At 60.7% G+C, this 112408-nt stretch carries 115 protein-coding genes, 1 tRNA gene and 1 riboswitch; of the genes, 45 read left to right on the forward strand and 71 right to left on the reverse strand.

What is annotated here, in order from left to right; genetic code table 11:
• Positions 1–188: 188 nt before the first annotated feature.
• The 3 genes from AC2GXZ_RS23965 to AC2GXZ_RS23975 form a co-directional block, all read right to left on the reverse strand.
• Positions 189–572, reverse strand: a complete 384-nt coding sequence (locus AC2GXZ_RS23965; RefSeq protein ID WP_483761729.1) for an AGROH133_08824 family phage infection protein — start codon at positions 570–572, stop codon at positions 189–191.
• A gap of 118 nt (positions 573–690) precedes the next feature.
• On the reverse strand, positions 691–2928 hold the full coding sequence (locus AC2GXZ_RS23970; RefSeq protein ID WP_483761730.1) for a primosomal protein N': 2238 nt from the start codon (positions 2926–2928) through the stop codon (positions 691–693).
• A 54-nt stretch (positions 2929–2982) separates the two neighbouring features.
• Positions 2983–3912 carry a GNAT family N-acetyltransferase gene (locus AC2GXZ_RS23975; protein WP_483761731.1) on the reverse strand — a complete coding sequence of 310 codons (930 nt, stop codon included), beginning with the start codon at positions 3910–3912 and terminating at the stop codon, positions 2983–2985.
• Positions 3913–4050: 138 nt separating this feature from the next.
• Between AC2GXZ_RS23975 and AC2GXZ_RS23980 the strand changes: the two genes are divergently transcribed.
• Together AC2GXZ_RS23980 and AC2GXZ_RS23985 are read left to right on the forward strand one after the other, a co-directional pair.
• On the forward strand, positions 4051–4986 hold the full coding sequence (locus AC2GXZ_RS23980; RefSeq protein ID WP_483761732.1) for a tyrosine recombinase XerC: 936 nt from the start codon (positions 4051–4053) through the stop codon (positions 4984–4986).
• Positions 4987–5100: 114 nt separating this feature from the next.
• A complete protein-coding gene (locus AC2GXZ_RS23985) occupies positions 5101–6207 on the forward strand; it encodes a TraB/GumN family protein (protein ID WP_483761733.1) in 1107 nt (368 codons plus the stop codon).
• Positions 6208–6227: 20 nt separating this feature from the next.
• Here the strand turns inward: AC2GXZ_RS23985 and AC2GXZ_RS23990 are convergent, their stop codons facing one another.
• From AC2GXZ_RS23990 to sdhC, 16 genes are all read right to left on the reverse strand, one after another.
• Entirely contained in the window at positions 6228–6716 is a 489-nt protein-coding gene (locus AC2GXZ_RS23990; protein WP_483761734.1) for a cytochrome b, read from the reverse strand.
• A 152-nt stretch (positions 6717–6868) separates the two neighbouring features.
• Positions 6869–7477, reverse strand: a complete 609-nt coding sequence (locus AC2GXZ_RS23995) for an EF-hand domain-containing protein (protein ID WP_483761735.1) — start codon at positions 7475–7477, stop codon at positions 6869–6871.
• A 377-nt stretch (positions 7478–7854) separates the two neighbouring features.
• Entirely contained in the window at positions 7855–9261 is a 1407-nt protein-coding gene (lpdA, locus tag AC2GXZ_RS24000) for a dihydrolipoyl dehydrogenase (protein ID WP_483761736.1), read from the reverse strand.
• A 62-nt stretch (positions 9262–9323) separates the two neighbouring features.
• The gene (locus tag AC2GXZ_RS24005) at positions 9324–9965 is read right to left on the reverse strand and encodes a LysE family translocator (protein WP_483761737.1); all 642 of its coding nucleotides are present in this window, start codon (positions 9963–9965) and stop codon (positions 9324–9326) included.
• A gap of 12 nt (positions 9966–9977) precedes the next feature.
• Positions 9978–10391: an MAPEG family protein gene (locus tag AC2GXZ_RS24010; RefSeq protein ID WP_483761738.1), complete on the reverse strand. Its 414-nt coding sequence runs from the start codon at positions 10389–10391 to the stop codon at positions 9978–9980.
• Positions 10392–10420: 29 nt separating this feature from the next.
• Positions 10421–11653: a 2-oxoglutarate dehydrogenase complex dihydrolipoyllysine-residue succinyltransferase gene (gene odhB / locus AC2GXZ_RS24015; RefSeq protein WP_483761739.1), complete on the reverse strand. Its 1233-nt coding sequence runs from the start codon at positions 11651–11653 to the stop codon at positions 10421–10423.
• A 60-nt stretch (positions 11654–11713) separates the two neighbouring features.
• Positions 11714–14713, reverse strand: coding sequence for a 2-oxoglutarate dehydrogenase E1 component (locus AC2GXZ_RS24020; RefSeq protein ID WP_483761740.1), 3000 nt, complete (start codon positions 14711–14713; stop codon positions 11714–11716).
• Positions 14714–14987: 274 nt separating this feature from the next.
• Positions 14988–15890, reverse strand: a complete 903-nt coding sequence (gene sucD / locus AC2GXZ_RS24025; protein ID WP_483761741.1) for a succinate--CoA ligase subunit alpha — start codon at positions 15888–15890, stop codon at positions 14988–14990.
• Positions 15891–15905: 15 nt separating this feature from the next.
• A complete protein-coding gene (sucC, locus tag AC2GXZ_RS24030) occupies positions 15906–17099 on the reverse strand; it encodes an ADP-forming succinate--CoA ligase subunit beta (protein ID WP_483761742.1) in 1194 nt (397 codons plus the stop codon).
• A 72-nt stretch (positions 17100–17171) separates the two neighbouring features.
• The gene (gene mdh, locus AC2GXZ_RS24035) at positions 17172–18134 is read right to left on the reverse strand and encodes a malate dehydrogenase (protein ID WP_483761743.1); all 963 of its coding nucleotides are present in this window, start codon (positions 18132–18134) and stop codon (positions 17172–17174) included.
• Between the two features lie 190 nt (positions 18135–18324).
• Positions 18325–19488 carry a cell division protein ZapE gene (gene zapE, locus AC2GXZ_RS24040; protein ID WP_483761744.1) on the reverse strand — a complete coding sequence of 388 codons (1164 nt, stop codon included), beginning with the start codon at positions 19486–19488 and terminating at the stop codon, positions 18325–18327.
• Between the two features lie 28 nt (positions 19489–19516).
• On the reverse strand, positions 19517–20047 hold the full coding sequence (locus AC2GXZ_RS24045) for a protease inhibitor Inh/omp19 family protein (protein ID WP_483761745.1): 531 nt from the start codon (positions 20045–20047) through the stop codon (positions 19517–19519).
• A gap of 210 nt (positions 20048–20257) precedes the next feature.
• Positions 20258–21037 carry a succinate dehydrogenase iron-sulfur subunit gene (locus tag AC2GXZ_RS24050; protein WP_483761746.1) on the reverse strand — a complete coding sequence of 260 codons (780 nt, stop codon included), beginning with the start codon at positions 21035–21037 and terminating at the stop codon, positions 20258–20260.
• Between the two features lie 18 nt (positions 21038–21055).
• Complete coding sequence (gene sdhA, locus AC2GXZ_RS24055) at positions 21056–22912, reverse strand: succinate dehydrogenase flavoprotein subunit (protein ID WP_483761747.1); 1857 nt, start codon at positions 22910–22912, stop codon at positions 21056–21058.
• Positions 22913–22918: 6 nt separating this feature from the next.
• Positions 22919–23299, reverse strand: coding sequence for a succinate dehydrogenase, hydrophobic membrane anchor protein (gene sdhD, locus AC2GXZ_RS24060; protein WP_483761748.1), 381 nt, complete (start codon positions 23297–23299; stop codon positions 22919–22921).
• A gap of 12 nt (positions 23300–23311) precedes the next feature.
• Positions 23312–23701, reverse strand: a complete 390-nt coding sequence (sdhC, locus tag AC2GXZ_RS24065) for a succinate dehydrogenase, cytochrome b556 subunit (RefSeq protein WP_483761749.1) — start codon at positions 23699–23701, stop codon at positions 23312–23314.
• Positions 23702–23980: 279 nt separating this feature from the next.
• On the opposite strand from sdhC, the gene AC2GXZ_RS24070 reads away from it, so the two are divergent.
• Positions 23981–24502, forward strand: a complete 522-nt coding sequence (locus tag AC2GXZ_RS24070; protein ID WP_483761750.1) for a hypothetical protein — start codon at positions 23981–23983, stop codon at positions 24500–24502.
• Positions 24503–24513: 11 nt separating this feature from the next.
• On the opposite strand, the gene AC2GXZ_RS24075 is transcribed toward AC2GXZ_RS24070, so the two are convergent.
• The 6 genes from AC2GXZ_RS24075 to tsaD all read right to left on the reverse strand — a co-directional run bounded on the left by AC2GXZ_RS24075 (position 24514) and on the right by tsaD (position 29156).
• Entirely contained in the window at positions 24514–24897 is a 384-nt protein-coding gene (locus tag AC2GXZ_RS24075; protein WP_483761751.1) for an ester cyclase, read from the reverse strand.
• Between the two features lie 679 nt (positions 24898–25576).
• A complete protein-coding gene (locus tag AC2GXZ_RS24080) occupies positions 25577–26221 on the reverse strand; it encodes a class I SAM-dependent methyltransferase (RefSeq protein WP_483761752.1) in 645 nt (214 codons plus the stop codon).
• A gap of 11 nt (positions 26222–26232) precedes the next feature.
• Entirely contained in the window at positions 26233–26673 is a 441-nt protein-coding gene (locus AC2GXZ_RS24085; protein ID WP_483761753.1) for an EVE domain-containing protein, read from the reverse strand.
• A gap of 9 nt (positions 26674–26682) precedes the next feature.
• Entirely contained in the window at positions 26683–26985 is a 303-nt protein-coding gene (locus AC2GXZ_RS24090) for a YciI-like protein (protein WP_483761754.1), read from the reverse strand.
• A gap of 78 nt (positions 26986–27063) precedes the next feature.
• Entirely contained in the window at positions 27064–28062 is a 999-nt protein-coding gene (locus AC2GXZ_RS24095; protein ID WP_483761755.1) for an NAD(P)H-dependent glycerol-3-phosphate dehydrogenase, read from the reverse strand.
• Positions 28059–29156: a tRNA (adenosine(37)-N6)-threonylcarbamoyltransferase complex transferase subunit TsaD gene (tsaD, locus tag AC2GXZ_RS24100; protein WP_483761756.1), complete on the reverse strand. Its 1098-nt coding sequence runs from the start codon at positions 29154–29156 to the stop codon at positions 28059–28061. The genes AC2GXZ_RS24095 and tsaD overlap by 4 nt, the downstream gene beginning before the upstream one ends.
• 72 nt (positions 29157–29228) lie before the next feature.
• On the opposite strand from tsaD, the gene hemC reads away from it, so the two are divergent.
• From hemC to AC2GXZ_RS24130, 6 genes are all read left to right on the forward strand, one after another.
• The gene (gene hemC, locus AC2GXZ_RS24105) at positions 29229–30158 is read left to right on the forward strand and encodes a hydroxymethylbilane synthase (protein WP_483761757.1); all 930 of its coding nucleotides are present in this window, start codon (positions 29229–29231) and stop codon (positions 30156–30158) included.
• A gap of 3 nt (positions 30159–30161) precedes the next feature.
• A complete protein-coding gene (locus AC2GXZ_RS24110; RefSeq protein WP_483761758.1) occupies positions 30162–30884 on the forward strand; it encodes a uroporphyrinogen-III synthase in 723 nt (240 codons plus the stop codon).
• A 91-nt stretch (positions 30885–30975) separates the two neighbouring features.
• A complete protein-coding gene (locus AC2GXZ_RS24115; RefSeq protein ID WP_483761759.1) occupies positions 30976–32292 on the forward strand; it encodes a COG4223 family protein in 1317 nt (438 codons plus the stop codon).
• A 15-nt stretch (positions 32293–32307) separates the two neighbouring features.
• Positions 32308–33927 (forward strand): heme biosynthesis HemY N-terminal domain-containing protein, encoded by a 1620-nt coding sequence (locus tag AC2GXZ_RS24120; protein ID WP_483761760.1) that lies wholly within the window; start codon positions 32308–32310, stop codon positions 33925–33927.
• Positions 33928–33951: 24 nt separating this feature from the next.
• A complete protein-coding gene (locus tag AC2GXZ_RS24125; RefSeq protein WP_483761761.1) occupies positions 33952–34440 on the forward strand; it encodes a tellurite resistance TerB family protein in 489 nt (162 codons plus the stop codon).
• A 9-nt stretch (positions 34441–34449) separates the two neighbouring features.
• The gene (locus AC2GXZ_RS24130) at positions 34450–35226 is read left to right on the forward strand and encodes a glutamine amidotransferase (protein ID WP_483761762.1); all 777 of its coding nucleotides are present in this window, start codon (positions 34450–34452) and stop codon (positions 35224–35226) included.
• A 2-nt stretch (positions 35227–35228) separates the two neighbouring features.
• Here the strand turns inward: AC2GXZ_RS24130 and AC2GXZ_RS24135 are convergent, their stop codons facing one another.
• On the reverse strand, positions 35229–36476 hold the full coding sequence (locus AC2GXZ_RS24135; RefSeq protein WP_483761763.1) for an MFS transporter: 1248 nt from the start codon (positions 36474–36476) through the stop codon (positions 35229–35231).
• A gap of 187 nt (positions 36477–36663) precedes the next feature.
• On the opposite strand from AC2GXZ_RS24135, the gene AC2GXZ_RS24140 reads away from it, so the two are divergent.
• Together AC2GXZ_RS24140 and AC2GXZ_RS24145 are read left to right on the forward strand one after the other, a co-directional pair.
• Positions 36664–36954, forward strand: coding sequence for a YggT family protein (locus AC2GXZ_RS24140; protein WP_483761764.1), 291 nt, complete (start codon positions 36664–36666; stop codon positions 36952–36954).
• Positions 36951–37259, forward strand: a complete 309-nt coding sequence (locus tag AC2GXZ_RS24145) for a DUF167 domain-containing protein (protein ID WP_483761765.1) — start codon at positions 36951–36953, stop codon at positions 37257–37259. The genes AC2GXZ_RS24140 and AC2GXZ_RS24145 overlap by 4 nt, the downstream gene beginning before the upstream one ends.
• Positions 37260–37276: 17 nt before the next feature.
• Here the strand turns inward: AC2GXZ_RS24145 and ppa are convergent, their stop codons facing one another.
• The 7 genes from ppa to AC2GXZ_RS24180 form a co-directional block, all read right to left on the reverse strand.
• Positions 37277–37810 carry an inorganic diphosphatase gene (ppa, locus tag AC2GXZ_RS24150; RefSeq protein WP_483761766.1) on the reverse strand — a complete coding sequence of 178 codons (534 nt, stop codon included), beginning with the start codon at positions 37808–37810 and terminating at the stop codon, positions 37277–37279.
• A 135-nt stretch (positions 37811–37945) separates the two neighbouring features.
• On the reverse strand, positions 37946–38455 hold the full coding sequence (locus AC2GXZ_RS24155; RefSeq protein WP_483761767.1) for an N-acetyltransferase family protein: 510 nt from the start codon (positions 38453–38455) through the stop codon (positions 37946–37948).
• Positions 38456–38655: 200 nt separating this feature from the next.
• A complete protein-coding gene (gene typA / locus AC2GXZ_RS24160; protein WP_483761768.1) occupies positions 38656–40476 on the reverse strand; it encodes a translational GTPase TypA in 1821 nt (606 codons plus the stop codon).
• A 117-nt stretch (positions 40477–40593) separates the two neighbouring features.
• Positions 40594–42273, reverse strand: a complete 1680-nt coding sequence (locus tag AC2GXZ_RS24165) for an ABC transporter permease (protein ID WP_483761769.1) — start codon at positions 42271–42273, stop codon at positions 40594–40596.
• Positions 42274–42297: 24 nt separating this feature from the next.
• Positions 42298–43257: an ABC transporter substrate-binding protein gene (locus tag AC2GXZ_RS24170; RefSeq protein WP_483761770.1), complete on the reverse strand. Its 960-nt coding sequence runs from the start codon at positions 43255–43257 to the stop codon at positions 42298–42300.
• Between the two features lie 40 nt (positions 43258–43297).
• A complete protein-coding gene (locus AC2GXZ_RS24175) occupies positions 43298–44380 on the reverse strand; it encodes an ABC transporter ATP-binding protein (protein WP_483761771.1) in 1083 nt (360 codons plus the stop codon).
• A 115-nt stretch (positions 44381–44495) separates the two neighbouring features.
• Positions 44496–46583: a M3 family metallopeptidase gene (locus AC2GXZ_RS24180; RefSeq protein WP_483761772.1), complete on the reverse strand. Its 2088-nt coding sequence runs from the start codon at positions 46581–46583 to the stop codon at positions 44496–44498.
• Positions 46584–46793: 210 nt separating this feature from the next.
• On the opposite strand from AC2GXZ_RS24180, the gene AC2GXZ_RS24185 reads away from it, so the two are divergent.
• The gene (locus AC2GXZ_RS24185) at positions 46794–47318 is read left to right on the forward strand and encodes a MarR family winged helix-turn-helix transcriptional regulator (RefSeq protein WP_483761773.1); all 525 of its coding nucleotides are present in this window, start codon (positions 46794–46796) and stop codon (positions 47316–47318) included.
• Positions 47319–47340: 22 nt separating this feature from the next.
• Positions 47341–48516, forward strand: coding sequence for a multidrug effflux MFS transporter (locus AC2GXZ_RS24190; RefSeq protein WP_483761971.1), 1176 nt, complete (start codon positions 47341–47343; stop codon positions 48514–48516).
• Positions 48517–48570: 54 nt separating this feature from the next.
• Here the strand turns inward: AC2GXZ_RS24190 and AC2GXZ_RS24195 are convergent, their stop codons facing one another.
• From AC2GXZ_RS24195 to AC2GXZ_RS24205, 3 genes are all read right to left on the reverse strand, one after another.
• Positions 48571–49794, reverse strand: coding sequence for an argininosuccinate synthase (locus tag AC2GXZ_RS24195; RefSeq protein WP_483761774.1), 1224 nt, complete (start codon positions 49792–49794; stop codon positions 48571–48573).
• 111 nt (positions 49795–49905) lie between these two features.
• Positions 49906–50280: a type II toxin-antitoxin system RelE/ParE family toxin gene (locus AC2GXZ_RS24200; RefSeq protein ID WP_483761775.1), complete on the reverse strand. Its 375-nt coding sequence runs from the start codon at positions 50278–50280 to the stop codon at positions 49906–49908.
• On the reverse strand, positions 50198–50446 hold the full coding sequence (locus AC2GXZ_RS24205) for a type II toxin-antitoxin system ParD family antitoxin (RefSeq protein ID WP_483761776.1): 249 nt from the start codon (positions 50444–50446) through the stop codon (positions 50198–50200). Before AC2GXZ_RS24205 ends, AC2GXZ_RS24200 begins: the two co-directional genes overlap by 83 nt.
• 102 nt (positions 50447–50548) lie before the next feature.
• Between AC2GXZ_RS24205 and AC2GXZ_RS24210 the strand changes: the two genes are divergently transcribed.
• Both AC2GXZ_RS24210 and AC2GXZ_RS24215 read left to right on the forward strand, forming a co-directional pair.
• On the forward strand, positions 50549–51406 hold the full coding sequence (locus AC2GXZ_RS24210) for an SDR family NAD(P)-dependent oxidoreductase (RefSeq protein WP_483761777.1): 858 nt from the start codon (positions 50549–50551) through the stop codon (positions 51404–51406).
• 71 nt (positions 51407–51477) lie between these two features.
• Positions 51478–52119 carry a LysE family translocator gene (locus tag AC2GXZ_RS24215; RefSeq protein WP_483761778.1) on the forward strand — a complete coding sequence of 214 codons (642 nt, stop codon included), beginning with the start codon at positions 51478–51480 and terminating at the stop codon, positions 52117–52119.
• 121 nt (positions 52120–52240) lie between these two features.
• Here the strand turns inward: AC2GXZ_RS24215 and AC2GXZ_RS24220 are convergent, their stop codons facing one another.
• The 3 genes from AC2GXZ_RS24220 to AC2GXZ_RS24230 all read right to left on the reverse strand — a co-directional run bounded on the left by AC2GXZ_RS24220 (position 52241) and on the right by AC2GXZ_RS24230 (position 54437).
• On the reverse strand, positions 52241–52471 hold the full coding sequence (locus tag AC2GXZ_RS24220; RefSeq protein ID WP_483761779.1) for an amino acid transporter: 231 nt from the start codon (positions 52469–52471) through the stop codon (positions 52241–52243).
• Complete coding sequence (rlmN, locus tag AC2GXZ_RS24225; RefSeq protein WP_483761780.1) at positions 52471–53715, reverse strand: dual-specificity RNA methyltransferase RlmN; 1245 nt, start codon at positions 53713–53715, stop codon at positions 52471–52473. The genes AC2GXZ_RS24220 and rlmN overlap by 1 nt, the downstream gene beginning before the upstream one ends.
• A 218-nt stretch (positions 53716–53933) precedes the next feature.
• A complete protein-coding gene (locus AC2GXZ_RS24230) occupies positions 53934–54437 on the reverse strand; it encodes an invasion associated locus B family protein (RefSeq protein ID WP_483761781.1) in 504 nt (167 codons plus the stop codon).
• Between the two features lie 317 nt (positions 54438–54754).
• Here AC2GXZ_RS24230 and AC2GXZ_RS24235 point away from each other — a divergent pair, with 317 nt between their 5' ends.
• Positions 54755–55312, forward strand: coding sequence for a sigma-70 family RNA polymerase sigma factor (locus AC2GXZ_RS24235; RefSeq protein WP_483761782.1), 558 nt, complete (start codon positions 54755–54757; stop codon positions 55310–55312).
• A gap of 2 nt (positions 55313–55314) precedes the next feature.
• Here the strand turns inward: AC2GXZ_RS24235 and AC2GXZ_RS24240 are convergent, their stop codons facing one another.
• The 4 genes from AC2GXZ_RS24240 to AC2GXZ_RS24255 all read right to left on the reverse strand — a co-directional run bounded on the left by AC2GXZ_RS24240 (position 55315) and on the right by AC2GXZ_RS24255 (position 57417).
• Entirely contained in the window at positions 55315–55713 is a 399-nt protein-coding gene (locus tag AC2GXZ_RS24240; RefSeq protein ID WP_483761783.1) for a YkvA family protein, read from the reverse strand.
• Positions 55714–55779: 66 nt separating this feature from the next.
• Positions 55780–56082, reverse strand: coding sequence for a 4a-hydroxytetrahydrobiopterin dehydratase (locus tag AC2GXZ_RS24245; protein WP_483761784.1), 303 nt, complete (start codon positions 56080–56082; stop codon positions 55780–55782).
• 13 nt (positions 56083–56095) lie between these two features.
• The gene (gene thpR, locus AC2GXZ_RS24250) at positions 56096–56686 is read right to left on the reverse strand and encodes an RNA 2',3'-cyclic phosphodiesterase (protein WP_483761785.1); all 591 of its coding nucleotides are present in this window, start codon (positions 56684–56686) and stop codon (positions 56096–56098) included.
• 68 nt (positions 56687–56754) lie between these two features.
• Positions 56755–57417 (reverse strand): arylesterase, encoded by a 663-nt coding sequence (locus AC2GXZ_RS24255; protein WP_483761786.1) that lies wholly within the window; start codon positions 57415–57417, stop codon positions 56755–56757.
• Between the two features lie 77 nt (positions 57418–57494).
• On the opposite strand from AC2GXZ_RS24255, the gene AC2GXZ_RS24260 reads away from it, so the two are divergent.
• The 4 genes from AC2GXZ_RS24260 to AC2GXZ_RS24275 all read left to right on the forward strand — a co-directional run bounded on the left by AC2GXZ_RS24260 (position 57495) and on the right by AC2GXZ_RS24275 (position 62378).
• A complete protein-coding gene (locus tag AC2GXZ_RS24260; RefSeq protein WP_483761787.1) occupies positions 57495–58205 on the forward strand; it encodes an ABC transporter ATP-binding protein in 711 nt (236 codons plus the stop codon).
• Positions 58202–60745 (forward strand): ABC transporter permease, encoded by a 2544-nt coding sequence (locus AC2GXZ_RS24265; protein ID WP_483761788.1) that lies wholly within the window; start codon positions 58202–58204, stop codon positions 60743–60745. Before AC2GXZ_RS24260 ends, AC2GXZ_RS24265 begins: the two co-directional genes overlap by 4 nt.
• Before the next feature lie 229 nt (positions 60746–60974).
• On the forward strand, positions 60975–61712 hold the full coding sequence (locus AC2GXZ_RS24270; RefSeq protein WP_483761789.1) for a Bax inhibitor-1/YccA family protein: 738 nt from the start codon (positions 60975–60977) through the stop codon (positions 61710–61712).
• Between the two features lie 105 nt (positions 61713–61817).
• Positions 61818–62378, forward strand: coding sequence for an N-acetyltransferase family protein (locus tag AC2GXZ_RS24275; RefSeq protein WP_483761790.1), 561 nt, complete (start codon positions 61818–61820; stop codon positions 62376–62378).
• A gap of 130 nt (positions 62379–62508) precedes the next feature.
• On the opposite strand, the gene AC2GXZ_RS24280 is transcribed toward AC2GXZ_RS24275, so the two are convergent.
• The 4 genes from AC2GXZ_RS24280 to acnA form a co-directional block, all read right to left on the reverse strand.
• On the reverse strand, positions 62509–62898 hold the full coding sequence (locus tag AC2GXZ_RS24280) for a DUF2794 domain-containing protein (protein ID WP_483761791.1): 390 nt from the start codon (positions 62896–62898) through the stop codon (positions 62509–62511).
• A gap of 323 nt (positions 62899–63221) precedes the next feature.
• Positions 63222–63971 (reverse strand): DUF1223 domain-containing protein, encoded by a 750-nt coding sequence (locus AC2GXZ_RS24285; protein WP_483761792.1) that lies wholly within the window; start codon positions 63969–63971, stop codon positions 63222–63224.
• Positions 63972–64156: 185 nt separating this feature from the next.
• Positions 64157–64894 carry a TSUP family transporter gene (locus AC2GXZ_RS24290; protein ID WP_483761793.1) on the reverse strand — a complete coding sequence of 246 codons (738 nt, stop codon included), beginning with the start codon at positions 64892–64894 and terminating at the stop codon, positions 64157–64159.
• Between the two features lie 223 nt (positions 64895–65117).
• Positions 65118–67811, reverse strand: a complete 2694-nt coding sequence (gene acnA, locus AC2GXZ_RS24295; protein WP_483761794.1) for an aconitate hydratase AcnA — start codon at positions 67809–67811, stop codon at positions 65118–65120.
• A 274-nt stretch (positions 67812–68085) separates the two neighbouring features.
• Between acnA and ccmA the strand changes: the two genes are divergently transcribed.
• From ccmA to AC2GXZ_RS24320, 5 genes are read left to right on the forward strand one after another with little or no spacing between them, the layout of a single operon-like run.
• Positions 68086–68760 (forward strand): heme ABC exporter ATP-binding protein CcmA, encoded by a 675-nt coding sequence (gene ccmA, locus AC2GXZ_RS24300; RefSeq protein WP_483761972.1) that lies wholly within the window; start codon positions 68086–68088, stop codon positions 68758–68760.
• 52 nt (positions 68761–68812) lie between these two features.
• Positions 68813–69472, forward strand: a complete 660-nt coding sequence (ccmB, locus tag AC2GXZ_RS24305; RefSeq protein ID WP_483761795.1) for a heme exporter protein CcmB — start codon at positions 68813–68815, stop codon at positions 69470–69472.
• Between the two features lie 43 nt (positions 69473–69515).
• Positions 69516–70274, forward strand: a complete 759-nt coding sequence (locus tag AC2GXZ_RS24310; RefSeq protein WP_483761796.1) for a heme ABC transporter permease — start codon at positions 69516–69518, stop codon at positions 70272–70274.
• Position 70275: 1 nt separating this feature from the next.
• On the forward strand, positions 70276–70467 hold the full coding sequence (ccmD, locus tag AC2GXZ_RS24315; RefSeq protein ID WP_483761797.1) for a heme exporter protein CcmD: 192 nt from the start codon (positions 70276–70278) through the stop codon (positions 70465–70467).
• The gene (locus AC2GXZ_RS24320; protein WP_483761798.1) at positions 70464–71075 is read left to right on the forward strand and encodes a DsbE family thiol:disulfide interchange protein; all 612 of its coding nucleotides are present in this window, start codon (positions 70464–70466) and stop codon (positions 71073–71075) included. The genes ccmD and AC2GXZ_RS24320 overlap by 4 nt, the downstream gene beginning before the upstream one ends.
• Positions 71076–71117: 42 nt before the next feature.
• Here AC2GXZ_RS24320 and AC2GXZ_RS24325 read toward each other — a convergent pair whose 3' ends face one another.
• From AC2GXZ_RS24325 to dapF, 6 genes are all read right to left on the reverse strand, one after another.
• Positions 71118–72299 (reverse strand): GGDEF domain-containing protein, encoded by a 1182-nt coding sequence (locus tag AC2GXZ_RS24325; RefSeq protein ID WP_483761799.1) that lies wholly within the window; start codon positions 72297–72299, stop codon positions 71118–71120.
• Positions 72300–72411: 112 nt separating this feature from the next.
• A complete protein-coding gene (locus AC2GXZ_RS24330; protein WP_483761800.1) occupies positions 72412–72996 on the reverse strand; it encodes a DUF2585 domain-containing protein in 585 nt (194 codons plus the stop codon).
• Complete coding sequence (locus AC2GXZ_RS24335; protein ID WP_483761801.1) at positions 72996–73667, reverse strand: septation protein A; 672 nt, start codon at positions 73665–73667, stop codon at positions 72996–72998. Before AC2GXZ_RS24335 ends, AC2GXZ_RS24330 begins: the two co-directional genes overlap by 1 nt.
• A gap of 54 nt (positions 73668–73721) precedes the next feature.
• The gene (gene ftsY / locus AC2GXZ_RS24340) at positions 73722–75068 is read right to left on the reverse strand and encodes a signal recognition particle-docking protein FtsY (protein WP_483761802.1); all 1347 of its coding nucleotides are present in this window, start codon (positions 75066–75068) and stop codon (positions 73722–73724) included.
• Between the two features lie 19 nt (positions 75069–75087).
• The gene (gene mtaB / locus AC2GXZ_RS24345) at positions 75088–76374 is read right to left on the reverse strand and encodes a tRNA (N(6)-L-threonylcarbamoyladenosine(37)-C(2))-methylthiotransferase MtaB (protein WP_483761803.1); all 1287 of its coding nucleotides are present in this window, start codon (positions 76372–76374) and stop codon (positions 75088–75090) included.
• A complete protein-coding gene (dapF, locus tag AC2GXZ_RS24350) occupies positions 76371–77273 on the reverse strand; it encodes a diaminopimelate epimerase (protein ID WP_483761804.1) in 903 nt (300 codons plus the stop codon). Before dapF ends, mtaB begins: the two co-directional genes overlap by 4 nt.
• Before the next feature lie 168 nt (positions 77274–77441).
• On the opposite strand from dapF, the gene AC2GXZ_RS24355 reads away from it, so the two are divergent.
• Positions 77442–78113, forward strand: coding sequence for a spermidine synthase (locus AC2GXZ_RS24355; RefSeq protein WP_483761805.1), 672 nt, complete (start codon positions 77442–77444; stop codon positions 78111–78113).
• 19 nt (positions 78114–78132) lie between these two features.
• On the opposite strand, the gene AC2GXZ_RS24360 is transcribed toward AC2GXZ_RS24355, so the two are convergent.
• Together AC2GXZ_RS24360 and AC2GXZ_RS24365 are read right to left on the reverse strand one after the other, a co-directional pair.
• Positions 78133–78720, reverse strand: coding sequence for a biliverdin-producing heme oxygenase (locus AC2GXZ_RS24360; protein ID WP_483761806.1), 588 nt, complete (start codon positions 78718–78720; stop codon positions 78133–78135).
• A 54-nt stretch (positions 78721–78774) separates the two neighbouring features.
• Complete coding sequence (locus AC2GXZ_RS24365; protein WP_483761807.1) at positions 78775–79860, reverse strand: MBL fold metallo-hydrolase; 1086 nt, start codon at positions 79858–79860, stop codon at positions 78775–78777.
• A gap of 304 nt (positions 79861–80164) precedes the next feature.
• Here AC2GXZ_RS24365 and ffh point away from each other — a divergent pair, with 304 nt between their 5' ends.
• From ffh to rplS, 6 genes are all read left to right on the forward strand, one after another.
• Positions 80165–81745, forward strand: a complete 1581-nt coding sequence (ffh, locus tag AC2GXZ_RS24370; RefSeq protein ID WP_483761808.1) for a signal recognition particle protein — start codon at positions 80165–80167, stop codon at positions 81743–81745.
• An 11-nt stretch (positions 81746–81756) separates the two neighbouring features.
• Positions 81757–82065 carry a chorismate mutase gene (locus tag AC2GXZ_RS24375; protein WP_483761809.1) on the forward strand — a complete coding sequence of 103 codons (309 nt, stop codon included), beginning with the start codon at positions 81757–81759 and terminating at the stop codon, positions 82063–82065.
• Between the two features lie 117 nt (positions 82066–82182).
• Entirely contained in the window at positions 82183–82542 is a 360-nt protein-coding gene (rpsP, locus tag AC2GXZ_RS24380) for a 30S ribosomal protein S16 (RefSeq protein ID WP_483761810.1), read from the forward strand.
• Between the two features lie 125 nt (positions 82543–82667).
• Positions 82668–83261, forward strand: a complete 594-nt coding sequence (gene rimM, locus AC2GXZ_RS24385) for a ribosome maturation factor RimM (RefSeq protein WP_483761811.1) — start codon at positions 82668–82670, stop codon at positions 83259–83261.
• Positions 83261–83944: a tRNA (guanosine(37)-N1)-methyltransferase TrmD gene (trmD, locus tag AC2GXZ_RS24390; protein ID WP_483761812.1), complete on the forward strand. Its 684-nt coding sequence runs from the start codon at positions 83261–83263 to the stop codon at positions 83942–83944. Before rimM ends, trmD begins: the two co-directional genes overlap by 1 nt.
• A gap of 239 nt (positions 83945–84183) precedes the next feature.
• Positions 84184–84726: a 50S ribosomal protein L19 gene (gene rplS / locus AC2GXZ_RS24395; protein WP_483761813.1), complete on the forward strand. Its 543-nt coding sequence runs from the start codon at positions 84184–84186 to the stop codon at positions 84724–84726.
• 80 nt (positions 84727–84806) lie between these two features.
• On the opposite strand, the gene AC2GXZ_RS24400 is transcribed toward rplS, so the two are convergent.
• Positions 84807–86114 carry an MFS transporter gene (locus AC2GXZ_RS24400; protein ID WP_483761814.1) on the reverse strand — a complete coding sequence of 436 codons (1308 nt, stop codon included), beginning with the start codon at positions 86112–86114 and terminating at the stop codon, positions 84807–84809.
• A gap of 188 nt (positions 86115–86302) precedes the next feature.
• Between AC2GXZ_RS24400 and AC2GXZ_RS24405 the strand changes: the two genes are divergently transcribed.
• Genes AC2GXZ_RS24405 through AC2GXZ_RS24415 form a run of 3 tightly spaced genes read left to right on the forward strand, consistent with a single transcriptional unit; the run spans position 86303 to position 88606 of the window.
• Entirely contained in the window at positions 86303–87100 is a 798-nt protein-coding gene (locus AC2GXZ_RS24405) for a transporter substrate-binding domain-containing protein (protein WP_483761815.1), read from the forward strand.
• 40 nt (positions 87101–87140) lie between these two features.
• Positions 87141–87977, forward strand: coding sequence for an amino acid ABC transporter permease (locus AC2GXZ_RS24410; protein ID WP_483761816.1), 837 nt, complete (start codon positions 87141–87143; stop codon positions 87975–87977).
• Entirely contained in the window at positions 87974–88606 is a 633-nt protein-coding gene (locus tag AC2GXZ_RS24415) for a class I SAM-dependent DNA methyltransferase (RefSeq protein WP_483761817.1), read from the forward strand. Before AC2GXZ_RS24410 ends, AC2GXZ_RS24415 begins: the two co-directional genes overlap by 4 nt.
• Positions 88607–88727: 121 nt before the next feature.
• Here the strand turns inward: AC2GXZ_RS24415 and AC2GXZ_RS24420 are convergent, their stop codons facing one another.
• Positions 88728–89753: a GAF domain-containing protein gene (locus AC2GXZ_RS24420; RefSeq protein WP_483761818.1), complete on the reverse strand. Its 1026-nt coding sequence runs from the start codon at positions 89751–89753 to the stop codon at positions 88728–88730.
• 345 nt (positions 89754–90098) lie between these two features.
• Between AC2GXZ_RS24420 and leuC the strand changes: the two genes are divergently transcribed.
• Positions 90099–91508 (forward strand): 3-isopropylmalate dehydratase large subunit, encoded by a 1410-nt coding sequence (gene leuC / locus AC2GXZ_RS24425; RefSeq protein ID WP_483761819.1) that lies wholly within the window; start codon positions 90099–90101, stop codon positions 91506–91508.
• A gap of 237 nt (positions 91509–91745) precedes the next feature.
• On the opposite strand, the gene AC2GXZ_RS24430 is transcribed toward leuC, so the two are convergent.
• The gene (locus AC2GXZ_RS24430) at positions 91746–92309 is read right to left on the reverse strand and encodes a L,D-transpeptidase family protein (RefSeq protein WP_483761820.1); all 564 of its coding nucleotides are present in this window, start codon (positions 92307–92309) and stop codon (positions 91746–91748) included.
• A gap of 146 nt (positions 92310–92455) precedes the next feature.
• Between AC2GXZ_RS24430 and AC2GXZ_RS24435 the strand changes: the two genes are divergently transcribed.
• Both AC2GXZ_RS24435 and AC2GXZ_RS24440 read left to right on the forward strand, forming a co-directional pair.
• Positions 92456–93136, forward strand: a complete 681-nt coding sequence (locus AC2GXZ_RS24435; RefSeq protein WP_483761821.1) for a response regulator transcription factor — start codon at positions 92456–92458, stop codon at positions 93134–93136.
• Positions 93136–93591: a cyclic nucleotide-binding domain-containing protein gene (locus tag AC2GXZ_RS24440; protein WP_483761822.1), complete on the forward strand. Its 456-nt coding sequence runs from the start codon at positions 93136–93138 to the stop codon at positions 93589–93591. Before AC2GXZ_RS24435 ends, AC2GXZ_RS24440 begins: the two co-directional genes overlap by 1 nt.
• 196 nt (positions 93592–93787) lie before the next feature.
• On the opposite strand, the gene AC2GXZ_RS24445 is transcribed toward AC2GXZ_RS24440, so the two are convergent.
• The 6 genes from AC2GXZ_RS24445 to tesB all read right to left on the reverse strand — a co-directional run bounded on the left by AC2GXZ_RS24445 (position 93788) and on the right by tesB (position 101293).
• Positions 93788–94588, reverse strand: coding sequence for an exodeoxyribonuclease III (locus tag AC2GXZ_RS24445; RefSeq protein WP_483761823.1), 801 nt, complete (start codon positions 94586–94588; stop codon positions 93788–93790).
• A 128-nt stretch (positions 94589–94716) separates the two neighbouring features.
• On the reverse strand, positions 94717–95367 hold the full coding sequence (locus AC2GXZ_RS24450) for an outer membrane lipoprotein carrier protein LolA (RefSeq protein ID WP_483761824.1): 651 nt from the start codon (positions 95365–95367) through the stop codon (positions 94717–94719).
• Positions 95368–95468: 101 nt separating this feature from the next.
• Complete coding sequence (locus AC2GXZ_RS24455) at positions 95469–98156, reverse strand: FtsK/SpoIIIE family DNA translocase (protein WP_483761825.1); 2688 nt, start codon at positions 98154–98156, stop codon at positions 95469–95471.
• Between the two features lie 273 nt (positions 98157–98429).
• Positions 98430–99791 (reverse strand): ammonium transporter, encoded by a 1362-nt coding sequence (locus AC2GXZ_RS24460; protein WP_483761826.1) that lies wholly within the window; start codon positions 99789–99791, stop codon positions 98430–98432.
• A gap of 28 nt (positions 99792–99819) precedes the next feature.
• Positions 99820–100170, reverse strand: coding sequence for a P-II family nitrogen regulator (locus AC2GXZ_RS24465; RefSeq protein WP_183686359.1), 351 nt, complete (start codon positions 100168–100170; stop codon positions 99820–99822).
• Between the two features lie 208 nt (positions 100171–100378).
• The gene (gene tesB, locus AC2GXZ_RS24470; RefSeq protein WP_483761827.1) at positions 100379–101293 is read right to left on the reverse strand and encodes an acyl-CoA thioesterase II; all 915 of its coding nucleotides are present in this window, start codon (positions 101291–101293) and stop codon (positions 100379–100381) included.
• A gap of 42 nt (positions 101294–101335) precedes the next feature.
• Here tesB and AC2GXZ_RS24475 point away from each other — a divergent pair, with 42 nt between their 5' ends.
• Positions 101336–102595 carry a ubiquinone biosynthesis hydroxylase gene (locus AC2GXZ_RS24475; protein WP_483761973.1) on the forward strand — a complete coding sequence of 420 codons (1260 nt, stop codon included), beginning with the start codon at positions 101336–101338 and terminating at the stop codon, positions 102593–102595.
• Positions 102596–102616: 21 nt separating this feature from the next.
• Here the strand turns inward: AC2GXZ_RS24475 and AC2GXZ_RS24480 are convergent, their stop codons facing one another.
• The 4 genes from AC2GXZ_RS24480 to AC2GXZ_RS24495 all read right to left on the reverse strand — a co-directional run bounded on the left by AC2GXZ_RS24480 (position 102617) and on the right by AC2GXZ_RS24495 (position 105220).
• Positions 102617–102805 (reverse strand): Trm112 family protein, encoded by a 189-nt coding sequence (locus tag AC2GXZ_RS24480; RefSeq protein ID WP_483761828.1) that lies wholly within the window; start codon positions 102803–102805, stop codon positions 102617–102619.
• A gap of 8 nt (positions 102806–102813) precedes the next feature.
• On the reverse strand, positions 102814–103491 hold the full coding sequence (locus tag AC2GXZ_RS24485; protein ID WP_483761829.1) for an LON peptidase substrate-binding domain-containing protein: 678 nt from the start codon (positions 103489–103491) through the stop codon (positions 102814–102816).
• 164 nt (positions 103492–103655) lie between these two features.
• Complete coding sequence (gene trxA, locus AC2GXZ_RS24490; RefSeq protein WP_483761830.1) at positions 103656–104660, reverse strand: thioredoxin; 1005 nt, start codon at positions 104658–104660, stop codon at positions 103656–103658.
• Between the two features lie 62 nt (positions 104661–104722).
• The gene (locus AC2GXZ_RS24495; RefSeq protein WP_483761831.1) at positions 104723–105220 is read right to left on the reverse strand and encodes a prolyl-tRNA synthetase associated domain-containing protein; all 498 of its coding nucleotides are present in this window, start codon (positions 105218–105220) and stop codon (positions 104723–104725) included.
• A gap of 264 nt (positions 105221–105484) precedes the next feature.
• Here AC2GXZ_RS24495 and AC2GXZ_RS24500 point away from each other — a divergent pair.
• Positions 105485–105559 (forward strand) — tRNA-Gly (locus AC2GXZ_RS24500).
• 100 nt (positions 105560–105659) lie between these two features.
• Here the strand turns inward: AC2GXZ_RS24500 and AC2GXZ_RS24505 are convergent.
• Together AC2GXZ_RS24505 and metA are read right to left on the reverse strand one after the other, a co-directional pair.
• Positions 105660–106682 carry an aldose epimerase family protein gene (locus tag AC2GXZ_RS24505; protein ID WP_483761832.1) on the reverse strand — a complete coding sequence of 341 codons (1023 nt, stop codon included), beginning with the start codon at positions 106680–106682 and terminating at the stop codon, positions 105660–105662.
• A 112-nt stretch (positions 106683–106794) separates the two neighbouring features.
• Positions 106795–107715, reverse strand: coding sequence for a homoserine O-acetyltransferase MetA (metA, locus tag AC2GXZ_RS24510; RefSeq protein ID WP_483761833.1), 921 nt, complete (start codon positions 107713–107715; stop codon positions 106795–106797).
• Between the two features lie 54 nt (positions 107716–107769).
• Positions 107770–107847, reverse strand: a riboswitch (SAM riboswitch).
• Between the two features lie 176 nt (positions 107848–108023).
• Between metA and AC2GXZ_RS24515 the strand changes: the two genes are divergently transcribed.
• Positions 108024–108323: a DUF1330 domain-containing protein gene (locus AC2GXZ_RS24515; protein ID WP_483761834.1), complete on the forward strand. Its 300-nt coding sequence runs from the start codon at positions 108024–108026 to the stop codon at positions 108321–108323.
• Positions 108324–108400: 77 nt separating this feature from the next.
• Here the strand turns inward: AC2GXZ_RS24515 and AC2GXZ_RS24520 are convergent, their stop codons facing one another.
• The gene (locus tag AC2GXZ_RS24520) at positions 108401–108523 is read right to left on the reverse strand and encodes a hypothetical protein (protein ID WP_483761835.1); all 123 of its coding nucleotides are present in this window, start codon (positions 108521–108523) and stop codon (positions 108401–108403) included.
• A 199-nt stretch (positions 108524–108722) separates the two neighbouring features.
• Between AC2GXZ_RS24520 and AC2GXZ_RS24525 the strand changes: the two genes are divergently transcribed.
• The 4 genes from AC2GXZ_RS24525 to AC2GXZ_RS24540 all read left to right on the forward strand — a co-directional run bounded on the left by AC2GXZ_RS24525 (position 108723) and on the right by AC2GXZ_RS24540 (position 112329).
• A complete protein-coding gene (locus AC2GXZ_RS24525; protein WP_483761836.1) occupies positions 108723–109373 on the forward strand; it encodes a thiamine diphosphokinase in 651 nt (216 codons plus the stop codon).
• A gap of 9 nt (positions 109374–109382) precedes the next feature.
• Complete coding sequence (locus AC2GXZ_RS24530) at positions 109383–111200, forward strand: ABC-F family ATP-binding cassette domain-containing protein (RefSeq protein WP_483761837.1); 1818 nt, start codon at positions 109383–109385, stop codon at positions 111198–111200.
• 179 nt (positions 111201–111379) lie between these two features.
• Positions 111380–111832, forward strand: coding sequence for a response regulator (locus AC2GXZ_RS24535; protein WP_483761838.1), 453 nt, complete (start codon positions 111380–111382; stop codon positions 111830–111832).
• Positions 111833–111933: 101 nt separating this feature from the next.
• Positions 111934–112329: a VOC family protein gene (locus tag AC2GXZ_RS24540; protein WP_483761839.1), complete on the forward strand. Its 396-nt coding sequence runs from the start codon at positions 111934–111936 to the stop codon at positions 112327–112329.
• Positions 112330–112408: the final 79 nt, after the last annotated feature.

A 112408-nucleotide genomic window follows, 5' to 3' on the forward strand; every position in this document is an offset into this window, starting at 1 on the left:
ATTTCCCTCGGAACCTGCAGGACCTCCGCCCGACGTTTCCGACGTTTGGGTTCGTCTAGCATAGGATGTAGGGACTCGCAACACGCCTCGATGTCGAAAAAGCACACCCTTCAAGGCGATGCAGGTTTATTCTTCGATTTTCCCCGCATTTCCGGGCTATCGGCGTCCGACCGCGGCGTTATGCGCCATTAGATATAGCCAAACACATAAGCGAGCGGCGCCGCCGATAAAGCAACTTCAAGTAGAAAAAACGCTATATTCTGCGGCGTTACGCCGCGGTCGAGGATGAATGAAACCAGACGCCCGGCCGCACCCAGCGCCAGCACCACGCCGGTCGCCATATAGAACCAGTCCTGGGCGAGCAGGATCGGCAGTACGCCGAGGCCCATATAGCGCCCGCCGGCAGCCCGCACCGAACCGTATCCCGAGGGCCTCACCTCACCCACCTGGAAAGCAGAGAGCCTCAAGGCCGTACCAGGAAAGACAAGGATGAGCAGGCCGATGACGGCCGTTGCGGCGCAGCCGATAAAGGCTACCTGTTCGTTCATCTCAGTGGGGAAGTAAAATTCCATGCCGGCGCACCCTCTCGAATCGCCTTGATTCTAGCCAATAGGGTAAACAAGTCGCAAACATCGTCTTGCCGGCCTCTGTCTCTACCAAAAAGCCGGTGCCTGTCTTCGGTTCTATGCGCTAGAGAAAGCTCTGCGGATCGACATCGAGCTGCACCTGTACCGTGCCTCGCGCTTTCGGTCCGTTGCCGAGCATCGCCTTCAGAAAACCCTGCATGTCGGAATTGCGCCGCCCGTGAACCAGGAGGCGGAACCGATGGCGCCCGCGAACCAGCGCGATCGGCGCTTCGGCCGGCCCGAGAACCGATATGCCGGAGACATGCGGCGCCGCTGCACGAAGACCTCGTGCATGGTTTTCCGCATCCGCCCTTGTATCGGCCGATACGATCAGCGAGGCAAGCCGGCCGAATGGTGGCAAAAGCGCCTTTTCCCGCTCGGAAATCTCGCGATCGTAGAAGGCGGTGGAATCGCCCGATACGATCGCCTGCATGACCGGATGCATCGGCTGAAATGTCTGGATCAAGCCGTGGCTCTTCAGACCGGTTCGGCCCGCACGTCCCGTCACCTGGCTGAGCAGCTGGAATGTCCGCTCTGCCGCACGCGGATCGCCGTTCGACAGGCCCAGATCCGCATCGACGATGCCGACCAGCGTCATCAGCGGAAAGTTATGCCCCTTGGCGACGAGCTGCGTGCCGATGACGATATCGACATCACCCTTGGCGATCGCGTCCAGCTCCAGCCGCATCCGTTTGACGCCGCCCAGAATATCCGACGACATGACGATCGTGCGGGCATCGGGAAAATGTTTTTCGACCTCCTCGGCAATCCGCTCGACGCCCGGACCGCAGGCGACGAGATGATCGAGCGTTCCGCATTCCGGGCAGGCCTCCGGCGTTCGTTGCGAATAACCGCATTGATGGCACTGGATCTGGCTTCGGAACCGGTGCTCGACCAGCCAGCTCGAACATTGCGGGCATTGGAACCGGTGACCGCAGACCCGGCAGAGCGTCAGCGGTGCATAACCGCGGCGATTGAGGAAGAGCAGCGACTGCTGCTTTTTCTCGATCGTCCTTGCAATCGCCCTGACCAGCACCGGCGACAGGAAGCCGCCCCGCTCGGGTGGATGTCGCCGCATGTCGATGAGATGCAGATCGGGCAGCGCCGCGTCGCCGAACCGTGTCGGCAGCTGAACCAGATTGTAGCGGCCTGACAGTCCGTTGACCTGGCTTTCCACCGAGGGCGTTGCCGACACCAGTACGATCGGGAAATCACCGATCCGGGCCCGCACCACCGCCATGTCGCGGGCATTATAAAAGACCCGGTCTTCCTGCTTGTAGGCAGGATCATGTTCTTCGTCGACGATGACAAGCCCGAGCTCTTCGAACGGCAGGAACAGTGCCGAACGCGCGCCGGCAACCACCCGCACCTCGCCCGTCACCACTCCCCGCCAGACCTTTTCGCGCATGCGCGGCGAAAGATCCGAATGCCATTCGGCGGGTTTGGCGCCGAACCGTTGCTCGAAACGCTCCAGGAACGCCGGTGTCAGGGCGATTTCCGGCAACAGGATCATCACCTGTTTTCCGCGCCGCAGCGTTTCGGCGATCGCCTCGAAATAGACTTCCGTCTTGCCGGAACCGGTGACGCCATCAATCAGCGAGGCGGCAAACCCGCCGGCCCTGATCGAATTGACAATCTCCTGCGCGGCATCCTTTTGCGGTCCCTCGATGCGCGGCGCGATATAGTCGGGGTCCGGCTTGGCCACCACCGGCGGCGGAGGCAGGAACACGGTGTCGAACATGCCCTGCCTGATCAGCCCGTCGATGACGCTGAGCGATACCCCGGCAGCATGCGCTAGTCCGCTGCGTGTCCACGGCATTTCCTGCTCCCGCGCCATGTCAAGCACACGGGTCCTGGCCGGGGTCAGCCGGTCCGGCTCGCCACCGAGATAACGCAAGCCTTCGACCATCGGTTCGGGATCGAGCGCTGCCGGCGCACGAATGGCCATCCGCGCCACGAGACCGGGCGGCGACAGCGTATAGGCTGATACCCAGTCGACGAAATCGCGCATGTCCTTGGACAGCGGCGGACAATCGAAGGTAAGCGTGATCGGACGCACTTTCTTCGGGTCCAGCCGCTCGTCATTCTCGCCTTCCCACACGACACCGATCACCTGGCGCGGCCCGACCGGCACCTGCACGACCGAACCGGGTTCGACATGCATGCCCTCAGGCACCGCATAGCTATAGGCAACCGGCACCGGCAGCGGCACCAGGATCGGCACGACGCGCACGGGTGCGCGCGACGGCGCAAGCGCGTCACCGAATAGCGAACCCATCATGTTGGAAGAATCCTTGCCCATGCGCGGCGACCATGCCCCGAGACGGAACAAAAGTGAACAGTGAAGAATGGAAAATCAGGCCGTGGCCGCCAATGCCGGAACGCCATCGAACTGGAACAGGGCATCACCATCCGCCGCCAGATCGACAACGGTGTGATGTTCCAGCGCTTTCGTCACCTCTGCCGGATCGCCTTCCAGCTCGGTCGGCTGGATCATCCGGCCGACGGTGAAGTCGAAGCGATTGCCCTTCTTGTTCAGGAGTTCATAGAACACCGTCATGTCGCGCAATTCCGTCGACCATTTCGCCAGCCAGTAGAACAGGCCGGAATTGCGCGCCGTAATGTGGATCGGCAGGATCGGCAGATTGTATTTGCGCGCCAGACTGACGGCGGATGTCTTCCACGGCCGTTCATTCAGCTTGCCATCCGCCCAATAGGCGATGCGGCCGGAGGGGAAAAGCACCAGCACCTTCTCCTCATCGACCGCCTTGTTGGTGAGAACCAGCGTTTCGCGGGTCTTGAGCTTGCTCTTGTGCTCATCGCGCCATTCGACGGGGATGATCATCTCGGCAAACCGCGGATTGACGCGCACCGCATCACGATTGGCAAACACCATCAGGTCCGGCCGGGTGGCTTTCAGCAGATCGAACACCGCCACCCCATCGGCGATGCCGGTCGGGTGATTGCTGACCAGGATAAAGCCACCCTTTTCGGGAATGCGGTCGGTATTCTTCGCCTTGATCTGCAGCCTCAGCAGGTCGCTCATATATTCGAAACACTGGAAGCCGCTTTTCGGCGCCACGTCGTCGGCAAACTCGATCGCCTTGCCATATCTCAGGAGCGTATAGAGAAACGGCCGCATCACCGGCCAGAACGGGCTGCCGACAATCCGCTGGCCACGCTCTCCGATCAGCGTATCGACGATATGGCCTGGCCGGCCGCGTGAGTTGAGTGTGATGGTCTCCGCGAATTGACTGAAAGTCGTCGAATTGTCACGGCGGGCCATACAAACTCCTTGCGCGGGGAGCCTCTCCTGACATCCCCGTATGATAAAACTTTGGCAGATCGCCCGGATTTAAAAGTTCCGTAACGCTGCCGATAGCAATCTGGTGCGGCTTTCCACCAAAATCAACGGGCAAGGCCATTGAACGAGCTTCTGATCATCGCCGCCCCCGACCTTGCCGCCAGGCGCCACGAATGGCTGGAGAGCCTGAAGGACGAGCGCCGGCTGTCCGCGAACACGCTTGATGCCTATGAGCGCGACACCAGGCAATTTCTCACGTTCCTCACCGGCCATCTCGCCGGCCCGCCGAAAATTTCCGATATCCACACATTGCGCCCGGCGGATCTGCGCTCTTTCCTCGCCGCCCGTCGCCGCGACGGCGCGGGCTCGCGTTCGCTCGGCCGTCATCTTGCCGGACTGAGGTCCTTTCTGAGCTATATGGAGCGGCTGGGCCTTATCAATGCCGCCGCCGCCGGCGCCATTCGGGCACCGAAACAACCGAAATCCCTGCCCAAGCCACTGACCGACCGGCAGGCGACCAATCTCACGATCAGCGAGACACAGCTTCAGGACGAACCGTGGATCGCCGCCCGCGATGCAGCCGTCCTCGCCCTGCTTTACGGCTGCGGACTGCGCATTTCCGAGGCTCTTGGCCTTCTTCCGGACGAGATAGAACCGCAGACGACGACTTTGCGCATCAAGGGCAAGGGCGGCAAAACCCGCATCGTGCCACTCCTTCCGGTCGTCGCCACGGCCGTCACGCGTTATCGCGATATCTGCCCCTACCATCTGACAGCCGAAAAGCCGCTCTTTCGCGGCGCCCGTGGCGGCCCGCTTCAGCCTGCCATCATTCAGCGGCAGATGCAGAAGCTCAGAAGTGCCTTCGGACTGCCGGATACGGCAACGCCCCATGCGCTGCGCCATTCCTTCGCCACCCATCTTCTCGCCGGTGGTGGCGATCTGCGCACGATCCAGGAACTGCTTGGCCATGCCAGCCTTTCGACCACCCAGGTCTATACCGGGGTCGACACCTCGCGTCTGCTCGAAGTCTACGATCGCGCCCACCCCCGCGCCTGACCCACCTGCCCCCATGCCTGAACAATGCGGGCTGAACCAATCGTTAACCAGCCATGTTAAGCAGCCGTCGAGCCTGGATTGATATGCTTGGCTCGAAAAAATGCGGATAGCGACATGAACCATTCATTTCCATCGACCTCCGGCGCAAGGCTGTTGCAGGATATCGGCCTCTGGCTGCTGGCGGCCATCCATGTGGCGGCACTCGCTTCGCTGCTGCTCGTGCTCGGCATGCTGTCGAACGCGGACGCGCAGGAGACCGGCAACGAGGCAGGCCCGAAGGTCGCGCAGGAGGCAGCCTGCCACGGTGCCAATCTTCTCGACGAGATGAAGGCGGAAAAGCCGTCAGCCTATGAGCGGATCGTCGCCGATGGCGACAAGGTGCCAAACGGCAAGGGCATATTCTGGAAGATAGAAAAGCCGGGCCTTGCCCCCTCCTATCTTCTCGGCACCATGCATGTCACCGATCCGCGCGTTTTGAAAATGCCAGATGGCGCGGCCGCGGCTCTCGCTGCAGCCGATACGGTCGTGATCGAATCCGATGAAGTGCTGGACGACAAGAAGGCGATGGCCGGCATCCTCGCCCGCCCGGAACTGACCATGTTCACCGACGGTACATCGATAGAGAGCCTCCTCGGCAAGGACGATCTGGCCCTGCTCGAAGCCACATTGAAGAAGCGCGGCATCCCGCTTTCCGCCGTCTCGCGCATGAAGCCATGGATGCTGATGTCCTTCGTTTCGCTGCCCGCCTGCGAAATGGCCCGCAAGGGAGAGAACACCGCCTTCCTCGACAAGCGCATCGCTCTCGACGCCAAAGCCGAAGGCAAGACGGTGAAAGGGCTGGAAACCTTCGCCGAACAGCTATCCGCCATGGCATCGATCCCGACCGACATGCACATGAAGTCGCTGATCGAGACGATCAAGCTCGGTCCGAAGATGGACGACATTTTCGAGACCATGACCGAGCTCTATCTTTCCGGCGATATCGGCCTCACCGTTCCCTTCCTCAAGCAGGTCGCGCCCGACGAAGGGGACGATGCCGGTTATGCCGAATTCGAGGAACTGATCGTCACCAGGCGAAATCACACCATGGCCGAGCGCGCCGCACCGATCCTCGCTCTCGGCAACAGCTTCATCGCCGTCGGCGCGCTTCACCTGCCCGGCAACGAGGGTCTGGTGGAGTTGCTGCGCAGCCAGGGTTTTACCGTCACGCCTGCAAGATAAGAACGTCGGCAGCCGCCGGTCTACCCGGTCGTCATCCTGCGGATGATATTTGTCTTCCAGTAGAACTGATGCGCCAGCACGCCCAGCAGGTGCAGGGCGATCAGCACCCACATTGCTGTCTTCATCCAGCCGATATGGGCGAATGCCGCCATGCTGTTCTTGAAATAGAAGGCACCGATGCCGGCAATCGGCATGATGATGAACATCGCGTAGAACGCCCAGTGGCTGATCGTCGCCAGAACACGAAAGATCGCCGGTTCGCCCGTCGGCTCCGGCGGCACGCCCTGGCTGATGCGAAGACAGAGCCGGACAAGCGCAAGCACAAGGATGGCAATACCGACATAGGCATGAATATTCGCTGATGCCATCACCTCTGGCGGCACCGGCCTGTCACCGAAATAGAGTTCGCCGAAGGCGCCCATTGCGTCGGAAAACAACAGGTTGAACAGGATCAGCACGGCCATCAGCCAGTGCACCAACCGTTGCGGAATTGAGAATGCCGTCTTCATGCGCGCCACCTGCTTGAAAGAGGGAAACGAGATGGAGTCTAGCGCTCGGCGGCGTCTCAGCAAGCCTCCCGTGCGACGGTACAAGCCAACAAAGGAAAAGGCGGGATCTGCATCCCGCCTTGAAGCGCCGTCAAGACGCTGGATGGTGCGGCTCAGACCGTAGCGATCAGCGCGCTTGTATCGATGTCGCCGCCGGCCGAGGCGAGATATTGCTCGGTAAGTTCTTTCAATTGCGCCAGCAGGTCATCGACGGAGATATCGCCATCGCTGGCCGATGCTTCATCGCTGCTGGATGGCGGCGGTGGCGGCGAGCCGTTGCGCATCGCGGAGAGTTCGCTTTCATCGATGCTGCCATTGCCGTCGACATCCAGCGACGAGAACAGCTGAGCAGACATCTCGTCGGTCACGTCATCCGGCTTCGTGGCGGCGAACTCCGTGGCACTGACCACGCCGTCACCGTCTGTATCCAGATCGGAAACCGACATCTGCGCCGGCGCATCGCCACCGGATTGATCGCCCTGCGTGTCACTTTCGCCTGCCTGCAGGATCATCGCCATCATCATCGACGAGAGCTGTTCGGCGGCAGCATTGCCCGCGCCGGTGCTTTCATCGGATGTGCTCGACAATAACGATGTCGAGGTGGATGTCGTCGCATTGCCGGCCGCAAGCTCGGAAGCGGAAACGGTGCCGTCGCCATTCGTGTCGAGCCGCGACAGATAGGTGGTCGTCGTTGAACTGGAAATGGAGCTGATACTGGTCAAATTGGCCTCCTGGACCTCTTGCCACGTCGAAAGATGTGAACCGTTGGGCAGGACGTCATGGCCCGGACCGCCATGGGTGGCGGTATGCCTCATGCATGAAAACGGGGTGAGCTTTACGCATGTCCGTTGAGGCTGAGCCGCGGAGGCGCCCTTAAATACGCCGGGCGACGACGTGTTTGTTACAGGAATTCGCCATGCGCCGCAAAAGCGTCCAATCAGCCAAAAGAACTCGGGATTGACATCAATCGAATCAACGTTTTGTTAACTTTTACGCCACCCTGGCTTTAAGATCTTAAATTCACTCAATCAAACGACGAAAGCCGCGCTCTGTGCGAACGCGGCTTTCCATCGAACAGTTTAATTGAGTCGCTCGGCGATCACATATGGATCGGCTTGGCGAAGGTCGAAAGTGCTGCTTCCTTGACCGCTTCCGACATGGTCGGATGCGCATGGCAGGTGCGGCCGAGATCTTCCGACGAGCCGGAGAATTCCATCAGCACGGTGATCTCGTGGATCATCTCGCCAGCGCCGAAGCCGACGATATGGCCGCCGAGCACCCGGTCGGTCTCCTTGTCGGCGAGGATCTTGACGAAGCCGTCGGTCGCCAGCATCGCACGGGCACGGCCGTTGGCGGTGAACGGGAACTTGCCAACCTTGTAGGCGATGCCTGCAGCTTTCAGTTCCTCTTCCGTCTTGCCGACCGAAGCGACTTCCGGCTGGGTGTAGACGACGCCCGGGATGACATCGTAATTCACATGGCCGTGCTGGCCGGCGAGGATTTCGGCAAGTGCCACGCCCTCGTCTTCCGCCTTGTGCGCCAGCATCGGGCCCTTCACCACGTCGCCGATCGCATAGATGCCGGCAACATTGGTCTTGAAACCGCTATCGATTTCGACGCGGCCGCGGTTGTCGAGCACGACGCCTGCAGCTTCGAGGCCAAGACCTTCGGTGTAAGGCTTGCGGCCGGTGGAGATCAGCACGACGTCGGCTTCGACGGTGACGACATCACCGCCCTTGACCGGCTCATAGGTGACCTTGGCGCCGGTTGCCGTCTTTTCGACGGCGGTCACCTTGGCTTCGGTGCGGATGTCCATGCCCTGCTTGGCGATCATCCGCTGGAACTGCTTCGAGACGTCGCCATCCATGGCGCCGAGCAGCTTGTCGAGATATTCGATCACGGTGACCTTGGCGCCGAGACGCAGCCAGACCGAACCGAGTTCGAGACCGATCACACCGCCGCCGACCACGATCAGGCTCTGCGGCACCTTGTCGAGCGCGATCGCACCGGTGGACGACACGATCACCTTCTCGTCGATATCGACATTGACGCCCGGAATGCCGGCAACGTCAGAGCCGGTGGCGATGACGATGTTCTTCGTTTCCAGTTCCTGCACCGTGCCGTCTTCGGCCGTGACCGAAACCTTGCCGGCAGCAACGATCTTGCCGGTACCGATAAAGCCGTCGATCTTGTTCTTCTTGAACAGGAAGGCGACGCCATCGGTATTCGACTTCACCGTCGCATCCTTGTGGGCCATCATCTTGGTCAGGTTGAGCACCGGAGCGGCAACCTCGACGCCCAGCGTATCGACGCCATGGGCGACCTGGTGGAACATTTCCGACGCATGCAGCAGCGCCTTCGACGGAATGCAGCCGATATTCAGGCAGGTGCCGCCATAGGTGGCGCGCTTTTCGACAACCGCGACCTTCAGGCCCAGCTGGGCTGCCTTGATTGCGCAGACATAACCACCGGGACCGCTTCCGATGACGACGAGATCATATGCCATGTTCTAATTCCTGATTTCTGGGTGTGGCAGGCTCATTCCCGCCCATGTTTCGGAAATGGCCGTCAGGCCGCTTTTTCAGTTGCAAGTTTTATCCCGAGCGCGATGAACACCACGCCGCTGGTCCGGTCGATCCATTTGCTGGCCCGCGAGAATACCGCCCGCATGCGCGGCGTCGTCATGAACGTGCTGACGCCGACGAACCAGATGATCAGGCATGAGGCCATCACCAGTCCGTAGCCGAACTTGATCGTCATCGGCGTATGCGCACTGACGACGGTCGAAAAGATCGACAGGAAGAAAAACACCGGCTTCGGGTTGAGCGCATTGGCTGCAAAACCGAGCGTGAACGCCTTCAAGGCCGATTGCCCCTTGACACTTCCCTCAACAGACGCCGCCGGCACGCCGATCTCGGTCTTGCCCGCCTTCAGCGCCTTGATGCCGATATAGATGAGATAGGCGACGCCGAGCCATTTGACGATATTGAACAGATAGACCGACTGCGAGATGATCAGTCCGAGACCGAGAATGGTGTAGCTGACATGGAACATCAGCGCCGTGCCGATGCCGAAGCTGGTAATGATCGCCTGCCGCCGTCCATGCACCATGGCCTGCCGGATCACCATTGCCAGATCCGCCCCCGGCGAGACGATCGCGAAGGAGAAGATCGCCATCAGCGAGATCAGTTCGATGAGATAGGCATGCATCGACATAATTCCTTAAAACAGCAGGGCAGCCATCATGATCAGCAATCCGGCAAGGCTCAACATCCACACCAGCGAGCGGATATAGGGAATGCCGGCAAGATAAAGCGGAACATAGGCGATCCGCGCGATCAGCCATACCCAGGCACCACCGATGCCAAACCCGGTCGGATCACCCATGAAGGCGAGACCGAGAAGCAGGCCGATAAAGGCCGGATAGGTTTCCTGGTAGTTTTTGGACGCACGCGCCGCCCGCCCTGCCCGGGCACTTTTGGGCGCAAGCTCTGCGTCACGCGGTCCTGCATTCCAGGCGGAACCCAGTTCGCGCGTCGCCAGAAACCCCTGCAGCAGAATGTGAAAGAGCAGCAGGACAACGCTTAGACAAAGCACCACGACGAGATGGGTCGCATTGGCCGAAGCGGGTTCCATGCTGCTCTCCTAGTTTCAGGACGTATGGATCAGAGATCGAGAACCAGACGTTCCGGATCTTCCAGGCTTTCCTTGACGCGGACGAGGAAGGTGACCGCTTCCTTGCCGTCGACGATGCGGTGATCGTAGGACAGCGCCAGATACATCATCGGACGGATGACGATCTGACCGCCGACGACAACCGGACGCTCCTGGATCTTGTGCATGCCGAGAATACCCGACTGCGGAGCATTGAGGATCGGCGAGGACATCAGCGAGCCGTAGACGCCACCATTGGTGATGGTGAACGTACCGCCCTGCATGTCGGCCATCGAAAGCGAACCATCGCGGGCAGCTTTGGCAAGACGGCCGAGTTCCTTTTCCACGCCGGCGATCGAACGCTGGTCGGCATCACGGATGACGGGAACGACCAGGCCCTTGTCGGTGCCGACGGCCATGCCGACATGGCAATAGTTCTTGTAGATGATGTCGGTGCCGTCGATTTCGGCGTTGACGGCCGGCAGTTCCTTCAGCGCGTGGGTAACGGCCTTGGTGAAGAAGCCCATGAAGCCGAGCTTGACGCCATGCTTCTTCTCGAACACGTCCTTGTAGCGGTTGCGCAGGTCCATCACCGCCTTCATGTCCACCTCGTTATAGGTGGTCAGCATGGCGGCCGTGTTCTGCGCGTCCTTCAGGCGCTTGGCGATCGTCTGGCGCAGACGGGTCATCTTCACGCGCTCTTCGCGAGGCGCATCGTCGGCCGACGAAACCGGGCGCGGAGCGGCCGGAACGGCAGCCGGGGCCGGAGCAGAAGAACCCTTGGCGATGGCGGCGATCACATCGCCCTTCAGAACCTGGCCACGCTTGCCCGAACCGTCGATATCGGCGGTCAAGATATTGTTGTCGGCAGCGACCTTGGCGGCAGCCGGTGCAGCCGGCATCGAGGATGCGGCAGCCGGGGCAGCAGCAGCCGGTGCGGCGGCAGCGGGCGCCGGTGCAGCTTCGGCCGGCTTTGCAGCCGGTGCGGCGGTGGCGGCACCTGCGCCACCTTCGGCGATCTGGCCGAGCAGGGCGGCAAGACCGACGGTCTCGCCGTTCTGCGCAACGATCTCGGTCAGCACGCCCGATGCCGGGGACGGCACTTCGACGGTGACCTTGTCGGTTTCCAGTTCGACCAGCGGCTCATCGGCCTTGACCGTGTCGCCGACCTTCTTGAACCAGGTGCCGACGGTTGCCTCGCTGACGGATTCGCCGAGGGTTGGGACGCGGATTTCGGTGGCCATGACTTGTTTCCGTTTTTGTCAGATTTGGTTTCGACTGAATGGGGGGAGACGGCTGAAAAATCAGCCGCCCAGAGCGTCTTCGAGGAAGGCTTCGAGCTGCGCCAGATGTTTCGACATCAGGCCGGTTGCCGGCGAAGCGGCTGCCGGGCGGCCCGTATAACGGACGCGCTGATACTTCGCATCGATATGCGCCAGAACCCATTCGAGATACGGGTCGATGAACGACCAGCCACCCATGTTCTTGGGTTCTTCCTGGCACCAGACCATCTCGGCGTTCTTGAAGCGTGACAGCTCGTTGATCAGAGCCTTGGCCGGGAACGGATAGAGCTGTTCGATACGCAGCAGGTAGATGTCGTCGATGCCGCGCTTTTCGCGCTCTTCCAGAAGATCGTAATAGACCTTGCCGGAGCAGATCACGACGCGACGGATCTTCGCATCCTTCTGCAGCTTGATCGGACCGTCCTTGATCACTTCGGCATCGTCCCACAGCAGGCGGTGGAACGAGCTTTCACCCGCCAGTTCCGCCAGCGTCGAGGTTGCACGCTTGTGGCGCAGCAAAGACTTCGGCGTCATCAGGATCAGCGGCTTGCGGAAGTCGCGCTTCACCTGGCGGCGCAGGATGTGGAAGTAGTTGGCCGGCGTCGTGACGTTGGCAACCTGCATGTTGTCTTCGGCGCACATCTGCAGCCAGCGCTCAAGACGAGCCGACGAATGTTCCGGACCCTGACCTTCATAACCGTGCGGCAGAAGGCAGACGAGACCGGACATGCGCAGCCACTTGCGTTCGCCCGACGAGATGAACTGGTCGAACACGACCTGAGCACCGTTGGCGAAATCGCCGAACTGCGCTTCCCACAGCGTCAAAGCATTCGGGCGAGCCAGCGAATAACCGTATTCGAAACCGAGAACGGCTTCTTCCGACAGCATGGAGTTGATCACTTCATACTTGCCCTGGCCCGGCTGCAGGTTGGCAAGCGGAATGTAACGTTCTTCGGTATCCTGATCGTAGAGAACCGAATGGCGTTGGCTGAACGTGCCGCGTTCGCAATCCTGGCCCGACAGACGGATCTTCGTGCCTTCCACGCAGAGCGAACCGAAAGCAAACGCTTCCGCCATCGCCCAGTCGAGGCCTTCACCGGTCTCGACCATCTGCGCCCGGTTTTCCATGAAGCGCTTGATCGTGCGATGCGCGTTGAAACCGTCCGGGATGGTCGACAGCTTGCGGCCGATTTCCTTGAGGCTCTTCATCGGCATCGAGGTCTTGCCGCGACGCTGTTCGTCGGCATCGTCGGCCGAGCGCAGGCCCGACCACTGGCCGTCCAGCCAGTCCGCCTTGTTCGGCTTGTAGCTCTGTCCGGCTTCGAATTCGGCCTCCAGATGCGCACGCCAGTCGGCCTTCATCTTGTCGAATTCGGCTTCAGTGATGACGCCTTCACCGATCAGCCGCTCCGCATAGATCTCGGCCACGGCCTTGTGGGCACGGATGACCTTGTACATTTTCGGCTGCGTGAACGCCGGCTCATCGCCTTCGTTATGGCCGAAGCGGCGGTAGCAGAACATGTCGACCACGACCGGCTTATGGAACTTCATCCGGTATTCGGTGGCGATCTTGGCGGCATAGGTGACCGCTTCCGGATCGTCGCCGTTGACGTGGAAGATCGGCGCCTCGATCATCTTGGCAACGTCCGAAGGATAAGGCGACGAACGCGAGAAGCCGGGATTGGTGGTGAAGCCGATCTGGTTGTTGATGATCACATGCATCGTGCCGGCAACGCGGTGGCCGCGCAGACCCGACAGGCCGAGGATTTCGGCAACCACGCCCTGTCCGGCAAACGCCGCATCGCCGTGCAGCAGCAGCGGCAGTACCTTGGCGCGCTCGGAGAGCGGGATGATGTTGTCCTTTTCCCAGACCTTGGTCAGAAGGTCCTGCTTGGCGCGGGCCTTGCCCATCACCACCGGATTGACGATCTCGAGGTGAGATGGGTTTGCCGTCAGCGACAGGTGAACCTTGTTGCCGTCGAATTCGCGGTCGGAAGACGCACCGAGATGGTACTTCACGTCGCCCGAGCCCTCGACTTCGTCGGGCTTGTAGGAACCGCCCTTGAACTCGTGGAACACGGCGCGATGCGGCTTGCCCATCACGTTGGTCAGAACGTTCAGACGGCCACGATGGGCCATGCCGACGATGACTTCTTCAAGACCCAGCTGGCCGCCGCGCTTGATGATCTGTTCGAGCGCCGGGATCAGTGCTTCGCCGCCATCGAGGCCGAAACGCTTGGTCCCCTTGAAGCGGACGTCGAGAAACTGTTCGTAGCCTTCGCCTTCGATCAGCTTCGACAGGATCGCCTTCTTGCCTTCCGGCGTGAAATCAATGCCCTTGTCCGGACCTTCGATACGTTCCTGGATCCAGCCCTTTTCTTCCGGGCTGGACATGTGCATGAACTCGACGCCGATCGTCGAGCAATAGGTCCGCTCGAGGATCTCGATCATTTCGCGAACGGACGCGTATTCGAGGCCGAGCACGTTATCGATGAAGATCTTGCGGTCGTAGTCGCTTTCCTCGAAGCCATAGGACTTCGGCGACAGCTCGTTATAGTCCTCGACAGCGCTGGCAATGCCGAGCGGATCGAGCTTGGCATGAAGGTGGCCACGCATGCGGTAGGCGCGGATCATCATGATGGCGCGCACGCTGTCACGGGTCGCCTGATGCACGTCGGCGTCGCTGGCGGGTTTGCCGGCTGCGGCAGCCGTGGCTTCCGCCTTCGCCTTCACCTTGGTCTCGATCGCCTTTTCGACGATCGGCCAGTTGCCGTCGAGCGCATTGACGAGATCGCCGCCGGCCGCCAGCGGCCAGTTCGAACGCTTCCAGGAAGCGCCCTGCGCTGCCTTCTTCACGTCCTCGGGATTGTCGGCCAAAGCCTTGAAGAAGGCCTGCCATTCGTCGGAAACCGAATTCGGGTCTGCTTCATAGCGCCCGTAGAGTTGTTCGATATAAACGGCGTTGGCGCCGTCCAGGAACGAAGTGATGAGAAACTGCTCGTTGGCTTCTTGCCGTGACATGGCCTAATGCGGGCGCCGCGCCCGCCTCCTCGCGTGGTCGGAACCGATGACCTCCACGGTTCCGCATTCTCTTCAGTGTAGTGTCACGCCCTTGGTCGTTGCTTCGGCACCCCTTCCCGATTGCGGGGAAAGGAGGCGTATCGTGCCGTTCCATCACGCCGGGCCGCTGCCTTTGCAGCTCCTTCTCCCGGGGTGTCGGGAAAGGGTCGGATGATGAGCAAATTCGCTGTCAATCGCCGACGTTCTATCGCCGGCGATTGACAATTATGTGGCGTCAGCCCTTGAGGACTTCAACCAGCGTCGTGCCGAGGCGCGCCGGAGAAGGAGACACCTTGATGCCCGCGGCTTCCATGGCTGCGATCTTGGATTCCGCATCGCCCTTGCCGCCGGAAACGACAGCACCGGCATGGCCCATCGTGCGGCCCTTAGGCGCCGTACGACCGGCAATGAAGCCGGCCATCGGCTTCTTGCGGCCCTTCTTGGCTTCGTCGATCAGGAACTGGGCTGCATCTTCTTCAGCCGAGCCGCCGATTTCGCCGATCATGATGATCGACTTGGTGGCTTCGTCGGCGAGGAACATTTCCAGCATGTCGATGAACTCGGTACCCTTGACCGGGTCGCCGCCGATGCCGACAGCCGTCGTCTGGCCAAGGCCTTCGTTCGACGTCTGGAACACGGCTTCATAGGTCAGCGTGCCGGAGCGCGAGACGATACCGACCGAACCCTTGCGGAAGATCGAGCCCGGCATGATGCCGATCTTGCATTCTTCCGGCGTCAGCACGCCCGGGCAGTTGGGACCGAGCAGGCGCGACTTGGAGCGGTCGAGGCGAGCCTTGACGCGAACCATGTCCATGACCGGGATGCCTTCGGTGATGCAGGTGATGAGCGGGATCTCGGCATCGATCGCCTCGATGATCGCGTCGGCAGCGCCTGCCGGCGGAACGTAGATCACCGATGCGTCGGCGCCGGTGCGTTCCTTGGCTTCGGCAACGGTCGCAAAGATCGGCAGGCTTTCGCCCTTCGAGCCGGTCCAGGTTTCGCCACCCTTCTTCGGGTGGATACCGCCGACCATCTGCGTGCCGTAATAGGCAAGCGCCTGTTCGGTGTGGAACGTGCCGGTCTTGCCGGTCAGGCCCTGAACGAGGACCTTGGTATTCTTGTTGACGAGAATAGACATTATCAGGTCCTCAAATTAGGCGTTGATCGCCGCAACGATCTTCTTGGCGGCATCGTCGAGATCGTCAGCTGCCGTGATCGCGAGACCCGATTCGTTGAGGATCTTCTTGCCGAGATCGACATTCGTGCCTTCGAGGCGAACGACGAGCGGAACCTTGAGACCGACTTCCTTCACGGCAGCGATAACGCCTTCCGCGATGACGTCGCACTTCATGATGCCGCCGAAGATGTTGACGAGGATGCCCTCGACCTTCGGGTCAGCGGTGATGATCTTGAAGGCTGCAGCGACCTTCTCCTTGCCGGCGCCACCGCCGACGTCGCAGAAGTTAGCCGGCTCCTTGCCGTACAGCTTGATGATGTCCATCGTCGCCATGGCGAGACCGGCACCGTTGACCATGCAGCCGATATTGCCGTCGAGGGCAACATAGGCGAGGTCCCACTTGGAGGCTTCGATTTCCTTGGCGTCTTCTTCGGTCTCGTCGCGCAGCGCCTTGACATCGTCATGGCGGAACAGCGCATTGCCGTCGAACGACATCTTGGCGTCGAGAACGCGTAAGTGGCCGTCCTTCATGACGATCAGCGGGTTGACTTCGAGAAGCGCCATGTCCTTTTCGCCGAACGCCTTGTAGAGCGCCGGGAAGAGTGACTTGGCGTCTTCGGCAGCAGCACCCGACAGTTCGAGAGCCTTGGAGATCGCAGCCACGTCGGCAGCAGTCACGCCGGCTTCCGGGTTGATGGCGATCGTGTGGATCTTCTCGGGCGTGTCATGGGCAACGGCTTCGATGTCCATGCCGCCTTCGGTGGAAACCACGAAGGCAACCTGACCGACCGAACGGTCGACCAGGATCGAGCAATAGAGCTCGCGGTCGATATCGGCGCCGTCTTCGATATAGAGGCGGTTGACCTGCTTGCCGGCGTCGCCCGTCTGGGCGGTGACCAGCGTGTTGCCGAGCATGTCCTTGGCGTGCGCCACGACTTCCTCGATCGACTTCGCCAGACGAACGCCGCCCTTGGCATCCGGACCGAGTTCCTTGAACTTGCCCTTGCCGCGACCGCCGGCATGGATCTGGCTCTTGACCACGTAGAGCGGGCCCGGCAGCGACTTTGCAGCCGCTTCGGCTTCCTCGACCTTGAGGATGGCGACGCCTTCGGCCACCGGAGCGCCGTAGCCCTTCAGGAGAGCCTTGGCCTGGTATTCATGGATATTCATGGGGCTTGATCCCTATTTGAATGACGTGTGCGCTGAATTGCTTCAGCGCCGGAAATTACGCGAGTGCCAAGATCACTTCAGCGAAGGAGCGATCGCGACGCAGGCTTCGCAGAGGCCGGCAACTGCGCCGACGGACTTCTGGAAGGCGGCTTCTTCGTCCTTGGTGAATTCGACTTCGATGATCCGCTCGATACCGCCGGCACCGATGATCGTCGGCACGCCGACATACATGTCCTTCACGCCGTACTGGCCCGAAAGATAGGCGGCAGCCGGCAGAACACGCTTCTTGTCCTTGAGGAAGGATTCAGCCATTTCGATCGCCGAAGCGGCCGGGGCGTAATAGGCGGAACCGGTCTTCAGCAGGCCGACGATTTCGGCGCCGCCGTCACGGGTGCGCTGGATGATTTCTTCGAGACGTTCCTTGGTGACCCAACCCATCTTGACCAGATCGGTGAGCGGAATACCGCCAACGGTCGAGTAACGGGCGAGCGGCACCATCGTGTCGCCATGGCCGCCGAGAACGAATGCGGTGACGTCCTGAACGGAGACGTTGAACTCTTCGGAAAGGAACAGACGGAAACGCGACGAGTCGAGCACGCCGGCCATGCCGACGACCATGTTCTTCGGCAGGCCGGAGAACTTCTGCAGCGCCCAGACCATCGCGTCGAGCGGGTTGGTGATGCAGATGACGAAAGCGTTCGGGGCATATTTCTTGATGCCGGCGCCGACCTGTTCCATGACCTTCAGGTTGATGCCGAGCAGGTCGTCGCGGCTCATGCCCGGCTTGCGGGCGACACCGGCGGTGACGATGCAGACGTCCGCGCCTTCGATCGCAGCGTAATCACTTGCGCCCGTCAGCTTGGCATTGAAGCCCTCTACAGGACCGGACTGGGCGATATCGAGGCCCTTGCCCTGCGGAATGCCGTCGGCAATGTCGAAGAGGACGACGTCGCCCAGCTCCTTCAGGCTGGCGAGATGCGCCAGCGTGCCACCGATCATGCCAGAACCAATAAGTGCGATCTTTTTACGCGACATCGAAATGCTTCCTCTCAGGTCCGTACCTGCGACAAGTCATCGCAGGCTCTCCTTGCGGCAGCATCGATACCGTCATCCGCCAGCAATGGCAAATGATTATTTTGGTGTCATATATTTCAAACGGTTAGATAGATATTATCTTACGTAAAGGTAAGAAAAAGCGTCACAATTGTGTCAGATTGGCGATACGTCAGACTGGCTGTCGCTTCTCGTGATGCAACGCAAGGTATTCGGCGCTGCGCATCTCGAAGAGGCGTGAAACGGTGCGGTCAAATTCGAAACCTTCCGTCCCTCGCCTTTCGGCAAGAAGATCGTCGGGAGCAGCCGCCGCCGAAATGAACAGACGGACCGAATGGTCGTAAAGTGCATCGACCAGATTGATGAGCCGCTTCACCTCGTTACGCTTTTCGGGGCCAAGCTGCGGAATATGCTCGACAAAGAGCGTGTCGAAACGAGCCGCGATCGCCAGATAGTCGGAGGCCCCGAGCGGCTTTTCGCAGAGATCCTTGAACGAAAACCGCGCAACCCGGCCAGCCGCGTGCGGCACATGAATGCTGCGCCCCTTCATTGGCAGGTCAATCGGCCCGGCTTTCTCGCCTTCGGTCATCTGATGCCATGCGGCTTCGATCGCCGCATCGGCGCGACCATCGAGCGGTGTCAGATAGACCGGCAGATTGGCATTTTTCTGCATCCGGTAATCGGTCGGCGAATCGAGCGTGGCAACATCGACATGATTGTTGAGCAACCCGATGAACGGCACGAAAAGGCCGCGGTTAAGCCCGTCCTTGTAGAGATTGTCCGGCGCAACGTTGGACGTCGCGATCAATACGCAGCCGAGTTCGAACAACTCGGTGAACAGCCGCGCGAGAATCATCGCATCGGTGATATCGGTCACCGAAAACTCGTCGAAGCAGAGAAGTTCCGCTTCGGCAAACAGCGCCGCCGCGACCGGCGGCACCGGATCGGCCTGCTTGGTCTCACCGCGTTTCAGCTTCTGCCGCTGCTCGTGGATGCGACTATGGACATCCGCCATGAATTCGTGGAAATGCGCCCGGCGCTTTTTCGCGATCGGCGCTTTCTTGAAGAACATGTCCATCAGCATGGTCTTGCCACGACCGACACTGCCATAGACGTAAAGCCCGCGGATCTTGCGCGGCCTGCCCGATCCCTTGGCAAACAGCCAGCCGAGCGCACTGCTCTTCTTGGCCGGCTTTATCTCGCGCAGGCCTGTCAGCACATGATCGAGCTTGGCCGCGACCTGCATCTGCGCCTCGTCGGGCGTCAGAACGCCTGATGCGGCAAGGACTTTCAGCTCCTCGCCGACACTCGACGTATATTCTGGAATGGGTTCCACGAGGGACCCCTCTGTTGTCTAGGGAGGATTAACGGCTGAGGCTGACCGGCTGGCCGGAATTCATCGTGCCGTCGAAGCGGTTGTCGGCGCTCTTGTAGGCGCGGCCGATCACGTCACCGGCGCGGTTCTTGAACTGCACCATCTTGCCCGACACTTCCCAGGAGCCCATCGTCGTCAGCTCGCCGGAGCAACCACGGGTGCCGCCGCGCGAACCGCCGCCGAGATTGGTCAGCGTCAGGAACATGTCGCAGGATGCGCCGCCATTGGAGACGCGCCAGTTGCCGACCATCTGTTGCTTGGTGACATCAAGAGCATTTGCCGGAGCAGCCGCATTCGGATCGGCAGACGCCATGTTCTGCCCGCCCTGCTGCGGCGCGGTCGGATATTGCGACATGCCACCCGGCGGGGGCAGCTGGCCGCCCTGAACACTCGGCACCGGCTGGGCCTGAAGCGGAGCGGGCTGCGAAGGCAGATCGTTATACGGGCTGTAGGATGTGCGCTGGCAACCGGCCAGAGCCAAGGTCAGTACGAGACCTGTTGCCACATATTTGAACTGCATCGAAAACTCCTGTCCGGATCATGTCACATTGCACCCCACTGGGCACGACAGCTTGGCCGGGAATATCGTAAACGACCTTGGTTAATCAAGGGTAGCCAAGCAATCCGGCACAAACACGTCCATTGTTGCATTCAAAATGGCGTGCGTGAGGCGCAGTCATGCATAAGACAAGGCCGCGGCGAACCGGCGCGGCCTCGTTGTTTCATTGCGTCAGACGCGGCGTTCGACCATCATCTTCTTGATTTCGGCAATCGCCTTGGCCGGGTTCAACCCCTTCGGGCAGGCCTGGGCGCAGTTCATGATCGTGTGGCAGCGATAAAGCCGGAACGGATCCTCGAGATTGTCGAGGCGTTCGCCCTTGGCTTCGTCGCGGCTGTCGATCAGCCAGCGATAGGCCTGCAAGAGAACCGCAGGACCGAGATAACGGTCGCCGTTCCACCAATAGCTCGGACAGGAGGTCGAGCAGCAGGCGCACAGGATGCATTCGTAGAGACCGTCGAGCTTGAGGCGATCCTCATGGCTCTGCTTCCATTCCTTCGCCGGCGTCGGCGACACGGTCTTCAGCCACGGCTCGATCGAGCGATGCTGGGCATAGAAGTTGTTGAGGTCCGGCACCAGATCCTTGACCACCGGCATATGCGGCAGCGGATAGATCTTCACCGTGCCGTTCACTTCGTCCATGCCCTTGGTGCAGGCAAGCGTGTTCGTCCCGTCGATATTCATCGCACAGGAACCGCAAATGCCTTCACGACAGGAACGGCGCAAGGTCAGCGTCGGGTCGATCTTGTTCTTGATGTAGAGCAGACCATCGAGAACCATCGGGCCGCAATCGTCGATATCGATGTAATAGGTATCGATGCTCGGGTTCTTGCCGTCGTCAGGGTTCCAGCGATAGACGCGGTATTCGCGGACATTCTTGGCACCATCCGGCTTCGGCCAGACCTTGCCTTCGGTCATCTGCGAGTTCTTGGGGAGAGCGAGTTCAACCATGGTCCAGTTCCCTCGGGATCAATACACGCGCGCCTTGGGCTCGATCTTGTAAGGATCGATCCCTTCGGCAATCAGGTCCGTATGGACCGGACGATAGTCGAGCTTCACGTCGCCCGCTTCCGAGACCCAGGCAAGCGTGTGCTTGCGCCAGTTCACGTCGTCGCGGCCGGCAAACGGACCGTCCGTGAAATCTTCACGGGCGTGCGAACCGCGGCTTTCCTTGCGCGCTTCGGCGCCATAGACCGTGGTGATGGCATTCGCCATCAGGTTATGCAGTTCAAGCGTTTCGACCAGGTCGGAGTTCCAGATCATCGAATGGTCGGTGACCTTGACGTCCTTCATCTCTCCCCAGATCTGCGATATCCGCTTGCAGCCCGATTCGAGCGATTCCTGCGTACGGAACACCGCTGCATCATCCTGCATGGTGCGCTGCATCTTGTCGCGCAGCACCGCGGTCGGCGTTGAGCCCTTGGCGTAACGCAGGCCGTCGAACCGGTCCATGATCTTGTCGCAGGCAGCAGTGTTGAGCGCCGGGATCGGCCCTTCGCGGTCGATCACCTGGCCGGCGCGGATCGCGGCGGCACGGCCGAAGACCACCAGGTCGATCAGCGAGTTGGAGCCCAGACGATTGGCGCCGTGAACCGAGGCGCAACCGGCTTCGCCCACCGCCATCAGGCCGGGGAGAATGCGTTCGGGATTGTTGGCGTCGGCATTGAGCACTTCGCCCCAGTAATTGGTCGGAATGCCGCCCATATTGTAGTGAACGGTCGGCAGGACCGGGATCGGCTCGCGGGTCACATCGACGCCGGCAAAGATCTTTGCCGATTCCGAAATGCCCGGAAGACGTTCATGCAGCACGGCCGGATCGAGATGGTCGAGATGCAGGAAGATGTGATCCTTGTTTTTGCCGACACCGCGGCCTTCGCGGATTTCCATCGTCATGCAGCGCGAAACCACGTCGCGCGAGGCAAGATCCTTCGCCGAAGGGGCATAACGCTCCATAAAGCGTTCGCCCTCGGAATTGACCAGGTAACCGCCTTCGCCGCGCGCGCCTTCGGTGATCAGACAGCCCGAACCGTAAATGCCGGTCGGGTGGAACTGGACGAATTCCATGTCCTGCAGAGGCATTCCGGCGCGGGCCACCATGCCGCCACCGTCGCCGGTGCAGGTATGGGCAGAGGTTGCCGAGAAATAGGCGCGGCCGTAACCGCCGGTCGCCAGAACCACCATCTTGGCGGAGAAGCGATGGATCGTGCCGTCGTCGAGGTTCCAGGCAACCACGCCGGTGCAGCGGCCGTCATCCGACATTATCAGGTCGAGCGCGAAATACTCGATGAAGAATTCCGCATTGTTCTTCAGCGACTGGCCGTAGAGCGTGTGCAGGATGGCGTGGCCGGTACGGTCGGCAGCAGCGCAGGTGCGCTGTACCGGCGGGCCGGCGCCAAAATTCTGCATATGGCCGCCGAACGGGCGCTGGTAGATCTTGCCTTCTTCATTTCGGGAGAACGGCACGCCGTAGTGTTCAAGCTCGTAAACGGCTTTCGGCGCTTCCATGACCATATACTGCATGGCGTCGACATCGCCGAGCCAGTCGGAACCCTTGACCGTGTCATAGAGATGCCACTGCCAGCTGTCCGGCGTCATGTTCTGCAGCGAGGCGGCAATGCCGCCCTGCGCCGCAACCGTATGGCTGCGGGTCGGAAAGACCTTGGTGATACAGGCGGTCTTGAAACCCTGTTCGGCCATGCCGAGCGTGGCGCGGAGACCCGCACCACCGGCACCGACGACGATCACGTCATAGGAATGGTCGACATAGGTATATGCTTTGCCGTTCTGGGCGCCCCCGTTCGGGGAAATCGGTGTGACGGATGCCATGATGGATTATCCTACGAACGCAATCTTCAGAACGGCGAAAAGACAGAGCCCACCGATCAGCATTGCAAAAAATGTATTGAGCATCACCGCCAGGAACTTCAGCCCCTCGTGATGCACGTAGTCGACGATGATTTCCTGGATGCCGATGCGCATGTGAACGAGACCGGCGACCACCATCAGACCGAAAAGCACCGCGATGAGCGGGTTCGACAGAGCGCCGACAACATCCTCATAGGGAGCGCCGGCATAGCGGATCAGGAAGATGATGAAAAAGATCATCAGCGGCACCAGCGCGACGGCCGACATCCGCTGGACCCAGAAATGTTCGGTGCCGTCCTTTGCCGAGCCGAGACCGCGAACCTTGCCGAGGGGAGTACGCATATCCATGATGTTTCCTCCTCAGACGGCCAGGCCGATGATCCAGACCAGCACGGTCAGACAGATCGAGACGATCGGCATGATGCGGGCGACCTTGGTGGTGAGATGTTTGTCGAAGCCGTGGCCCATGTCCCACACGAAATGGCGAAGCCCGCCAAGCATGTGATGGATCAGCGCCCAGGTATAGCCGAACAGGACAAGAAGTCCGATCCAGGTACCGAACAGCCAGCTGACCCAGTCGAAATAGGGCTTGCCGGATGCGGCGGCGATCAGCCACCAGGCGAGAAGAATGGTGCCGGCCGCAAGCGCACCGCCGGTAATGCGGTGAACAATCGACATGACCATTGTGGGGATTGGCTTGTAGATTTGCAGATGCGGCGACAGGGGCCGGTTATTCGTTACATTCGCCATCATTACCTCGCGGCGTCGTCTAACGGGCGGGCGCCCGGCAATGCACCATGCCGAGAAAATGTGCATTGCATCATCGGCGTGGTTTAATCGCCGAATTCACCGACGACAAGAACAATTCCAAGCAAGCGCGAATTTAATCGATTGGGAATTGCAAGGGGGCAAGACCCGGACATATCGCCGCGCCCCATTAACCATCGATTCCAAAGATTTGGCCAGGGCTGCTGCTTTCCGGCGTCAATTGTGTTAACCTTTGATTAACCATGATCTCCGGAGTTCGCCATGATCGCGAATCACATGAAACCTGTCCTTTTCGCAGCCGCACTTGCCGCATCACTGACCTCTGGGGCCACCGCCCGCGATCAGGGGCCGCAAACGGGCGACTTCAACTCGAGCCGGGGCGGCTATCATAATCCCGGCCATGGTTATCATGGCCACCGCGGACAATTGAAGCTCTTCTCCGACCAGCGCTTGGGTGGCGCAAGCCGGGTGGTGACCGCATCACCAGGTGATTCCATCGATCGCGGCTCGGTTGTCACCCAGGGTTACTCAGGTGCAAACGATGCTGGCGGAAACTTTTACGGTGCCGTCAATTACGGTGGCAGCGTCTCCGGTTCCGCCTTCGTTTATATCGATGGCGGCAGGACCGTTTACGCTGCCTTCGCTGCGCCGCAACAAGCCGGCGCTTACATCGCCCCAAAGGCAAAGATCATCGACGTCACCGAGGCGTCAGCGCAGGACAGTTTCAAGCCGGTCGACGGCTGCTCCTACGAAATGGGCGTCTGCGTCATCCGCGGGCGATAGGGGCCAGCTGCCTATCGCAGCTGCGCCGCGACCTCAGCGGAATCGATCACCGACCAGACTTCGGCAATCCGCCCATTGGAAAACCGGTAGAAGACATTTTCTGAAAACTGCACCCGCCGGCCATTGACCGGCAGGCCGAACAGCTGGCCGACAGGCGTGCAGTCGAAGGCCAGCCGGCTGGCCACTTTCGGCGCGTCGACGATCAGAAAGTCGATCGTGAAGCAAAGATCCGGAATGGCGCGAAAATCGCCCTCCAGCATCTCGCGGTAGCCGGCAAGCCCGAACCTGTGCCCATTATGGATGGCGTCAGTGGCAACGAAATCGCCCAGCCTCTGCCAGTCCTGCCGGTTCAGGCAATCGATGTAACCGCGGTAAAGCTCGGCCAGATCCTGCATTCTCTGTATCCCTCGTTCATCGTCCCGGTGGCGGATGGTGATCCCGGTGCCTCTTTTCGGCAAAACGTCTCGATCAGCCCTGCTGTTCCGATCCGGCTCCCGCCCCCCCGACCCGCCATATCGGGGATGTTTCGGGCCCCGGCGTCAATCCGATCAACACCTTGCGAATGATTTCATCCCCGCCCTAAAAACCCGTGCCTACAATTGCCCCGTCTCCGTCGCCGGAGTGTTTCGCGAGACGGTCGCGGGCAGGCGGGGGCCGGCGCTTTCGTTCGAACCGTAACGTGCGGCAAAGGCGGAAGGGGTGACACTCACGGGGATGGGCAACCATTCCTGATCAAGCCTCCCCCTGGCAGCCATGCCGGGTTCGGTCGAGCCGTCCAAGTGTGGGAAACCACATGCAGCGAGGCGAGAGCATCATCCGTAGGGGCCGGAAGCCCCGAACAAACGCCGAAGGCCACGCATATGCGGAGCCGTATTATTTATTCCCTTGAGGTTCCGCATATGCGTGCGCTTCTCCGGAATGTTCTTTGAAAGCTTCGGCAGGGTTCTGCGCGGGGGCGGACTGGCATGAGTGAGAGAAGGCCCCCTCACTGGCAATTTCTAACACGTAGATAAAGCTAAAATGTTGATTTTGTTGGCGAAGGGGATCGCGACAAACGACACCTTTCCTCACAGCTCACCCGAACCGCCACACCGTCGTTTTCTTCACTTCGCTGTCCTCCAGCGCCCGCGTCACCGGCACTTCGTAAACGGAAAGCTTTTCCAGCCGCTCTGTCGGCAGATAACTGCGCCCCGGATCACCGACCAGAACCACCACACCCGCATCGGCAAGCGCCGTGAACCACGGCACGATCGCCGCAGCAAAATCCCGGTCATAGAACACGTCGCCTGCCAGCACGATATCCGCATCGACCATCCGGCCGATCTGGTTCTCGCCGGTAAAACCGATCCCGACACCATTTTCTGCCGCATTCAATGCCACGGCTGTTTCCGTCCACGGATCGATATCCGCCGCCACCACATGTGCTGCGCCGGCAAGCCTTGCGGCGATCGCCACAAGCCCGGAACCGCTGGCGAAATCCAGCACCCGTTTGCCGGTGACCGTTTCGGGATGGTCGAGGATATAGCGGGCAAGGCCTTGGCCCCCGGCCCAGGCAAAGGCCCAGAACGGCGGCGGCAGACCGATCGCCTCCAGATCCTCCTCCGTCTTCAGCCAGAGATCATGGGCTTCGGTAGCCAGATGAAGCACGACCTCCGGCACATGCGGCGGCCGCATGAGATCGGTATTCTCCAGAATGAAGGCCTTCGGATCGGTCTTCACCGCGAAAGCGCTCAGGCCGGCGATGTCGGTGGATGATCGAGCCCGCCGAGACGGCAGATCTCGAAATATTCATCCTCGGTCACCGGCTGCACCGAAAGCCGCATCGACGTCACCAGTGCCATCTTCTCGAACTTCGGATTGGCCTTGACGTCCTTCAGTGTGATCGGCTTCGGCATGTCGATGACCGCGCGAATATCGACGCAATCCCATTTCGGATCGCCCTTGGCTGAGGAATCCGGATGCGACAGCGCGCAGACCTCGACAATGCCGACGATCTCCAGCCCCTCGTTCGAGTGGTAGAAAAAGCCCTTGTCGCCGATCTTCATCGCCCGCATGTTGTTGCGCGCCAGATAGTTTCGCACACCGGTCCATTCCTCGCCGGCGGCACCCTTGGCCTTCTGCTGTTCCCAGGACCAGACATTCGGTTCGGATTTGTAAAGCCAATATGCCATCCGGCGATCTTACTCCGGCTTCTTGGAAGGATCGTTGAACACCCAGTTCCAGGCCTTGACCTCGACCTTTTCGAACAGGCCTGCGAGGTAATAGGGATCGGCTTCGGCAATCGTGCGGGCGCTCGCCATGTCGGCGGCTTCGACCACCACAAGGCTGCCATTCGGCTTGCCGTCATCATCAAGGAACGGACCGGCAAATTTAAGCACGCCGTCGGCATTCAGCTTGTTGAGATGCTCCAGATGCGTCGGGCGGGTATCCATGCGGACCTGCAGGTGTCCGGGTTTGTCGGTGCAAAGAAAGGCAAACAGCATCGGGTCTCTCCTCTTGAGGCAATTCCGGCAAATGCGTGACGCGGTTCCGCGTCCGGAATTGCGTGAAAATAGCTTTGTTTATTCGGCCTTGATCGGTCGGGTCATCAACTGTTCCATTGCCGTCATCACGTCGAGCCTGCCGTCGATGATCGCCGCCACGGCATCGGTGATCGGCAGGTCGACGGAAAACGTCCGCCCAAGCCGGGCCGCAACCGAAGCGGCAAACGCGCCTTCGACCAAGGGGCCACCGCCGGTCTGGGCCGCTTCGCCCCCGGCCTGTCCCATTTGACCGATCGAGATGCCGAAGCGCAGGTTGCGCGACTGATGGCTGGTGCCGGTCAACACGAGGTCGCCGAGGCCCGACAGGCCGCGAACCGTGTCCGCATTGCCACCCATCGCCTCGACCAGCCGCGACATCTCGGCCAAGCCCCGGGAAATCAGTGCCGCACGGGCGGATTCACCCAAACCCGCTCCTTCGACGATGCCGCAGGCGATCGCCAGTACGTTCTTCAGCGCACCACCGAGCTGCACACCAACCACGTCCGGCGATCCGTAGACACGAAAACTGCGGCCGGACAGCATATGCGCCAGCCGCTCGGCGAGCGCCACATCCTGCGCCCCGAGCGCCATCGCCGTCGGCAGGCCGCGAGCGATATCTGCGGCAAAGCCTGGGCCGGAAAGCACGGCAAGGCTGGTCCTTGGCAACTCCGCCGAAACCACATCGGTCAGCAGCCGCTCGGACCGGTCAAGCCCCTTGGCGCAGATGACGACGGCGGCATCCTTGGCAAGATAAGGGCCGTAATGACGCGCCGCATCGAGCTGCGCCCGCGACGGCATGACGAACAGCACCACATCGGCTTCGGCAACGGCGTCAGGCTCGGAGGAAAACTCCAGACGGTCCGGCAAGGGAACGCCCGGTAGCGCGGCATCATGCATGCGGTCGTCACGCAGGTCGTTCATCAGGTCCGGCCGACGCCCAACCAGCATGACCGGATGACGGCCTTCCAGCGCGAAAACCGTTGCGAGCGCAGTCCCGAATGCGCCCGCGCCGATCACGGCGATCCGCTCGTTGCTCATGCCTTGGCCCCTCTTTTGCCCGATCCCAGCAAAGTTTTTGCATCCTTGTCCAGCGGCCAGCGCGAACGCGGCGCGACATCCAGATCGTCGGCCGGAAATTCTTCCGCAAGTCGCTCGAGCCCCGCCCAGGCGATCATCGCGGCATTATCGGTGCAAAGCCGGATCGGTGGTGCGATGAAACGGAAACCGTGCTCGAGGCAAAGCGCCTGCAGCGTGCGGCGGATCTCCTGATTGGCAGCAACACCGCCGGCCACCACCAGCGCACGATCCGTTTCGATCCCCGAAAACTCTTCACGAAAACGGGCAAGCCCGCGGCCGATCCGGTCGCGCAGCGTCCTTGAAACCGCTTTCTGGAACGATGCGCAGATATCGGCGATATCCTGCTCGGTCAGCGGCGCGATTTCTGTCGCCGCCTGCCGAACGGCCGTTTTCAGACCGGAAAAGGAAAAATCGAGCCGTGCCTCGCCGACCAGCGGACGCGGCAGCGAGAAACGATCGGGATTGCCCGACTGAGCCGCCTTCTCGACCGCCGGGCCGCCCGGATAAGGCAGGCCGAGCAGCTTCGCCGTCTTGTCGAAGGCTTCGCCCAGCGCATCGTCGATCGTTGTGCCCCAGCGTTCGTATTCGCCGACGCCGCGGACAAGGATCAGCTGCGTATGGCCGCCGGAAACCAGCAGCATCAGATAGGGGAAGGACAGCCCATCGGTCATCCGCGCCGTCAGCGCGTGACCTTCGAGATGGTTGATCGCCATCAGCGGCTTGCCCGACACACGGGCCATCGCCTTGGCCGTCATCAGCCCGACCAGCAGGCCGCCGATCAGGCCGGGACCGGATGTTGCAGCAATGGCGTCGACATCGTCGAGCCGGACATTGGCGCGATGCAGCGCCTCCTCGATCAGTTCGTCCAGTGCTTCCACATGGGCACGCGCGGCGATCTCGGGCACGACGCCGCCATAGGCGCTGTGCTCGTCAAGCTGCGAAAGAACGACATCGGAGAGGATTTCGCTGCGTCCGTCCTCATGCCGCGCCACGACCGCGGCAGCGGTCTCGTCGCAGCTTGTCTCGATGCCGAGGATGCGGAGAAATGGCGCCATTGCCCTCTCAATTCGTTGCGATGCCGGATGATCCGGTTTACGAGAGCTTCCGGTAACAACGGAATGAAACGGATGCAAACAAAACCTTTCCGTATCGGCACCAGGGGTAGCCCGCTGGCGCTGGCACAGGCCGCGGAAACGCGGGCGCGACTGATGGCTGCGCATGGCTTGCCGGAAGAGATGTTCGAGATCGTCGTGCTGTCGACGACCGGCGACCGCGTGACGGATCGCGCACTGAGCGAAATCGGCGGTAAGGGCCTTTTCACCCAGGAGCTTGAGGAACAGCTGCAATCCGGCGAACTCGATATCGCCGTGCATTCGTCGAAGGACATGCCGACGAAACTTCCGGATGGGCTGCATATCGCCGCCTACCTGCCGCGCGAGGACTTTCGCGATGCCGTTATCGGCCGCAGCGCGCCAAGCCTTATGGCGCTTCCCGATGCCGCAGTTGTCGGCACCGCCTCGCTGCGCCGCCAGGCTCTCGTCCGCCGTCTTCGTCCAGATATTCAGGTGACAATCTTTCGCGGTTCGGTCGGCACGCGGCTGCGCAAGCTGGACGAGGGTCATGTCGATGCGACGCTGCTCGCCTATGCCGGCCTCAAGCGTCTTTCGATGGAACATGTCGTCACGGAACTTCTCGACCCGGCAGATTTTCCGCCAGCCCCGGCACAAGGCGCAATCTGCGTCGAAAGCCGCATCGGCGACCAGCGTATCGGCAACCTTCTCGCCCCGATCAATGACCATGCGACCTACGACGCCGTAAGCTGCGAGCGCGCCTTCCTGGCCGCACTTGACGGCTCCTGTCGGACGCCGATCGGCGGCTTTGCGATCTGCGACGGAGATGCCCTCAAATTCTCCGGCCTGATCCTGACGCCCGACGGTCGGCGTGAACACGCGATAGAACTGGACGGCAAGCGGACAGATGCCGAAGCGCTCGGCCTGCGGGCCGGCGAAGCCGTTCGCACCGCCGCCGGCGCCGGCTTCTTCGAGAGCTGGAGCTGAACCTTGCGGGTCATCGTCACCCGCCCTGAAATCTCGGCCGCCCGCACTGCCGGACGGCTGAAAGCCATGGGCCATGACCCGATCATCTTGCCGCTTGGCAAGCCGGTCCATCATCACCAGGCCGCGATCGAAGCCTTGGCGCAACCGCACTCGGCACTCGTGGTGACCAGCGCCGAAGCCCTGCGGGTACTCTCCGTTCCGGCGCTCCGCCCTTTGATCGATTTCGAAAAACCGCTCTTTGCCGTCGGCGAGGCGACCGCAGAAGCTGCAAGATCCTCAGGCTTTCTCGTGGTTCACGCAGGCTCCGGCGATGGCGCCGCACTGGCCGGGCTGATCGCTGCAAACTCTGGGAAACAGCACCTGCCTCTGGTTTATCTTGCCGGCCGCCCGCGTGCCGAAACGCTCGAAACCCGGCTCGCCGAACTTGGCATTCCATGCTGCGTCACCGAGATCTATGAGATGACGACGCTCGATTATACGGCCGAAGACCTTGCCACCCGCCTCGCCCGGTCGGACGCCACGCCGGGGGCCGAGGCCGTTCTTCTCTATTCGCGGGAAAGCACCCTCCGCTTTTTTGATCTCATCCCGACCGATCTGGTCGATCTTGCGAATATGCGCATCCTTTGCATCAGCGACCGTGCGGCTTCCGCCGTCCCCGCGGCATTTCGCCCACATCTCGAAATCGCCGAAAGCCCGGACGAGGACGCCCTCTTGGCGCTTCTTTAACCTCTTGCCGCTCCAAATTCCGGCGACGCCCCTTTCCTTAACCGGGGGCACCGACTAGGTTTTAGGGAACGCAGGCAGAAAAGAGGTCGAGATGGTATCCGAAAAACCACCGCGCCGGTCCAGGACGAACAAGGAGCCGGTCACGATCGACCTGACGGCGGAGGAAACCGCCGCCATCGCTGAACCGGTGCGCGCCAACGATAGCGACGAGACAATGCCCCCCGTCGAGACCGACGTGGCGGCCATCGAAGCAACAGAGGTGACGGATACCTCTTCGCCGGCAATATCGGGAACCGCAGCGGAACCTGAAACACAGAACCCGGCAGACCCCGAAGCCGGAAAGGCAGAGACGCCACGTTTCGACGACCCCGAACCTGAAATCAGATCCGGTCCCGACCTGTCCGCCGGCCCGGTGGATACAGCCAGGCCAGCCGATGAAGCCGAACTGGCCGCGCAGGATGAGGCGAAAAGTCCCCCGCCGCCACCTCACGAACGTCGCCCGGCACAACGCCCGGCCACCGCCACCTCGACGCTTGTCGCCGCCGGTATTTTCGGCGGTATCGTCGCCCTGCTTCTGGCAGGCAGCATGCAATATGCCGGCCTGCTGCCGGGGGCATCCCCCGCTCCGGCATCCAGCGGCACGAATGTAACAGCCGAAATCGCCTCCCTTCGCCAGCAGGTCGAGGCCTTGACCAAGCGCCCGGCAGAGCCTTCCGGCGACCTTGCAGGCCGGATTGCAACGCTCGAGGCAAGCACATCGTCCGCCGCGCCGGATGCAGCCCTTGCCCAGCGTCTCGCGGCGCTTGAGGGGGAACTCTCCGGCATCAAGTCCGCCACCGAAGCCAATGCCGGCCGGTTGCAGCAGGCCGAAGCCGAGATTGCCGACAAGGGACCGGAACAGATGGCCGCACGAGCGGTCGCGGCAGCGGCACTCAAGGGTGCGATTGATCGCGGCGGTTCCTTCGAAGCCGAATTGGAGACCTACAAGACGCTTGCAGCCGATGATCCCGCGATTGCACAGCTGCAGCCTCTGGCCACCAAGGGCGTACTCTCCCGCGTCGAGCTTCAGGCCCAGGCATCCGGCGTCGCCAACGACATGATTGCCGCCGTCACTCAACCCGATCCCAATATGGGCGTTGCGCAACGGCTCCTCTCCTCCGCCCTTTCGGTGGTGAAGGTCCGCAAGGTCGGCGATGTGACGGGCAACACGGCTGAGGACATTGTTGCAAGGTTCGAGGACCGGCTGCGGGCTGGCGACCTGTCCGGTGCCGCCCGCGAATGGGCAGCGCTTCCCGAACCGGCCAAGGCAGCGTCACAAACCTTCAAGCAGGAACTCGATGCCCGCATCGAGGTGGAAAATCTTGTCAGTGGCACGCTCACCCGCGCGATCACCGGCACTCAAGGCTGAGGACGAAGAAACGGAATGGTCAGACTTTTCATTTTCCTTCTCGTCATTCTCGGTCTCGGCTGGGGTTTTTCGTGGCTCGCCGACCGCCCCGGCCTGTTGTCGATCACCTGGCAGGATCATCTGATCGAAACGAGCCTGATGGTGGCGGCGACGGCGGTCGTGGCACTGATCGGCGTCGTTATGCTGCTTTGGTGGATCGTCGGCATCATCTGGACCTCGCCCTATTCGGTGCGCCGTTATTTCCGTGCCCGCAAGCGCGATCGCGGTTATCAGGCCCTGTCGACCGGCCTGATCGCCGCCGGCGCCGGCAATGCGCTTCTCGCCCGCAAGATGAGCATCAGGAGCCGCAGCCTGCTGCGTGCCGACCAGGAGCCGCTGATCCTGCTTCTCGATGCGCAGGCCGCCCTGATCGAGGGCAAATACGACGACGCGCGCGCCAAGTTCGAAAGCATGGCGAACGACCCGGAAACCCGCGAACTCGGCCTGCGCGGCCTCTACATGGAGGCTCGACGCCTGGGCGCCAACGAGGCCGCACGCCAATATGCCGAAAAGGCGGCCGAACACGCGCCCTACCTGCCCTGGGCATCCCAGGCGACGCTCGAATCCCAGAGCCGGTCCGGCCGTTGGGACGATGCGCTGGAAACGCTTGCCCAGCAGCGGGCCGCACAGATCGTCAGCCGGTCGGAAGCCGACCGATTGAAGGCCGTCATCCTCACCGCACGTGCCGGTGACCGGCTGGAAAGCGACCCGGCCGGTGCCCGCGAGGACGCAACCGACGCGCTGAAACTCGCCAAGGATCTGGTGCCGGCGGCCATTATCTCGGCCAAGGCCCTGCTGCGGCAGGAAAATACCCGCAAGGCCGCCTCGGTGCTGGAAGGTGTCTGGAAGCTTTCCCCGCATCCCGATATCGCCGCCACCTATGTTCGCGCTCGCAGCGGCGACAGCACGCTCGACCGTCTGAAACGCGCCGAAAAACTCGAAGCGCTGCGCCCGAACAATATCGAATCGCTGCTCGTCGTCGCACAGGCGGCACTTGGCGCACAGGACCTTTCCAAGGCCCGAGCCAGAGCGGAAGCGGCGGCCCGTATGGAAGCAAGCGAACGGGTCTATCTGCTGCTCGCCGATATAGAGGAAGCCGAAACCGGCGATCAGGGCCGTATCCGCTACTGGATGTCCCAGGCGCTGCGTGCGCCGCGCGATCCCGCCTGGGTCGCCGATGGCTTCGTATCTGAAAACTGGCTGCCGGTTTCGCCCGTCACCGGCAAGCTCGATGCCTTCGAATGGAAGCTTCCGTTCAGCCAGCTGGAAGGCCCGGTCGTCGAAGGCCGGCCGGCCGCCGATGAGACGATCGCCGCACTGCCGCCGGTCGCAAAGGAAAAGCCGGCGCCGGTGGAACCGACAAGACGAAGCGAGGCACCCGAGCCCAAAATCATCGAGCAGCCGCCCGAGGAAAAACCGGCAGCCGAGATCGCTGTTGCAGCAAAGACAACAGTGCCGGAGAAAACAGCGCCAAAACCTGACAAAACGCAGGAAAGCGGGGCGGAACCGGTTCCATTTTTCGGGCGTCCACCGGATGATCCGGGCGTGAAGGACCAGAACGCCGACCCGACCAAGACGAGGTTGCGGTTGTTCTAGAAAAATGGAGCAAGGCCTATATCGATGCTGGACCGAATTCAGGCCTTTCTTCACACGCTCTCATCGTCGAACCATGACGGGGAATTTGCCCCCGATGATCCACGGGTCGCATTCGTCGCGCTCTGTTTTCAGGTCATGGAGGCGGACGGCAATGTCTCCGACAAGGAGCAGCGCAAATTCCGCGAACTGGTGCGTGAACGCTACGACCTGAGCGAAGACCAGCTCAAAGCGCTGATCGAGGCCGGTCACGACGCCGGCAGCGAGGCGGTTGATTATTACCGCTTCACATCCGATCTAAGGAGGCATCTGGTCAACGAGGAAGACCGTGTCGAACTCCTCGGCATCCTCTGGGACATCGTTTATGCCGATGGCCAGAGAAGCGAGATAGAAGATCATGTGATTTGGAGGATCGCGGATCTTCTCGGTGTTTCGGCAAGAGATCGCGTACTGCAGCGCCAGGAGGCCGCCGCACGTCTTGCAGGAGGAGCAGGAGCACTTGGGAAGGAGAGTTAGGATCCGATAATGCTGATACTGCCCCGTAGCAAAACCGACTTGTCTCCCATCCTCGTCATCCTCCACCAGGAGCTTTCCTCCCCCGGCCGCGTCGGGCAGATGCTTCTCGACAAGGGATTTCCGCTCGATATACGCCGACCCGTACTCGGCGACGCTCTGCCGGAGAGCATGCCTGGCCATTCCGGCGCTGTCATCTTCGGCGGACCGATGAGCGCCAATGACCCCGACCCCTTTGTCAGCCGGGAAATCGACTGGATCGGTGTGCCGCTGAAGGAAAACAAGCCCTATCTCGGCATCTGCCTTGGTGCCCAGATGATGGTCCGCCATCTGGGTGGCAAGGTCGCCGCCGAAAAGGGCGAGATGACGGAAATCGGCTGGTATCCGTTACGCCCGACGCAACAGGGTCGCTTGCTGATGACCTGGCCGAAAATGGTCTATCATTTCCACCGCGAAGGTTTCGACCTTCCCCGCGATGTGCAGCTTCTGGCGCAAGGGGATGCCTATCCCAACCAGGCGATCCGTTATGGCGACAATGCCTGGGGCGTGCAGTTCCATGCCGAGCTGACCCGCGCCATGATGCACCGCTGGGTCGTGCATGGCGCCGAGCGCTTCACCATGCCCAACGCCCAGCAGGGCAGCGAACATCTCGAGGGCCGGATGATCTTCGACGCGCCGCTCAAGGCCTGGCTGTCGGATTTTCTCGATATCGTCTTTCTGCGTCAGCAGCAGGACGAAAATCCGGCTGGCGACATCAGGCAGCCGGCGCTGAAGCTGCAATCAGCGTAGAACTATCGCTGCGGCGCTTCCAGCGTATCGATCTGTCTCAGCTTGGAAAAGCCGAGCGCCCAGATGACGGTCACCGCCAGCGTCCCGACGCCGCCGATGACGACCGCGGGAACCGCGCCGATCACATGCGCCATCGTGCCCGCCCTAAACTCGCCGAGCTCGTTGGAAGCTCCGACAAACACCATGTTGACGGCGTTGACACGGCCGCGCACCTCGTCGGGTGTCCACAGCGCGATCAGTGTCTCGCGGACATAGACGGAGATCATGTCGGCCGCACCCATGATCATCAGCGCCACGATGGACAGCCACGGCGTCGACGACAGACCGAAGATCAGCGTACCGAGACCGAAGAAGCCGACGCCGACGAACATCGCAATCCCCGCATGATGGCGGATCGGATGAAAGGCGAGCCAGATCGCCACGAAGATCGCACCGATGCCCGGACCGGCGCGCAGCAATCCCAGCCCCCATGGTCCGAGTTCCAGCACATCGCGCGCAAAGATCGGCATCAGCGCCACGGCACCACCAAGCAGAACGGCAAACAGATCGAGAGAGATCGCCCCGAGCACAACCTTTTCGCTGAAGATGAAACGGAAGCCGGCGAGAATATGGGCGACGTCGACCTTGGACGACGCGCTGCGCTGCGCAGGCTTCGGGATCGAAAAAACCAGAACCGCAGAAATCGCCATCAGAACGAGAGCGACGCCATAGGCGGCCGTGGCACTCAACCCGTAAAGCAGACCGCCTGCCACCGGACCGAGGATCGACGCCGTCTGCCAGGAGGACGAATTCCACGCTATCGCATTGGCAAGATCCCGTTCCGGCACCAGATTGGGACCGAGCGACTGGACGGCCGGTCCCATGAAGGCGCGCTCGATGCCGAAGACGACAAGAATGGCAAACACGATCCAGACGGCAAAGCTTCCCGAAAGCGTCAGCGCAAGCAGGGCAGCCGCACAAGCGGAGCCCACTACAAGGCAGATCGCCACGATCATGCGGCGATTATAGCGGTCGGCAACCGTCCCGGTCACCAGAATGAGCAGCAGCGAGGGAAGGAACTGGAACAGCCCGATCAATCCGAGATAGAGCGGATTGCGTGTCTCGTCATACATCTGCCAGCCGACCGAAACGCTGATGATCTGGATCGCGAAGGCGGAGAAGAAGCGGGAGAAGAAGAAGCGGGTATAGGATGAGTGCCGGAAGGCTGCGAAACGATCGCCGGAGGCAGTACCAGAGGCGGGAATGGACATCGCGACAAACTTTCGGGCATACCGCCAGGGACAAAGGCATCCGGTCGCCGTTAAGCATGCCGGGTGCGCGGCACAGACGCTACTTGCCCGTTAGTTCCCCAATGTCTACATGTCTGTCAACAATCAATTGCATGCCGGATGCCCGCTATCGGCAAACAAAGACCCGGCAACGAAATTGGAGACGTGAATGCTCGCGCTGTTTCAGACCATTGATCTGGCCTTGAACCTCTATACCTGGGTGCTGATCGGCAGTGCCATCTTCTCCTGGCTCTACGCCTTCAACGTGATCAATTCGCGCAACCAGTTCGTTGATGCCATCGGCCGTTTCCTCTTCAATGTCACCGAACCGGTTCTGGCCCCCTTGCGGCGCGTCCTGCCCAATCTCGGTGGCATCGATATCTCGCCGATCATCGTGCTGCTGATCATCTTCTTCCTGCGCTCCTTCCTCTGGACGACGCTTTACCCGATGGTCGCGTGAGTGCCGTAAGCATTCATTCAGATCACGTCAGGCTGAGCATCAGGCTGACACCAAACGGCGGCCGGGACGCGTTCGACTGCGTCGAGACGGATGCCGAGGGCAATATTTTCCTCAAAACCCGTGTCGCAGCCGTTCCCGAAGACGGCAAGGCCAACCGGGCGCTGGTGGCGCTTCTCTCCAAGAAACTGCGCGTGCCGAAAGGCGCCGTCACCTTCATCACCGGCGAAACAGCACGTAAAAAAATCCTCCGGATCGATGGCGACCCGGAGGATTTGAAGGCGAAAATCGAAAGCCTGACGGCCTGATTATTGAGGGACCCCGATTACTTCTGGGCCTTGTAGCGCTCGATGGCCTCGACGATCAGCTTCTTGGCGACGTCGACATTCTGCCAGCCGCCGATCTTCACCCACTTGCCGGGTTCCAGATCCTTGTAATGCTCGAAGAAGTGCTCGATCTGCTTCAGCGTGATTTCCGGCAGATCGGTGTAATTCACGATCTTGTCGTAACGCTGGGTCAGCTTCGGAACCGGGACCGCGAGGATCTTTTCGTCCTTGCCGCCATCGTCTTCCATGATCATCACGCCGATCGGGCGCACGTTGATCACGCAGCCGGGAACCAGCGGACGGGTATTGCAGATCAACACGTCGCACGGGTCGCCATCTTCGGACAGCGTGTGCGGAATGAAGCCGTAGTTACCCGGATAGGTCATCGGCGTGTAGAGGAAGCGGTCGACGACCAGTGCGCCGGCTTCCTTGTCCATCTCGTACTTGATGGGCTGCCCGCCAACCGGAACTTCGACGATGACGTTGATGTCGTCAGGCGGATTTTTGCCGATGGAGATTGCATCGATACGCATTTTGATCCTCGATCACGTTCAATTCAGTCAAGCGTCGATAGCGAAAATTCCGCGCCAAGGCAATAAGCCATTGATATGGTGGAACCTGCATCCGCAGAACGCCGCGCTCCAGAAGATCGTGGCGGGAAAAACTGGCTAGCCCGGCCAGACGAAGCCGACTTTTCGCAGCTGCGTCCCTGCGAAGTCTTCCATGCCTTCGACAGCATCGACGCCGCCGTGCCGGCGAAAGAAGCGGTTCGCATGTTCGCTGTCTTCCAGGCACCAGACGACAAGCCCCCTGCAGCCGAGTGACTTGAGCAATTTGCGGCTTTCACCGAACAGCCGCCGTCCAAGGCCGATCCCCTGGAATTCAGGGCGGAGATAAATCTCGTAGATTTCGCCGTCATAGGGAAGGGAGCGCGCCCGGTTCAGGCCGATCGTCGCGTAACCGGCAATTTGCCCGGCGACATCGATCACCATCAGCGTTGCCGGGCCGTTGGTTGCCTTGCGCCACCATTTTTCGCCGCGCCGCTCCATCATCTGGATCAGCGGCTTGTGGGGAATGAGCCCCGCATAGGCCTGCGCCCAGCTCTCCCGGTGAACTTCCGAGATGGCTCTGGCATCTTGCGGATCAGCCCGCCGAACATCGATCGACAACGTCTTCATAACGCGACTTTAGGTCCTGCTGTGCGGGATCCGCCATCGGTCATTCATTAACCAGACGGATTGCCCACAGACTTCTTATGGGGACAATATCAGCCGAGTTAACGCTTTTTTAACTGCCGCCACAAGTCGTGAGATTTGCCGGGGCACAGAAAAAAGCCCGGCTTGCGGCCGGGCTTTTCAAGCGAATATTTATGGAGAGCTTAGAGCGCTGCCTTCGACTTGTCGAAGCGCTTGCGGTCGTTGGCGTCGAGGTAGATCTTGCGCAGGCGGATCGACTTCGGCGTCACTTCCATCAGTTCGTCGTCCTGGATCCAGGACAGCGCGCGGTCGAGCGTCATGCGGATCGGCGGGGTCAGGCGGACGGCTTCGTCCTTGCCGGCCGAACGGATGTTGGTCAGCTGCTTGCCTTTGAGAACGTTGACCTCGAGGTCGTTGTCTCGGCTGTGGATGCCGATGATCATGCCGGCATAAACCTTTTCACCCGGCTCGATGATCATCGGGCCGCGATCTTCCAGGTTGAACATCGCGTAGGCAACGGCTTCACCGGACTGGTTGGACAACAGAACGCCATTGGTACGTCCGCCGATTTCACCCTTGTAGGGCTGATAATCGTTGAACAGGCGGTTCATGATTGCCGTACCGCGCGTGTCGGTCAGCAGTTCCGACTGGTAGCCGATCAGGCCACGGGTCGGAGCCAGGAACTTCAGACGAACGCGGTTGCCGCCCGACGGACGAAGCTCGGTCATCTCGGCCTTGCGCTCGGACATCTTCTGCACGACGATACCGGAATGTTCTTCATCGACGTCGATGACGACTTCTTCGATCGGCTCCATCGTGGTGCCGTTTTCGTCCTTGTGCATGACGACGCGCGGACGCGAGACGGCAAGCTCGAAGCCTTCGCGGCGCATGGTCTCGATCAGAACGGCGAGCTGAAGTTCGCCGCGGCCCGAAACGTAGAACGAATCCTTGCCTTCGGCTTCTTCGATCTTGAGGGCAACGTTGCCTTCGGCTTCCTTGAACAGGCGATCGCGAATGACGCGGCTCGTCACCTTGTCGCCTTCGGTGCCGGCAAGCGGGCTGTCGTTGACGATGAAGGACATGGTGACGGTCGGCGGATCGATCGGCTGTGCGTGCATCGGTTCGGAGACGGACGGATCGCAGAACGTGTCGGCAACGGTGCCCTTGGAGAGACCGGCAATAGCGACGATGTCACCCGCATGGGCTTCTTCGATCGGCTGACGCTCGATGCCGCGGAACGCGAGGATTTTCGAAATACGGCCGGTTTCAACCGTCTTGCCGTCCTGGGACAGAACCTTGACGGCCTGGTTCGGCTTGATCGAGCCGGACGCGACGCGACCGGTGATGATGCGGCCGAGGAACGGGTTGGCTTCGAGAAGCGTGCCGATCATGCGGAACGGGCCTTCTTCGACCTTCGGTTCCGGAACGTGCTGCAAAACCAGGTCGAGCAACGGTGCCAGACCCTGATCCTTCGGGCCTTCCGGGTTGACGTTCATCCAGCCATCGCGGCCAGAACCGTAGAGGATCGGGAAGTCGAGCTGCTCGTCGGTAGCGTCGAGATTGGCGAACAGGTCGAAGACTTCGTTGATGACTTCCTCGTGGCGGCCGTCCGGACGGTCGATCTTGTTGATCGCGACGATCGGGCGAAGACCAACCTTCAGCGCCTTGCCGACGACGAACTTGGTCTGCGGCATCGGGCCTTCAGACGAGTCGACGAGAACGATCGCGCCGTCCACCATCGACAGGATACGCTCGACTTCGCCACCGAAGTCGGCGTGGCCGGGGGTGTCGACGATGTTGACGCGAACGCCCTTCCACTCAACCGAAGTTGCCTTGGCGAGAATGGTGATGCCACGTTCTTTTTCGAGGTCGTTGCTGTCCATCACGCGCTCTGCAACGCGCTGGTTCTCGCGGAACGAGCCGGACTGCTTCAGGAGCTCATCGACGAGTGTCGTTTTGCCGTGGTCGACGTGCGCGATAATCGCGATATTCCGCATAGCCATTTTAAATCTCGGAGTTTTGGGGCGCTGATCGATGGAACGCGCCTATTTCGTTGGCGGGCTCATAGCCTGTTTTTCGCGTTTGCGAAAGGGGGCGGGCGCAAGGTGAATTTGCAAGTGTCATTCTGCGACCAGTCCACTGCGTCTCAAAAGGGCAAGAAGCAGCAGCGGAAGTAGCGTCGTAATGAGGATGGCGATGAACGCCATGGCCATGCCGAGCCCGATCGAACCCTGTTCGAATTGCCGCCAGATGAAGGTGGCGATGGTCTGCATGCCGACCGGCGCGATGACCACGGAAGCAACGAGTTCACGCGAGGCGAGCGCAAAGACAAGCAGCATGGCAGACGCCAGGCTGGGGAAAACCAGAGGCAGAAGAATACGCCGGAAAGCCGTCACGCCGCTTGCGCCGAACACCCGTGCTGCTGCCTCCAGATTGTCGCCGATCTGCTGAAACGCCGCTGTTGCATAGCGCATCGGCTGCGGCAGCAGAATACAGCAATAGGCGAGCAGCAGGATGAAACCGGTATTATAGGGCGTCACCGGCAGCCACGGCATGTTCCAGGCGAGGATCAGCCCGACCGCCACGACGATGCCCGGCAATGCGTTCGGAATGATCGTCAGCGTGTCTATCGCCAGCCGGCCACGGATCTTCGTCTTCACCACGGTATAAGCGGCCGTTACGCCAATCAGACCGGTGATGACCGCCGTGCCGATGCCGAGCGAAAAACTGTTGGCAAGCGCTCCGAGCGCGCCGGAACTGTTCTGGAACACCGCCGAAAAATTATCGACGCTGAGATTATCGAGGGCCAGCCCCCCGGAGATCGTCCGGGAAAGCGCGGTCGCCAGGATCGCCAGAAGCGGCACGCCGGTCGCGAGAAAAGAGACAACCACGAAAGCCGACATTACCGGGAGCTTGAGCGCCCCGAGCGGCCGCTTGTCCTTCGCCTGAGGTTTGCCGTTGACCGTCTGATAGGATCGCCGCGACAGGATCCAGCGCTGGCCGAGAAACGTAATGAGGGAAAGCGCGACCAGCAGCAGCGACATGATCGAGGCGCCGGGAAGATCGATCGGCCAATCGGATATTCGCAGATCGATGCCGGTGACGAGAACCTTGAAACCGGCACGGCGGCCGAGTGCCGCCGGTGTGCCGTATTCCTCGATTGCGGCGGCAAAAACCAGCATCAGGCTCGCTGCAAGCCCGGGCGCCGAAAGTGGCAGCGTGATCCGCCAGAAGGCACGCGCAGGCGTCGCGCCGAACACCCGGCCGACATCGGCGTACCGCGCACCAACGGCCTCCACCGTCCGCGACACGGCGAAATAGACGACTGGAAACGTATTGAACGCCATGACCATGGTCATGCCGGCCAGCGAAAACAGGAAGGGTGAAAGATTGAACCCCACAAGCTGCTGCAGATACCCGCGCGGCTGCAGCGTCATGATCCATCCGAGCGTGGCGATATAGGGCGGGATCATGAAGGGGACGAGCAGCAGCACGTCGAACAGCGGCGCACATGGCACCCGGTAAAGTGCCCGGAACACCCCGAGCGGCACGGCGACCAGAGCCGAGACCAGCACCACGCAACCGCCGAGCAGGATCGTGTTACCGGCCATGCCGACCAGCGCGCTATCATTCAGCGTCGCGATGAAGGAGGAGAAAGGGCCCGCAAACGAGCCCTGTCCGAGATTGGGGAAAATACCCTGCAGGACGACGGCAAGAAAAGGAACGGCGACAACAAGAACAAGTCCCGCAATCGCCAGCCAGGCGGCCGGAGCCGGCCCACCCATAGCCTTGTCCCTCATCGTGCCGTCTCCCGTTCGAGGCGCTTACTTGCCACCAAAAATCTTGGTGATTTCGCCGAGCGTTTCCTTGCGCTTGCCGTAGACGGCAGCACTGTCGAACTTCAAAAGCTTCAGATCGCTGATCAGCGGACGATCGGCCGGGATGTCGGTACGGGCCGGCATCAGCATCTGGGCGGCGACCAGCTTCTGGCCTTCGTCCGAGAGCATGTAGTCGATGAACTTCTTCGCATCGTCCTGGTTTTTCGACCAGTTGAGGATCATCGCCGGGCGCGGAGCAATCACGGTGCCGGAAGCCGGGAAGATCACGTCGATGCTTTCGCCCTTCTTCTTGGCGGCGAGCGTGATGTAGTCGACGGCGCCGAATACGGCAGCCTTGGCACCCTGCAGAACCGGGTTCAGCGCTTCGGCATTGGCACCGGCAATGATCGCGCCATTGGCCTGCAGATCCTTGAACAGCTTGAACTCGTCCTGGCCGGCGAGAGCCGCGGTCAGTTCGAAGGACGAACCGGACTGTGCAGGATCCGGAATATTGACCATGTCCTTGTATTCAGCCTTGGTCAGGTCGGCCCATTCGGTCGGCTTCGGCGTACCGCTCTTGGTGTTCCAGGCAATCCCGAGGGCCGAAATGCCCTGTGCAACGGCATAGTCGGACTTGAGGAAATCCGGAACCTTGGCAGCGTTCGGGCTCGAATATTTGACCAGCCAGCCACGCTTTTCAAAATCGGTCGCGGTATCCCACGATGCCGAGATCAGCACGTCGACGACCGGGTTCGAGGCTTCAGCTTCGATACGGGCCATGACCTTGCCGGTCGTGGCCTGGAAGACGTTGACCTTGATGCCGGTCTGCTTGGTAAAGCCTTCCGACATCTTGTCGATCAGGCTCTGCGGGCCGGCGGTGTAAACGGTGACGTCGGCATGCGCGACGCCGGCCAGAAGCACTGCGGCAACGGCACCAAGTGTGATGCTCTTCAATGACTTGAACATGTCCAAAACTCCCTGTTGGGTGAATGCTTGAGTGAGGCGATTAACGTGTGTCCGCGAACCAGCGGATCTGGTTCGTATCGATGGCAAGCCCGACTTCGTCGCCGGACCTCAACTTGTTGCGGCTGAGAACCTGCAATTCGACGTGCCCGACGCCGGCAGGCGCGATCGTTGCCAGATGCCCGTCACCGCGAAACTGCGAACGCAGCACCGTGGCAGCCAGCCGGCCGGGCTCGATCTCGCCGGCAGTGACGGCCGAAACAGGGATCAGCACCCGCGCGGTCCCGGATGCATCGGCAGGTGCCGCGAACAGCGCCACATCGCTGCCCTTGAACAGCCAGGCGTCACCACGTCGTTCGAGATCGGCAATGCCACCGAGACGCAGGAAATCCGCGACTTCCGGCGTCGCCGGCCGGGCGATCAGCTCGTCGGGGCTGGCAAGCTGTTCGATCAGCCCGCCGCGCATGACGGCAACCTGGTCGGCAAGCGTCAGCGCCTCGCTGTGGTCGTGAGTGACATAGATGGCGGTAAGCCCGAGCGAAGAAATCAGCTCGGCGAGTTCGCCGACCATGTTTTCGCGCAATTCGCGGTCGAGATTGGAAAGCGGCTCATCGAACAGGATCAGCTGCGGTTCGGCAACGATGGCGCGGGCAATGGCCACACGCTGCTGCTGGCCGCCGGAAAGATCGCTCGGCCGGCGGCCGGCATAGGCGGCGAGCCCAACCTTCTCGAGCGCCTGCAAGGTGCGGCGCTCGCGTTCGGCGCGTCCGATGCCACGCATTTCCAGCGGAAACGAGACATTGCCGCCGACCGTCATATGCGGCCAGAGGGCGTAATCCTGAAATACCATGCCGAGATTACGCTTCTCCGGCGGCGCAAACGCGCCGGTCGCCGCATCCGCGACCATTTGGCCGGCAATCGAGACAGATCCCTTGCTTGGCGCCAGCAGCCCGGCAACGAGCCGCAGCAGCGTGGTCTTGCCGCAACCGGAAGGACCGAGAAGCGCAAGCGTCTGCCCCTTTACCAGCGCCACGTCGATGCCCTTGAGCACCGGCGTCGCGCCATAGTGCAATTCCAGTCCGGCCGTTGAGACGGCAGCGTCTTTTGCAAGGAAGGCAGTTTTCATGGGAACCGGCATCGGGAGAAGTGATGCCGGTTCCCATATTAAGGCTTCATGACAGCAGAGTTACGGTTTTGTGACAGTCAGGTGATAGTCCAGAGACTGCCGCCGATCCCGAGTCTCAGGCATCACCTCCGGCAAGCTCCACCACCATGGCCAGCCCCTTCTTCTTCAGCATCGCTTGTGGGTCAGGAAGCTTGCCGCGGAAGGCCGTGTAGGTGATCTCCGGATCGATCGCGCCGCCGACCGAATAGATATTGTTCTTCAGCTTGCGGGCCATGACCGGATCGAACGCATTGCCGACCTCCTCGAAGGCGGCAAACGCATCCGCATCCAGCACTTCCGACCACATGTAGGAGTAATAACCTGCCGCATAACCGTCGCCTGAAAACACGTGCTGGAAATGCGGCGTGGCATGGCGCATCACGATCGACGCCGGCATCTTCAATTCCGACAGGACCGCCGCCTGTACCGCTATCGGATCATCGACCGCGGCCCGCGTGTGGAACGCCATGTCAACCAGCGCCGACGAGGTGAACTCGACCGTGGCGAAACCGGCATTGAAGGTGCGCGCCGCCAGAACCTTGGCGAGCAGATCCTTCGGCATCGGCTTGCCGGTTTCGTAATGGACCGCATATTTTTCCAGGATTTCCGGCACGGTCAGCCAGTGTTCATACAGCTGCGACGGCAGTTCGACGAAATCGCGCGACACGCCAGTGCCGGAGACGGACGGATAGGTCACATCCGACAGCATGCCGTGCAACGCATGGCCGAATTCATGAAACAGCGTGCGCGCGTCATCAAGCGACAGCAGCGCCGGCTTGCCCTCCGCCGGCTTGGCGAAATTGCAGACATTGTAGATGATCGGCAATTCGCCCTGATGGCCGTTCTTCAGTGTCAGTTTGTGCTGCGACTGGAACGAACTCATCCACGCACCCGACCGCTTCGACGACCGGGCAAAATAGTCACCGAGGAAAACCGCCTTGAGCGCGCCGTCGCCGTCGCGCAGTTCGAATACCCGCACATCCGGGTGATAGGCGGCAATGCCCTTCACTTCGGTCAGCGTCACGCCGAACAGGCGATGTGCGACATCGAAGCAGGCCTCAATGATCTTTTCCAATTGGAGATAGGGCTTCAGCTCGGATTCGGAGAAGGAGAACATCCGCTCGCGCAGCCTCTCGGAATAATAACGCCAGTCCCATGGCATGACCGGATGGTTCTTGCCTTCCTCAGTCACGAGCTTGCCAAGGCTTGCCTCTTCTTCCAGCGCCTTCGACCGCGCCTTCTCCCAGACCTTGTGAAGAAGTTCATTCACTGTCTCGGCGGTTTTCGCCATCGTATTGTCGAGTTTCAGCGCCGCGAAATTTTCGTAGCCGAGCAGCTTGGCCTTTTCTGATCGAAGGGCCAGGGTCTCGCCGACGATCGCGATATTGTCGCGTGCGCCGCCATTGGCACCGCGGGCAATCCACGCATTGAACGCCTGCTCGCGCAGATCCCGCCTCGCGGAGAAGGTCAGGAACGGCTCGATGATCGAGCGCGACAGGGTGACCATATAGCCGCCCGCCTCACCACGATCCTTCGCCGCTGCCGCCATCGCATCGCGCAGGAAGGCCGGCAGGCCTTCGAGATCGGCCTCGTCAGAAAGCTTCAGCGACCAGTCCTTTTCGTCGCCCAGCACATTCTGGCCGAACTGCGCACCGAGGCCCGCAAGCTTTTCACCGATCGCCGACAGCCGGTCCTGCTCCGGATTTTCGAGCTTGGCGCCCGATTTGACAAAGCCCTTCCAGTGCCGCTCCAGCACTCGTTCCTGTTCGAGCGTCAGCCCGAGATCGGCCCGCCTGTCCCAGAGCGTATCGACACGGGCAAACAGCTTGGGATTGGTGCCGACCTTCGAATAATGCCGGGACATTTTCGGTGCCACCTCTCGTTCCAGTGCCTGGATCGTCTCGTTCGTATGGGCGCCGGCCTTGCCCCAGAAGAGTGCGGAAACGCGCGACAACTCGTCGCCGGCAATCTCCAGCGCCACGACCGTGTTGTCGAATGTCGGCGCCTCCGGATTGGCGGCAATGGCGTCTATCTCCGCCTCGTGGCTGGCAAGCGCCGCATCGAAGGCAACGGCAAAATCCTCGTCCCTGACAAGGTCGAACCGCGGCAGGCCTTGATGTCCGCTCCATTCCACGAGTGCACGATTGACGGGAGCCTGGGCCATCGGGGCAAATCCTTCTGCTATTCAAGACATTGTGTCTGCCTACAGATTAGGTTCTCGCAGGCGTGGATCAAGCCTGCGATTGCGCTTCTTCGACAACGGCGGCAATTGTCCATTGCAGCCGGTCCGGCATCACGCAGTCGTGGCGGCCGTCCATGAAGCTCCGGTTGCTTTTCCGTTTGCGCCGACGCGGAAAGATAGTAAGCCAGACTTATGAGCTTTCCCGCCAAGATTTCCAACGAAGCGACGCAGAGCGATCTCCTGGGATTGTTGATCGTCGACACCGCGCGCGTGCTGCGGACCACGTTCGAAAACCACATCAATGAGATGGGCCTCGGCCTGACGCCCGGCGAGGCCAGAGCGCTGATCAACATTGCCGATCACCAGGGAAGCCGGCAGCTGGACATTGCCTCGCGCATGGGCGTCGAACCGATGACGCTCTGTGCCTATCTCGACAAGCTGCAGGCGCTTGGCCTGATCGAGCGGCATAAATGCACCGCCGACCGGAGGGCAAAGCGGATCGCGCTCACGCCCGCATCCGACGACATTGTTCGCCGGCTGAGGGACGAACTCCATGCCATTCTGGAGGCCGCGACCTCGGGCATGAGCCCGGAGAGAAAACGAACGCTGGAAACATCGCTCGCAACGCTCAACAGAAACCTGCAGAAAGCCAGCCTTCCCGCGGCACCGTCCGTCGCCGCACCGAGTGCCCCGCCCAGTGCCAATGACCGCAGCTGACACCGCCGCCCGCCCGCCGATCATGACGGAAAGGCGCACGACGGCGATCGGTGGCCTGCTGACCGCTATCGGCCCTGTCTCGATGGCCGTCTATACGCCGGCCATGCCCGATCTGGTGCGCGCCTTCGGCACCACCGAATCCGCCATCAAGCTCAGCCTCACGCTGTATTTCGGTGGTTTCGCCCTTGCCCAGCTTCTCGCCGGCCCCGTCTCGGACGCATTTGGCCGTCGCGCCGCCTCGATCGGCTTTCTGACGATCTATCTCCTCGGCTCGCTCGTTGCGGCCATGGCAATCGACGTCAACTGGATCCTCGCCGGCCGCCTCATTCAGGGCATCGGCGCCTCGGTCGGCGTCACTGTCGCGCGCGCCGCGGTACGCGACCAGTTCACCGGCGCCCAGGCGTCGCGCATCATGAACATGATTGGCATAACCCTCGCCGTCGGACCGGCCCTTGGCCCGACGATCGGCGGGCTGGCGCTATCGGCCTTCGGCTGGCAATCAATCTTTCTCCTGATGGTCGGCTTCGGCGCCATCCTGCTTTTGAGCTGCATCGTTTTCCTGAAGGAAACGACCGTTCCTGACCGCTCGCGGCTGAAACCGGCGACGCTTGTTCGAACCTATCTGGCCCTGATCGCCGATCTGCGTTTCCTGCTGCCCTCGCTCATCCTCGGCGGCTCGGTCGGCGCGCTTTATGCGCAGGGCACGATGCTGCCTTTCGTCATGATTGATGTCGTCGGCCTCACCCCAACGCAATTCGGCATGGGCATGCTGGTGCAGACCGCCTCCTATCTCGCAGGCTCGATCACGTTGCGTTTCGTCTCCGCCCGCATTTCAGGCCCGCAGGCGGTTTCAATCGGGATATCGTTCTGCGGCATTGGCGGCACCCTGATGTTCCTGTCGGTCCACCTGATCGAGCCGGGTTTCGTCTCGATCATGGCCCCGGTCGGCATCTGCACCTTCGGCATCGCCTTCCTCACCCCGCATGTGGTGACCGCGGGTCTTGCCGCCTTTCCGAAAGTGGCGGGTTCTGCCTCCGCCCTGATGGGCTTCATCCAGATGGGCGGCGGTTTTGCCGGCGGCCTTCTGGCAGCCGCCTTCGCCAGTCCGCTCACCTCCTTCGGCACGATCATTCCGATTATGGAGTTGATCGCCGTGGCGAGCTACTTCGCCCATCGCATGGTCAGCCGGCGGCAATAAAAAGGCCCCGCTGAATGAACGGCGAGGCCTCGAAAAACGCGATGGAAAATCCGCTTATTTCGTCTGGTTGCGCTTGGCGAGCGTCCGCAGGCGCAGCGCGTTGAGCTTGATGAAACCGGCTGCATCCTTCTGGTCGTAAGCGCCCTGGTCGTCTTCGAAAGTGACGAGCTGGTCGGAATAAAGCGACTTCTCGCTTTCGCGGCCGATGACCATGACATTGCCCTTGTAGAGCTTCAGCGTCACTTCACCTTCGACATGTTCCTGGCTCTTGTCGATCAGCGCCTGCAGCATTTCGCGCTCCGGCGAGAACCAGAAGCCGTAATAGATCAGCTCGGCATATTTCGGCATCAGCTCATCCTTGAGGTGAGCCGCGCCACGATCGAGCGTGATCGATTCGATGGCGCGATGGGCCGCCAGCAGGATCGTGCCGCCGGGCGTCTCATAGATGCCGCGCGACTTCATGCCGACATAACGGTTCTCGACGAGGTCGAGACGGCCGATGCCGTTGTCGCGGCCATAATTGTTGAGCTGCGCCAACAGCGTTGCCGGCGACATGGCGACACCATTGATTGATACGGCATCACCCTTGTTGAAGCCGATCTTGATGGTTGTTGCCTTGTCGGGAGCGGCTTCCGGCGAGATCGTGCGCATATGCACGTATTCCGGCGCTTCGACGGCCGGATCCTCCAGCACCTTGCCCTCGGAAGACGAGTGCAGCAGGTTGGCGTCGACCGAGAACGGCGCTTCGCCCTTCTTGTCCTTGGCAACCGGGATCTGGTTCTGCTCGGCGAAGTTCAGAAGGTCGGTGCGGCTCTTGAAAGCCCAGTCGCGCCACGGCGCGATAACCTTGATATCCGGGTTCAGCGCATAGGCCGACAGTTCGAAACGAACCTGGTCATTACCCTTGCCGGTGGCGCCATGGGCAATCGCGTCGGCACCGGTCTTCTTGGCGATGTCGATCAGGTGTTTGGAGATCAGCGGGCGGGCGATCGACGTGCCGAGCAGGTAGACGCCTTCATAGACGGCATTGGCGCGGAACATCGGGAAAACGAAATCGCGAACGAACTCCTCGCGAACATCCTCGATATAGATTTCCTTGATGCCCAGCATCTCGGCCTTCTTGCGCGCCGGCTCGAGCTCCTCACCCTGGCCGAGATCGGCGGTGAAGGTGACGACTTCTGCATTAAGCTCGGTCTGCAGCCATTTCAGGATGATCGAGGTGTCGAGACCGCCGGAATAGGCGAGAACGACCTTCTTTACGTCTTTCGGGAGTGCCATGTCGAAAATGTCCGTCTGCGGGTGGGAGCGGAGCCTGGTCCGCCAAATTTGGATCGCCGAAGTTTTTAGCGAGTTTCTGAGGCCACGCAAGGAAAACCCGGAAAATGGGCATCAGAGATGACGCCGCACATTCATCCGTTGGTGGAGGATGCGAATGATGACGATCTGCCGTGCGGTTTGCCGATAGATGATTTTGTGAGAGCCTGATGTAAGGCTTAGATATCCCACCCGGATTTCGTCTATCGATTTGCCTCTCTTCGCACCATTCGCCAGCGCTTCCACCCCCGACACGAGATCGCGATAGTAACGGTCTGCCTGAGCGATCGACCAAGTCTCTTTGGTATAAAGCCAGATCTCGGCAAGATCCCTGCGCGCCCGCGGAGAAAACCTGTACCCGCCTGGATCAGCCGGCATGTTTGCGATGCAGTTCGGCAAGAAATGCATCGGAATCGAATGGCTGCGGCTCACCCGAAGCCTCGCCCTCATCAATCGCCGCGCGGATCGCCTCGATCGAATCCTCCTCGCTCTCCATCAAGAGTCGCAATGCCTCCTCGATCACATCGCTTTCAGAGGCATACCGCCCACCATCGACCTGCTTCTTGACGAAAGCGGTCAGCTCCTCATCCATGCTGATCGATATGATCTCGCCCATCGGTCTGGCTCCGTTTCACTACGCCGTCATGTTGACGCCGTAGCCAGAGATACCATATCCCCCAGCACCTTTGAACTGCAGCTCCCTGAAGGAGATCGATCCATGACCGTTACTCACCCCGTCCTCACAAAGGGCAATGTCGCGGTGGTCACCGGTGCCGCCTCCGGCATCGGCCTGGCTGCCGCGAAGGAATTCGCACGCCTCGGTATGTGCGTCGTGCTGGCGGATCTGGAAGGCGACCGGCTGGCCGAGGCCGCCCGCGAGGTCGCAAACCTTGCCGCAGACGGCGAACACGATGTTGCAGCAATCGGCACCGATGTGTCGAAACTTGAAGAGATCGAAGCCCTCGAACGCACCGTCATCCAGCGTTTCGGCCGTGTTCACTTGTTGATGAACAATGCCGGCATCCAGCCCGGCAGCAGCATATTCGGAGCACAGGCGAACTGGGAGAATGTGCTGTCCGTCAACCTGATGGGTGCGGTCAACGGCAGCCGCACCTTCGGGCCGGCGATGATCGCCCATGGCGAACCGTCGTTGATCATCAATACCGGTTCCAAGCAGGGCATCACCACTCCGCCGGGAGACCCGGCCTACAATGTCTCCAAGGCCGGCCTGAAGGCCTTCACCGAGGCGCTTCAGCATGAATTGCGCAATACCGACGGCTGCACCGTCACGGCGCATCTGTTGATCCCCGGCTTCGTCTTCACGCCGCTTGCAGCCAATGGCCGAACGGAAAAGCCGACGGGCGCATGGACCTCGGAGCAGACGGTCGAATTTATGCTGCAGAGCCTCGAGCGTGGCGATTTCTACATCCTCTGCCCGGACAACGACGTCGATCGGGCCACAGACGAACGCCGCATGGCCTGGGCGATCGGCGACGTTATCGACAACCGTCCGCCGCTGTCGCGCTGGCATCCGGATTATGCCGATGCATCAAGGGAATTTATCAATGGCCGTTGATTGATTGATTTGGCTTGAACTCGAAAGCCGGATAAACCGGAGCATCGATCATCCGGTTTTCGAGCGTGACCATGGAATTTCTGCCGAGCCCTGCCGCCCTTTTGGCCTTCACGGCCGCCGGCCTTCTTTTGTCGATCACGCCGGGGCCTGACATGACCCTGTCGATCAGCCGGGCTCTGGGACAAGGCCGCAAGCCGGCCCTTCTTGTGGTCCTCGGCACCAATCTCGGCATTGTCTGCCACACGCTGCTTGTCGCCTTCGGCATTTCGGCGCTGATCACCGCCTCGCCGACCGCCTTCTTCATCTTGAAGACCGGCGGGGCAGCCTACCTTCTCTGGCTCGCCATCCAGGCCATCCGCGTCGGCTCAAGCCTTTCGGTGGAACAGGTCGACCGACCTGAAAGCAGCGCGCTTGCCAATATCTCGGTGGGCTTCTGGGTCAACATCCTCAACCCCAAGGTCATCATCTTCTTCATGACCTTCCTGCCGCAATTCGTCTCGGCCAGCGACCCGCATGTCACCGGCAAGCTGATCTTCTTCGGCCTTTATTTCATCGTCATAGGCATGCCGATAAACCTGATCGTCGTGCTTGCCGCCGATCGCCTATCGAGCTGGCTACAGGCCAATCGGAAAATCCTGCGCGGCATCGACTACACGTTTGCCGGCGTCTTCTCGATCTTTGCGGCGAAAATTTTCTTCACCCAGGCACGATGATCAGTGGGAGGAGTGTTTCTTCGCTGGATCGCGACGATCATGACGGGTGATGTAAAGCATGAAACCGGCGATCACGAGCGCGCCGACTGGCATGATCATGAAACTTAGAAACTGTGCCCATTCATTCGTCATCTTTGAGGCCCTTTAGAATACGCCTTCCAACCAAATGTAATGCGCCAGAGATCAAAAGACAAATCACACTGATCGGCATGACAGTCGGCCACGTTCTGCCTGAAGAATTGGCTGCACCGATCAAGGGAGCAAAACCACCGACGGCAACAACAGCGATGGCGATACCGTTGATATAGGTAGCCGTCAGCTTGGTGCTCTCATTGCCGACCAGCTTGCTCATCAATCGTCGTCTTCGCCATGACCGGCGATCATCATCGCCTCGAAGGCAAGCCGTTCGGTCTTGCGCATGCGCTCGGATTCCGACTTCAGCTGGCCGCAGGCCGCGAGGATGTCACGCCCGCGCGGCGTGCGGATCGGTGAGGCATAACCGGCCTGATTGATGAAATCGGCAAATTTCTCGATCGTCGCCCAGTCCGAGCATTGGTAGTTCGTGCCCGGCCACGGGTTGAACGGAATGAGGTTGATCTTCGCCGGAACGCCTTTCAGGAGCTGCACCAGCGCCTTGGCATCCTCCAGGCTGTCATTGACGTCCTTCAGCATCACATATTCGAAGGTGATGCGGCGGGCATTCGACAGGCCGGGATAATTGCGGCAGGCCTCGATCAGGTCCTTCAGCGGATACTTCTTGTTGATCGGCACCAGCATGTCGCGCAGCTCGTCACGCACCGCGTGCAGCGAGATTGCCAGCATCACGCCGATCTCGTCGCCGGTCCGGTAGATTTCCGGCACCACGCCGGAAGTCGACAAGGTGACGCGGCGGCGCGACAGCGACAGGCCATCGCCGTCGGTTGCGATCAGAAGCGCCGTCTTGACGCTCTCGAAATTGTAGAGCGGCTCGCCCATGCCCATCATCACGATATTGGTAACCTTGCGATCGCCGGTCGGCACATAGGCGCCCGGCGGCGTGTCGGTTCCCGGAAAGTCGCCGAGACGATCGCGGGCAAGCAGAAGCTGCGCCAGAATTTCTTCCGCCGTCAGATTGCGCACCAGCATCTGCGTGCCGGTATGACAGAAGGAACAGGTCAGCGTGCAGCCGACCTGACTCGATATGCACAGCGTGCCGCGCCCTTCTTCCGGGATGTAGACGGTCTCGATCTCGACCGGACGGCCCGCGCCGCGCGGCGGAAAACGCAGCAGCCATTTGCGCGTACCGTCATTGGAGATCTGCTCTTCGACGATTTCCGGCCGAGCAATGGTGAAATGCGACTTCAGCATCTCGCGCATGTCTTTCGCGACATTCGTCATCTGGTCGAAGTCGGAGACGCCGCGGATATAGAGCCAGTGCCAAAGCTGGTTGACGCGCATGCGCAACTGCTTTTCCGGCACACCCTTCTCATGCAGGGCCTTGGCCATCTGCGGGCGCGTCAGGCCGATCAGCGACGGCTTGGCGGTGAAAAGGTCCGGATTGGCGACCAGCGGCTTCTTGGCGACGGCGCCGGCGGCAAATGCCTCTGTGACTGACATATTTTATCCCGTTCGAGCACATGCGCATCACCACCGCACAATCGGCGGAAGGGTTGGGGCATGTCTGTGCGTGAAACCTGTATCGGCCGCGGCGACAACTGGCCCGACCATGTTGGTCGCGGCCTTTATCATCAAAATAGGGCCGCGTCACCCTACTTCAACAAACGGGAAAGGCCGGTCCATCGACCGGCCTTCGTCATGATCGTCGGTGCGGAAGCTTATTTGCAGGTCTCGATCTGCTTCAGCGCCGCCGAGATGCCCTGAAGCGAATAGGCGTAATTGGTCTTGGTGCCGCGGCCCGACACGGCGCTGACGCTCATGTTATGACCGGTCTTCATCGCATTGACGAGTGCCGGCTCTTCGGCGGCATTTTCCACCCAGGCAGCCTTGTCCTTGGTGAACATGGTGAAATTCTTGCCGTCGATGGTGACCGTGACCTTCGAATTTGCCTGCAGCGGATAACCGACCATTGCCTGCGGTTCGTAGGAGATGTTCTGGCCCGGACGCTGCGACACGATGAAGAAGATGTCGCCGTGATCAACGGAGGCCGGTTCCTTGGTGGTCGGAACCGAAAGAACGTAGCAGACGGTGCTGGCGCCGGACTTGTAGGAATAGGCACCCCACGCCTTGAACTGCTGGATGCGGGTCGGCGTTTGAGCCGAGGCGATGCCTGCGCTTACGAAGGTAAGAGCCAGGGCGAGTGCGACTGTGCGTACGGACATGGTTTCCTGCCGGGTTTGTTATACGTGACGCTTCAACGGTGGAGGTGGCTGAAGCGGGCCATGGTCTGGTTCATTTTGACTTAATTCTGGTTACCAATCCGTCAACATCGCGTATCGCTTGCGCTCTGCTCGACCGGCGGTGCCGTGATCGAAATCTCCTGAAACCGCATCCGATATGGTACGGGCGACAACTCCGTTGGATGTGGTGCCAATGACACAAGGATTAGGGCAACAGTTTGTCCTCTTCCAAACTCCAGCAATGACATTAGTATGGCCACATAGATGCGAATCTAGGTTGGAAAATTTGCGTAGTTTGGATGCAGGTTGAGGACAGGGACTACTTTGCGCGCTTGACCACGGCTGTGGCCGAGCAGCGCGATCAGGCAGCCTTTGGCGTGCTCTTCGATCATTTTGCGCCACGACTGAAGTCCTGGCTGACCGGTCAGCGCATGCCTGTCGATGAAGCCGAGGAACTGGTTCAGGAAGTGATGACCGTTCTCTGGCACCGCGCTTCGCTTTACGATCCCAGCAAATCATCACTTTCCACCTGGCTGTTTCGCATCGCCAGAAACCGCCGCCTCGATGCCCAGCGCCGCGCAAGGGGCAAGGAAGCTTTCGGCGAACTGGAATGGATGGCGATGGAAATGCGCGCCGAATCGCTCGTCGAGGGTGAGGAACGTGATGCACGCGTCAGGCTGGCGCTGAGCCAGATACCCGGCGAGCAGATGGAGCTGGTAAAGGCCGCCTTTTTTCTCGGTCAGACCCATTCGGAAATAGCCGAGGCGACAGGTCTGCCGCTCGGCACCGTCAAGTCGCGGATAAGGCTTGCCTTCCAGCGCCTTCGCCGCAGCCTCGAAGACCACGCCTCGCTTTAGATTCAGGCCTGCTGCGGGGCCGCCTTCAGGTCGGGTTCTTCGGAAAGCGCCCGGTCGGCTGCATCATAATGACGGTCGGCGATATGGCCCTGGATCATCCGCAATGCCGCGGCAAGAACGGCCAAGTCGTCGGTAAACCCGACCATCACGAACATGTCGGGAATGAGATCGAAGGGCAGCACGAAATAGGCAAGCGCTGCGAGCAGAACGCCACGCACCCTGGTCGGCGTCTTGGGATCGACCGCGCAATAATAGGCAGCGATCAGGTCGCGGCTCATCGGCACATATTTGACGGCCTTCTTCAGCGTCGGCCAGAATTTCGCCTTCACCTGCTTTTCGCGGCGGGACTGGGTGTCGTCGTCACCGGGCAGCAGGATTTCACCGATCTTCACATCGTCCATTCGGCACTCCCCATTCGGGATCCCATCAAGGTCTTTGCGCCTATATGGATACGCAAAGCCGGCAATTCAAAGACGCCGCAGCCACGCTTCGTCCATCGCCGCGGCGAGCTTGAAGTCCCGGTCGGTCAGTTGTCGCCTTGTATGGGTCGTCAGCTTCACATCCACACGGGAATAGCTGTTGCTCCAGTCGGGATGGTGATCGAGCTTTTCGGCCGCCAGCGCACATTCCGTCATGAAGCCGAAAGCCTGGGCAAAGGAGCCGAACCGGAACGTCTTGCGAATGGCCTTGCCATCAGCTGTAAGCTCCCAGCCGTCCAGCCCGCCCAGCGCCCTGGCCACCATCTCGGCATCGAACAGCTCGTAGGACATTCGTATCGGCTCTTCAGACGTAATTTTTCGCCGTTTCCAGATCGCCGTAATCGTAGCCGGAACTCGCCTCGCGCAGCGAAAAGATCTCTTCCGTCAGATAAGGGCCGCCGCCGACGGATTCCTTTGACGACATCAGCACGAAACGCGACACGTTGAATGGGGCCGTGTGGAAATTTCCGCGCCCGGAAAGATAGTGGACCACTTCGTCGAGGCGGCAATTCTTGAGCCGCGCCAGTGTCACATGCGGCATGAACTTGCGTGGGTCTGGCGGCAGGCCGATCCGCTGCTGGCATATCCGCTCGATCTCGCCCTGTAGTGCAAGCAGTTCGGGCGATACCGACATCCCGGCCCAGACCGAATGCGGTTTCTTCGATCCGAACGACCCGATGCCTGTCAGTTTGGCCTGGAATTCCGGCCGGTCGATCCGGTCCAGCCGATCGACGATCTCGTCGGCGGTGCGGTTGTCCACGTCACCGATGAAGCGAAGAGTGATGTGGTAATTCTCGACATCGATCCAGCGCGCGCCAGGTATGCCTCCCCTCAGGAGCGACAGGGACATGGCAACATTGCGCGGGATTTCGAGGGCGGTGAAAAGTCTCGGCATACGCGAACCTCCTCGAATCTCTTGCAGATATTGACAGCGAATCATGCAATGCCGTTTCGCGCAAGTTGTTATTTTGCAGCGGAACGGATCTCCCCGAGAAATGCTTCAACCACCGGGAGGGAATGCTGCACCATCACGTCGACGCCTTTGGCGTTCGGATGCATGCCGTCTTCCAGTTGCAGCCCCTTTACCGTGACGACGCCATCCAGAAAAAACGGATAGAGCGGAACGCCATATTTTTCGGCAAGCTTGCTGTAGATCGGATTGAATTTATCCGCATAGTCGCCGCCCATATTGGGAGGCGCCAGAATTCCGGCGAGCAATACCGGAATACCGCGTTCCTTGAGGCGCGCCAGCATCGCATCGAGATTCTTCTCCGACTGTTCCGGAGCGATGCCGCGCAACGCGTCGTTGGCGCCGAGCTCGAGGATCACCCCATCGGTTCCGTCCGGCACCGACCAGTCGATCCGCGACAAGCCGCCCGACGTCGTATCGCCCGAGACACCTGCATTGGTGATCGTCACGTTCTGGCCCTTGGCCTTTAGCGCCGTCTCCAGCTGGGCCGTGTAGGATTCCGACGGCGCGAGCTGATATCCGGCCATCAGGCTGTCGCCGAAGCCCACCAGATTGACCGCTTTCTCCTGCGCAACCGCCTGCCCGGGACCGGCCGTGGCAGCGAAAACAAATCCCGCCATGACGATGAATTGAAGGAGGCTTGCTTTAAAATTCACCCTGCGTCTCCTAGATTTCCTGCTGATGACCGCGCTGCAGCATTGCCCGGCACACCAAGGATATAGGGTTATTCGCTTTGACTGAAACCGTTATCGAGCTCAAAAATGCCGACCTGACCCTCGGAAGCGCCGCCGCTTCCGTCCACGTGCTCAAGGGTATCGACCTTACCATAGACAAGGGCGAGGCGGTCGGCATTATCGGTCCGTCCGGCTCCGGCAAATCGACCCTGCTGATGGTTCTGGCCGGCCTCGAAAGGCTCGACAGCGGCGAGATCATCATCAATGGCGCACCGCTCCATACCTTTTCCGAGGATGTTCTGGCAGAATTTCGCGGCCGCAATATCGGCATCGTCTTTCAGTCTTTTCATCTGATCGCCAATATGACGGCACTCGAAAATGTCGCCGTCCCGCTTGAACTCGCCGGCGCAGCGGATGCCTTCGACATCGCGCGGCGCGAGTTGATCGCGGTCGGGCTCGGCGAACGCCTCAACCATTATCCGGGTCAGCTTTCCGGCGGCGAACAGCAGCGCGTGGCGATCGCCCGCGCGCTCGCCCCCTCTCCGGCCCTTCTCATCGCCGACGAGCCGACCGGCAATCTCGACACCGAAACCGGCCGCCAGATCGCCGATCTGCTTTTCGCCAAGCAGGCCGAACGCGGCATGACCCTGCTGCTCGTCACCCATGACAATGCGCTTGCCGCCCGCTGCTCGCGCCAGATTCGCGTCCGCTCCGGCGAAATCGTCGAGGACAGCGCCGCACGCACCGCCGGCCAGGCGGTGTCTGCATGAGCACTGCCACGACGCGCCTGTCGATCGCCTTCCGCCTCGCATTGCGCGAGATGAGAGGTGGCCTCGGCGGCTTCTATATCTTTCTCGCCTGTATCGCGCTTGGCACCGGCGCGATTGCAACCGTCAATTCGGTCGCGACAGCCATTACCGGCGCCATCGCCAACCAAGGCCAGTCACTGCTTGCCGGCGACATGCGTTTTGAACTCAACAACCGCGAAGCCAGCGACAGGGAACGCGCCTTCCTCGGCAGTCTGGGCGAGGTCAGCGTCTCGACCGGCCTGCGCTCGATGGCGAGAAAACCGGATGGCTCCGGCCAGGCACTGGTCGAGGTCAAGGGCGTAGACGACCTCTATCCGCTCTATGGAACGGTGGAAACGGCAGCCGGACAACCGCTGAGAAATCTCCTGGCGAAAGACGGTGATGCCTATGGAGCACTCGCGGCGCCCTTGCTTCTTGACCGGCTGGGCCTTTCGGTCGGTGATGAAATCCTTCTCGGCAATACCCGGCTCGTGCTGCGCGGCTCGGTGGTCAACGAACCCGATGCTCTTTCCGACGGTTTTGGCTTCGCGCCAAGGCTGATGATAAGCCGGGATGCGCTTGGGGCATCCGGCCTGATCACCATCGGCAGCCTCGTCGAACACGCATATAAGGTAAAGCTGGCAAACCCGGCATCGCGGGCATCGCTCGTCACCCTTGCCAACAAGGATTTCCCCGATGCCGGCTGGTCGATCCGCACCAGCGACCGGGCAGCCCCCTCGCTTGCTGAAAATGTCGAGCGTTTCTCCCAATTCCTCACGCTTGTCGGTCTTACCGCCCTGATCGTCGGCGGCGTCGGCATTGCCAATGCCGTGCGCGCCTTTCTCGACGCCAAGCGCTCGACCATCGCCACCTTCAAATGCCTCGGCGCACCCGCCTCGGTCGTCACCATGATTTACCTCATCCAGATCATGTTGCTTGCCGCGATCGGCATCCTGATCGGGCTGGTGATCGGCGCCGCCTCCCCTTTCATCGCCTTCCATTACCTGCAGGGCGTCCTGCCCGTGCCGGAGGGCGGTGCGCTCTATCCGTCGGCATTGGCGGTTGCTGCAGCCTTCGGCGTCATCGTCACCTTCGCCTTCGCCATCCTGCCGCTTGGCCATGCGCGCGAAGTGCCGGCCACGGCGCTTTTCCGCGAACAGGGTTTCGAGACGCGTCGCCTACCCTCCTGGCCCTATCTGCTGGCAGCTGGCGTGGCGCTTGCAGCTTTGGCGGCGCTTGCGATCTTCTGGGCAGAGGACCGTTTCGTCGCCTCCGTTTTCCTCGCTGCAGTGGCCGGTGCATTTGTCCTTCTGCGCCTCGTTGCGGCCGGCATCGCGGCACTCGCCCGCAGGAGCCCGCGGGTCAATTCGCCGGCTCTGAGATTGGCGATCGGCAACATCCATCGGCCCGGCGCCCTCACCCCCTCCGTCGTCCTGTCGCTCGGCCTTGGCCTTGCGCTGCTTGTCACGCTGGCGCTGATCGACGGCAATCTGCGCAACCAGCTGACCGGACGGATCACCGAACAGGCACCCAACTTCTTTTTCGTCGATATCCAGGGGTCCGAGCGGCAGGGCTTCGTCGACCTGTTGAAGAAGCAGATGCCCGAAGCCACGGTGACCGAGGTACCGATGCTGCGTGGCCGCATCACCGCCTTCAACGGCCACGACGTCAGCCAGATGACCGTGCCGCAGGCGGGTCGCTGGGTGCTGAGAGGCGACCGCGGCATCACCTACGAGGACAAGCTGCCGAAGAATTCCACGCTGACCGAAGGAGACTGGTGGCCTGCCGATTATTCCGGTGAACCGCTGGTGTCCTTCTCCGCCAAGGAGGCAGCAGAGCTCAGCCTGAAACTCGGCGATACCGTGACGGTCAACGTGCTTGGCCGCAACATCACCGCCAAGATCGCCAATTTCCGCAATGTCGAATGGGAAACCCTGTCGATCAATTTCGTCATGGTCTTTTCTCCCAACACGTTCCGCGGCGCCCCGCATGCCTGGCTGGCGACCCTTACCGACCCGTCAGCGACCGCCACCCAGGAAGCGAACATCCTCAAGACGGTGACCGATGCCTATCCGACCATCACCAGCGTGCGGGTAAAGGACGCGATCGATCTCGTCGACCAGCTGCTCGGCCAGTTGGCAACCGCCATCCGCGCCGCTGCAGCCGTGGCGCTGGTGGCCTCCGTTCTGGTGCTTGCCGGCGCTCTGGCCGCCGGAAATCGTGCCAGAACCCACGATGCGGTGGTTCTAAAGACACTTGGAGGCACCCGCAGCATGCTGATGCGGGCCTTTGGTTACGAATACCTGATCCTCGGCGCCGCAACCGCTGTCTTTGCCCTTCTCGCGGGCGGAATTTCGGCCTGGTTCGTAGTTGCCCGCATCATGCGGATGCCCTCGACATTTCTTCCGGATGTGGCAGTGATTACCCTGGTTCTGTCGCTTGTCCTGACTGTCGGCATCGGCCTTCTGGGCACCTGGCGGATACTCGGACAAAAGGCGGCACCGGTGTTGCGGGAACTTTGATAATCTTAAGGTTGTAAATTAAGCAGATCGGCGATCAATTTCGCGTCAGAATGTCCCATAGGTTGCCGAACCGCGCCTGTTGCTGCTGTTTTCCAGGAGCTTACCCCTTGTATGTAAAGCGATCTCGCATCATATTCTCCGGTAGGCTTGCTGAAGCTCCGCAGCGGCGCCTGGGTCAGAAATTGGGGGCCCGACACCGTGAGTAATTCCGGAGCTTAAAGAGGAAACAATGGCTGACTTTAACAACTACCAGAACCGAACGGCGCAAGCGCGCGCCCAATCCGGTGCGATGATCGATGAAGGCCTCCGCGCCTACATGCTGAAGGTTTACAACCTGATGGCTCTCGGTCTGGCGATCACCGGTCTGGCAGCTTACGGCACCTATGCTTTCGCGGTCTCCAACCCGGCCGTTGCACAGGCGCTTTACGGCGGTCCGCTCAAGTGGGTGATCATGCTGGCCCCGGTGGCCCTGGTCTTCTTCATGAGCTTCCGCATCAACTCGATGAGCGTATCTGCCGCGCAGACCACCTTCTGGATCTATGCCGCGCTGATGGGCCTTTCGCTGTCGTCGATCTTCCTGGTCTTCACCGGCCAGAGCATCGTTCAGACGTTCTTCGTTACCGCCGCTTCGTTCGGCGCGCTGTCGCTTTACGGCTACACGACGAAGAAGAGCCTGTCCGGCCTCGGTTCGTTCCTGATCATGGGTCTGTTCGGCCTGATCATCGCGATGATCGTCAACATCTTCCTGCAGTCTTCGGCTCTCGGCTTCGCCATCTCCGCGATCGGCGTGCTGATCTTCGCAGGCCTCACCGCCTACGATACCCAGAAGATCAAGGAAATGTACTGGGAAGGCAACGACGCCACCGCGACCGGCCGCATGGCCATCATGGGCGCGCTGACGCTTTACCTCGACTTCATCAACCTCTTCACCTTCCTGCTGCAGTTCATGGGCAACCGCAACAACTAAGCGGAAGCGTGATCGTTACGAAGAAGGCGGCTCTCGGGCCGCCTTTTTTATTGCCCGCAGCAACCCTCTAGCATAGCCTCGCGGCATAATTTCCGGGTTTGCATGATGACGACATTTTCGATCCGCGATGCCACGCTGGCAGACCTTCCGGCGATCACCGAAATCTACCGCGACAGCGTGCTGAACGGTACCGCAAGTTACGAGATTGCCCCACCCGATCTGGCGGAAATGACCAGCCGCCAGTCCGGCATCACCGAAAAGGGTTACCCTTATATCGCGGCGGAAGCTGAAGATGGCACCCTGCTCGGTTACGCCTATGCATCGGCCTTCCGCACCCGCCCGGCCTATCGCTGGCTGGTCGAGGATTCGATCTACCTTGCGCCGGCTGCCCGCGGCAAAGGCGTCGGCAAGTCCCTTCTGAGAGAGCTGCTTACCCGCTGTGAAGCGCTTGGCTTCCGCCAGATGGTGGCGGTCATAGGCGGCGCCAGCCCAGCCTCGGTCGCCGTCCACAAGAGCCTCGGCTTCGAGGTGACCGGCACGCTCAAAGGCACGGGTTTCAAGCATGGCAAATGGCTGGATACCGTTTTGATGCAGATTACCCTGGGCGACGGCAAGGAAACCGAGCCGGATATGTCCGCTTATCCCGGAACGCTGTTTGTCGGGTGACGGGGGCTTATAAGCCTCCTTGTGCCGAGCAGATGCGCAGCGTTTTCCCGTTCGAAACTGCGCCAATAGGGGAAATGGAGAAAATTTGGCGATATGAAGAAAAGTCGAATTGCTCTTGAGCACCCGCCCGTCAGTCGATCAGCTTCAACGCCTTGTCGAACACTTTCAGAACCTGTTGCAACTCATGTCCGCGCTTGAGGATTGTCCCATTGGTGTTGATCACCGAATAGGCACCCTGCTTGGCAGCAAGTTTGGGGTTTTTCTCGATGCGGAAAAGCGGCATTTCACCGGATCGCTTGAAGATGGAGAATACCGCACGATCCTTGAGGTGATCGATCGCATAATCCTTCCACTCTCCCTCGCCCACCATGCGGCCGTAGATCCAGAGGATCGCGTCGAGTTCCCTGCGGTGAAAGGTCACCGGTATCGTATCGCGGCTTTGGCGGTATTCGCTGAGACTGACGACGACGGCGGCATCCTGCGGCCTGGTGCCTGCCGGCAAATCGGGCTGATCAGCCATCAAAGCTCCAATCGTTACATGTCTTTGGCATGACAGTTTGCCCCAGCCGCGTAAAAAAGCAAGTCCGCCCACCCGCATCCCTCAACCGGTCCATGGCGGCACGGCACGTCGCGAGGGATTTTTTCATCTGCCCAAATTCGGACAAAACAGCGCCTAAATCAGCATCCATTGTGATGATGTTGGTTGGCGCGTTTAGCGCCATTGGCCCGGTCAGGCGCATTGACCCTTACCCCCAGCCCCCCAATGTTTCGGGCCGGGCCATCTGCCAACACTTCCCCAAAATCGAGAATTTGCAAGACTGATGCCGGCAGCCTGTGCGCCGGTCAGTTCTTCTTGCGTCCCGCCATCAGCACGGTGGCACCAATTATGGCAGCGGGCTCGCCGCCGGGGCCGGACGATTGCAGAAGGATCGCACAGCCGTCCTTCTTGGTCTTGCCGAGCGCCTTTCCGGGCAGCGTCAGCGTCATCTTCTTGCCGCTCCACATGCCGACCGACTGCACGTCGTAGACGGCATGCCAATATTCCATGTTCTTGCCGCTGTTTTCGCCCTTGGTCACGTCGACGTCCTGGTGTTTGGTGAAATACGCGACCACGACATCGGCCTGTCCCTGGCCCTCGCCGATATTGATATCGATCTCGTCGCCGCGCATCGTCGCCGTCACCGGCACGGTCAGGCCCTGGCCGGCGTTCTGAAGGCCGTCCACCTTGCCATTTATCACCGCAAGATCCGTACCTTTGACATGTTCGCGGCCATTGATGATCGCCTGTGGCGTGTAGACACCGGTTCGTCCCATCGTCTTGGCGTAACCATATTGCCGCTCGGTATTTTCCTTGGAGCTCAGGGTGTCGGTCCAGCCGAGATAGTTCCAATAGTCCACATGATAGGACAAAACCACCAGATCGCCCTGGGCGACGAGTTCTCCCAGAGCGTTGTCGGCGGGTGGACAGGAAGCACAGCCCTGCGCTGTGAACAGCTCAACCACACCCTTGGGCGCCCGCAGCTCTTCTGCCACTGCGACACTGCCATAAAGCAGACCCGCAAGGAGGATCACGGCGCGAAAGCGGAAGAGCATGGAGGCGAACCTTTTTGTCAGGGCAATCGTGATCAACGATCACTGTCGGGCAATCAAGAGCGGATGCATGGGCTGGCGGAAAGTAACCATCCACAAATTCAAGAGAAAGTCACGATGGGGTGAGAATATCAAATGTGATCTACGGTCGCATTTCCACGCAACCGCAACGATCCACACATCACCGGTCAGATCAGCGTCAGGATACCTTGAACCAGATAGACGGCACCGACGCCGGTGACGACCCAGCGGGTCCAGGCGCGGAAATTCGCATCCGTCATCTTCTGCAGGATGCCGTTCCCGGCAAGTGCTCCGAGAATGGCGATCGGGGCTGCAACCAGCACCGCGAGCATGTCCACCGTCGGCAGTTTCGTCGCTGCATCCCAGTAGAAGGCGATCTTGGCGAGATGCGACAACGTCTGGATCGATGCCTTGGTGGCGATCACCTTGCGGCGGTCCATCTGTGTCCGGATGAAGAAGATGTCGATCGTCGGACCGGCGACGCCGACGCTGATGTTGAGAAAACCGGACAGAAGTCCGGCGATCAGCGCATGCGAGGGACGCGAAGCGTCAAGCTGCAGCCGCTTGAACGGCAGCCAGACGAGGATCGGCATCACTCCGATGCCGATCAGCACGACGACAAGGCTCGGCGTATAGTCGATGGCAAAAAGAACTGCCGCGGACACGGCAACGCCGATGCACAGGACACCGAGGATCTTCCAGTCGATATAGGCACGCGAAAACCACGCACGCGAACCATTGGAGACCATCTGGATGACGCCCTGGATCGCGATCGCGGTACCGACTGGATAGAGAAACAGCAGGATCCAGAGAAGGATCAGACCGCCCGCCATGCCGAAAATGCCGGACAGCAGGGATGTGAGAAAAACGGCGACGGCCATTCCGATAAAGATGATGAGGGACAAGGAGAGAAGACCTTAAGGCATCGAGTAAGCGAAGATACCCACCAACCTCATTCCTGTGTCGGTCACAGGAATCCAGTCACTCGATGTTCATCGGGTCGAAGAACGTCCTGGCGCGAAGACCAGGTCTGGCTGGATCCCCGTGACAGGCACAGGAAAGAGGGAAAACGAAGTACCCTCGAAATGAAACCACCCGCCGGCTGGACTGGCGGGTGGCAGAATATTGTCAGGCGGCCAGATCGCGAAGAACGGTCTGCAGAATGCCGCCATTGTTCATGTAGATGACCTCGTCGAGCGTATCGATGCGGCAAAGGATATTGATTTCCTTCACCGTGCCGTCGCCATAGGTAATCTTGGCGGTCTTCCACTCACGCGGTTTGATGTCGCCTTCGAGACCGTCAATCTCGACGATTTCATCGCCCTTGAGGTCAAGCGAAGCCCAGGTCGTGCCCTCTTCGAAGACGAACGGGACAACGCCCATACCGACCAGATTGGAGCGATGGATACGCTCGAAGGACTGGGCGATCACGGCCTTGACGCCAAGCAGGTTGGTGCCTTTCGCGGCCCAGTCGCGTGACGAACCATTGCCGTATTCGACACCGGCGAAGATCACCAGCGGCGTGCCTTCTTCCTTGTACTGCATCGCCGCGTCGTAGATCGACATCTCTTCCTTCGACGGATAGTGGATGGTGTAGCCACCTTCCTTGCCGTTCGGGCCGAGCATGTGATTGCGGATGCGGATGTTGGCGAAAGTGCCGCGCATCATCACTTCGTGATTGCCGCGACGTGTGCCGTACTGGTTGAAGTCGGCAACGGCGACGCCGTTCTCCGTCAGATAGGCACCGGCAGGCGATGCAGCCTTGATCGAACCGGCCGGGGAAATATGGTCGGTGGTGATCTTGTCGCCGAAGAGACCGAGAACGCGGGCGCCCTTGATGTTTTTCAGGCCGGAGCCGGTTTTGCCCATGCCGACGAAGTAGGGCGGGTTCTGCACATAGGTCGACTTGTCGTCCCATGCATAGGTATCGCCATCCGGGATCTGCACCGCCTGCCAGTTTTCATCGCCCTTGAACACGTCCGCATATTTGCTCTCGAACAGTTCGCGGGTGACATATTTCTGGATGAATTCCTGCACTTCGGCAGAGGTCGGCCAGACGTCCTTGAGGAAGACCGGGTTGCCGTCTCGATCGAGGCCGAGCGGCTCCGTTGTCAGGTCCTTCTGCACCGTGCCGGCCAGCGCATAAGCGACGACCAGCGGCGGCGACGCCAGATAGTTGGCCTGGACGTCCGGCGAGATACGGCCTTCGAAGTTACGATTGCCCGACAGCACGCCCGAAACGATCAGGCCCTTGTCGTTGATCGTCTTCGAGATCGGCGCCGGTAGCGGGCCGGAATTGCCGATGCAGGTGGTGCAGCCGAAACCGACAAGGTTGAAGCCGAGCGCATCGAGCGAGACCTGCAGGCCGGATTTGGCGAGATATTCGCCGACGACCTGGGACCCCGGTGCAAGTGAGGTTTTCACCCAAGGCGCCGTCTTCAGCCCCTTGGCAACAGCATTGCGGGCGAGAAGGCCGGCAGCGATCAGCACGCTCGGGTTGGACGTATTGGTGCAGGACGTGATCGCGGCAATCGCCACGTCGCCATGGCCGAGGTCGAAATCCGTGCCTTCGACGGCATAGCGATTTTCGAGCTGGCCCGGCTTCTTGTATTCGGTGTCCATCGAACCGGCGAAACCTGTAGCGATGTTTTCGAGCGGGATACGGCCTTCCGGACGCTTCGGACCCGCCATCGATGGCACGACGTCACCCAGATTGAGTTCCAGCGTATCGGTGAAGACGAGATCGGCACCGTCATTGTCGCGCCACATGCCCTGCACCTTCGAATAGGCTTCGACGAGCGCGATGCGCTCCTTGGTGCGGCCGGACATGTTGAGATAGTTGACGGTTTCGCTGTCGACCGGGAAGAAACCGCAGGTCGCGCCGTATTCCGGACCCATATTGCCGATCGTCGCACGGTCGGCCACCGGCATGTTGTCCATGCCCGGGCCGAAAAATTCGACGAATTTCGAAACGACACCCTTCTTGCGCAGCATCTGCACGACGGTGAGCACCAGGTCCGTCGCGGTGACGCCTTCCTTCAGCTTGCCGGTCAGCTTGAAGCCGATGACCTCGGGCAGAAGCATCGAGACCGGCTGGCCGAGCATCGAGGCTTCCGCTTCGATACCGCCCACACCCCAGCCGAGAACGCCGAGACCATTGATCATCGTCGTGTGGCTATCGGTACCGACGCAGGTATCCGGATAGGCGGTGGTTTCGCCATCCTCTTCGTTGGTCCACACCGTCTGGCCGAGATATTCGAAATTCACCTGGTGGCAGATGCCGGTGCCGGGCGGCACCACGCGAAAATTCTTGAACGCCTGTTGGCCCCATTTGAGGAAGCGGTAACGCTCGCCGTTGCGCTGGTATTCCAGCTCGACATTGCGGGCAAAGGCGGTCGGTGTGCCGAATTCGTCGACGATCACCGAGTGGTCGATGACGAGGTCGACGGGGACGAGCGGGTTGATCTTCTGCGCATCGCCGCCGAGCGACTTGATGCCGTCGCGCATGGCGGCGAGATCGACCACTGCCGGAACGCCGGTGAAGTCCTGCATCAGGACGCGGGCCGGGCGATAGGCGATTTCGGCCTCGGCCTTGCCCTTGTTGTTCAGCCATTCGGCGACCGAAAGGATCTGCTCTTTCGTAACGGACTGGCCGTCTTCGAAGCGCAGCAGGTTTTCGAGCAGCACCTTCATCGAGAAGGGCAGTTTCGAAACGCCCGGCAGACCGTTCGCTTCGGCCTTGGGCAGGCTGTAATAGACATAGTCCTTACCGCCGACGGTAAGGACGGAGCGACATTGAAAGCTATCGATAGATTTGGTCACGGAAAATAACCCCGCTGATATCAAGAGCCAACACGCGCGTGCGGACGCCTATGCACTTTAGAGATGCACTATAGGATGCGGGTGCGACCATTTCCGCTGTCCGCACGAGAAGATTTATGGTCTTCAGGTCCGGCGCCAGGTGGAAATCACGCCGGCCGCTGGCGTGGTTGCGATGTATATAGATACTTTCTAAGAAGGGTTCCAGACGCTTTGTCGCGGCGTTCGAAAGATTTTTTGCGGCTAGATGATTGAAAACGTGAGCAAGGTCCCGACAATGCGACTGACGGCCGAAGATCTGAGCGCCAGACGCGGTGACGATCTGATTTTCAAGGATATCTCCTTTGACCTTGGCGCCGGCGACAGCCTCGTCCTGACCGGACGCAACGGCTCCGGCAAGTCGACACTGCTTCGCACCGTGGCAGGCCTGCTGCAAGCCGAGACCGGCCGCGTGACCTGGACATCCGAGGGTGCAGAGCCCGGCATGAAGGCCGCCGAAGCCTGTCATTATCTCGGCCACCGCAATGCCATGAAGGCCGAGCTTTCCGTTTTCGAAAACCTCTCCTTCTGGAAGGATTTTCTCGGCGACTTTAAAGGCAGCCAGAGTTCGGATGACCAGAGTTCTGAACACAGGGGCATGCCGATTGGTGATGCCGCCGAAGCAGTCGGCCTCGGCGGCATCACCCATCTGCCCTTCGGTTACCTGTCCGCCGGCCAGCAACGCCGTATGGCTTTCGCCAAACTCCTCGTCGCCTGGCGCCCGGTCTGGATACTGGATGAGCCGACCGCAGCACTCGATGTCAGTGCCGAGAGCGTCTTCACATCGCTGATAAAGACCCACCTCGCCAACGGCGGCATCACGCTTGCCGCCACCCACCAGCCGCTGGGCCTGGAGAATGCGCGGGAATTGAGGATGACCGGCTTTGCCGGGGCGATGGAGGAGGTGTGGTGATCAACGATAATAATCGCCTCGCCTCGACAACCGCATGCAAAGGCCGGCCACAATGATCGCCCTCCTCCTCCGTGACCTGAAACTTTCGGTACGCGCCGGCGGCGGCGCGCTGATCGGCGTGCTGTTCTTCATGACGGTGGTCGCCGTCATCCCTTTCGGCGTCGGGCCCGATCTCAATCTTCTGTCCCGCATCGGCCCGGCGATCGTCTGGATCGGCGCGCTTTTATCCGCGCTGCTCGGCCTCGACCGGATGTTCCAGACCGACCGTGAGGACGGATCGCTCGACCTGCTTTTGATGCAGGAGCATCCCTTGGTGCTGACCGTATTGGTCAAGTGTCTCGCCCATTGGCTCGGCAACGGCCTGCCGCTGGTCATCGCCGCGCCGCTGCTCGGCCTGTTCATGAACATGAGCGAAGTGGCGATCGGCGCAACCGTGCTGACGCTGCTTGTCGGGACGCCGGCCCTCACCTTCATCGGCGCGGTCGGCGCAGCCGTCGCGGTCGCCCTCCCTCGCGGCGGGCTGCTGGTCTCGATCCTCGTCCTGCCGCTGGCGATCCCGGTCCTGATCTTCGGTGTCAGCGCCTCTTACGCAGCCGTCGAAGATCCCGCCCCCTTTATGCCGCCTTTTCTGATACTGGTGGCTATCACGATGTTTTTTGCGGTGATCGGCCCAATCGGCGCGGCACTGGCTTTGCGAAATACTGCCGATTGACTAGAATCATTCTTGAAAACACGCCGACCGGTTAGAAAGTCCCATGCCCGAGAGCCTCGCAATCACCAAACTATCCGACCTCGCCAATCCGACGCGGTTCCTGGGGCTGGCAGCCCGTATCCTGCCGTGGATGGCCACGATCACGGCGATCCTGTTCGCAATCGGCCTCTACATGAGCTTCACCACCGAAGGTGACTACCAGCAGGGCATGACGGTCCGGATCATGTATATCCACGTCCCGGCAGCCTGGCTGTCGATGATGTGTTATTCGGTCATGGCGGCTTCGGCTATCGGCACGCTCGTCTGGCGCCATCCGCTGGCGGACGTCAGCCACAAGACCGCGGCCCCGATCGGCGCCGCCTTCACCCTGATCGCGCTCGCCACCGGCTCGCTCTGGGGCAAGCCGATGTGGGGCACATGGTGGGTCTGGGATGCCCGACTGACCTCGGTTTTCGTGCTGTTTCTCATGTATCTCGGCCTGATCGCCTTCAACCGCGCCATGGACGATCCGGGCAAGGCTGCACGCGTCTCCGCCGTGCTGATCCTCATCGGCTTCGTCAACATCCCGATCATCAAGTTTTCGGTCGACTGGTGGAATACCCTCCACCAGCCCGCCAGCGTCATCCGCATGGGCGGCCCGACGATCGACAGGGAATTCCTCTGGCCACTGCTGATCATGGCGATCGCCTTCACCCTCCTGTTCTTCACCCTGCATATCGCCGCGATGCGAAACGAGATCTGGCGCCGCCGCGTCACCGCCCAGCGTCGCATGGCTGCCCGTATGGCAGGCAAGGAGACGTAGCATGAGCCACACATTTTATATCAGCGCCTCCTATATCGTCGCCGCCATCGTCACCCTCTGTCTGATCGCCTGGGTCTGGCTCGATGGCCGCGCCCGCAAACGCGAACTCGCGGAGCTCGAAGCATCCGGCATCCGCCGCCGTTCGGCCCGCCCGCAGGTGACGCCGGAAGCAGAAAACGGGGCATCGTCATGACCTCCGAGACGGACGATACCAGCCTCAAGCCGCGTCGCGGCTTTGCCCGTTATGCGCTGGCACTCATTCCGCTGGCGGTCTTTGCCGGTTTTGCCGTGATCGCCGGCAAGATGCTTTATGACCAGGATGTCAACGGGCTCGACGTGTCCGCCATCCCCTCGGCGCTGATCGGCAAGACCGCACCGTCGCTCGCGTTGCCGCCGCTCGAAGGCTCCAATACCCCGCCGCTTGCCGACGCTGCAGTCAAGGGCAAGCTGACGCTGGTCAACGTCTTCGCATCCTGGTGCGTGCCGTGCCGGCAGGAACATCCGATGCTCAAACAGCTTTCGGGCGATAGCCGGCTCAACATCGTTGGCATCAACTACAAGGACCGCAACGACAACGCGCTGCGTTTCCTCGGCGAACTCGGTAATCCCTACAAGGCGATCGGCGTCGATCCGAACGGCAAGGCGGCGATCGACTGGGGCGTATACGGCATTCCGGAAAGCTATCTCGTCGGCCCGGACGGCACGATCCTTTACAAGAAGGTCGGACCGTTCGATGAGCGCAGCCTGACCCAGGATCTGCTGCCCGCGATCGAAAAGGCCTCGGCCGCCGCCAAAAGCTAGATCATCCCGGACAAAGCCTGAGGCACGTCGCTTCAGGGTGGTTCAGGAAACGATCCGCAGCGGCGGCGGACCTTCGGGCGGACGCAGCCCTTCCGTCACCACCCTGTTGCGGCCGGAATTTTTCGCCACATAGAGGCAGGCATCTGCCCGGGCGATGGCATCATGCACCGAGTGATCGCCCGGCGCCGTCACCGAAACACCGAAACTCGCGGTGATCAATGCGTCGATCCCGTACTCGCGCCAGCTCATTTCGACAAAGGCGAGGCGTGCCTCCTCAGCCATATGCGTGGCATCATCACGGGTAACGCCCGGCAGAAAGCTGACAAATTCCTCGCCGCCGAAACGCGCGATCGCAGCACCCTTGAGCGTTGCCCGCAGCCTCTGCGCAAAACCGATGATCACATGGTCGCCGGCCGCATGGCCGAACCGGTCATTCACCTGCTTGAAATGATCGATATCCCCGACGATGACAGCTCCGGCGGGAAAGGCCCCGCCCTTTGCCGCCGGCAAGGCCTGCTCGAAACCACGCCGGTTGAAGAGGCCCGTCATCGGATCGCGCTCGGCCGCGTCGCGATGTCCGGTGACCACATCCGATACGACAGAACCAAGCACCGTCAGCGCCATGACGAAGCCGACAATGCTCGCCGTCACCTGCATCAGAAAGGCGTAATCGGAAGACAGGAACTGGTCGAGCGATTCAAAGCTGTCGGCCGATGTCGAGGCCAGCAGGGTGACGACCCGGACCGCCGTCTCGACCACCACCAGCGCCGCCATCACCACCAGCAGGCGATCGATCGGCGACCTGGCATGCCTCCATACCGAAACGATGGAAATGGCAAAAAGGATGGCAAGTGAGGTGTCGCCGATGGCAAGCTGCGACCTCAGGTTCTCTCTGACAAGGATGAACCAGCAGACGGTGGCAAAGGCGAGAAACGCAAATAAAAGCCTCGGCAGAAGCAGGCTTGGACGCTGGAAGCGGACAAGAAGCGCCTGGCCATAAAACAGGAAGGCACTGAAAAACAGCGCATTGGCGACAACTGCCTGGACGGCAAGCGGCAATGCGTTACCGACAATCGGAAAGGCAAAACCGAGCGCCGAGAGAATATAGCCGAACCCCCAGCAGCGCGCCGAGCCGGGCGACCAGCGGTCGGCGATCAGGAAGATCGTACCGAACACCAGAAAAATGAACGGCAATAAATAAGCAAAATTATCGGTCTGTTCCATCTGACCCTGCGCAGAAAGCGATCATGCGTCCTGTCGGTAATAGAACAGCCCTAGGCCGAGAATGTTAACAATTCAACGCCAGCAGAGGGCAAGATCCCCCCTCTGCACAGGTTCATCCGATCGCGCCCTGCCAGGTCTTGATCGCCTCGACCGGCCAGACCAGCATCAGCACGTTAAGGGTAAGGTTGTCGCGAATAAGCCAGCCGGTAAACAACTCGAAAAACACCGCGACCGCAATTGTCAGCCAGACCGGCATGCGCGATGCGAAGACGAAACCGAGCGACATGAACACCGTGTCCATCGCCGAATTCAAGATGCTGTCGCCGGAATAACCGAGCGCCATCGTCGCGGTGCGGTAACGGTCGATGATCAGGGGAGAGTTCTCGGCAATCTCCCAGGCAGCCTCGATCAGCACTGCCAGCGACAGCCGGGCCGAAAGCGGCGCACGGCGCAGGACAAGCCATCCGAGACCGTAAAACAGGAAACCGTGAATGATGTGCGACGGCGTATACCAGTCGGCCAGATGCTGCGAATTGCCGGGCGAATTCACCGCCGGCTCGAACAGTTTTACATAACCGCACTCACAGATCGGAACCCGGCCCATCGCATAAAGAATGGCAATCTGCAGCAGCAGAAGGGCAAGGGCGGCAAACAGCCAGCGCCGGCCGGAGACACCGGCTTGCGGCGTCGATACCATCACTTGTCGCCCTCTGGACCGGCAACAGGCTCCGCCGTCGCCTCGCTTTGAACCGTATGACGCATGATCAGCGGCATCTGCGACAGCGTAAACAGGATGGTGATCGGCATCGTTCCCCAGACCTTAAAATTGATCCAGGCCTCATCGGAGAAATTGCGCCAGACGACTTCGTTGAGCACGGCGAGAATGAGAAAGAAGATGCCCCAGCGCAGCGTCAGCTTCTTCCAGCCTTCCTCATCGAGCTGGAAGGCGGCATTGAAGACGTAACCGAGCAACGACTTGCCGAACAAAAGACCGCCGAGCAGAACGACGCCGAACAGCGTGTTGACGATCGTCGGCTTCATCTTGATGAACGTGTCGTCCTGCAGCCAGATCGACAACGATCCGAACACCATGACGACGACGCCCGACACGAAGGGCATGACCGGCAGATGTTTGAAGACGATCTTCGAGATGACCAGCGAAATTACCGTGGCGACCATGAACAGCGCGGTCGCGACCAGCAACGGACCACCGATGGCAGACAGCGCCGGAAACTTGCCGACCAGCCATTCTCCCCGCAGATTGCCGAAGAAAAAGACCAGCAGCGGCCCCAGTTCCAATGCCATTTTCAGCCCTGGATTCTGCTTCTCGCTCTTGGTCGGCGTGATGTCGCTTTCGATCGTCTGCATGGGACCCAACTTAAAATCTGTCGTTATCTGGAGCCAAATCGTTACTTCGTGTCATCAATGCGGCACAGGCGAAAGACCTGCAATCGCCTCGGCGAAATCCTTCGCTTCGAACGGCTCGAGATCGTCGACACCTTCACCGACACCGATGAAATAGACCGGCAGCCGGTGCTTGGCGGCGATCGCGACCAGAATGCCGCCCCGCGCCGTGCCATCGAGCTTGGTCATGATCAACCCGCTGACGCCGGCGACGTTGCGGAAGATTTCCACCTGGTTCATCGCATTCTGCCCGGTCGTCGCATCGAGCGTCTGCAGCACGGTATGCGGCGCGTCGGGATCGAGCTTGCCCAGCACGCGGACGATCTTTTCCAGCTCCGCCATCAGCTCGGCCTTGTTCTGCAGCCGGCCGGCCGTGTCGATGATCAGAACGTCGGATTTGTTTTCCTTCGCCTGCACATAGGCGTCATAGGCAAGACCCGCCGCATCGGCGCCGAGCTTCGTGCCGATGAACTCCGAATTGGTACGATCCGCCCAGATCTTCAGCTGTTCGATCGCCGCTGCACGAAACGTGTCGCCGGCGGCCAGCATGACCTTGAGGCCCGAGCCGGAGAGTTTCGCCGCCAGTTTGCCGATCGTCGTCGTCTTGCCGGTACCGTTGACACCGACGACCAGAATGACATGCGGCTTGTGATTGAGGTCGAGCTGCAGCGGCTTGGCGACCGGCGCCAGCACCTTGGTAATCTCCGCCGACATGATCTTCGACACATCCTCGCCGGTCACGTCCTTGCCGTAGCGCTCGGCAGACAGCGTGCCGGTGATCCGCATCGCCGTCTCGACCCCGAGATCGGCCTGGATCAGCAGGTCCTCGAGATCTTCCAGCGTCTCGTCATCGAGTTTGCGCTTGGTGAACAATGCTGCGATCTGGCCGGTCAGCTGCGACGAGGTGCGGGCAAGCCCTGCCCGCAGCCGCTGGAACCAGGTCAGCTTCGCCGGCGGCACGACGGCAACGATTTCGGGCTCGGCAGCGGACGTGGAAAAACCCTTGGGCAGAACGGGCTGCGTGACAGCAACATCTTCGGAGGGGAGTGTATCCGCGGCAACAGCCTCGCCATCAACCTCGGCGACAGCCTCGGCCTCCAGCAGTGACAATGGCACGACACCGAGATCGGACGTTTCCTCGACGCCTGGAAGAACCGCAACGGCCTCATCATCCACCGCGACATCGCCCGAAGGACCGCCGGCAGTCTCGATCTCCGCCGGTGCAACCGGATCAGCATGCGTGACCGGCAGGACTTCAGCGGCAACGACGTCCGCGACGGGCGAATGATCTTCAACCGGCTTTTCCGCAGGCAGATCGGCGGGTTTGTCGCCGAAGGTGAAGACGCGTTTGATGAAACTTACCATTACCTACAATCCGTTCCGGTCAGGCTGCCTGCTCGTTAAGAGCCGCGGCCACGACCCGCATGTCGAGATGTTTGCCATTATGTCCCGTAATCATAACGCGCTGGATGTCGCGGGGAACCAGCCCCGGCGCTGCAACCAGCGAAAAGTTTTCCGTATGCGCCATGCCGTTCATTTCGACGATGATCGTCTGTTCGGTGCCGACCATGCGGTCGAGGTGGGCCTGATTGAGCGCCTCGCCGCGCGCGCGAAGGCGTGCGGCACGATCCTTGACCAGTGCCCGGTCGACCTGCGGCATACGCGAAGCCGGCGTGCCGGAACGCGGGCTGTAGGGAAAGACATGCAGGAAGGAGATGCCGGCCTCTTCGGCAAGCGACGCCGCGCCTTCGAACATCTCTTCCGTTTCGGTCGGGAACCCGGCAATCATGTCTGCGCCGAAGGCGATCTCGGGCCGCAACCGCCGCGCCTGTTCGATAAAGGCCAGCGCGTCGGCACGGCTGTGGCGCCTTTTCATCCGCTTCAGGATCATATCGTCGCCATGCTGCAGCGACAGATGTAAGTGCGGCATGAAACGCGGTTCGTCGGCGATCAGGTCCCACAGATGCGTGTCGGCCTCGATACTGTCGATCGACGACAGCCGCAGCCGCAGGATTTCCGGCACCTGTTTCAACAGCGTCTTGGCCAGATAACCGAGCGTCGGCTGGCCGGGCAGATCGGCGCCGTAGCTTGTTGCATCGACACCGGTGAGTACGATCTCGCGATAGCCGCTCGCCACAAGCTTGCGCGCCTGTTCGACGACCGCACCCATCGGCACCGAGCGGGAATTGCCGCGGCCGTAAGGAATGATGCAGAAGGTGCAGCGATGGTCGCAGCCGTTCTGCACCTGGATAAAGGCGCGCACATGCCCGTCGATATGCCTGACCATCTGCGGCGCCGTCGCCTTGACGCTCATGATGTCGTTGACGCGCAGCTTTTCTTCCGCCGACACGCCGAAATCCGGCAGGCCGCGATAGGAATTGGCCGTCAGCTTTTCCTCGTTGCCAAGCACGGCATCGACTTCCGGCATGTCGGCAAAGGTCTGTTTTTCGGTCTGCGCTGCACAGCCGGTGACGATAATCCGGGCATGCGGGTTTTCCCGTCGTGCCCGGCGGATCGCCTGGCGGGCCTGCCGCACCGCCTCGCCGGTGACGGCACAGGTATTGACCAGCACGGCATTGTTGAGCCCGGCCTTTTCGGCCTGCGCCCGCATCACTTCCGATTCATAGGTATTGAGCCGACAGCCGAAGGTTATGACCTCGACGCCGCTCAATTTGCCTTCACCTCGGGTTCGGCATCGCGCGAAAAAACACCGGTCAGCGGATCGACCTTGCCGGACCATTCCCATTCGGCCGGCCCGGTCATGACGACGTGATCATTGTCCCGCCATTCTATGACGAGCGGCTGGCGGGTCGGCGCGGAGGCCACATCGATCGTCACCTTGCGACCGGTACGGCCGGTACGCGCAGCCGAAACCGCTGCCGCACAGGCGGCCGAACCACAGGCGAGCGTCAGCCCGGCGCCGCGTTCCCAGGTGCGGGTGCGCAGCGCATCGCCGGATGTCACCTGCGCCAGCGTGATATTGGCCTTTTCCGGAAACATCGGATGGTTTTCCAGAAGCGGCCCGAACCGTTCGAGATCAAACGTCATCGGATCCTTGTCGACCCAGAAGATAGCATGCGGATTGCCCATCGACATGACGGCGGGCGAATGCAGGATCGGCTGATCGATCGGCCCGATCTGCAATTCGATGCGGCTCGTGTCGAAGAACTCTTCCGACAGCGGGATCCTGTCCCATTGGAACACCGGCTTGCCCATGTCGACCGAGATCGTCCCGTCCTCATGCTCCTGCGCATTCAATATGCCGGCCACCGTCTGGAAGGTGAAGGTCTTGCGGCCGGTCTCGGAGGAAAGCGCCTGCACCACGCAGCGTGTGCCATTGCCGCAGGCCTGCGCCTTCGAGCCATCGGAATTGAGGATATCGATAAAGGCATCGGTGCCTTGCGCCTTCGGATCATGGATCGCCATGATCTGGTCGAACTGGGTTGCCGGATCGGCATTCAGCGCAATCGCGGCGTCAGCCGTCACCTTGTCGGTGCGGCCGCGCATATCGACGACCAGGATCTTGTTGCCAAGCCCGTTCATCCGCGCGAATTCGACCTGTCCTGCCATGATGCTGATCCATTTGCGGGCGTCAAACCAACAATCGCCCCTCTCTTCAGGCGTATATGGCCGAAAGTGCCACAAATTACCAGTGGCGTGGCCCGCGCATCCTTAACCGTGAAAGAATGGCGCATCGCCCTTTGCCATGTTAGGGGAGCCGTAAAAGAGGCTTTGAACATGCTCCCCTGGGTTCAACTGGACAGCGCGAAAATACCCGATGACGACGGCGAACTGCGTCTGAAGCAGCGCGGCCAGGAATTTTCCATCATGCTCGGCTCGAACGAGCTGATGAACAGCCGGCTGAGCGGATCGGAAGAGGCGCTTGCGACGCTCTCATGGGAGAAGATCAGCGACAGACAGAAGCCGTCGATCCTGATCGGCGGGCTCGGCATGGGCTTCACCCTGCGCGCAGCGCTGGCAATCCTTCCGCCGGACGCGACCGTCACCGTCGCCGAACTGGTGCCTGCAGTGGTTAAATGGGCGCGCGGCCCGATGGCCGAGGTCTTCAAAGGCTGCCTCGACGATCCGCGCACGAAAATCCATCAGGGCGATGTCGGCGAACTCATCCGCGGCTCCAAATCACGCTTCGATGCCATATTGCTCGATGTCGACAATGGCCCGGATGGCCTGACGCGCGACAGCAACGACGCGCTTTATAATGGCCGCGGCCTGCGCTCTGCCCGCGAGGCGCTACGCCCCGGCGGCGTCCTGTCCGTCTGGTCATCCGGCCCGGATTACGGCTTCACCAAGCGGCTGAATGATGTCGGATACGAAACCGAGGTCGTCAACACCCGCGCCAATGGCAAGCGTGGCGCAAAACATGTGATCTGGGTAGCGACGCGCCGCTGAGGCGCGGTCGCAAAACCGGTCAGCCGAAGATATCCTCGACCAGAGCATGCACGCGTCGAAACGCCGCCTTGGCGCCTTCTGCCGCCTCGAGCTCTTCCGCTTCGCTCATCGGCAGGTCGTTATACGCCGAGACGAAATTGCGCCAATGCAGCCCGCGACCATCCGGATGGCCGGCAAGATGGCGTGCACCGAAATCATCCGAAAGACCGATCTTCGCCGCTTCCTTGCGCAGGAAGGCGGCACCGAGATTGGAGCCCTCGGCAACATAGACCCAGCCCAGCGCCGCGGCCGGCGTCAGCGGACCGGTGGTTGCGGTGAGCACGTCCGCAACACCGCCGAGATCGGCAATATCCTGGCACAAGGCCTCGTAGCGGTTCCGTTCGGAAAGCCCCGGCAGACGGCGATTCAGTTCTTCATCTGCATAAAGCGGCGCCACATCGGCGTGGAAATTGTGCTGCACATCGAGGAACAGCGCATAACGTTCGCGGCTGGCAAACGGCTCCGCCCGCATGATGCGCTTGTCGAGCGTATCGTGGGTGCCGGTGGTCAGCGCCTTCAGACGCTGGATACGGGTGGATTCCGCCGGACGGTCTAGCTCGATCTGCATTTCTTGCCTCTTGAACTCATGTTTTCTGCATCAAGCAAATGACGACCCGGCAAGTCAAGCGGGACTTGGCCCCGGAACCTCGAAAACTTCACCCGGTCGCATCGCCCGAAAACGCGCGCGGGCGATCCCGCGTTGATCAAGTGCCGTATTGAGCGCCTCGACCGGTTGCTCGATGCCTTCATTGGTCAGCTTCACCGTACCCCAGTGATGTCCCGCAACGAAAGAAGCGCCGCAAAGTTGCATGCCTTTCACGGCTTCCTCCGGATTCTGGTGCTGTGCCTCCATGAACCAGCGCGGCTCATAGGCCCCGAAAGGCAGGTTGGCCAACCGGAACGGCCCATGTTTTTCGCCGGCGGCACGATAGTTGATGCCCTGGTGAAAGCCGGTATCGCCGATATGATAGATCTTGCCGGCCGGCGTTTCGAACACGAAGGCGGCCCAAAGCGCCATCCGCCGATCGCCGATCCCGCGCGCCGACCAGTGATGGCAGGGCTCGCAATGGAAAGTGACGCCGGGCCCGACCGCTTCGCTGCCACCCCAGTCCATCACAGTGATCTTCGCCTCCGGCACGCGCGACCGGATCAGCGTGTCATTGCCAAGCGGCGTGACGAAATGCGGCTTGTCGCGCCCCTGCAGAACCCACAGCGTTTCCAGATCCATGTGGTCGTAGTGATTGTGCGTAACCAGCACGATGTCGATCGGCGGCAGGTCGCCGATGCGGATGCCGGGCGGGTTTACGCGCTTGGGACCGGCAAAGTTGAACGGGCTGGTGCGCTCCGACCAGACCGGGTCGGTCAGAATATTCAATCCCGCAACCTGGACCAGCATCGAGGCATGGCCGACCATGGTGACCACGAGGCGATCGCCATCGATGCGTGTCTCCGGCACGGCCTGCGGAAATGGGCTGGTGAACGTTTCGGGCCAGGGAATATTGCCGTTGCCGAGTTTCCAACGGAGCAGGTCCAGCCCGCCGCGCGGCTCAACCCCGCCCGGATTGAAAAAGCTCGTCCCGTCGAAATGATCGCTCACTGGACCGGAATAATACTTGTTGCCAGCCATGGCACTCCTCGCGGTCATACCGCCGGCAAGTGCTGCTATGGCTGCAAGACCGGACCATTTGAAAAATTTGCGACGGTTCATGCTTCTTGTATAAGAAGCCGTCTTTCGCGCTTCAAGCGCAGGATGGGCCGCCACGCAGATGTTATGACTGCCCCGCGCACCTTGACTCTTCCCCCCATTTCCTGTTTAAGCCCGGCCATCTGCTGACAAGTCACGACTTGGAGCCGCCGACCGGGGCCGACATACTGAGCCCGGAGGTCAACATCCGACAGCGCGTTGCGCCCTCGGGTGCTTTTTGGCTTTGCGCGCTTCTGACGTCTTGTTTTTGCCGGCAAAAGACCCGACGTTTTTGGGACAATCCCCGGAAGCGAAGAAGGAAGAAGCGATGTTTGAAAACCTCCAGGACCGTCTTGGCTCCATTCTGAATGGACTGACCGGCCGTGGCGCATTGAGCGAAGCGGATGTCTCCGCCGCCCTGCGCGAGGTCCGCCGCGCGCTTCTGGAAGCCGACGTGGCGCTCGAAGTCGTGCGCGCCTTCACCGACAAGGTCCGCGAAAAGGCAGTCGGCGCCGAAGTTCTGAAGTCGATCAAACCCGGCCAGATGGTCGTCAAGATCGTCCATGACGAGCTGGTCGAGATGCTCGGCTCCGAAGGCGTCAGCATCAGCCTTCAGGCCGCCGCACCCGTCGTCATCATGATGGTCGGCCTGCAGGGTTCGGGTAAGACGACCACGACCGGCAAGATCGCCAAGCGGCTGACCGAGCGTGACAAGAAAAAGGTGCTGATGGCGTCGCTCGATACGCGCCGTCCCGCAGCCCAGGAACAATTGCGTCAGCTCGGCGTCCAGACCGGTGTCGATACGCTGCCGGTCATCGCCGGCCAGTCGCCGACCGATATCGCCGCCCGCGCCGTACAGGCTGCGAAACTTGGCGGCCATGACGTCGTTATCCTCGACACCGCCGGCCGCACCCATATCGACGAACCGCTGATGCAGGAAATGGCGGAGATCAAGCGGAAGTCCAATCCGCATGAAATCCTGCTCGTGGCCGATAGCCTGACCGGTCAGGACGCCGTCAATCTCGCCCGCAATTTCGATGAACGCGTCGGCATTACCGGTCTTGTTCTGACCCGCATGGACGGCGATGGCCGTGGTGGTGCAGCGCTTTCGATGCGCGCCGTCACCGGCAAGCCGATCAAGCTGATCGGCGTCGGCGAAAAGATGTCGGAGATGGAGGAATTCCATCCCCGCCGTATCGCCGACCGCATTCTCGGCATGGGCGATATCGTCTCATTGGTCGAAAAGGCTGCCGAAAACATCGACGCGGAAAAAGCCGCGGCGATGGCCAAGAAGATGCAGTCGGGCAAGTTCGACCTGAACGATCTGGCCGACCAGTTGCGCCAGATGAAATCGCTCGGCGGCATGGGTGGCATCATGGGCATGATGCCGGGCATGTCCGGCATGAAGGACAAGCTCGCCGCATCCGGCATGAACGACAAGATGTTCGACCGCCAGATCGCCATCATCGGCTCGATGACCAAAGCCGAGCGCTCCAATCCGGACATGCTGAAACATTCCCGCAAGAAGCGCATCGCCGCGGGCTCCGGCACTGATGCTGCCGAAATCAACAAGCTTCTGAAAATGCACCGCCAGATGGCCGACATGATGAAAATGATGGGCGGCAAGGGCAAGGGCGGCATGATGAAGCAGATGATGGGTGGCCTTGCCGGCAAGATGGGCCTTGGCGGCATGGGTGGTATGGGCGGCATGCCCGACCTGTCGAAGATGGATCCGAAACAACTCGAAGCCCTGCAGAAGCAGGCCGAAGCCGCCGGCCTCAAGCCGGGTGGCATGCCGGGTCTTCCGGGCGGTGGCCTCGGAGGGGGAATGGGCGGCCTTCCAGGTTTCGGCGGAGCGAAACTGCCCGGGCTCGGCGGCTTCCCCGGCCTGCCCGGCAAGAAGAAGTAAGGAGATTTTCCGTGGTTGAAGAAGATGTGAAGGCAAGGCTTTTGAGCTACCGCCAGTCGATCGACAATATCGATGCCGCACTGGTCCATATGCTCGCCGAGCGCTTTCGCTGCACCAAGGAAGTGGGCGTTCTGAAAGCCCAGTACGAATTGCCGCCGGCAGACCCGGCGCGCGAGGAATACCAGATCGAACGTCTTCGCCGCCTGGCGAAGGAAGCCAATCTGGATCCGGATTTCGCCGAGAAGTTCCTGAACTTCGTCATCAAGGAAGTCATCCGGCATCATGAAGCAATCGCCGCCGAACACGGCGGTGCGAAATAACCAGCATGACCCGAGCCGCTTTAAAGCGGCTCAGACAAACGATGGACCACCGGATGGTGGCCCCAAACAAACCCCGGCCCGCCAAAGGCGACCACCGGAAACCTAAGGAGTAATACAATGTCCCTGAAGATTCGTCTCGCCCGCGGTGGTTCCAAGAAGCGTCCTTACTACACCGTCGTCGTTGCCGACGCCCGTTCGCCGCGTGACGGCCGTTTCCTCGAAAAGCTCGGTTCCTGGAACCCGATGCTTTCCAAGGAAGACGCAAAGCGCGTTGAACTGAACGAAGAGCGCATCAAGCATTGGCTCGCTGCCGGCGCACAGCCGACCGACCGCGTTCTGCGCTTCCTCGCTGAAGCCAACATCGCGACCCGCGAAACCAAGAACAACCCGGAAAAGGCAAAGCCGGGCAAGCGCGCTCAGGAACGCGCTGCTGAAAAGGCTCAGAAGGCTGCCGACGCCGCCGCTGCTGCAGAATAATATCTGCAAGCTTCCATCTGGCGGGCAGTGCGGCAACGCACTGCCCGTTCTGCGTTTTGCATAAGCCCGCGTTGCACACAGAGCCGTTCATGGCTAAATGAGCGCAGAACAATCGGAAGCCCGGCATGACAAAGCTCGAAAACCCCATCCTGATGGCGACGATCGGAGCCGCCCAAGGCCTTCGAGGCGAAGTGCGGGTCAAATCCTTCACTGCCGAACCACTGGCCCTCGGCGACTACGGCAAGCTTTATGCCGAAGATGGCCGCATCTTCGAGATCCTTGAAATCCGCGAGGCAAAGACCGTCGTTGTCATCCGTTTCCGCGGCGTCAACGATCGCAATGCGGCGGAAGCCCTCAACGGGCTGGAACTGTTCGTCGAGCGCGACAATCTCCCCGACGACGAACTCGACGAGGACGAATTTTATTATGCCGATCTCGAAGGCCTCGAGGCCGTCGATGCCGATGGCAAGAGCTATGGCACGGTCAGCGCCGTTTTCGATTTCGGCGCCGGTGACCTGCTTGAACTGAAAGGCCCCGGCCGGCGCCCGGCCCTCATTCCATTTTCCGAGGCAGCCGTGCTGGAAATCGATCTCGAAACCGGCAGGATCCTCATCGATCCGCAGGCAGCCGGCCTGATCGAGGATCCGAGCGACCGCGATCCGATGGCCGCCAGCAAGCGCCAGTCCAATCCGCGCCGGGACAGCGGCAAGGACGAGTGATGACTTTTCGTGCCACCATCCTGACGCTCTATCCCGAAATGTTTCCCGGCCATCTCGGCCTCTCCTTGTCCGGCAAGGCGATGGAACGGGGCGACTGGTCGCTCGATACGGTGCAGATCCGCGATTTTGCCGAGGACAGGCATCGCACCGTGGACGACACGCCGGCCGGTGGCGGCGCCGGCATGGTGCTGAAACCCGACATTCTGGCGAAAGCGATTGACTCCGTCGCCGCAGATACGCGCCCCCGCCTGCTGATGAGCCCGCGCGGCAAACCATTGACCCAGGAACGCGTGCGCGAATTGGCCGAAGGCGAAGGCGTCGTCATCGTCTGCGGCCGTTTCGAGGGTGTCGACCAGCGGGTGATCGATGGCCGCGATCTCGAGGAGGTCTCGATCGGCGATTATATTCTCTCCGGTGGCGAGCCGGCGGCGCTGACCGTTCTCGACAGCGTCATCCGTCTCCTGCCCGGCGTCATGGGCAATGTCCATTCGGGTATAAATGAAAGCTTCGAGCACGGCCTGCTGGAGCATCCGCATTACACCCGCCCTCAGGTTTTCGAAGGCCAGGAAATCCCGTCCGTGCTGACCTCCGGCAATCATGCGGCGATCGAGAAGTGGCGACTGGAACAGGCTTTGCGCCTGACCGGCGAGCGGCGCCCCGACCTTCTGCAGTCCAAAGACTGACAAACTGCGGAAAATCGGCGGAAATCTTCGCCGCACACGTCACAAAAGCGCAATCTGCGGGGTGACAAACGCCCGCCCTTCGTGTATCAGCCGGCGCGGAAATGGGAAAAATCCCGTCGACCAGCAACAAAGAATGGCGAATTCGCTAGCCCGCAAGGCACGTCGCGAGGCCCTCGGATGAGGTGACCAAGGACGGGAGGCGCTCTGGCTGTTTCAGAAGAACTGAAAAGGTTTGACCGATGAACATCATCCAGCAGCTGGAAGCCGAACAGGCAGCCAAGATCGAAGCTAAGCGCAAGCTTCCCCCATTTGAAGCCGGCGACACCGTCCGCGTCAACGTCCGCGTCACGGAAGGCACTCGTACCCGCGTACAGGCCTATGAAGGCGTCTGCATCGCCCGTTCCGGCGGCGGCATCAACGAGAGCTTCACCGTTCGCAAGATCTCCTACGGCGAAGGCGTCGAGCGCGTATTCCCGGTCTACTCGCCGCTCGTCGAAGGCGTCGAAATCGTTCGCCGCGGTAAGGTCCGTCGCGCCAAGCTCTATTACCTGCGCGATCGTCGCGGCAAGTCGGCTCGTATCGTCGAGAACACCGGCACCCGCGCCCGCAAGCTGAACGACGCCGAGCGCGCTGCAGTTGCCGAAGAAAAGGCACGCATCGAAGCCGAAAAGATTGCAGCAGCACAGGCACTGGCCGCCGAAAAGGCAGCACAGGAAGCCGCTGAAGCCAAGGCTGCCCAGGAAGCTGAAGCAGCAAAGGCTGCCGAAGGTTCTGCAGAATAAGATCTGCCGTTACGGCATGAGAAAAGGCGGCCTCCGGGCCGCCTTTTTTGTTTGTCGCCTTTGCCGTCTATCGGCGCCCTTTATCTGGAATGACTGGGTTTTGCGGAAACCTTGGCAGCATCCTGCGTCCGCCCCAGCGTCTGGCCGACGACGATCACCAGAACACCGGCGATGGCAAGGCAGGCCGCCAGGAAAAACATCGGCGCGATCTTGCTGCCCGTTGCATCGTTGATCCACGGCACGACATTCTGGGCAACGAAACCACCCAGATTGCCGACCGAGTTGATCGCGGCAAGACCCGCCGCCGCACCCGCGCCTTTCAGGAACCGCCCAGGCAGGCTCCAGAACACCGGCTGGCCGGCAAAAATACCCGCAGCCGCGACGCAGAGGAAGGCGAACTGCAGCACCGGCGACGCGACCAGGACCGAAAGCGCCAGGCAGGCCGCACCGACAAAGGCCGGAATGACGATATAGGGCGTCTTTTTCTCCGTCTTGTCGGCCGCAGCCGGCACCATCCACAATGCGATTGCCACGATCAGCCACGGGATGATGTTGATGAAGCCGTTCATCGTGTTGGAGACGCCAAAACCCTTGACGATGGTCGGCAGCCAGTAGCTGAGCCCATAGGCCGCCAGCGGAAAGCCGACATAGCAGAGCGCCATCAACAGCACGCGCGGATTGACCAGCGCCTTGAAGCCGTGATCGGCATCCTTCTCCATCCCGGCATTTTCCTTGGCGAGACGATCCTTGAGCCAGGTCTTTTCCTCATTGCTAAGGAACTTCGCCTTTTCCGGCGTGTCGTCGAGATAGAAAAGCGTCACGATACCCGCAAGCACGGCCGGAACGCCGGTGGCGAGGAATACCCATTCCCAACCGCGCAGGCCAAGCGCGCCGTCGAGATCAAGCAACATGCCGCCGAGCGGTGCGCCGACCGCATTGGCAAGCGCGCTGAAAATCATGAACAGTCCGACCATCCGGCCGCGATAATCCTTCGGGAACCACAGCGTCAGCAGATAGAGAACGCCCGGAAAGAAACCCGCCTCACAGACGCCGAGCAGGAAGCGCAGGATATAGAACATCGTCATGTTCTGGGTGAACGCCAGCCCGATCGTCACCAGCCCCCAGGAGACCAGGATACGGGCAAACCAGATCCTCGCCCCGAAACGGGTGAGGAACAGGTTGGCGGGAACCTCGAAGATGAAATAGCCGATGAAGAACAGCGACGCGCCAAGACCATAGGCATATTCGCTCATGCCGAGCGAATCGACCATCTGCAGTTTCGCGTAGCTGACATTCTGCCGGTCGATATAGGCGATCAGGTAGAGAAGCCCGAGAAACGGCATCAAACGCCATGTAATCTTTGAGATAATATCTTTTTCGGTAACCAAGGCACTCCTCCCGGCCAACCCGGCCAATGCTTGAAACAACCAAGGGTGATCTAGTCGCCTTCTGACGAACGGCAAGTGGTGCAAGTTTGCGGTGCAGCATCAAGGCTGCCTCCGGCATGCGATCCCACTTGCCATTTTTGACGAATTGATGAGAGTTGGGAGGACAACTTTACCGGGGGATTGAACCGATGCTGACCAGACGCGCCACCCTTGCCGGCCTTGCTCTCGCAATGCTCGGCCCTGCTCTTGCAGCAGCGGAGACCCTTCCCGATCTGAAGGGTCGCTCGGTCGTGGTGGTCACCGAAAACGCCTATCCGCCGCTGCAATTCGTCGACCCGAAATCCGGCAAGGCGATCGGCTGGGAATATGACGCGATGAACGAGATCGCCAGGCGGCTGAACGCCAAGCTCGAATACCAGAACACCTCCTGGGACGCGATGATCCAGGCCGTGTCCGATGGACAATACGACATCGGCATGACCGGCATCACCATCAAGGACGACCGCAAGGAGAAGGTCGATTTCTCCGATCCCTACATGCGCTCCGAACAGTTCATGCTGGTACGTGGCGATGAAAAGCGCTTCTCCGACGCCAAGAGCTTTGCCGCCGTCGAAGATGCGCTGGTCGGCGCCCAGCCGGGCACCACGCCCTTTTATACCGCAGCCTACGAGGTTCTCGACGGCAACGAGCAGAACCCGCGGATAAAGCTGTTCGAGACCTTCGGTGCGACAGTGCAGGCATTGAAGACCGGTGACGTCGATACGGTTCTCACCGATGGAACCGCTGGCAAGGGCTATGTCGATGCCTCGAATGGAGGCCTGAAGCTGGTCGGCGGCCCGCTCGGCGCAGAGGATTTCGGTTTCATCTTCAAGAAGGGCTCCGATCTCGTCGCGCCGGTCAATGCGGCGATCGCGGCCTTGAAGGCCGATGGCACGCTCGACGCGCTGAACAAGAAGTGGTTCCTCGACTACAAGATGGGCCAATGAACGGCACCGGCATTGACAGAACCGCCGGGGTCAGGAGCTGATGGGTTTCCAGACCCTGCCGACATCCGGCAGCGATGCCGAGCGGCCATGGTGGCTTTATGCCTTGATCGTGATCGGGCTCGCCATCGCCGCCATCATCGCCGTCAATGATCTTTACACCCAGGTCTTTTTAACCGTCGCCCGCGGCATCGGGATAACGGTGTTTGTCAGTGTCGTCTCTTTCGCGCTGGCCTGCGCGCTTGGCCTGCTGATCGCGCTGGCCGGCCTGTCGGGCAGTGTCGCGCTGCGCCAGACCGCACGCTTTTATGTCGAGGTCGTGCGCGGCATCCCGGTCCTCGTGCTGTTGTTCTACATCGCCTTTGTCGGCGCCCCTAGCCTTGTCAGCCTCTACAATTTTCTGATCACGCCTTTGGTGGACGGCGGTTGGCTGCAGCCGGCGCAGGTGCGCGATGTCTCGCTGATGTGGCGGGCGATCATCGCCCTGACGATCGGTTATTCCGCCTTCATCGCCGAAATCTTTCGCGCCGGTTTCCAGTCGATCGACAGGGGTCAGATCGAGGCGGCCATGGCCCTTGGCCTCAGTCGCACTCAGCGTTTTCGCCTGATCGTTTTTCCGCAGGCTATCCGCGTCGTTTTTCCGCCGCTGTCGAATGACTTTGTCGCCATGGTCAAGGACAGTTCGCTGGTCTCGGTCCTGGGCGTTGCCGATATCAGCCAGGCGGGCAAGATCTACGCCTCCGGCTCCTTCCGCTTTTTCGAGACCTATTCGATCGTCGCCTATATCTATCTGATCCTGACGATCGGCCTCTCCATCCTGCTGCGGCAGGTCGAAAAACGTATGCGCGAAAAGGGAACCAGGAAGGGGAACGGCAGATGAGCGAACGCAAAAGTGAAGGACTGGCAAAGGTTTATGCCTCAAAATCTGATGACGAACTGACCGCTGCTTATGCCACATGGTCGACCGATTACGACCGCGAGAACCTGTCCTCCGGTTATTGCCTGCCCTTCATGATCACCGCCTGGATCGCCCGCTATCTCGGCATTGATGCCGGTCCGCTGCTCGATGCCGGCTGTGGCACCGGCCTTTCCGGCCCGTATCTCAAGGCGCTCGGCTACCAGTCGGTGGAAGGACTGGATTTTTCTCAAGAGATGCTGGCGCTTGCGCAAAACCGCGGCGCCTATGACAGGCTGGAGCGCGCCACGCTTGGCGAGCAACTGCCCTGGCCGGACGGACATTTTTCCGCTTTTCTCTCCACCGGTGTGTTCACCGAAGGCCACGCGCCGGCCGCGAGCCTGTTCGAGCTCTGCAGGATAACCCACCCTGGCGGCTACGGTATCTTTACTGTCCGCGACAAGGTGTTCGAGGCCGGCGGATTTGCCGATGTCTTCGCCGAGCTTTTTGCCCGCGGGGTCTGGCAGCCGGTCGAGGAAAGCCCGCTCTGGCGCTCCTACGCGGTCGACGAACCCGACGTGCTGGTCAAGGCCTATGTCTTCCGTATCCGCTGATCCAACGCACGTTCAGCCCTCAGCGCAATTCCAGCAGAAGTGGGAACCGGTTTTGCGCCCGCAATTGCATTTAAACAGATAGATAGAGCTGTTTCGCGTTTCGAAGAAAGGCGGAAATGCTCTAGCGGAGCACGAAGCGATCGCGGCCAGCCTGCTTTGCCTGATAAAGCGCCTCGTCGACCGCCTTTAGCAGGCCGAGCCTCTCGGAACCGGCATCGGGGGCGAGTGCCGCCCCGATGCTGAGCCGCGCGTTGACGATCTTCTCGTCGACGACGAAGGGGCGGCGGAATTCCTTCAGCAGGCATTCTGAAAGCTCGGAAAGAGCCGAACTGTCCGGCGGATCGGGCACGAAGATGGCAAACTCGTCGCCCCCCATCCGCACCACGACATCCTGGGCGCGCACGCATTCGCTGATGCGCTTGGACGCATAGGTCAAGACCAGATCGCCGGCATGATGGCCAAGTGTATCGTTGATTGCCTTGAACCCGTCCATGTCCAGATAGAGCACGCCGAACCCCTGCTGGGACGACAGCGCATTGTTGAGCATGACGTCGATCAGTGAAACCAGCGCCGAGCGATTGTAGAAGCCGGTCAAAGGATCGGTCATTGCCGCCAGCTTCAGCTTTTCCTCGGCAAATTCCATCATGAACTTCGCCTTCTGCAGCCGCAGCAACCCGCTGGCGACATCGGCAAACTGTTTCAGAGTGCGGATTTCGCCATCACTGAAATCGCGCTGGCGCGTATCGATCAGGCAGAACGAACCGACCGGCATGCTCGGGTCGAGCGACACCGGCGCGCCGGCATAGCTGCGAAAGCCCGGTTCGCCTCTGACATAGGGCATGTCTGACAATTCCGGATGGCGTGTGAGATCGGGGATGATCACGACCTCATTGGCAAACACGACGCGGGAGCAGATCGACACGTCGCGCGAGCAGGCGGCAATCTCGATCGTACCCACCTGGCAGGCGACACGCTGCCAGTCTTCGTCAACGATATTGACGGCTGCAACCGGGCTGCCGAATACGTCCTTCGCCAATTGCACCAGTGACATCAGTTCCGGTGTCGAATACCCATCCGGCGCGATCAGCGAACGGACGGACAGCATTCGTTCGGCTTCGTTGCCGGGGAGCCGGACTGCGAGAGCCATTTGCACCTCCTCGTCGCGCCCTCCCCCGCCACAGGGAATTAGGACGCAAAATTAGAGCCTTCTCACTGACCTGCTTGTTGCATGGTCATTCTTTCGAAACAATTGCCGTCATTCCAAAAAACTGCTAATGAAGCCGCCATGGGATCGAAATTCGGATGCCTTGCGAACAGTTTTATCGTGCTGCAGGACCACAAGCGTCTGCCGGCACGCTTTTTTGCGCGCGTATCCGGCGCTCTCAACAGCCGACTTAGCTGACGGTCGTCTAAACGCGACCCGTGCTGCGGTACACGCTTTTGCCGCCACCTCTCCCCTTTTCAAAAACCTGTTCTTCAACGGATGGCAGCCATGAGCGCACCCCGCACTTTGTACGATAAAATCTGGGACGACCACGTCGTCTCTCAGGACGAAAACGGCACCTGTCTTCTCTATATCGATCGTCACCTGGTTCACGAGGTGACGTCGCCACAGGCTTTCGAGGGTTTGCGCATGGCCGGCCGCAAGGTGCGTTCGCCGGAGCGCACGCTGGCCGTCGTCGACCATAACGTGCCGACCTCACCTGATCGCCACATCGGCATCAAGAATGAAGAAAGCCGCATCCAGGTCGAGGCGCTGGCCCAGAACGCCCATGATTTCGGCGTCGAATATTATTCCGAAAAGGATGTCCGCCAGGGCATCGTCCATATCGTCGGGCCGGAACAGGGCTTCACCCTGCCGGGCATGACCATCGTCTGCGGCGACAGCCACACCTCCACCCACGGCGCCTTCGGCTCGCTGGCGCATGGCATCGGCACGTCCGAGGTCGAGCATGTTCTGGCCACCCAGACGCTGGTGCAGAAGAAGGCGAAGAACATGCTGGTGCGCGTCGACGGCACATTGCCGGAAGGCGTCACCGCCAAGGACGTCATCCTGGCGATCATCGGCGAAATCGGCACTGCCGGCGGCACCGGCCATGTCATCGAATTCGCCGGCGAGGCAATCCGTTCGTTGTCGATGGAAGGCCGCATGACCGTCTGCAACATGACGATCGAAGGCGGCGCCCGCGCCGGCCTGATCGCGCCTGACGAAACAACCTTCGAATACATCAAGGACAAGCCCCGCGCGCCCAAGGGCACCGCCTGGGACATGGCCGTCGATTACTGGAAGACGCTGCACACGGATGAAGGCGCCCATTACGACAAGGTCGTTATCCTCGATGCCGCCAACCTGCCGCCGATCGTGTCCTGGGGTTCGTCTCCGGAAGATGTCGTTTCCGTTCAGGGCATCGTTCCCAATCCGGACGACATCCAGGAAGAAAACAAGCGGACCTCCAAGCAGCGTGCGCTCGACTATATGGGCCTGAAGGCCGGCACGAAGATGACCGACATCACCATCGATCGTGTCTTCATCGGCTCCTGCACCAATGGCCGTATCGAGGATCTGCGCGCTGCCGCCAAGGTCGTGGAGGGCAAGAAGGTTGCCTCGACCGTCTCTGCGATGATCGTTCCGGGCTCCGGCATCGTCAAGGAAATGGCGGAAGCCGAAGGCCTCGACGTGATCTTCAAGGATGCCGGTTTCGAATGGCGCGAGCCGGGCTGTTCCATGTGCCTGGCGATGAACGACGACCGCCTGAACCCTTACGAACGCTGCGCTTCGACCTCGAACCGCAATTTCGAGGGCCGCCAGGGCTACAAGGGCCGCACCCACCTGGTCTCACCGGCCATGGCGGCCGCGGCGGCGGTTGCTGGTCACTTCGTCGATATCCGTGAGTGGAAGTGAGTGGTTGATGGTGAGGGGGACATCGCGGTCCCCTCACTTGCGATTTCTAACACTTAGCCTCTGGCTAAGATGTTGAAATCGCTTTCTCTCCCACAAAGGGGTGAGATGCCGGGGGAGGCACCCTCGTCGCCTACCTCTCCCCTTGTGGGAGAGGTTACAAAATCAAGATCTTAGCCAAAGGCTAAGTCTTAGATTTTGTTGGTGAGGGGATCTCTCCCCTCGCCGTCCATGGCATCCTCATCCCACCACCTTCACCACAGTTCCCCGCCTCAAATACGGCAGCAACCGCTGCATGTCCCGCGCACTGACCGCGATACACCCGGCCGTCGGTTGATATCCCGGCTTGATCAGATGAAAAAAGATCGCCGAGCCGCCATAGCGTTTGCGTGAAGAGATGTTCCAGTCCATCACCAGACACACGTCGTAAAGCCCGTCCGCCCGCGTCATCTCCTCATGGCTCGGCTTGAACCCGCCGCCTGATCGCTTCGTCACCAGACGATTATAGGCTGCATGTTTCGGGTCGTCGCACCACAGCATGTCACCCCTGATCCGCGCCATCGCAAGCGGCGTCTGCGGCAGCCGGATCCGCTCGCCGCGGGTAAAACCGGAGATCAGCTTCATTGACGCGATCGGTGTCGCGCCATCCCCTTCCCGCTTGAAGGCGGTCGCTCCCGAACGGCCGATCGCCGCCCTGATCGTCAGCCCGTCGACGGAAACGATGGCCCGCTGCCGGTTGCCGGGCGCTGTCCGCACCGTGACGATTGATTGTTTTTGGGGGTTTTGCACACGGAAAAGCGGCATTTTCTCACGAGCTTTTGCTTTGAATATGATTTTGTTTGAATTCATAGCATGTTGGGAATTACATCACAGAGCCCTAGATACCTTGCGAATCTGCTGGCCTCACCGGCGCGGATGCAATCACGGGCGACACGAAAGGCGACAACCGTATGGCAAGAACGATACTCCTGGTGGATGACGACAATGATCTGCGCGAGACGCTGGTCGAACAATTGTCGTTATACGACGAGTTTTCGCTGTTGCAGGAAGAAAACGCCACAAAGGCCATGAACACGGCAAAGACCGCCCAGGTCGATCTGCTGATCATGGATGTCGGCCTGCCGGACATGGATGGCCGCGAAGCCGTCAAGCTTCTGCGCAAGGCGGGCTTCAAGGCACCGATCATCATGCTGACCGGCCACGATACCGACAGTGACACGATCCTCGGACTGGAAGCCGGTGCCAACGATTATATCGTAAAACCCTTCCGCTTCGCCGTGCTGCTCGCCCGTATCCGCGCCCAGCTGCGCCAGTACGAACAGAGCGAGGACGCCACGTTTACCGTCGGTCCCTATTTGTTCAAGCCGAGCCAGAAACTGCTGACTACCGACGACGGCAAGAAGATCCGCCTCACCGAAAAGGAAGCGGCGATCATCCGTTATCTCTACCGTGCCGGCCAGAAGGTCGTCACCCGCGACGTGCTGCTGGAAGAAGTCTGGGGTTACAATTCCGGCGTCACCACCCACACGCTCGAAACCCATGTCTACCGTCTTCGCCAGAAGATCGAGCGCGACCCGTCCAGCGCCGAGATCCTCGTGACAGAAAACGGCGGCTACAAGATCGTTCCCTGATGGCACTGAACGACGATATCAGGCTGCTCTCGAGCGTGCCGCTGTTCCGTGAACTGGATGGCGACCAGCTGCGTCTGGTCGCGTTCGGGGCAGAACGCCGTTCGCTCTCCGAGGCGCAGGAACTGTTTCGCGAGGGTTCGCCCGCCGAAGCCGCCTATATCGTCGCCAAGGGCCAGATCGGGCTTTATGCGGCAGACCGGATGGGTGACATCCGCCACCAGAAGACTGTTGGCCCGGGCACGCTTTTATCCGAACTGGCGCTGGTGACGATGGTGGAACGCAAGTTCACCGCCGTCGCCGCTTCCGATGCCGAAGTGATGAAGATCAACCGCCAGCTTTTCCAGCGCCTGCTGGAGGAATACCCCCAGGTCGGCCGCCTGATCGAGGCCCGCATCCGCGAGAATATCGCCGGATTGGCCAAGGCCGCAGCCGCGATGGAACATCGGTTCCGGTAGGTTTTGGAGTGTTGGCGCCGTTAAACCATGGCGCAGCCCCTCACCCTAACCCTCTCCCCGTAAACGGGGCGAGGGAACGTGCCCCGCTCAAGGGTAGAGCGAGACGAACACGACGCGGCATATGTCCTTCTCCCCGTTTACGGGGAGAAGGTGCCGGCAGGCGGATGAGGGGCCGCCGCTTGCTCCGCACGATAAATCAGAACTTGAACACCGCCGTCACCGGCACATGGTCGGACGGCTGGTTCCAGCCTCTCGCTTCCTTGAGAATCTCGATCCGGTCGAGGGACGGCCCGAGATCTGGTGACGACCAGACGTGGTCGAGGCGGCGGCCCTTGTTGGCCGCTTCCCAGTCCTTGGCCCGGTAGCTCCACCAGGTATAGATCTTTTCCGGTTCTGGCGTGTATTGCCGCATCAGGTCCAGCCAGCCGCCCTTGGCGATGATCTCCTTCATCCCCTCGGTCTCGACCGGCGTATGGCTGACGATCTTCAGCAGCTGCTTGTGCGACCAGACATCGTGCTCCAACGGCGCAATGTTGAGATCGCCGACAAGGATCGACGACACGCCGGGCATATCCGCCTTCAGCGCCTTCATCTCCTCGACGAAATCGAGCTTGTGGCCGAATTTCGGATTGACGGTGCGATCCGGCTCGTCGCCACCCGCCGGCACGTAGAAATTATGTAAGCGAACCCGGCGCGAACCGCGCTCGAAAATCGCCGAGATGTGCCGCGCATCGCCCATGCCGCAGAAATTCTGCCTGTGGTCTTCGAGAAGCGGGATCTTCGACGCGATGGCAACGCCGTGATAGCCCTTCTGGCCATGCACGATGATGTGCTCGTAACCGAGATCGCGCAGCGGCTGATAGGGGAATTCCGGCTCCTGGCACTTGATCTCCTGCAGGCAGAGAATATCCGGCTGGTTGCGGACGATGAACTGCTGCACGATCGGCATCCGCAGGCGGACCGAATTGATGTTCCAGGTGGTGATGGAGAATGTCATGAAGAACCTCGATTTCACCTGAGGTCTAGCGCATCGTCCCGAAAATCGAAATCGATTTTGCCGCTACCCGTGAATCAAAAAGGGCCGCGTCATCCGCAGCCCTTTGAAATCCTGAAATCTGCGACCGGTCACTTCACCTGGTCGTAGGGGATGGTGAACACCTTCTCGTCGAGGTTCACGCCGGTCTGGACGTTGTAGATCATCACCGACGTGTCCTTGCCCTGGTTGTCGGTGATCGTCCACTGGCGCAGGTCATAGGTCTTGCTGTCGAACATCATGGTGATGGTCGAATCGCCGAAGATCGTCTTGTTGCCGAGCACGATCGTCGTCAGGTCGCTTTCTTCCTTCACGCCGCGTACGGCATCGTTGGACAGGTCGATCTTGTTGGCCAGAAGCAGCGTCAGCGGCGTCTTTGACAGGGGATAGATGTCCCAGGTCTTCAGCTTGACGTTACCGACCACGACATTACGGCCATCGGCGATGACGCGCAGCGGCGACGGGTCCTCGAAATTGAAGCGCAGCTTGCCGGGACGTTCGATATAGAACTTGCCGCCGGTCTGTTCGCCGCGCGGGCCGAACTGGACGAACTCACCCAGCATCGTCTTTACCGAGGAAAAATGATCGGCGATCTTCTGCGCCGCCGCACCACCGGCCGCGCCGCCCGCCCCCTGGGCAAGCGTTACGCCCGGCATCACGGCCGTGGCGGCGAGCCCAAGCAGGCCTGCGGAAAACTGCCTGCGGCCGATCCGGATGGAAAGAGGTGTCTTTTCAGTGGTCATTCTTGTCTCCATCCACATGCACTGGGCCGCAAACGCGGCGTCTTGATGACCGGTCGGGTGTCGATCGCCCGCCTGCCGCAACGATCACCAAAAGCTTACCGCTAGAGAATGTCGTCTTCGGTCGGCACGAGGATCTCGCGCTTGCCGGCATGGTTTGCCGGTCCGATCAGACCTTCCTTCTCCATCCGCTCGATCAGCGAAGCGGCGCGGTTATAACCGATGCCGAGACGCCGCTGGATGTAGGAGGTCGAAGCCTTGCCATCCCGAAGCACGATCGCAACGGCCTGATCGTAAGGGTCATCCGAATCCGACAGATTGGACGTGCCCGCCGGGCCGCTGCCACCACCTTCGTCGTCATCGTCGTCGGCCGTGATCGCTTCGAGATATTGGGGCGAGCCCTGAGTTTTCAAGTAGGCGACGATCTCTTCGACCTCGGTATCGGAGACAAAAGGCCCGTGGACACGCTGGATGCGTCCGCCGCCGGCCATATAGAGCATGTCGCCCTGGCCAAGCAGCTGCTCGGCGCCCTGTTCGCCGAGGATCGTGCGGCTGTCGATCTTCGACGTCACCTGGAAGGAAATACGCGTCGGGAAGTTCGCCTTGATCGTGCCGGTGATGACGTCGACGGACGGGCGCTGTGTTGCCATGATCACATGGATACCGGCCGCACGCGCCATCTGCGCCAGTCGCTGCACCGCACCTTCGATATCCTTGCCGGCCACCATCATCAGGTCGGCCATTTCGTCGATGATCACGACGATATAGGGCATCGGCTCGAGATCGAACTCTTCCGTCTCGTACATGGCTTCGCCGGTCTGGCGGTCGAAACCGGTCTGCACCGTGCGGGTGAGGATCTCGCCCTTGTCTTTCGCCTGTTCGACGCGGGAATTGAAACCGTCGATATTGCGCACGCCGATCTTCGACATCTTCTTGTAGCGCTCTTCCATCTCGCGGACGGTCCATTTGAGCGCAACGACGGCCTTTTTCGGATCGGTGACGACCGGAGACAAAAGATGCGGAATGCCGTCATAGACGGACAGTTCGAGCATTTTCGGATCGATCATGATCAGGCGGCATTTCTCCGGCGTGTAACGATAGAGAAGCGACAGGATCATCGTGTTGATGGCGACGGATTTACCCGAACCGGTGGTACCGGCAACGAGAAGATGCGGCATCTTTGCAAGGTCGGCCACGACCGGCTCGCCGCCAATCGTCTTGCCGAGCGCCATGGCAAGCTTCGCCTTGCTGCCTTCAAAATCCTTCGAACCGATCATCTCGCGCAGATAGACCATTTCGCGGGTGCGGTTGGGCAGTTCGATACCGATCGCGTTGCGGCCGGGAACGACCGCCACACGGGCCGCGATGGAACTCATCGAGCGGGCGATGTCATCGGCCAGACCGATGACGCGGGACGACTTGATGCCCGGTGCAGGCTCCAGTTCGTAAAGTGTCACGACCGGGCCGGGGCGCACATGAATGATCTCGCCCTTGACGCCAAAGTCTTCCAGCACGCCTTCCAGCATGCGGGCATTCTGTTCGAGCGCCTCGGCCGAAAGGGTAACGTCGCGCGCAACGGCTCTCGGCTCGGTCAGCAGATGAACGGAGGGCAGCTGGAAACCGTCCGGCCGGATGAACGAACCCTGTGCATCGCGGGCAACGCGGGCGCTCGGCTTCGGCGCCTGCGCCGCGGGCACGACGCGCTGTGATCGGCCACCGGCTCCTTGCGGCGCACGCGACGAGAGGAATTGTGCATCATCGTCATCGTCGGACAGGATGCCGGCTGGACGGCGCGGCATGTCGTCATCCATGTCGAACGGCGGATCGTCATCGTGATCATGGGCGGACATCGGTGGCGCGGAGACGATGCGACGCGGGGCGGCAACGCGTTCGCCGGCGCCATCGAGAGACGGCTCCATACGACGCATGTCGCCGGGAGCGACTTTCGCCCTCACCGGCTCGTTCAGCGTGCCGAATTCGTCCTCGTTGAAATCATAGGGCTGGTCGAAGGCCCGGCGCTGGCGCGGCTTCATGCCGACCATGCGGCGCAGCCTTGCCTGGGTGATGAACCAGTAATGCGAGGCAAGGCCGAGCGGCAGGAGGCGTTCCAGCAGGCTGCCCTCGTCGCCGTCCTCGTCGTCTTCCTCGTCCCGGCGCGGGCGCGACACGACGGCGGCGACCGGCCGGTCGTCATCCTCTTCAACGGCCTCTTCCAGCGCATCACCGACCAGACCGGAGGCAAACAGCATCAGCCAGATGCACGGAATGGTAAAGACGCCACCAAGCCCCATGGCGACCACGCCGGTCGGATAGGCCCCGACGAACAGCGCCGGAAAGCGCAGGATCATGTCGCCGATCACCCCGCCGATGCCGTTCGGGATCGGCCAGGTCTGCGGCGCGGGAAAACAGCCGAGCGTCGCGGAGGCGAGCAGCGCGCTGCCGCCCCAGGCGGCCAGCCGGGCCGGAATGCGGTCAAAACGCCTGCCCGATATCAGCGCCAGCGCAAAGGACAGGATCGGCAACAGCGCCAGGATGCTCGCAAGCCCCAGAAACTGCATCATGATGTCGGCAAAGGCCGCACCGGCAAATCCCAGCATGTTGGTGGGTGCATTATCGGTGGCGTAGGAGAAACTCGGATCGGCAACGTTCCAGGTGGCAAGTGCGGCAACCGCAAGTGCCAGCACCAGAAAAATCCCGAATCCTGTCAGAGCCAGCGTCTGCCGCAGCACAAAGGAACTGACGACAGAGCGGGTTGACCGGTTTGCAAATGCCGCCGAACTGCTTCTGCTCATCGTCTGCCCGCCGCCTGTGAAACGCAATTATCACGCGCGTTGCGGCCAAAGCCGTCGCACAATTCCACGGGAAGGTAGCCCGGTCTTGGTTAACGCAGCTTTAACCAAGCTGCCGCGCCCGCCCGAAAACCGCAAGCATCTGTCGAAAACGCCGCGAATGAAGGACAAGCGCAGGCTGCAAAAGAAAATGGCCCGGAAGATATCCGGGCCATAAATCGGGCTGAGACAGAGACTGCAGTAGCCGTCACGCGACGGCAACTGCTGTTTTGCGTCTTAGCTGTGGTAGGCGGATTCGCCGTGGCTGGCGAGATCGAGACCTTCGCGCTCGGCTTCCACCGGGACGCGCAGGCCGACGATCAGGTCGACGATCTTGTAGAGGATGATCGAGCCGATACCGGTCCACAGGAGAGTAACGATGACAGCTTCGATCTGGACCATGACCTGGCCACCCATCGTCTGTTCGCCGGCATAACCGATGCCGCCGAGCGAAGCGGAAGCGAAGATACCGGTGGCGATGGCGCCGAAGATGCCGCCGATGCCGTGAACGCCGAAGACGTCTGCAGTGTCGTCATAACCGAACTTGTTCTTCACCGTCGAAACGAAGAAGTAGCAGATCGGCGAAACGAGGAGACCCATGACGATCGAGCCCATCGGGCCGACGATGCCGGCAGCCGGCGTGATGGCGACGAGACCGGCGATCATGCCGGAAGCAGCGCCAAGCATGGAAGCCTTGCCGCGGGTGAAGGTTTCGACGATCGCCCATGCAACGGTTGCAGCAGCGGTTGCCAGGAAGGTGTTGACGAAGGCGATGAACGCGCCGCCGGAAGCTTCGAGGTTGGAACCGGCATTGAAGCCGAACCAGCCGACCCACAGAAGGCTGGCGCCGACGAAGGTGAGCGTCATCGAATGCGGAGCCATCATGTCCTTGCCGAAGCCCGTACGCTTGCCGACCATGATCGCACCGATCAGGCCTGCAACACCGGCATTGATGTGCACGACGGTACCGCCGGCGAAGTCAAGCGCGCCCCAGCCGAACAGCAGGCCGTTTGCGTCCCAGACCATGTGGGCGATCGGGAAGTAGACGAAGGTGACCCACAATGCGCAGAACAGCACGACGGCGGAGAACTTGATGCGTTCCGCGAAGGCGCCGATGATCAGGCAAGGCGTGATGCAGGCAAAGGTCATCTGGAACAGGAAGAACACATATTCCGGAATGACGACGCCCTTGGTGAAGGTTGTCGCGGTGGTGGTCGCGTCCATGCCGGCCATGAACATCTTGGCCGTGCCGCCCCAGAAGGCAGATGTGCCGCCGCCGAAGGCGAAGGAATAACCGTAGATTGCCCAGATGAGCATGACCACGCAGGTGACCATGGTGATCTGCATCAGCACCGACAGCATGTTCTTGGCGCGAACCAGACCGCCGTAGAACAGTGCCAAGCCCGGCAGGATCATCAGGAGAACGAGCAGGGTGGCGATATACATGAAGGCGATATCGCCCTTGTCCATCACCGGCGCGGGTTCCGCAGCCGCGGCAGCAGCCGGTGCGGCATCCTGCGCAAACGCGATGGCGGGCGCGAGAAACGCGCCGGCGGCCGCACTCAGGCGTCCAAGAGTGGAAAATCCTTTGAATTGCATAGTTTGAAAACTCCCCTGTAAGCCGTGCTTAGAGCGCTTCGGTATTGGTTTCGCCGGTACGAATGCGCACGGCCTGCTCGATCGAATAAACGAAGATCTTGCCATCCCCGATCTGGCCGGTCTTCGCGGACGAGGCGATCGCCTCAACTGCCTTTTCGACGAGGTCGGCGGAAACCGCGATCTCGATCTTCAGCTTCGGCAGAAAGCTGACTGCATATTCGGTACCGCGATAGATCTCGGTATGTCCCTTCTGACGTCCGTAACCTTTGACTTCGGTAACGGTCAGGCCTTGGATACCGACAGCCGTGAGTGCTTCGCGCACCTCATCGAGCTTGAACGGCTTGATAATGGCCATCACGATTTTCATCTGGCTTCCCATCCTTTGGTTATTTCGGCCGAAGCCGACTCTCCTCATCGCCGATTTATGACACCGGCAACTGGGCCTCTACATTCAAGGCGCGTGCCAGTTTAGCACTACGATTAAGTTATTGAAAAATAAAGGACTATGTAAGCGTCGCCACAAATGAGGCAGATGGATGCCACAAAGGCGCCGAAATCATGTGCATTTTTTATTTTTTGCACAAAATTTAGTCATTTGCCTTTTTACGAATCAACCCTTCCTGTGCCACCGACGCAATGAGGACGCCGGAACGGGTATAGATGCTGCCGCGCGTCATGCCCCGGGCACCGGAAGCACTTGGGCTTTCCTGGCTGTAGAGCAGCCAGTCGTCGAACTGTATCGGACGGTGGAACCACATCGCGTGATCAAGGCTTGCGGCCTGTATGCGCGGATCGAAGACGGATGTTCCATGCGGATAAAGGGAGCCGTCCAGCAAGGTCATGTCGGAAAGATAGGCGAGGATCGCCGCATGATAGGCCCGATCCTGCGGCACCGGCCCGAGTGTACGCACCCAGACATCCTGGCGCGGCTCCAGCTTTTCCTTGGTCAGGTAATGCGCCAGCGACACGGGCCGCAATTCGATCGGCCGGGGCCGCTCCCAATAACGGCGAATGGCGTCGGGCGCCTTTGGCAGGAAAAGCCGCTTGAACTCCGCCTCGTCCATCAGCTCCTCCGGCTGCGGTACGTCCGGAATGGTGATCTGGTGGTCATAACCATCCTCCTCGATCTGGAAGGAGGCGGACATCAGGAAGATCGCCTTGCCATGCTGGATGGCCTTTACCTGCCGTGTGGCAAAACTTCCACCGTCGCGGATCCTCTCCACCTCGTAGATGATCGGCACGCTCGGATCCCCCGGACGGACGAAATAGGCGTGAAGCGAATGAACCGGGCGATCGGCAACGACGGTCCTCTGCGCCGCCACCAGCGCCTGGGCGATCACCTGCCCGCCGAACACCCTTTGCCAGCCGATATCCGGGCTCGTGCCGCGATAAAGATTGTGCTCCAGCTGCTCCAGATCGAGCGTCGCAATAAGCTGCCGCATCGGGGCATCGTTCTGGGCTCCAGCGGGAATGGCGGTAGAGCGAATGGTCGGATCTGACATTTTTACGAACTCCGGCAATAGGAAGCGGCGGTCAGTTGATCTATATCCACCCCATCGGTAACCACAAGACGGACGGGAGCCAGGCAGATGCTGGACATGATGGTTGTAGGTGGAGGTTATGTCGGGCTGGCGGCGGCTGTCGCGGTCAAGCAGGCGGCTCCGCACCTGAACATCGAAGTCGTCGAGGCGGCCCCCGCCGGAATTTGGGAAAAGGACGAGCGCGCCTCCGCCATCATCGCCGCGGCAGGCAGAATGCTCGATGTCCTCGGCGTCTGGGACGAGATCGTCACCCACGCCCAGCCGATCAACAGGATGATCGTTACCGACAGCCGCACCTCCGACCCGGTACGCCCGGTTTTCCTGACCTTCGACGGCGAAGTCGAGGAAGGCAAGCCGTTTGCCCATATGGTGCCGAATGTCGCCATGGTGCGGGCCCTGCGCGGCGCCGCCGAAAAACTTGGCATCGCCATTCGCCATGGGCTTTCCGCCACAGCCTTTGCGACGGGCAGCAGCTCGACCACGGTCACCCTTTCCGATGGCTCGACCGTGGAGACCCGCCTTCTCGTTGCCTGCGACGGCGTGCGTTCAAAACTGCGCGACATGGCCGGAATAAAGACGGTGAACTGGCAATATGGCCAGTCCGGCATCGTGACGACCGTCGCCCATGAGCGCCCGCATGACGGCGTGGCGGAAGAGCATTTCTTGCCTTCCGGCCCGTTTGCCATTCTGCCTTTGCCGAACAACCGATCATCGCTCGTCTGGACCGAACGGACCGAGGATGCCGACCGGCTGATCTCGGCCGACGATCTCGTCTTCGAGGACGAGTTGCAGCGCCGCTTCGGCCACAAGCTCGGCGAATTGACGGTGGTAGGCGGACGCAAGGCCTTTCCGCTCGGCCTGACATTGTCCCGCGCCTTCGTCGCGCCACGCTTCGCGCTGGCGGGCGATGCCGCCCACGGCATCCACCCGATTTCCGGCCAGGGCCTCAATCTCGGCTTCAAGGATGTCGCGGCACTGGCCGAAACCATCGTCGAGGCAGACCGCCTCGGCCTCGATATCGGCTCGCTCAACGTTCTGGAGCGCTATCAGTCCTGGCGCCGCTTCGACACGTTCCGCATGGGCGTGACCACAGACGTCTTGAACCGGCTGTTCTCCAACGACATAACCCCGATCCGCTTCGCCCGTGATTTCGGCCTCGGCCTCGTCGAGCGCATGCCGAAACTGAAGAACTTCTTCATCGGCGAAGCCGCCGGCGCAACCGGCGAAGGTCACCCGAAACTGCTTGCCGGCGAGACGCTTTAAGAAGGTCGGGAGCTCCCGACCTTAATCCTCGATCTTGCGCGCTTCGGAGATCAGCATGATCGGAATGCCGTCGCGGATCGGATAGGCCAGCCGCGCGCCTTCCGAGACCAGCTCGTTGCGCTCGCGGTCGAGCACCAGTCCGCCCTTCGTCAGCGGGCATACGAGCAGTTCGAGCATCTTCGGATCGACCTTGCTGAGTTTTTCATCCATGAGAAAGCTCACTGCAGGATTGTGTCAGTATCCGCAAGCCCGCTCGCCAGCAGGATCTCGGTGATCGCGATCAGCGTATCGGCACGGCTCTTGAGATCGGGAGCCTCCAGCAGCGCCTGTTTTTCGGCCGGACCGAAGGGCGACATCATCGACAGGGAATTGACCAGCGTCCGGTTTCCGGCGCGCTCGACGCTTTCCCAGTCGACGTCGAGCTTGTTGGCATCGAGATAGGCGCGAAAGACGCGCAGCAATTCCCGCCTGTCGACAGCAGCCTCGCCGTCCTCTTCCGAAAGATCGGCCATGAAGGGCGCAAACCGGATCGTCCGGTAGGGATGGTCGCCACCCACCTCTTCCAGAAGCCGGAAGCGGCAGACACCGCTGATCGAGGCGATATAGCGGCCGTCACCGGTCTCGGCAAAGGATGTGATCCGCCCAAGGCATCCGACGCTCGAAAGCGCGGGCCGCAACGGATCGGCAGCGTCGGTTTCATTGATCAGCGAGGGCTGTACGACGCCGATCAGACGATCGCCGGCGAGAGCCGCATCGAACATCGAAAGATAGCGTGGTTCGAATATGTTGAGCGGCAACTGCCCGCCGGGAAGCAACAATGCGCCGGTCAGCGGAAAAACCGGCAGATCTTCCGGCAGATCCTCACGCTTCACATACCGTGCGTTTCCCACATGCATCGGCTCGACACCTCCCGCAGAACATTTCAACTGCTATCCGAACCGCCGGATCGCCAATGCGTTCATTGCTGCAAGGCGCGTTCCGGCGCTTAAAATTCGCCATCGCGATTATCTGGGGCTCCGGACGCCGAACACAAGACCGGCGACCGAGGATAAGTTGTCGCTCAGGAAAACAGGATCGACGAAAGCCGGCGGCGGGCCGCGATCGTGGCCGGGTCTTTTGGCCCCCAGACCTCGAAGAACTGCAGCAGTTCACGCCGTGCACCATCGTCATCGAAAGTGCGGTCCTTGCGCATGATCGTCAGCAGGTGATCGGCAGCCTTGTCGCGCTCGCCCTGAACATTGAGGATCTTAGCAAGCTTGATGCGCGCCTCATGATCATCGGGGTTGGCGGCAAGCGCGCTCTCCAGCGCCACCGGATCGCCGAGCTTGCGCGCTTCCTCGATCTGCTCGAGCTTTTTGGCGACCGCCTGGATCGCCGGGTCGCTTACCATCTCTTCCGGCAGCGCAGTCAGCATCTGGCCGACACGCTCCGTCTCGCCCATGGCAATCATGCAATGCATCATCCCGGCTGCAGCCCGCGCATTTTCCGGATCGGCCTGCAATACGGCGCTGTAAAGCTGTGCGGCACCTTCGATATCGTCGGCAGCAAGCAGTCCGTCGGCGTCACCAAGCACAGCCTCGATCTCGGCTGCCTGATCGGCACCGGCGGGACCTGCGACCTTGTCGATGAACTCATTGACCTGGCTTTCCGGCACGGCACCCATGAAGCCGTCGACCGGGCGGCCGTCGACAAAGGCGATGACCGCCGGGATCGACTGGATGCCAAGCTGGCCGGCGATCGACGGATGATCGTCGATATTCATCTTGACCAGCTTGACGCGACCCTGCGCGCCGTTGACGGCTTTCTCGAGCACGGGGGTCAACTGTTTGCAGGGGCCGCACCAGGGCGCCCAGAAATCGACCAGAACCGGCTGGTGGCGCGAGGCCTCGAGCACGTCCTGGGCAAAACCCGCCGTCGTCGTGTCACTCACATAACCGCCCGCGGAAGCCGCATCCGGCGAAACACCCGGCTCGGCCGGTGACGTGCCGAAGCTGGCCGATGCGCTCATCTGCCCGCCATAACCGCCGCCATAGGACCCGCCATAAGGATTATCGTTGCCGCTCATGGATGTTCTCCCGGGAAACTAGGGTAAGGACCCTTTTCATTATCTGCCGGAAACATCGTATGTCAGTCCGTTACTTTCAAGACAAGCGGCGTATGTCCGGTCGCTTCCAGAAAACGGATGAGATCGTCTCGTCCGATAGAGGTCGTCGCATCGTTGGAAAGCGGATGACCATTGATGATCTCGTGTTTCATCAGGTCTTCGTCGAGCACGAAAGTGACGTTATGGCCGGTATCGCAAAACGCGCCGAGCACCGTCACCGATCCTGGCACGACGCCGAGATAATCCAGCATCATCTCCGGCCGGCCGAAGGAGACCCGGCTCGAAGCACCGATCACCTTGTGCACGGTCTTCAGATCGACCACCGCATGTTCCTCAACGGTGATGACGAAATACTGATCCTTCTTGTCCTTCACGAACAGGTTCTTGGTGTGTCCGCCCGGGATCTCGTCCCTGAGGCTCTGCGACTCGGCCACAGTGAACACCGGCTCATGCCTTCTGGTCGTGTGCTTGATATCGAGACTGTCGAGAAAGGCGAAAAGATCGGCGGCTGTCCTGGGCATATTTCCGGTCACTTGGGAGGGCAGGATGGGTGGGAAACCAGACTATAGCGCCATTGCTCCACAGGACCAAGCACTCTGACATTTTCCGGTACGCAACGAAAAGCCCAGCGTTTCAAGGGATTTAGCGAAAGACGAAAAAATCTTTGGTTCGTTCGTCATTTCCCTGTTGCATTTGAAAATCGTCTGGGCCATATAGCGCCTCGTCGGCGGCAAACAGCCACGGCCCACGGTTCAGACTACCACCACGAACCGATGGATTGATGAGCGGGTGTAGCTCAGTGGTAGAGCACAACCTTGCCAAGGTTGGGGTCGAGGGTTCGAATCCCTTCGCCCGCTCCAGTCCCTCCCAAAAAATAAAGACGTCAGTTCCAGATAGTCAACGCCTCGGGCGGACACTTTACTCGACAGTTCAGGCTGGCCGAAGCCAGCCCTTTATGCCTCAGCTCTTCGAAAACACGTAATCCGTTTCCTGGCGCAGCACTTCGCCGGGGCTCAGAACTGCGTTGGGGAAATTCCCGTGATTGACCGCATCCGGCCAGACCTGGGTTTCGAGGCAGAGGCCTGCAAACGGGCCGTAAATGCGCCCGTCAAATCCCGCCACCGGCACGTTGACCATCACGCCTGCGTAAAACTGCACGCCCGGCTCTGTCGTCCTCACCTCCAGCGAAACGCCGGAATAGAGGCTGCGAACCAGCGCCACGGAGCGCTTTGCCACCCGCTCGCCCGACAGGCAGTAATTGTGATCGAACGGCACCTGGCGCCCATCATCGAGCGTACGCTGCAACGGCCCCATCCTGCGCAGGTCGAAAGGCGAGCCGGTGAGATCGGTCAATTCGCCGGTCGGCACGAGCTTCTCGTCAACGGCAGTGATCCGGTCGGCGGCGATCATGATCTCGTGGCCGAAAATGTCGTCCCGGCCATCGAGATTGAAATAGGAATGCTGGCAGATATTGGCCGGCGTCTTCTGGTCGCTCGTCGTCTCGTAGACGACGGAAAGCGTGCCGTTCCCGGTAAGACGGTAGGTGGCGGTGACGCTGCAATTGCCCGGATAACCGGCGCGGCCATCGGGATCGGTGATACTGAGCACAACCCTGTCTGAGCCGTGCTCGACGATCGTCCAGTTGCGCCGGCCCATTCCGTCGGAGCCGCCATGCAGATGGGTGACGCCACGCTCGTTGAGTTCGAGCTGATAATGCTGTCCGTCGATCTGGAATTTCCCGGCCCCGATCCGGTTGGCGCATCGCCCGGGCGTCGCGCCGAAATAAGGCGAATAGGCGGGATAGCAATCGAACTCGTCGAAACCGAGCACCAGGGGCGCCTCATGGCCATCGAGCCGCAGATCCTGGATCACGGCGCCCCAGCTGATCACATGGGCGGTAAGCCCGCCGCCTGTGATCCGGACGCGATGGACCGGCTCACCATCACGAGTCGTGCCGAAAACTTCGAACGCCTGCCCTGCCATGAATTTTCTCCGCCAATTACCCGCGGCAAACTGCGCGATTTGGCGGGAGGCCGCAATGGCAAACGGGGTCGCGCGGCGTCTTTTCCGCCACCCTTCCCCGCAGCCTTAAAGTCTATTCCGTGCCGATCTTCTGCGGATCGTAGGGCGTCGTCTGGTAAAGCTCGTTGATCCAGTTGCCGAACAGCAGATGCGCATGGCTGCGCCAGCGGTTCTGCGGCGTCAGCGTATCGTCGTTATGCGGAAAATAGTCGTGCGGCATCTTGATCGGGATACCGGCATTCACGTCGCGAAAATACTCGTCCGCCAGCGAGGTGGAATCATATTCGACGTGATTGAACATGTAGAGCCGGTTGCCGGCCTTCTCATGCACCAGGCACAGGCCCATCTCGTCGGACTCCATCAGAATTTCGAGATCGCCCTTCTTTTCGACATCCTCCCGGCGAACCTCGGTCCAGCGCGATACCGGCACCTGGAAATCGTCGGAAAAACCGTTGAGATAGACCGAAGCCGGCGCCAGATTGCGATGGCGATAGACGCCGAAAGCCTTTTCGTCGAGTGCATGTTTCTGCACGCCATGGAAATGGTAGATCGCGGCCATCGCACCCCAGCAGACATTCATCGTCGAATGGACGTTGGTCGTCGTCCAGTCGAAGATCTGGCGCATCTCGTCCCAATAGCTGACGTCTTCATAGGCCATCTGCTCGACAGGAGCGCCGGTGATGATGAAACCGTCGAACTTGCGATCCTTCACCTCTTCCCAGGTGTGGTAGAAGGACAGGAGATGTTCTTCGGACGTGTTTTTCGCCTTGTGGGTACCGAGCCTGACGAGTGAAAACTCCACCTGCAGCGGCGAGGCGCCGACAAGCCGCGCCATCTGCACTTCGGTCTTGATCTTGTTCGGCATCAGGTTCAAGAGCCCGATCTGCAGCGGACGGATGTCCTGCCTGAGCGCCGCCGTATCCGTCATGACGCGCACGCCTTCGGATACGAGAGTGGCAAACGCGGGAAGCGTATCGGGAATCTTGATCGGCATTGTCGAACCCACAAACAAAAAGCCGGCAACGAAAAATCGCAACCGGCCCGTGGGAAACATGTTCTCGCGGCCCTTTAGCGACTTTTTTAACGTGGCTGCAAGCCGGCCGGCCAAATCACCACGAATTTCGACTTCTCAGATAATCCTTGCCAGGGCCGGCGTCAATGGCAGCAAATTCAACCTGCGGGAGAGGCCTGCTTTGCTACCCGCGCAAGGCCATCGGGATTTGAACGACACTTGAGTTTTATTGACTCGGCGAACAGCGCCCTGCGGGTTAAGGCTGCGCCTGCAAACTCAAGGAGATCTGCATGAAGGGCTACTGGCTTATTCTCGGCACGGACGTCATCGATCAGGAAGCACAGCAGCAATATGGCAAGCTGTGGGCTCCAATCGCAGTAAAATACGGTGCGCGCGTCCTCAAAGGGCCGGAGGCGCCGTCATTCGCGGAAACCCGGCAGGATACCTCCCGCATTCTGATGGTCGAATTCCCGACCTATGCGGATGCGAAGGCGTGCTACGATGATCCTGATTATGCCGAGGCCCGCTCCTTCGCCCTGAAGGCCGCACGGCGGGATCTGGCGATCATCGAAGCCGAATTCGGCGCATAAATCTCGATTCGATGCCAAGGCGCCGGGTCAGCCGGCAGTTCGATGAACAGCCCTTGGCATCGATAGTCACCGCTGCGTCATCGGTTGCTTCCGCGCATCCCGACAGGTGGCGTATAGAGCCTGTCGGGACGACTGTCCGGCAGTGCCTGGCAACCCGCCTGGACGATGAGGGCAAGCAGTAGGATGAGCTTGGTTCGCATGCCGGTCCCCCTTTAAGATCGTGCCGAACTTGTCCTGTCGGAAAATGACATAGGCCGGGCCGCGGAAAATGGGACGATCGCCGCCATCACGTCTTCGTCAGCAAGAATACATGCGGGCGGCGCCGTTTTTCGCAATTGCCGGCTCTCCCCGCAAACAGGCGCTTTCCCTAGGCCCACCCTTTGCGCTATGGGCTGACCCATGAACCCTTCGACTTTCACAATCCTGCTTGGCGGCAACCTCACCGTCACCGATCGCGTCAGGGACGCGATCGCGGCAAGTCGTGTGATCGCAGCAGACAGCGGCATGCGCCATGCAGTCGAGCTCGGGCTGACGCCGGAGCTATGGGTCGGCGATTTCGATTCCTCCGATGAGGCATTGATCGCCCGTTTTCCGCATGTAGAGCGAAGAACCTATCCGCCGGCCAAGAACGAGACCGACGGCGAGATTGCCACGGCCGAAGCGATCGATCGGGGCGCCCGGCGCCTGATCCTGATCGGCGCGCTCGGCGGCGAACGCTCAGACCACGCACTACAGCACCTTCTCCATGCGATGGGCCTGGCCGAGCGCGGTTTTGATGTGCTGCTGATGTCGGGTGACGAAGAAGCAGTACCGTTTCTTCCCGGCAGAAAGACGATCGACCTACCCCGGGGATCGCTCTTTTCCGTCCTCGGTTTTTCGGCCCTTTCGGGCCTCGATATTTTTGGCGCGCGATATCCGCTCAAGGATTTCTCGCTGCCCTTCGGCTCCTCCCGCACGGTATCCAACGTTGCAGAAGGGCCGGTCGAATTCCATCTAACAGACGGCAGGGCAATGATCCTTGCCCGCCCCAACGATTTTTCCGGAGCATAAACGGTCCTCATGGCACCTCCCATTCTCAAGCTTGACGACATTTTCCTGAGCTTCGGCGGCCCGCCGCTTCTGGCCGGCGCAAACCTGCAGGTGGAGCCGGGCGACCGCATCTGCCTCGTCGGCCGCAACGGCTCGGGCAAGTCGACGCTGATGAAGATCGCCGCCGGCATGGTCGAGGCGCAGTCGGGCGAAGTGTTCCGGCACCCCTCGGCGACCATCCGCTATCTCGAACAGGCACCGGATTTCGGCAGTTACACGACGGTGCAGGCCTATGCCGAATCCGGGCTTGGCCCGGGCGACGATCCCTATCGCGTCACCTATCTGCTCCAGCATCTGGGCCTGACCGGCGAGGAAGACCCGGTCCGCCTGTCCGGCGGCGAAGCCCGTCGTGCAGCCCTTGCCCGCGTCATGGCGCCGGAACCCGATATCCTGATGCTCGACGAGCCGACCAACCATCTCGACCTGCCGACCATCGAATGGCTGGAAGACGAGCTGCGCAAGACCCGCAGCGCGCTTGTCGTCATCAGCCATGACCGTCGTTTCCTTGAAAAAGTGTCGAACGCCACCGTCTGGCTCGATCGCGGCACCTCGCGCCGCCTGTCCCGCGGTTTCGGTCATTTCGAAGCCTGGCGTGATCAGGTTCTCGAAGAGGAAGAGATCGAGCAGCACAAGCTCGGCAAGGCGATCGAGCGCGAAGAACACTGGATGCGCTACGGCGTCACCGCGCGGCGCAAGCGCAATATGCGCCGTGTCGGCGAATTGCAGGCCATGCGTGCCGACTATCGCGGTCACAAGGGACCCCAGGGTTCCGTTCAGGCTTCGGTCGCCGAAGGGCGTGAATCCGGCAAGCTGGTGGTCGAAGCCGAAAACATCACCAAGACCTATGACAAGCCGATCGTCGCGCCGTTTTCGATCCGCGTGCATCGTGGCGATCGCATCGGTCTCGTCGGTCCGAACGGCGCCGGCAAGACGACGCTTCTGAAAATGCTGACCGGCCAGCTGATGCCGGATGAAGGCTGGATCAAGCTTGGCACCAATCTGGAAATCGCCACGCTTGACCAGAAGCGCGAGGATCTCGATCCTGAAGATACACTGTCCCATTATCTGACAGACGGCCGTGGCGAGACGCTTCTGGTCAACGGCGAGCAGCGCCATGTCGCCGGCTACATGAAGGAATTCCTGTTTCAACCTGAACAGATCCGCACGCCGATCAAGAACCTTTCGGGCGGCGAGCGTGCCCGGCTGATGCTGGCGAGAATGCTGGCCAGGCCCTCCAACCTGCTGATCCTCGACGAACCGACCAACGACCTCGATATCGAGACGCTCGACCTGCTGCAGGAGATCGTCGCTGGTTATAACGGCACCGTCATCCTCGTCAGCCACGACCGCGATTTCCTCGATCGTACCGTCACCTCGACCATTGCTCCCGCCAATCCGGATGCTCCGGATGGCCGCTGGATCGAATATGCCGGCGGTTATTCGGATATGCTGACCCAGCGCAAGGGCGCTCAGGACGAGCGCCGCCGCGCTGAAAAGGCAGCAGAAAAGCCGAAGGCCGGGGCAGCAGCAGCCGACGCGCCCAAGGCCAAGGGCAAACTTTCATTCAAGCAGAAATTCGCCCTCGAAAACCTGCCGAAGGAAATGGAAAAGGCGCAAACCGAGATCGCGCTGCGCGAAAAGAAGATGGCCGACCCCAACCTCTTCACCAAGGATCCAACGACCTTCAGCAAGCTCGTCTCCGAAATGGAAAAGCTTCGTGAAAAGGTCGCCAAGATGGAAGAGGAATGGCTGGAGCTCGAAATGCTGCGCGAGGAGATCGAGGGCTGAACCTCGATCTCCTCACCATAAAATTAAATATTTGTTAGCCTTAACAGATAGTTACCCAAAGAAAACAGTGTCTCGCTGCGGAACAATCTGCCGCTCCCGACGTTCGGTAGTCAGTTCGGTTGCAAAATTTGGCAACCGCCGGACTTGAGTTGAACCGAGTTGAAGCGTGGAGATGTGCAATGCTGACAAATGTATCACGTCGTCGGCAGGCCAGTGAGGCAATGAACCAGCGCGTTATGATCATCGAGGACGAGTTTCTGATCGCCCTTGATGTCGCCGACACAATCGAGCAGATGGGATTGAAGGTCGTCGGCTTTGCCAGCGCCCGCAAGCACGCGCTGGCACTTGCACCCTATGCCGATATCGCCCTTGTCGACGTCAACCTGACGGACGGCCGCACCGGACCGGAAATCGGCAGGATCCTTGCGGAAGAATATGGTCTGACGGTCGTTTTCATGACTGCCAACCCGGAAGATATTGCCGACGGAGTGCAAGGCGCGCTTGGCGTTTTGACCAAGCCGGTCATGCCTGACGTGGTCGAAAAGACCGTCGACTACGCGATCGCCAACCGGCTGGGCGGGATGGCGGTGGTACCGCGCGAACTGAAGGTTTTTAAGAGCAACGATCACTGAAATTAAAAATTCGGCATGGACGTGTCGGATTACTGCAGCATCTTCCGTCTTTGAGGAGACGGCGCCGCTGAAGGCGCCGGATCGGGATGGAGGAAAACTGAATGCGGATGATTTTCGTCAACCTGCCGGTGGCAGATCTTCAAGCCTCGACGACCTTTTATACGGCGCTTGGCTTCACCAAGAACCCCGATTTTTCCGACCATACGGCAAGCTGCATGGTCGTCAGCGAGCAGATCTATGTGATGCTGCTGACCCATGAGAAGTTCAAGGGCTTTATCAATGGCGAGATTTCCGATGCAAAAAAGGCGACGGAAGTGCTCACCTGCCTCACCGCATCGGACCGCGACGAAGTAGACAGCTTCAAGCGGAAGGCGCTTGCCGCCGGCGGTTTCGAATGGAAGCCAAATCTGGAAATGGGCCCAATGTACGGCTGTAGTTTCCAGGACCCCGACGGGCATGTCTGGGAGATCATGTACATGGACATGTCGGCCACCTGACATTCCCGCATAGCTTCATCGAAGCCTATGCCGGCCCCTCTTCCCGGCCCCTCTTACCGACCCCCCTTGCCAGTTTGAA

This window comes from Aliirhizobium sp. YIM B11859 (assembly GCF_057163345.1).

Excerpts from the sequence above, each read along its gene's own strand:
- AC2GXZ_RS23965 (WP_483761729.1), bottom strand. The coding sequence starts at position 572 with ATGGAATTTTACTTCCCCACTGAGATGAACGAACAGGTAGCCTTTATC.
- AC2GXZ_RS23970 (WP_483761730.1), bottom strand. The coding sequence starts at position 2,928 with ATGGGCAAGGATTCTTCCAACATGATGGGTTCGCTATTCGGTGACGCG.
- AC2GXZ_RS23975 (WP_483761731.1), bottom strand. The coding sequence starts at position 3,912 with ATGGCCCGCCGTGACAATTCGACGACTTTCAGTCAATTCGCGGAGACC.
- AC2GXZ_RS23985 (WP_483761733.1), top strand. The coding sequence starts at position 5,101 with ATGAACCATTCATTTCCATCGACCTCCGGCGCAAGGCTGTTGCAGGAT.
- AC2GXZ_RS23990 (WP_483761734.1), bottom strand. The coding sequence starts at position 6,716 with ATGAAGACGGCATTCTCAATTCCGCAACGGTTGGTGCACTGGCTGATG.
- lpdA (WP_483761736.1), bottom strand. The coding sequence starts at position 9,261 with ATGGCATATGATCTCGTCGTCATCGGAAGCGGTCCCGGTGGTTATGTC.
- AC2GXZ_RS24005 (WP_483761737.1), bottom strand. The coding sequence starts at position 9,965 with ATGCATGCCTATCTCATCGAACTGATCTCGCTGATGGCGATCTTCTCC.
- AC2GXZ_RS24010 (WP_483761738.1), bottom strand. The coding sequence starts at position 10,391 with ATGGAACCCGCTTCGGCCAATGCGACCCATCTCGTCGTGGTGCTTTGT.
- odhB (WP_483761739.1), bottom strand. The coding sequence starts at position 11,653 with ATGGCCACCGAAATCCGCGTCCCAACCCTCGGCGAATCCGTCAGCGAG.
- AC2GXZ_RS24020 (WP_483761740.1), bottom strand. The coding sequence starts at position 14,713 with ATGTCACGGCAAGAAGCCAACGAGCAGTTTCTCATCACTTCGTTCCTG.
- sucD (WP_483761741.1), bottom strand. The coding sequence starts at position 15,890 with ATGTCTATTCTCGTCAACAAGAATACCAAGGTCCTCGTTCAGGGCCTG.
- sucC (WP_483761742.1), bottom strand. The coding sequence starts at position 17,099 with ATGAATATCCATGAATACCAGGCCAAGGCTCTCCTGAAGGGCTACGGC.
- mdh (WP_483761743.1), bottom strand. The coding sequence starts at position 18,134 with ATGTCGCGTAAAAAGATCGCACTTATTGGTTCTGGCATGATCGGTGGC.
- AC2GXZ_RS24045 (WP_483761745.1), bottom strand. The coding sequence starts at position 20,047 with ATGCAGTTCAAATATGTGGCAACAGGTCTCGTACTGACCTTGGCTCTG.
- AC2GXZ_RS24050 (WP_483761746.1), bottom strand. The coding sequence starts at position 21,037 with ATGGTTGAACTCGCTCTCCCCAAGAACTCGCAGATGACCGAAGGCAAG.
- sdhA (WP_483761747.1), bottom strand. The coding sequence starts at position 22,912 with ATGGCATCCGTCACACCGATTTCCCCGAACGGGGGCGCCCAGAACGGC.
- sdhD (WP_483761748.1), bottom strand. The coding sequence starts at position 23,299 with ATGGATATGCGTACTCCCCTCGGCAAGGTTCGCGGTCTCGGCTCGGCA.
- sdhC (WP_483761749.1), bottom strand. The coding sequence starts at position 23,701 with ATGGCGAATGTAACGAATAACCGGCCCCTGTCGCCGCATCTGCAAATC.
- AC2GXZ_RS24070 (WP_483761750.1), top strand. The coding sequence starts at position 23,981 with ATGATCGCGAATCACATGAAACCTGTCCTTTTCGCAGCCGCACTTGCC.
- AC2GXZ_RS24075 (WP_483761751.1), bottom strand. The coding sequence starts at position 24,897 with ATGCAGGATCTGGCCGAGCTTTACCGCGGTTACATCGATTGCCTGAAC.
- AC2GXZ_RS24085 (WP_483761753.1), bottom strand. The coding sequence starts at position 26,673 with ATGGCATATTGGCTTTACAAATCCGAACCGAATGTCTGGTCCTGGGAA.
- AC2GXZ_RS24090 (WP_483761754.1), bottom strand. The coding sequence starts at position 26,985 with ATGCTGTTTGCCTTTCTTTGCACCGACAAACCCGGACACCTGCAGGTC.
- AC2GXZ_RS24095 (WP_483761755.1), bottom strand. The coding sequence starts at position 28,062 with ATGAGCAACGAGCGGATCGCCGTGATCGGCGCGGGCGCATTCGGGACT.
- tsaD (WP_483761756.1), bottom strand. The coding sequence starts at position 29,156 with ATGGCGCCATTTCTCCGCATCCTCGGCATCGAGACAAGCTGCGACGAG.
- hemC (WP_483761757.1), top strand. The coding sequence starts at position 29,229 with ATGCAAACAAAACCTTTCCGTATCGGCACCAGGGGTAGCCCGCTGGCG.
- AC2GXZ_RS24115 (WP_483761759.1), top strand. The coding sequence starts at position 30,976 with ATGGTATCCGAAAAACCACCGCGCCGGTCCAGGACGAACAAGGAGCCG.
- AC2GXZ_RS24120 (WP_483761760.1), top strand. The coding sequence starts at position 32,308 with ATGGTCAGACTTTTCATTTTCCTTCTCGTCATTCTCGGTCTCGGCTGG.
- AC2GXZ_RS24125 (WP_483761761.1), top strand. The coding sequence starts at position 33,952 with ATGCTGGACCGAATTCAGGCCTTTCTTCACACGCTCTCATCGTCGAAC.
- AC2GXZ_RS24130 (WP_483761762.1), top strand. The coding sequence starts at position 34,450 with ATGCTGATACTGCCCCGTAGCAAAACCGACTTGTCTCCCATCCTCGTC.
- AC2GXZ_RS24135 (WP_483761763.1), bottom strand. The coding sequence starts at position 36,476 with ATGTCCATTCCCGCCTCTGGTACTGCCTCCGGCGATCGTTTCGCAGCC.
- AC2GXZ_RS24140 (WP_483761764.1), top strand. The coding sequence starts at position 36,664 with ATGCTCGCGCTGTTTCAGACCATTGATCTGGCCTTGAACCTCTATACC.
- ppa (WP_483761766.1), bottom strand. The coding sequence starts at position 37,810 with ATGCGTATCGATGCAATCTCCATCGGCAAAAATCCGCCTGACGACATC.
- AC2GXZ_RS24155 (WP_483761767.1), bottom strand. The coding sequence starts at position 38,455 with ATGAAGACGTTGTCGATCGATGTTCGGCGGGCTGATCCGCAAGATGCC.
- typA (WP_483761768.1), bottom strand. The coding sequence starts at position 40,476 with ATGGCTATGCGGAATATCGCGATTATCGCGCACGTCGACCACGGCAAA.
- AC2GXZ_RS24165 (WP_483761769.1), bottom strand. The coding sequence starts at position 42,273 with ATGAGGGACAAGGCTATGGGTGGGCCGGCTCCGGCCGCCTGGCTGGCG.
- AC2GXZ_RS24170 (WP_483761770.1), bottom strand. The coding sequence starts at position 43,257 with ATGTTCAAGTCATTGAAGAGCATCACACTTGGTGCCGTTGCCGCAGTG.
- AC2GXZ_RS24175 (WP_483761771.1), bottom strand. The coding sequence starts at position 44,380 with ATGAAAACTGCCTTCCTTGCAAAAGACGCTGCCGTCTCAACGGCCGGA.
- AC2GXZ_RS24180 (WP_483761772.1), bottom strand. The coding sequence starts at position 46,583 with ATGGCCCAGGCTCCCGTCAATCGTGCACTCGTGGAATGGAGCGGACAT.
- AC2GXZ_RS24185 (WP_483761773.1), top strand. The coding sequence starts at position 46,794 with ATGAGCTTTCCCGCCAAGATTTCCAACGAAGCGACGCAGAGCGATCTC.
- AC2GXZ_RS24190 (WP_483761971.1), top strand. The coding sequence starts at position 47,341 with ATGACGGAAAGGCGCACGACGGCGATCGGTGGCCTGCTGACCGCTATC.
- AC2GXZ_RS24195 (WP_483761774.1), bottom strand. The coding sequence starts at position 49,794 with ATGGCACTCCCGAAAGACGTAAAGAAGGTCGTTCTCGCCTATTCCGGC.
- AC2GXZ_RS24200 (WP_483761775.1), bottom strand. The coding sequence starts at position 50,280 with ATGAGGGCGAGGCTTCGGGTGAGCCGCAGCCATTCGATTCCGATGCAT.
- AC2GXZ_RS24205 (WP_483761776.1), bottom strand. The coding sequence starts at position 50,446 with ATGGGCGAGATCATATCGATCAGCATGGATGAGGAGCTGACCGCTTTC.
- AC2GXZ_RS24210 (WP_483761777.1), top strand. The coding sequence starts at position 50,549 with ATGACCGTTACTCACCCCGTCCTCACAAAGGGCAATGTCGCGGTGGTC.
- AC2GXZ_RS24215 (WP_483761778.1), top strand. The coding sequence starts at position 51,478 with ATGGAATTTCTGCCGAGCCCTGCCGCCCTTTTGGCCTTCACGGCCGCC.
- AC2GXZ_RS24220 (WP_483761779.1), bottom strand. The coding sequence starts at position 52,471 with ATGAGCAAGCTGGTCGGCAATGAGAGCACCAAGCTGACGGCTACCTAT.
- rlmN (WP_483761780.1), bottom strand. The coding sequence starts at position 53,715 with ATGTCAGTCACAGAGGCATTTGCCGCCGGCGCCGTCGCCAAGAAGCCG.
- AC2GXZ_RS24230 (WP_483761781.1), bottom strand. The coding sequence starts at position 54,437 with ATGTCCGTACGCACAGTCGCACTCGCCCTGGCTCTTACCTTCGTAAGC.
- AC2GXZ_RS24235 (WP_483761782.1), top strand. The coding sequence starts at position 54,755 with ATGCAGGTTGAGGACAGGGACTACTTTGCGCGCTTGACCACGGCTGTG.
- AC2GXZ_RS24240 (WP_483761783.1), bottom strand. The coding sequence starts at position 55,713 with ATGGACGATGTGAAGATCGGTGAAATCCTGCTGCCCGGTGACGACGAC.
- AC2GXZ_RS24245 (WP_483761784.1), bottom strand. The coding sequence starts at position 56,082 with ATGTCCTACGAGCTGTTCGATGCCGAGATGGTGGCCAGGGCGCTGGGC.
- thpR (WP_483761785.1), bottom strand. The coding sequence starts at position 56,686 with ATGCCGAGACTTTTCACCGCCCTCGAAATCCCGCGCAATGTTGCCATG.
- AC2GXZ_RS24265 (WP_483761788.1), top strand. The coding sequence starts at position 58,202 with ATGAGCACTGCCACGACGCGCCTGTCGATCGCCTTCCGCCTCGCATTG.
- AC2GXZ_RS24270 (WP_483761789.1), top strand. The coding sequence starts at position 60,975 with ATGGCTGACTTTAACAACTACCAGAACCGAACGGCGCAAGCGCGCGCC.
- AC2GXZ_RS24275 (WP_483761790.1), top strand. The coding sequence starts at position 61,818 with ATGACGACATTTTCGATCCGCGATGCCACGCTGGCAGACCTTCCGGCG.
- AC2GXZ_RS24280 (WP_483761791.1), bottom strand. The coding sequence starts at position 62,898 with ATGGCTGATCAGCCCGATTTGCCGGCAGGCACCAGGCCGCAGGATGCC.
- AC2GXZ_RS24285 (WP_483761792.1), bottom strand. The coding sequence starts at position 63,971 with ATGCTCTTCCGCTTTCGCGCCGTGATCCTCCTTGCGGGTCTGCTTTAT.
- ccmA (WP_483761972.1), top strand. The coding sequence starts at position 68,086 with ATGCGACTGACGGCCGAAGATCTGAGCGCCAGACGCGGTGACGATCTG.
- ccmB (WP_483761795.1), top strand. The coding sequence starts at position 68,813 with ATGATCGCCCTCCTCCTCCGTGACCTGAAACTTTCGGTACGCGCCGGC.
- AC2GXZ_RS24310 (WP_483761796.1), top strand. The coding sequence starts at position 69,516 with ATGCCCGAGAGCCTCGCAATCACCAAACTATCCGACCTCGCCAATCCG.
- ccmD (WP_483761797.1), top strand. The coding sequence starts at position 70,276 with ATGAGCCACACATTTTATATCAGCGCCTCCTATATCGTCGCCGCCATC.
- AC2GXZ_RS24320 (WP_483761798.1), top strand. The coding sequence starts at position 70,464 with ATGACCTCCGAGACGGACGATACCAGCCTCAAGCCGCGTCGCGGCTTT.
- AC2GXZ_RS24325 (WP_483761799.1), bottom strand. The coding sequence starts at position 72,299 with ATGGAACAGACCGATAATTTTGCTTATTTATTGCCGTTCATTTTTCTG.
- AC2GXZ_RS24330 (WP_483761800.1), bottom strand. The coding sequence starts at position 72,996 with ATGGTATCGACGCCGCAAGCCGGTGTCTCCGGCCGGCGCTGGCTGTTT.
- AC2GXZ_RS24335 (WP_483761801.1), bottom strand. The coding sequence starts at position 73,667 with ATGCAGACGATCGAAAGCGACATCACGCCGACCAAGAGCGAGAAGCAG.
- ftsY (WP_483761802.1), bottom strand. The coding sequence starts at position 75,068 with ATGGTAAGTTTCATCAAACGCGTCTTCACCTTCGGCGACAAACCCGCC.
- dapF (WP_483761804.1), bottom strand. The coding sequence starts at position 77,273 with ATGGCAGGACAGGTCGAATTCGCGCGGATGAACGGGCTTGGCAACAAG.
- AC2GXZ_RS24355 (WP_483761805.1), top strand. The coding sequence starts at position 77,442 with ATGCTCCCCTGGGTTCAACTGGACAGCGCGAAAATACCCGATGACGAC.
- AC2GXZ_RS24360 (WP_483761806.1), bottom strand. The coding sequence starts at position 78,720 with ATGCAGATCGAGCTAGACCGTCCGGCGGAATCCACCCGTATCCAGCGT.
- AC2GXZ_RS24365 (WP_483761807.1), bottom strand. The coding sequence starts at position 79,860 with ATGAACCGTCGCAAATTTTTCAAATGGTCCGGTCTTGCAGCCATAGCA.
- ffh (WP_483761808.1), top strand. The coding sequence starts at position 80,165 with ATGTTTGAAAACCTCCAGGACCGTCTTGGCTCCATTCTGAATGGACTG.
- rpsP (WP_483761810.1), top strand. The coding sequence starts at position 82,183 with ATGTCCCTGAAGATTCGTCTCGCCCGCGGTGGTTCCAAGAAGCGTCCT.
- rimM (WP_483761811.1), top strand. The coding sequence starts at position 82,668 with ATGACAAAGCTCGAAAACCCCATCCTGATGGCGACGATCGGAGCCGCC.
- trmD (WP_483761812.1), top strand. The coding sequence starts at position 83,261 with ATGACTTTTCGTGCCACCATCCTGACGCTCTATCCCGAAATGTTTCCC.
- rplS (WP_483761813.1), top strand. The coding sequence starts at position 84,184 with ATGAACATCATCCAGCAGCTGGAAGCCGAACAGGCAGCCAAGATCGAA.
- AC2GXZ_RS24405 (WP_483761815.1), top strand. The coding sequence starts at position 86,303 with ATGCTGACCAGACGCGCCACCCTTGCCGGCCTTGCTCTCGCAATGCTC.
- AC2GXZ_RS24410 (WP_483761816.1), top strand. The coding sequence starts at position 87,141 with ATGGGTTTCCAGACCCTGCCGACATCCGGCAGCGATGCCGAGCGGCCA.
- AC2GXZ_RS24415 (WP_483761817.1), top strand. The coding sequence starts at position 87,974 with ATGAGCGAACGCAAAAGTGAAGGACTGGCAAAGGTTTATGCCTCAAAA.
- AC2GXZ_RS24420 (WP_483761818.1), bottom strand. The coding sequence starts at position 89,753 with ATGGCTCTCGCAGTCCGGCTCCCCGGCAACGAAGCCGAACGAATGCTG.
- leuC (WP_483761819.1), top strand. The coding sequence starts at position 90,099 with ATGAGCGCACCCCGCACTTTGTACGATAAAATCTGGGACGACCACGTC.
- AC2GXZ_RS24430 (WP_483761820.1), bottom strand. The coding sequence starts at position 92,309 with ATGCCGCTTTTCCGTGTGCAAAACCCCCAAAAACAATCAATCGTCACG.
- AC2GXZ_RS24435 (WP_483761821.1), top strand. The coding sequence starts at position 92,456 with ATGGCAAGAACGATACTCCTGGTGGATGACGACAATGATCTGCGCGAG.
- AC2GXZ_RS24440 (WP_483761822.1), top strand. The coding sequence starts at position 93,136 with ATGGCACTGAACGACGATATCAGGCTGCTCTCGAGCGTGCCGCTGTTC.
- AC2GXZ_RS24445 (WP_483761823.1), bottom strand. The coding sequence starts at position 94,588 with ATGACATTCTCCATCACCACCTGGAACATCAATTCGGTCCGCCTGCGG.
- AC2GXZ_RS24450 (WP_483761824.1), bottom strand. The coding sequence starts at position 95,367 with ATGACCACTGAAAAGACACCTCTTTCCATCCGGATCGGCCGCAGGCAG.
- AC2GXZ_RS24455 (WP_483761825.1), bottom strand. The coding sequence starts at position 98,156 with ATGAGCAGAAGCAGTTCGGCGGCATTTGCAAACCGGTCAACCCGCTCT.
- AC2GXZ_RS24460 (WP_483761826.1), bottom strand. The coding sequence starts at position 99,791 with ATGCAATTCAAAGGATTTTCCACTCTTGGACGCCTGAGTGCGGCCGCC.
- AC2GXZ_RS24465 (WP_183686359.1), bottom strand. The coding sequence starts at position 100,170 with ATGGGAAGCCAGATGAAAATCGTGATGGCCATTATCAAGCCGTTCAAG.
- tesB (WP_483761827.1), bottom strand. The coding sequence starts at position 101,293 with ATGTCAGATCCGACCATTCGCTCTACCGCCATTCCCGCTGGAGCCCAG.
- AC2GXZ_RS24480 (WP_483761828.1), bottom strand. The coding sequence starts at position 102,805 with ATGGATGAAAAACTCAGCAAGGTCGATCCGAAGATGCTCGAACTGCTC.
- AC2GXZ_RS24485 (WP_483761829.1), bottom strand. The coding sequence starts at position 103,491 with ATGCATGTGGGAAACGCACGGTATGTGAAGCGTGAGGATCTGCCGGAA.
- trxA (WP_483761830.1), bottom strand. The coding sequence starts at position 104,660 with ATGAGCGGCAACGATAATCCTTATGGCGGGTCCTATGGCGGCGGTTAT.
- AC2GXZ_RS24495 (WP_483761831.1), bottom strand. The coding sequence starts at position 105,220 with ATGCCCAGGACAGCCGCCGATCTTTTCGCCTTTCTCGACAGTCTCGAT.
- AC2GXZ_RS24505 (WP_483761832.1), bottom strand. The coding sequence starts at position 106,682 with ATGGCAGGGCAGGCGTTCGAAGTTTTCGGCACGACTCGTGATGGTGAG.
- metA (WP_483761833.1), bottom strand. The coding sequence starts at position 107,715 with ATGCCGATCAAGATTCCCGATACGCTTCCCGCGTTTGCCACTCTCGTA.
- AC2GXZ_RS24515 (WP_483761834.1), top strand. The coding sequence starts at position 108,024 with ATGAAGGGCTACTGGCTTATTCTCGGCACGGACGTCATCGATCAGGAA.
- AC2GXZ_RS24520 (WP_483761835.1), bottom strand. The coding sequence starts at position 108,523 with ATGCGAACCAAGCTCATCCTACTGCTTGCCCTCATCGTCCAGGCGGGT.
- AC2GXZ_RS24525 (WP_483761836.1), top strand. The coding sequence starts at position 108,723 with ATGAACCCTTCGACTTTCACAATCCTGCTTGGCGGCAACCTCACCGTC.
- AC2GXZ_RS24530 (WP_483761837.1), top strand. The coding sequence starts at position 109,383 with ATGGCACCTCCCATTCTCAAGCTTGACGACATTTTCCTGAGCTTCGGC.
- AC2GXZ_RS24535 (WP_483761838.1), top strand. The coding sequence starts at position 111,380 with ATGCTGACAAATGTATCACGTCGTCGGCAGGCCAGTGAGGCAATGAAC.
- AC2GXZ_RS24540 (WP_483761839.1), top strand. The coding sequence starts at position 111,934 with ATGCGGATGATTTTCGTCAACCTGCCGGTGGCAGATCTTCAAGCCTCG.